General features: G+C 28.4%; 116 protein-coding genes, 1 pseudogene and 1 other annotated feature (1 of these 118 running past the window's edge). Of the genes and pseudogenes, 15 read left to right on the top strand and 102 right to left on the bottom strand.

The genetic code is table 11. The annotated features are described in order from the left end of the window. The 20 genes and pseudogenes from Q3287_RS04970 to Q3287_RS04875 all read right to left on the bottom strand — a co-directional run. Positions 1 to 98, bottom strand: the 5' end (the start) of a protein-coding gene (locus Q3287_RS04970) for a Fur family transcriptional regulator (RefSeq protein WP_021384065.1). 361 nt of this gene lie to the left of the window's left edge; 98 of the gene's 459 nt are visible here — the first part of the coding sequence; its start codon is at positions 96 to 98; its stop codon lies beyond the left edge, outside the window. Positions 99 to 379: 281 nt separating this feature from the next. Beyond that, positions 380 to 667 (bottom strand): DUF1292 domain-containing protein, encoded by a 288-nt coding sequence (locus tag Q3287_RS04965; RefSeq protein WP_021384007.1) that lies wholly within the window; start codon positions 665 to 667, stop codon positions 380 to 382. Positions 668 to 744: 77 nt separating this feature from the next. After that, complete coding sequence (gene ruvX, locus Q3287_RS04960; RefSeq protein ID WP_054269778.1) at positions 745 to 1170, bottom strand: Holliday junction resolvase RuvX; 426 nt, start codon at positions 1168 to 1170, stop codon at positions 745 to 747. Positions 1171 to 1323: 153 nt separating this feature from the next. Further along, positions 1324 to 3495: a hypothetical protein gene (locus Q3287_RS04955; protein ID WP_407963605.1), complete on the bottom strand. Its 2172-nt coding sequence runs from the start codon at positions 3493 to 3495 to the stop codon at positions 1324 to 1326. 9 nt (positions 3496 to 3504) lie between these two features. Further along, positions 3505 to 3762 carry an IreB family regulatory phosphoprotein gene (locus tag Q3287_RS04950; protein ID WP_003419418.1) on the bottom strand — a complete coding sequence of 86 codons (258 nt, stop codon included), beginning with the start codon at positions 3760 to 3762 and terminating at the stop codon, positions 3505 to 3507. A 24-nt stretch (positions 3763 to 3786) separates the two neighbouring features. Continuing rightward, entirely contained in the window at positions 3787 to 5874 is a 2088-nt protein-coding gene (gene alaS / locus Q3287_RS04945; RefSeq protein ID WP_407963604.1) for an alanine--tRNA ligase, read from the bottom strand. A 68-nt stretch (positions 5875 to 5942) separates the two neighbouring features. Continuing rightward, a complete protein-coding gene (ltrA, locus tag Q3287_RS04940) occupies positions 5943 to 7784 on the bottom strand; it encodes a group II intron reverse transcriptase/maturase (RefSeq protein ID WP_407963603.1) in 1842 nt (613 codons plus the stop codon). Between the two features lie 250 nt (positions 7785 to 8034). After that, positions 8035 to 8319, bottom strand: a complete 285-nt coding sequence (locus Q3287_RS04935) for a hypothetical protein (protein ID WP_407963602.1) — start codon at positions 8317 to 8319, stop codon at positions 8035 to 8037. A 760-nt stretch (positions 8320 to 9079) separates the two neighbouring features. After that, a pseudogene (locus Q3287_RS04930) lies at positions 9080 to 9664 on the bottom strand (alanine--tRNA ligase-related protein); the annotation flags it as partial. A 67-nt stretch (positions 9665 to 9731) separates the two neighbouring features. Beyond that, positions 9732 to 9971 (bottom strand) — a binding site (T-box leader). A gap of 142 nt (positions 9972 to 10113) precedes the next feature. Beyond that, a complete protein-coding gene (gene mnmA, locus Q3287_RS04925; protein ID WP_176702473.1) occupies positions 10114 to 11193 on the bottom strand; it encodes a tRNA 2-thiouridine(34) synthase MnmA in 1080 nt (359 codons plus the stop codon). A 290-nt stretch (positions 11194 to 11483) separates the two neighbouring features. Further along, positions 11484 to 11924 carry a Fe-S cluster assembly scaffold protein NifU gene (nifU, locus tag Q3287_RS04920; protein ID WP_054269774.1) on the bottom strand — a complete coding sequence of 147 codons (441 nt, stop codon included), beginning with the start codon at positions 11922 to 11924 and terminating at the stop codon, positions 11484 to 11486. 53 nt (positions 11925 to 11977) lie between these two features. Then, positions 11978 to 13171 (bottom strand): cysteine desulfurase NifS, encoded by a 1194-nt coding sequence (gene nifS, locus Q3287_RS04915; protein WP_054269773.1) that lies wholly within the window; start codon positions 13169 to 13171, stop codon positions 11978 to 11980. Between the two features lie 17 nt (positions 13172 to 13188). Next, on the bottom strand, positions 13189 to 13635 hold the full coding sequence (locus Q3287_RS04910) for an Rrf2 family transcriptional regulator (protein WP_003419409.1): 447 nt from the start codon (positions 13633 to 13635) through the stop codon (positions 13189 to 13191). 109 nt (positions 13636 to 13744) lie between these two features. Beyond that, positions 13745 to 14515: a GNAT family N-acetyltransferase gene (locus Q3287_RS04905; RefSeq protein ID WP_054276297.1), complete on the bottom strand. Its 771-nt coding sequence runs from the start codon at positions 14513 to 14515 to the stop codon at positions 13745 to 13747. Between the two features lie 30 nt (positions 14516 to 14545). Then, complete coding sequence (locus Q3287_RS04900; RefSeq protein WP_054269771.1) at positions 14546 to 15811, bottom strand: replication-associated recombination protein A; 1266 nt, start codon at positions 15809 to 15811, stop codon at positions 14546 to 14548. Positions 15812 to 15927: 116 nt separating this feature from the next. Next, a complete protein-coding gene (gene codY / locus Q3287_RS04895; protein WP_021384027.1) occupies positions 15928 to 16713 on the bottom strand; it encodes a GTP-sensing pleiotropic transcriptional regulator CodY in 786 nt (261 codons plus the stop codon). A 165-nt stretch (positions 16714 to 16878) separates the two neighbouring features. After that, positions 16879 to 18966 (bottom strand): type I DNA topoisomerase, encoded by a 2088-nt coding sequence (gene topA, locus Q3287_RS04890; protein WP_407963601.1) that lies wholly within the window; start codon positions 18964 to 18966, stop codon positions 16879 to 16881. Between the two features lie 32 nt (positions 18967 to 18998). After that, positions 18999 to 20099, bottom strand: a complete 1101-nt coding sequence (gene dprA / locus Q3287_RS04885) for a DNA-processing protein DprA (RefSeq protein ID WP_054276294.1) — start codon at positions 20097 to 20099, stop codon at positions 18999 to 19001. Between the two features lie 18 nt (positions 20100 to 20117). After that, positions 20118 to 21701, bottom strand: coding sequence for a YifB family Mg chelatase-like AAA ATPase (locus Q3287_RS04880; protein WP_407963600.1), 1584 nt, complete (start codon positions 21699 to 21701; stop codon positions 20118 to 20120). Positions 21702 to 21731: 30 nt separating this feature from the next. After that, positions 21732 to 22076: a YraN family protein gene (locus Q3287_RS04875; protein WP_054269767.1), complete on the bottom strand. Its 345-nt coding sequence runs from the start codon at positions 22074 to 22076 to the stop codon at positions 21732 to 21734. 184 nt (positions 22077 to 22260) lie between these two features. Between Q3287_RS04875 and Q3287_RS04870 the strand changes: the two genes are divergently transcribed. The 6 genes from Q3287_RS04870 (at position 22261) to Q3287_RS04845 (ending at position 28098) form a co-directional block, all read left to right on the top strand. After that, positions 22261 to 23421, top strand: a complete 1161-nt coding sequence (locus tag Q3287_RS04870) for a sensor histidine kinase (RefSeq protein WP_054269766.1) — start codon at positions 22261 to 22263, stop codon at positions 23419 to 23421. Beyond that, positions 23414 to 24058, top strand: coding sequence for a response regulator (locus Q3287_RS04865; protein ID WP_407963599.1), 645 nt, complete (start codon positions 23414 to 23416; stop codon positions 24056 to 24058). The genes Q3287_RS04870 and Q3287_RS04865 overlap by 8 nt, the downstream gene beginning before the upstream one ends. Before the next feature lie 188 nt (positions 24059 to 24246). Next, on the top strand, positions 24247 to 25182 hold the full coding sequence (locus tag Q3287_RS04860; RefSeq protein WP_407963598.1) for an ATP-binding cassette domain-containing protein: 936 nt from the start codon (positions 24247 to 24249) through the stop codon (positions 25180 to 25182). 13 nt (positions 25183 to 25195) lie between these two features. After that, entirely contained in the window at positions 25196 to 26293 is a 1098-nt protein-coding gene (locus Q3287_RS04855; RefSeq protein WP_407963597.1) for an ABC transporter permease, read from the top strand. 2 nt (positions 26294 to 26295) lie between these two features. After that, positions 26296 to 27360, top strand: coding sequence for an ABC transporter permease (locus Q3287_RS04850; protein ID WP_407963596.1), 1065 nt, complete (start codon positions 26296 to 26298; stop codon positions 27358 to 27360). A gap of 240 nt (positions 27361 to 27600) precedes the next feature. Next, positions 27601 to 28098 (top strand): CarD family transcriptional regulator, encoded by a 498-nt coding sequence (locus tag Q3287_RS04845; protein ID WP_054269761.1) that lies wholly within the window; start codon positions 27601 to 27603, stop codon positions 28096 to 28098. A 174-nt stretch (positions 28099 to 28272) separates the two neighbouring features. Here Q3287_RS04845 and Q3287_RS04840 read toward each other — a convergent pair whose 3' ends face one another. From Q3287_RS04840 to Q3287_RS04725, 24 genes are all read right to left on the bottom strand, one after another. Further along, complete coding sequence (locus Q3287_RS04840) at positions 28273 to 28521, bottom strand: hypothetical protein (protein WP_054269760.1); 249 nt, start codon at positions 28519 to 28521, stop codon at positions 28273 to 28275. 65 nt (positions 28522 to 28586) lie between these two features. Next, on the bottom strand, positions 28587 to 29603 hold the full coding sequence (locus Q3287_RS04835; protein WP_054269759.1) for an alpha-hydroxy-acid oxidizing protein: 1017 nt from the start codon (positions 29601 to 29603) through the stop codon (positions 28587 to 28589). Between the two features lie 57 nt (positions 29604 to 29660). Further along, entirely contained in the window at positions 29661 to 30428 is a 768-nt protein-coding gene (locus tag Q3287_RS04830; protein WP_054269758.1) for a ribonuclease HII, read from the bottom strand. A gap of 68 nt (positions 30429 to 30496) precedes the next feature. Then, positions 30497 to 32689 (bottom strand): adenosylcobalamin-dependent ribonucleoside-diphosphate reductase, encoded by a 2193-nt coding sequence (locus Q3287_RS04825; protein WP_054276285.1) that lies wholly within the window; start codon positions 32687 to 32689, stop codon positions 30497 to 30499. Between the two features lie 428 nt (positions 32690 to 33117). After that, complete coding sequence (brnQ, locus tag Q3287_RS04820; protein WP_054276284.1) at positions 33118 to 34410, bottom strand: branched-chain amino acid transport system II carrier protein; 1293 nt, start codon at positions 34408 to 34410, stop codon at positions 33118 to 33120. Positions 34411 to 35560: 1150 nt separating this feature from the next. Then, a complete protein-coding gene (brnQ, locus tag Q3287_RS04815) occupies positions 35561 to 36853 on the bottom strand; it encodes a branched-chain amino acid transport system II carrier protein (RefSeq protein WP_054269755.1) in 1293 nt (430 codons plus the stop codon). Between the two features lie 390 nt (positions 36854 to 37243). Continuing rightward, the gene (ylqF, locus tag Q3287_RS04810) at positions 37244 to 38140 is read right to left on the bottom strand and encodes a ribosome biogenesis GTPase YlqF (RefSeq protein ID WP_054276283.1); all 897 of its coding nucleotides are present in this window, start codon (positions 38138 to 38140) and stop codon (positions 37244 to 37246) included. Between the two features lie 318 nt (positions 38141 to 38458). Continuing rightward, the gene (rplS, locus tag Q3287_RS04805; RefSeq protein ID WP_407963595.1) at positions 38459 to 38809 is read right to left on the bottom strand and encodes a 50S ribosomal protein L19; all 351 of its coding nucleotides are present in this window, start codon (positions 38807 to 38809) and stop codon (positions 38459 to 38461) included. 184 nt (positions 38810 to 38993) lie between these two features. Beyond that, positions 38994 to 39689, bottom strand: coding sequence for a tRNA (guanosine(37)-N1)-methyltransferase TrmD (trmD, locus tag Q3287_RS04800; protein ID WP_054269753.1), 696 nt, complete (start codon positions 39687 to 39689; stop codon positions 38994 to 38996). A gap of 8 nt (positions 39690 to 39697) precedes the next feature. Next, positions 39698 to 40213: a ribosome maturation factor RimM gene (gene rimM, locus Q3287_RS04795; RefSeq protein WP_054276281.1), complete on the bottom strand. Its 516-nt coding sequence runs from the start codon at positions 40211 to 40213 to the stop codon at positions 39698 to 39700. A gap of 109 nt (positions 40214 to 40322) precedes the next feature. Beyond that, complete coding sequence (locus tag Q3287_RS04790; protein ID WP_054269751.1) at positions 40323 to 40550, bottom strand: KH domain-containing protein; 228 nt, start codon at positions 40548 to 40550, stop codon at positions 40323 to 40325. A gap of 63 nt (positions 40551 to 40613) precedes the next feature. Next, positions 40614 to 40886, bottom strand: coding sequence for a 30S ribosomal protein S16 (gene rpsP / locus Q3287_RS04785; protein WP_054269750.1), 273 nt, complete (start codon positions 40884 to 40886; stop codon positions 40614 to 40616). 37 nt (positions 40887 to 40923) lie between these two features. Next, complete coding sequence (ffh, locus tag Q3287_RS04780) at positions 40924 to 42276, bottom strand: signal recognition particle protein (RefSeq protein ID WP_021383940.1); 1353 nt, start codon at positions 42274 to 42276, stop codon at positions 40924 to 40926. Further along, the gene (gene ylxM, locus Q3287_RS04775; protein ID WP_003419333.1) at positions 42273 to 42641 is read right to left on the bottom strand and encodes a YlxM family DNA-binding protein; all 369 of its coding nucleotides are present in this window, start codon (positions 42639 to 42641) and stop codon (positions 42273 to 42275) included. Before ylxM ends, ffh begins: the two co-directional genes overlap by 4 nt. A 102-nt stretch (positions 42642 to 42743) precedes the next feature. After that, positions 42744 to 44018 (bottom strand): signal recognition particle-docking protein FtsY, encoded by a 1275-nt coding sequence (gene ftsY / locus Q3287_RS04770; RefSeq protein ID WP_407963594.1) that lies wholly within the window; start codon positions 44016 to 44018, stop codon positions 42744 to 42746. A 26-nt stretch (positions 44019 to 44044) separates the two neighbouring features. Further along, the gene (gene smc, locus Q3287_RS04765) at positions 44045 to 47599 is read right to left on the bottom strand and encodes a chromosome segregation protein SMC (protein WP_407963593.1); all 3555 of its coding nucleotides are present in this window, start codon (positions 47597 to 47599) and stop codon (positions 44045 to 44047) included. 27 nt (positions 47600 to 47626) lie between these two features. Then, a complete protein-coding gene (locus tag Q3287_RS04760) occupies positions 47627 to 48697 on the bottom strand; it encodes an elongator complex protein 3 (RefSeq protein ID WP_407963592.1) in 1071 nt (356 codons plus the stop codon). Positions 48698 to 48750: 53 nt separating this feature from the next. Then, positions 48751 to 49461, bottom strand: a complete 711-nt coding sequence (rnc, locus tag Q3287_RS04755; RefSeq protein WP_021383953.1) for a ribonuclease III — start codon at positions 49459 to 49461, stop codon at positions 48751 to 48753. Between the two features lie 163 nt (positions 49462 to 49624). After that, entirely contained in the window at positions 49625 to 50080 is a 456-nt protein-coding gene (locus Q3287_RS04750) for a CD1247 N-terminal domain-containing protein (RefSeq protein ID WP_054276277.1), read from the bottom strand. Positions 50081 to 50171: 91 nt separating this feature from the next. After that, positions 50172 to 50729, bottom strand: a complete 558-nt coding sequence (efp, locus tag Q3287_RS04745) for an elongation factor P (protein WP_054269745.1) — start codon at positions 50727 to 50729, stop codon at positions 50172 to 50174. A 311-nt stretch (positions 50730 to 51040) separates the two neighbouring features. Continuing rightward, positions 51041 to 51571, bottom strand: a complete 531-nt coding sequence (locus tag Q3287_RS04740) for a hypothetical protein (RefSeq protein ID WP_054269744.1) — start codon at positions 51569 to 51571, stop codon at positions 51041 to 51043. Further along, positions 51561 to 51980, bottom strand: coding sequence for a hypothetical protein (locus Q3287_RS04735; protein WP_054269743.1), 420 nt, complete (start codon positions 51978 to 51980; stop codon positions 51561 to 51563). The genes Q3287_RS04740 and Q3287_RS04735 overlap by 11 nt, the downstream gene beginning before the upstream one ends. A 19-nt stretch (positions 51981 to 51999) precedes the next feature. Continuing rightward, the gene (locus Q3287_RS04730) at positions 52000 to 52683 is read right to left on the bottom strand and encodes a hypothetical protein (protein WP_054269742.1); all 684 of its coding nucleotides are present in this window, start codon (positions 52681 to 52683) and stop codon (positions 52000 to 52002) included. Beyond that, entirely contained in the window at positions 52667 to 53029 is a 363-nt protein-coding gene (locus Q3287_RS04725) for a hypothetical protein (protein ID WP_054276276.1), read from the bottom strand. Before Q3287_RS04725 ends, Q3287_RS04730 begins: the two co-directional genes overlap by 17 nt. 475 nt (positions 53030 to 53504) lie before the next feature. On the opposite strand from Q3287_RS04725, the gene Q3287_RS04720 reads away from it, so the two are divergent. Then, positions 53505 to 53912, top strand: coding sequence for a sigma-70 family RNA polymerase sigma factor (locus tag Q3287_RS04720; RefSeq protein ID WP_074178880.1), 408 nt, complete (start codon positions 53505 to 53507; stop codon positions 53910 to 53912). Between the two features lie 484 nt (positions 53913 to 54396). Next, positions 54397 to 54573 carry a hypothetical protein gene (locus tag Q3287_RS04715; RefSeq protein WP_054276271.1) on the top strand — a complete coding sequence of 59 codons (177 nt, stop codon included), beginning with the start codon at positions 54397 to 54399 and terminating at the stop codon, positions 54571 to 54573. 239 nt (positions 54574 to 54812) lie between these two features. Here Q3287_RS04715 and Q3287_RS04710 read toward each other — a convergent pair whose 3' ends face one another. Continuing rightward, positions 54813 to 55322 (bottom strand): VanZ family protein, encoded by a 510-nt coding sequence (locus Q3287_RS04710; RefSeq protein ID WP_054276270.1) that lies wholly within the window; start codon positions 55320 to 55322, stop codon positions 54813 to 54815. A gap of 247 nt (positions 55323 to 55569) precedes the next feature. Here Q3287_RS04710 and Q3287_RS04705 point away from each other — a divergent pair, with 247 nt between their 5' ends. Together Q3287_RS04705 and Q3287_RS04700 are read left to right on the top strand one after the other, a co-directional pair. After that, positions 55570 to 56211 (top strand): TetR/AcrR family transcriptional regulator, encoded by a 642-nt coding sequence (locus Q3287_RS04705; protein ID WP_054276269.1) that lies wholly within the window; start codon positions 55570 to 55572, stop codon positions 56209 to 56211. Between the two features lie 3 nt (positions 56212 to 56214). Then, entirely contained in the window at positions 56215 to 57027 is an 813-nt protein-coding gene (locus Q3287_RS04700; protein ID WP_407813342.1) for an alpha/beta fold hydrolase, read from the top strand. A 134-nt stretch (positions 57028 to 57161) separates the two neighbouring features. Here the strand turns inward: Q3287_RS04700 and Q3287_RS04695 are convergent, their stop codons facing one another. Both Q3287_RS04695 and Q3287_RS04690 read right to left on the bottom strand, forming a co-directional pair. Beyond that, positions 57162 to 57776: a DUF1653 domain-containing protein gene (locus Q3287_RS04695; RefSeq protein ID WP_407813341.1), complete on the bottom strand. Its 615-nt coding sequence runs from the start codon at positions 57774 to 57776 to the stop codon at positions 57162 to 57164. A gap of 550 nt (positions 57777 to 58326) precedes the next feature. Then, positions 58327 to 58545, bottom strand: a complete 219-nt coding sequence (locus Q3287_RS04690; protein WP_054276266.1) for a hypothetical protein — start codon at positions 58543 to 58545, stop codon at positions 58327 to 58329. A 280-nt stretch (positions 58546 to 58825) separates the two neighbouring features. Between Q3287_RS04690 and Q3287_RS04685 the strand changes: the two genes are divergently transcribed. Beyond that, on the top strand, positions 58826 to 58963 hold the full coding sequence (locus Q3287_RS04685) for a hypothetical protein (RefSeq protein WP_407963591.1): 138 nt from the start codon (positions 58826 to 58828) through the stop codon (positions 58961 to 58963). 107 nt (positions 58964 to 59070) lie between these two features. Here the strand turns inward: Q3287_RS04685 and Q3287_RS04680 are convergent, their stop codons facing one another. Further along, positions 59071 to 59229, bottom strand: a complete 159-nt coding sequence (locus tag Q3287_RS04680; RefSeq protein WP_054269735.1) for a type I toxin-antitoxin system toxin — start codon at positions 59227 to 59229, stop codon at positions 59071 to 59073. Between the two features lie 331 nt (positions 59230 to 59560). Here Q3287_RS04680 and Q3287_RS04675 point away from each other — a divergent pair, with 331 nt between their 5' ends. Beyond that, positions 59561 to 61087 carry a recombinase family protein gene (locus Q3287_RS04675; RefSeq protein ID WP_407963590.1) on the top strand — a complete coding sequence of 509 codons (1527 nt, stop codon included), beginning with the start codon at positions 59561 to 59563 and terminating at the stop codon, positions 61085 to 61087. Between the two features lie 13 nt (positions 61088 to 61100). Then, positions 61101 to 61385 carry a sigma-70 family RNA polymerase sigma factor gene (locus Q3287_RS04670; protein ID WP_021383999.1) on the top strand — a complete coding sequence of 95 codons (285 nt, stop codon included), beginning with the start codon at positions 61101 to 61103 and terminating at the stop codon, positions 61383 to 61385. A gap of 95 nt (positions 61386 to 61480) precedes the next feature. Here the strand turns inward: Q3287_RS04670 and Q3287_RS04665 are convergent, their stop codons facing one another. The 17 genes from Q3287_RS04665 to Q3287_RS04585 form a co-directional block, all read right to left on the bottom strand. Continuing rightward, positions 61481 to 63145 carry a penicillin-binding protein 2 gene (locus Q3287_RS04665; RefSeq protein WP_074178874.1) on the bottom strand — a complete coding sequence of 555 codons (1665 nt, stop codon included), beginning with the start codon at positions 63143 to 63145 and terminating at the stop codon, positions 61481 to 61483. A 71-nt stretch (positions 63146 to 63216) separates the two neighbouring features. After that, the gene (locus tag Q3287_RS04660; protein ID WP_054269731.1) at positions 63217 to 64464 is read right to left on the bottom strand and encodes a U32 family peptidase; all 1248 of its coding nucleotides are present in this window, start codon (positions 64462 to 64464) and stop codon (positions 63217 to 63219) included. Further along, positions 64451 to 65125, bottom strand: a complete 675-nt coding sequence (locus Q3287_RS04655) for an O-methyltransferase (RefSeq protein WP_054269730.1) — start codon at positions 65123 to 65125, stop codon at positions 64451 to 64453. Before Q3287_RS04655 ends, Q3287_RS04660 begins: the two co-directional genes overlap by 14 nt. Before the next feature lie 171 nt (positions 65126 to 65296). Continuing rightward, positions 65297 to 66376, bottom strand: a complete 1080-nt coding sequence (mltG, locus tag Q3287_RS04650; RefSeq protein ID WP_407963589.1) for an endolytic transglycosylase MltG — start codon at positions 66374 to 66376, stop codon at positions 65297 to 65299. A 166-nt stretch (positions 66377 to 66542) separates the two neighbouring features. Further along, positions 66543 to 67868, bottom strand: coding sequence for a pyrimidine-nucleoside phosphorylase (locus Q3287_RS04645; protein ID WP_054276260.1), 1326 nt, complete (start codon positions 67866 to 67868; stop codon positions 66543 to 66545). A 186-nt stretch (positions 67869 to 68054) separates the two neighbouring features. Further along, positions 68055 to 68867 (bottom strand): purine-nucleoside phosphorylase, encoded by an 813-nt coding sequence (locus Q3287_RS04640; RefSeq protein WP_407963588.1) that lies wholly within the window; start codon positions 68865 to 68867, stop codon positions 68055 to 68057. A 55-nt stretch (positions 68868 to 68922) separates the two neighbouring features. Further along, positions 68923 to 70095 carry a phosphopentomutase gene (locus tag Q3287_RS04635; protein ID WP_407963587.1) on the bottom strand — a complete coding sequence of 391 codons (1173 nt, stop codon included), beginning with the start codon at positions 70093 to 70095 and terminating at the stop codon, positions 68923 to 68925. A 41-nt stretch (positions 70096 to 70136) separates the two neighbouring features. Continuing rightward, complete coding sequence (locus Q3287_RS04630) at positions 70137 to 71051, bottom strand: tyrosine-type recombinase/integrase (protein ID WP_054269725.1); 915 nt, start codon at positions 71049 to 71051, stop codon at positions 70137 to 70139. An 11-nt stretch (positions 71052 to 71062) separates the two neighbouring features. Beyond that, on the bottom strand, positions 71063 to 71668 hold the full coding sequence (locus tag Q3287_RS04625) for a stage II sporulation protein M (protein ID WP_074178869.1): 606 nt from the start codon (positions 71666 to 71668) through the stop codon (positions 71063 to 71065). 68 nt (positions 71669 to 71736) lie between these two features. Continuing rightward, the gene (locus Q3287_RS04620; RefSeq protein WP_054269723.1) at positions 71737 to 72273 is read right to left on the bottom strand and encodes an NUDIX hydrolase; all 537 of its coding nucleotides are present in this window, start codon (positions 72271 to 72273) and stop codon (positions 71737 to 71739) included. A 1-nt stretch (position 72274) separates the two neighbouring features. After that, the gene (locus Q3287_RS04615; protein ID WP_054269722.1) at positions 72275 to 73342 is read right to left on the bottom strand and encodes a DUF3866 family protein; all 1068 of its coding nucleotides are present in this window, start codon (positions 73340 to 73342) and stop codon (positions 72275 to 72277) included. A gap of 4 nt (positions 73343 to 73346) precedes the next feature. Continuing rightward, positions 73347 to 74171, bottom strand: coding sequence for a hypothetical protein (locus Q3287_RS04610; RefSeq protein WP_054269721.1), 825 nt, complete (start codon positions 74169 to 74171; stop codon positions 73347 to 73349). Positions 74172 to 74178: 7 nt separating this feature from the next. Next, complete coding sequence (locus tag Q3287_RS04605) at positions 74179 to 74871, bottom strand: glycosyltransferase family 2 protein (RefSeq protein ID WP_054269720.1); 693 nt, start codon at positions 74869 to 74871, stop codon at positions 74179 to 74181. A 23-nt stretch (positions 74872 to 74894) separates the two neighbouring features. Then, positions 74895 to 75770, bottom strand: a complete 876-nt coding sequence (locus Q3287_RS04600) for a copper transporter (RefSeq protein ID WP_054269719.1) — start codon at positions 75768 to 75770, stop codon at positions 74895 to 74897. A 17-nt stretch (positions 75771 to 75787) separates the two neighbouring features. Further along, positions 75788 to 76909, bottom strand: coding sequence for a putative cytokinetic ring protein SteA (gene steA / locus Q3287_RS04595; RefSeq protein WP_054269718.1), 1122 nt, complete (start codon positions 76907 to 76909; stop codon positions 75788 to 75790). Positions 76910 to 77333: 424 nt separating this feature from the next. Further along, on the bottom strand, positions 77334 to 78158 hold the full coding sequence (spo0A, locus tag Q3287_RS04590; RefSeq protein WP_021383996.1) for a sporulation transcription factor Spo0A: 825 nt from the start codon (positions 78156 to 78158) through the stop codon (positions 77334 to 77336). Positions 78159 to 78298: 140 nt separating this feature from the next. Continuing rightward, positions 78299 to 79360 (bottom strand): SpoIVB peptidase S55 domain-containing protein, encoded by a 1062-nt coding sequence (locus Q3287_RS04585; protein ID WP_054269717.1) that lies wholly within the window; start codon positions 79358 to 79360, stop codon positions 78299 to 78301. A 160-nt stretch (positions 79361 to 79520) separates the two neighbouring features. Between Q3287_RS04585 and Q3287_RS04580 the strand changes: the two genes are divergently transcribed. Continuing rightward, positions 79521 to 79961, top strand: a complete 441-nt coding sequence (locus tag Q3287_RS04580) for an N-acetyltransferase (protein WP_054269716.1) — start codon at positions 79521 to 79523, stop codon at positions 79959 to 79961. A gap of 59 nt (positions 79962 to 80020) precedes the next feature. Then, positions 80021 to 80512, top strand: coding sequence for a GNAT family N-acetyltransferase (locus Q3287_RS04575; RefSeq protein ID WP_054276256.1), 492 nt, complete (start codon positions 80021 to 80023; stop codon positions 80510 to 80512). Positions 80513 to 80594: 82 nt separating this feature from the next. Here Q3287_RS04575 and Q3287_RS04570 read toward each other — a convergent pair whose 3' ends face one another. From Q3287_RS04570 to Q3287_RS04390, 37 genes are all read right to left on the bottom strand, one after another. Next, complete coding sequence (locus tag Q3287_RS04570) at positions 80595 to 81461, bottom strand: hypothetical protein (protein WP_407963586.1); 867 nt, start codon at positions 81459 to 81461, stop codon at positions 80595 to 80597. Positions 81462 to 81653: 192 nt separating this feature from the next. Next, positions 81654 to 83333 carry a DNA repair protein RecN gene (gene recN / locus Q3287_RS04565; RefSeq protein ID WP_054276254.1) on the bottom strand — a complete coding sequence of 560 codons (1680 nt, stop codon included), beginning with the start codon at positions 83331 to 83333 and terminating at the stop codon, positions 81654 to 81656. A 19-nt stretch (positions 83334 to 83352) separates the two neighbouring features. Beyond that, positions 83353 to 84165: a TlyA family RNA methyltransferase gene (locus Q3287_RS04560; RefSeq protein WP_054269712.1), complete on the bottom strand. Its 813-nt coding sequence runs from the start codon at positions 84163 to 84165 to the stop codon at positions 83353 to 83355. A gap of 131 nt (positions 84166 to 84296) precedes the next feature. Further along, a complete protein-coding gene (gene dxs / locus Q3287_RS04555; protein WP_407963585.1) occupies positions 84297 to 86162 on the bottom strand; it encodes a 1-deoxy-D-xylulose-5-phosphate synthase in 1866 nt (621 codons plus the stop codon). A gap of 33 nt (positions 86163 to 86195) precedes the next feature. Further along, entirely contained in the window at positions 86196 to 86633 is a 438-nt protein-coding gene (locus Q3287_RS04550) for a divergent PAP2 family protein (RefSeq protein ID WP_021383959.1), read from the bottom strand. A gap of 29 nt (positions 86634 to 86662) precedes the next feature. Continuing rightward, positions 86663 to 87550 carry a polyprenyl synthetase family protein gene (locus Q3287_RS04545; protein ID WP_054269710.1) on the bottom strand — a complete coding sequence of 296 codons (888 nt, stop codon included), beginning with the start codon at positions 87548 to 87550 and terminating at the stop codon, positions 86663 to 86665. Between the two features lie 2 nt (positions 87551 to 87552). Next, entirely contained in the window at positions 87553 to 87768 is a 216-nt protein-coding gene (gene xseB / locus Q3287_RS04540; RefSeq protein ID WP_003419178.1) for an exodeoxyribonuclease VII small subunit, read from the bottom strand. Position 87769: 1 nt separating this feature from the next. Continuing rightward, positions 87770 to 88975, bottom strand: coding sequence for an exodeoxyribonuclease VII large subunit (xseA, locus tag Q3287_RS04535; RefSeq protein WP_054269709.1), 1206 nt, complete (start codon positions 88973 to 88975; stop codon positions 87770 to 87772). Further along, positions 88972 to 90042: an O-sialoglycoprotein endopeptidase gene (locus Q3287_RS04530; protein WP_407963584.1), complete on the bottom strand. Its 1071-nt coding sequence runs from the start codon at positions 90040 to 90042 to the stop codon at positions 88972 to 88974. Before Q3287_RS04530 ends, xseA begins: the two co-directional genes overlap by 4 nt. Then, positions 90026 to 90532, bottom strand: coding sequence for a transcription antitermination factor NusB (gene nusB, locus Q3287_RS04525; protein WP_231300542.1), 507 nt, complete (start codon positions 90530 to 90532; stop codon positions 90026 to 90028). Before nusB ends, Q3287_RS04530 begins: the two co-directional genes overlap by 17 nt. Before the next feature lie 85 nt (positions 90533 to 90617). Next, the gene (locus Q3287_RS04520; RefSeq protein ID WP_021383951.1) at positions 90618 to 90980 is read right to left on the bottom strand and encodes an Asp23/Gls24 family envelope stress response protein; all 363 of its coding nucleotides are present in this window, start codon (positions 90978 to 90980) and stop codon (positions 90618 to 90620) included. A gap of 109 nt (positions 90981 to 91089) precedes the next feature. Further along, positions 91090 to 91776, bottom strand: coding sequence for a SpoIIIAH-like family protein (locus Q3287_RS04515; RefSeq protein ID WP_054269706.1), 687 nt, complete (start codon positions 91774 to 91776; stop codon positions 91090 to 91092). Positions 91777 to 91802: 26 nt separating this feature from the next. Next, on the bottom strand, positions 91803 to 92357 hold the full coding sequence (locus Q3287_RS04510) for a hypothetical protein (protein WP_054269705.1): 555 nt from the start codon (positions 92355 to 92357) through the stop codon (positions 91803 to 91805). A gap of 11 nt (positions 92358 to 92368) precedes the next feature. Then, the gene (locus Q3287_RS04505) at positions 92369 to 92986 is read right to left on the bottom strand and encodes a stage III sporulation protein AF (protein WP_054269704.1); all 618 of its coding nucleotides are present in this window, start codon (positions 92984 to 92986) and stop codon (positions 92369 to 92371) included. Positions 92987 to 93040: 54 nt separating this feature from the next. After that, positions 93041 to 94246 (bottom strand): stage III sporulation protein AE, encoded by a 1206-nt coding sequence (gene spoIIIAE, locus Q3287_RS04500; RefSeq protein WP_407963583.1) that lies wholly within the window; start codon positions 94244 to 94246, stop codon positions 93041 to 93043. A 79-nt stretch (positions 94247 to 94325) separates the two neighbouring features. Then, positions 94326 to 94703, bottom strand: a complete 378-nt coding sequence (spoIIIAD, locus tag Q3287_RS04495) for a stage III sporulation protein AD (RefSeq protein WP_003428424.1) — start codon at positions 94701 to 94703, stop codon at positions 94326 to 94328. 23 nt (positions 94704 to 94726) lie between these two features. Continuing rightward, complete coding sequence (gene spoIIIAC, locus Q3287_RS04490) at positions 94727 to 94924, bottom strand: stage III sporulation protein AC (RefSeq protein ID WP_009888937.1); 198 nt, start codon at positions 94922 to 94924, stop codon at positions 94727 to 94729. Between the two features lie 17 nt (positions 94925 to 94941). Next, complete coding sequence (locus Q3287_RS04485) at positions 94942 to 95463, bottom strand: stage III sporulation protein AB (RefSeq protein ID WP_054269702.1); 522 nt, start codon at positions 95461 to 95463, stop codon at positions 94942 to 94944. Beyond that, the gene (gene spoIIIAA / locus Q3287_RS04480; protein WP_407963582.1) at positions 95453 to 96421 is read right to left on the bottom strand and encodes a stage III sporulation protein AA; all 969 of its coding nucleotides are present in this window, start codon (positions 96419 to 96421) and stop codon (positions 95453 to 95455) included. Before spoIIIAA ends, Q3287_RS04485 begins: the two co-directional genes overlap by 11 nt. A 220-nt stretch (positions 96422 to 96641) precedes the next feature. Next, the gene (locus Q3287_RS04475; protein ID WP_054276248.1) at positions 96642 to 98627 is read right to left on the bottom strand and encodes a fructose-bisphosphatase class III; all 1986 of its coding nucleotides are present in this window, start codon (positions 98625 to 98627) and stop codon (positions 96642 to 96644) included. Positions 98628 to 98715: 88 nt separating this feature from the next. Then, positions 98716 to 99255, bottom strand: coding sequence for a GNAT family N-acetyltransferase (locus tag Q3287_RS04470; protein ID WP_054276247.1), 540 nt, complete (start codon positions 99253 to 99255; stop codon positions 98716 to 98718). A gap of 205 nt (positions 99256 to 99460) precedes the next feature. Further along, complete coding sequence (locus tag Q3287_RS04465; protein ID WP_407963581.1) at positions 99461 to 100774, bottom strand: APC family permease; 1314 nt, start codon at positions 100772 to 100774, stop codon at positions 99461 to 99463. Positions 100775 to 100795: 21 nt separating this feature from the next. After that, positions 100796 to 101521: a gamma-glutamyl-gamma-aminobutyrate hydrolase family protein gene (locus Q3287_RS04460; RefSeq protein ID WP_074178860.1), complete on the bottom strand. Its 726-nt coding sequence runs from the start codon at positions 101519 to 101521 to the stop codon at positions 100796 to 100798. Between the two features lie 35 nt (positions 101522 to 101556). Next, positions 101557 to 101802, bottom strand: a complete 246-nt coding sequence (locus Q3287_RS04455; protein WP_054269697.1) for a TIGR03905 family TSCPD domain-containing protein — start codon at positions 101800 to 101802, stop codon at positions 101557 to 101559. 356 nt (positions 101803 to 102158) lie between these two features. Beyond that, positions 102159 to 104156 carry a sigma-54 interaction domain-containing protein gene (locus Q3287_RS04450; RefSeq protein WP_407963580.1) on the bottom strand — a complete coding sequence of 666 codons (1998 nt, stop codon included), beginning with the start codon at positions 104154 to 104156 and terminating at the stop codon, positions 102159 to 102161. A 30-nt stretch (positions 104157 to 104186) separates the two neighbouring features. Next, entirely contained in the window at positions 104187 to 105905 is a 1719-nt protein-coding gene (locus tag Q3287_RS04445) for a diguanylate cyclase (protein ID WP_407963579.1), read from the bottom strand. Positions 105906 to 106083: 178 nt separating this feature from the next. Next, complete coding sequence (fabF, locus tag Q3287_RS04440) at positions 106084 to 107322, bottom strand: beta-ketoacyl-ACP synthase II (protein ID WP_054276243.1); 1239 nt, start codon at positions 107320 to 107322, stop codon at positions 106084 to 106086. A gap of 28 nt (positions 107323 to 107350) precedes the next feature. Next, positions 107351 to 107575 (bottom strand): acyl carrier protein, encoded by a 225-nt coding sequence (gene acpP / locus Q3287_RS04435; RefSeq protein WP_003419132.1) that lies wholly within the window; start codon positions 107573 to 107575, stop codon positions 107351 to 107353. A gap of 63 nt (positions 107576 to 107638) precedes the next feature. Continuing rightward, positions 107639 to 108388 carry a 3-oxoacyl-[acyl-carrier-protein] reductase gene (fabG, locus tag Q3287_RS04430; RefSeq protein WP_054269693.1) on the bottom strand — a complete coding sequence of 250 codons (750 nt, stop codon included), beginning with the start codon at positions 108386 to 108388 and terminating at the stop codon, positions 107639 to 107641. Then, positions 108388 to 109338 carry an ACP S-malonyltransferase gene (gene fabD, locus Q3287_RS04425; protein ID WP_167639697.1) on the bottom strand — a complete coding sequence of 317 codons (951 nt, stop codon included), beginning with the start codon at positions 109336 to 109338 and terminating at the stop codon, positions 108388 to 108390. The genes fabG and fabD overlap by 1 nt, the downstream gene beginning before the upstream one ends. Before the next feature lie 15 nt (positions 109339 to 109353). Further along, the gene (fabK, locus tag Q3287_RS04420) at positions 109354 to 110283 is read right to left on the bottom strand and encodes an enoyl-[acyl-carrier-protein] reductase FabK (protein ID WP_054269691.1); all 930 of its coding nucleotides are present in this window, start codon (positions 110281 to 110283) and stop codon (positions 109354 to 109356) included. Between the two features lie 108 nt (positions 110284 to 110391). Beyond that, entirely contained in the window at positions 110392 to 111378 is a 987-nt protein-coding gene (locus Q3287_RS04415) for a beta-ketoacyl-ACP synthase III (protein WP_054269690.1), read from the bottom strand. 25 nt (positions 111379 to 111403) lie between these two features. Beyond that, a complete protein-coding gene (plsX, locus tag Q3287_RS04410; protein WP_407963578.1) occupies positions 111404 to 112426 on the bottom strand; it encodes a phosphate acyltransferase PlsX in 1023 nt (340 codons plus the stop codon). Positions 112427 to 112436: 10 nt separating this feature from the next. Next, complete coding sequence (gene fapR / locus Q3287_RS04405; RefSeq protein WP_003419115.1) at positions 112437 to 112994, bottom strand: transcription factor FapR; 558 nt, start codon at positions 112992 to 112994, stop codon at positions 112437 to 112439. A 203-nt stretch (positions 112995 to 113197) separates the two neighbouring features. Beyond that, positions 113198 to 113374, bottom strand: a complete 177-nt coding sequence (gene rpmF / locus Q3287_RS04400) for a 50S ribosomal protein L32 (protein WP_003419113.1) — start codon at positions 113372 to 113374, stop codon at positions 113198 to 113200. 24 nt (positions 113375 to 113398) lie between these two features. Further along, on the bottom strand, positions 113399 to 113923 hold the full coding sequence (locus Q3287_RS04395) for a DUF177 domain-containing protein (protein WP_054269688.1): 525 nt from the start codon (positions 113921 to 113923) through the stop codon (positions 113399 to 113401). A 92-nt stretch (positions 113924 to 114015) separates the two neighbouring features. Then, entirely contained in the window at positions 114016 to 115212 is a 1197-nt protein-coding gene (locus Q3287_RS04390; protein ID WP_054269687.1) for an acetate/propionate family kinase, read from the bottom strand. Between the last annotated feature and the right edge of the window lie 131 nt (positions 115213 to 115343).

The following is a 115343-nucleotide window of genomic DNA, read 5'->3' as shown; positions in this document are numbered from 1 at the left end:
TGTTTAAGCAATATTTCAACTATTGCTCTTCTTTGTGGCGTAATCTTAAAACCAGTTTCTTTTAACTTGTCTTTTAATAAATCCATTGTGTTTGCCATAACATCACCCTTACTATTTTCAATTGATAATCTTTATTAAATAATATTGTAATTGATAATTCATTTTTTGTCAAGACATTTGAAAAAATTTAATTTATTCTCACAATATAAATATATACCCATAAAAGATATATTATTCACCAAAATCCATAAATTTTTTAATATTTTTAATAAAAATAAAAAAACAGATATATACTATAAATGCTTTTACAATTAATAAATCTTAATTAAAGCAAAAATAATAAATACCTGAATTTTTATATACAAACTTAACTTTCTATCTAGTTAAGTCCATTTGAATCATCTTCATCATAATTTAAACCTTCTTCTTCCATTATAGCTGTATATACAGCTACAACAGTTTCATACTCTTCATCACTTTCTAAAGGTATTAATATTTCACCTTCTTCGTCCTCATCGATTCTAAAGATTAAAGCTTCTTCAGCCTCTTCATCATCTAAAGGCATTAATATTGCATACTCTTTTCCTTCTGCTTCTAATGTTAATATTATTTCAAATTGGCTTTCAACGCCATTTTCGTCTATTAAATTTATTATATTTTCTTCCATAATGTCATTCACCTCAAATTTATTTTTATTTTTATTATTTATATTATATATCATAAGTATTCAATTTTATAGCTCTTTTATGAATTTATTTTAAAATCTAAATATCCTTGCAAAATTATTACTGCTGCTAACATATCTATAACCTTTTTTCTCTTTTGCCTACTTACATCTGCCTCTAATAGAGATCTCTCCGCTGCTACTGTAGAAAGTCTCTCATCCCAGAAATCTACATCAAGACCTGTTTCTTCTTTTATTAATTCACAAAACTTGATTACTTTTTCTCCTTGTGGACCCAAAGTTCCATTCATATTTTTTGGCAATCCTGATACAATTTTATTTACTTGCTTTTCTTTTATTATTGCTTTTATTTCTTCAATATCTTTTTTCTTTCCAACTCTTCTTATCGTTTTCACACCTTGTGCAGTTAATCCCATTAAATCACTCACAGCAACTCCAATAGTTTTATCACCAACATCAAGCCCCATTATTCTTCCGTCTAACATAATTCCTCCTTTGTTTATTTATATTCTACAAGTTAAATACATATTATCAATCATAAAAATTGCAATATGATTTTTTGATGTAAGCTGTTCAGTTTACATTAGTAATCATATTGCATTTTTTATTTAAGTAATATATAAACAGTAAAAAATTTTTTAGTTATTTTTTTCAAATATTATCATATTTATACTTATTATTATAAGTGGTATAAGTATATATATAGATGCTGTAGATGCAGCAACTATACCAGAATCGTTAACTAAAAGAGTAATTATACAACCAACCATAGATGCAATAAAACCTTTAAATAATATTGGGAAGTTGTTCATTATCTTCCTAAAGTGTCTAGATGGCTTGAATATAAGTACTGCAATTACTCCAATTCCTACAAGTAAAATATTTACCCATACACTTGTCTGTGCTAATTGCATATTCATTTGAATTTTTCTTCCAAATGTCTGTAATATCTCTCCTGGCCCATTTAAGAAAATTCGTTGTACAAACATACCTAAATGAGATTCACTACCTGAAACTATATCTAAAGCTGCAAATGCACAAACCACAACCACAGTTGAAATAGCCAGTAATATAACTTTCTTAAAATCTATTTTAATATCATATATAAGCATTATAAACAATAAATACGCTACACATTCTGATATAGCTCCACCAACATTTGCACCCATTGAAGGATATGCACTAGTTATAAGTATTATTAATGAAAAAATTACAACAAGTAACTTAGATACCTTCTTGTAGTGTAATAATACTGCTAAACCAAATACTGCACTTGCAATAGTTACACCTTCATATTCATTCCCTACACCATAGTATCTAGCTCCAATAACAGCATCATAACTCATTATATTATTTTGCATTAAATATGTTCCAAATACGGAATCTATAACTATGACTAAAATAGTAAGGGCCGCAAAAAATCCCATGTGTTTTATATCATTGTCTTTAAATAATTTTCTACCCAGTAAGTATAATATTAATGTAGTAGCAAATATTCCTAAAGATATTGAAAGTGGAGTTTTAAAATTCATCAAAGGAGCTAACATAAATGATAGTGGCATTATTATACCTAATTTTATAAACTCTTTAAGTACTTTGAATACACGCTCTTTATGTGGCATATAATTTCTAAAGAAAACTGCAAACATTGCAATTACCCAAGAAGCAGATATCACTCCTACAAATCCATTTATAATACTTGACCTTATTGAAGATATAGATACTATCCTTTCATAAAGTGATTTCAGATAACTAGCATTGTCTTCTCTGTTCACCAAAGAGTAACTTCTACCTACCATCTCTTTATTCTCAAGGCCAAATTCATTTAATATATCTACTCCAACATCTAGATTTGCAACAATTCCAGCTTTTCTTGTTGTTGCAGATTCCAATAAACCTTTCCCTTCTCCACTAAATTTTATTATTGGAGAAAGTCTTCTTTTATTTTTATAATCTAAATCGCTTGGAAACGCACTTGATATATAAACAGTGTCATTTTCTCCAACCATAGAAAATACTTGTTCAAGATACTTATTTATATTTTTTACAATGTTTTTCTTCATTGTAGAATAAGTATTATCATTTAGATTCAATCTATACATATCTAATCTATATGTATCTCCAAGTTCCACAAATATAGCATCACTATTATTATAAGATTTTTTAGTCTCATCTAATAACTTATTGTAGTCTGTAGACATTCCAAATGGCATTTTAGAATCTTTTTTATTAATATCATCAATATTTCCTGAATCAAGTCTTCCATATTGGTCCATAGCAACTAAGCATAGATTTCTATTTTTAATTACTTGATTATTTTCAATGATATCAGAGTTTCCAATCACAGATGTCTTTAGGCCATTTTCTGACAAAGTTTTTCCTAATGACCCTAAGTTTGCTCCATATTCTCCAGACTCAAGATTTTCGTTTATTGATTTATTAATACTTAAATCATTTATTTCTTTAGCTTTTTGACCTGTTGCAACTTCAAAAACTTTAGCAGTATCTTGGTCTACTTTTTGAAAATTGATATAGTCTTCAGTAGTCACATTAGCTCTTGTTCCTGCACCCATACTTGCATAAGACCTTCTATCGTCAGTACCTTGATCCCCTCTTATATTCATGAGAGCTATATAGCCTCTCTTTTCTAACTCGTTTTTTAAGATTGGAATATTCATCATACTTCCAAGATTAGTCCTATTCATATCAATAAATATAACCTTGCCTTTTTTTTCAGCAAAACTATAGCTGGCAGTCGATACAAAAATCATAATGACTACTGCAAACAATGACATAATCTTTTTTCTCATTTATTTGACCTACTTTCTATTCAGATAGTGCGTGATTACTTCTTCAAGTATCTCATCTCTTTCAAATTTTTTAATTATAGCTCTTGCATTTTTGTGACTAGTTATATAGCTAGAATCACCAGAAAGGAGATACCCTATAATTTGATTTATAGGGTTATATCCTTTTTCAACTAGTGCTTTATATACAAAATCAATAGTGTCTCCTACACTCATTCTATCCTCTGGTATCCCTTCAAATTTCATAGTGTAGTCTAAATCTTTTTCCAAATTAAAAACCTCCTTAAGTGAATGTTATTTAACTTGTGTCTTAATAACCTCACTTGCATAGCTTAAAGCTTGGTCAACCTTAGATACATCACTAGCTCCTGCTTGTGCCATATTAGGTCTTCCACCACCTTTTCCTCCAGCTATTTTTGCAACTTCTCTGACAATATTACCTGAATGTATTCCCTTGTCTAATACATCTTTAGTGGCAGTAACTACAAAGTTAACTTTATCATCTACTACATTTGCTAGTACCACTACACCAGAACCAAGCTTATCTCTTAAATTATCTGCTGTTTCTCTTAGTGTATCCATGTCCATACCTTCAAATTTATTAGTTATTAAATTAACTCCATTTACTTCAACTTTAGAATCAAAAATAGAATCAGCTGATTGTAAACTCATCTTAGCTTTCATATCATGTAATTCTTTAGATAAATTTTTATTCTCTTCCAATAAAGAGCTTATTCTTTGAATTAAATTATCTTCCTTAGATTTTAAGTTTACACAAACTTCAGAGATAATTCCATCTCTTTCTTTTAGATATTCATAAACAGCTTTTCCTGTTATCGCTTCTATCCTTCTTACACCTGCTGCTACCCCACCTTCAGATAATATCTTGAACATTCCTACTTGAGAAGTATTTGTCAAGTGAGTTCCTCCACAAAGTTCTGTAGAATAATCTCCCATAGAAACTACTCTTACCTCATCACCATATTTTTCACCAAATAGTGCTGTAGCTCCTTTTTCTTTAGCTTCCTTTATATTCATAATATCACATTTTATGTCTAAAGATGATAAAATAACATTATTTACTTTTTCTTCTATTACTTTTAATTCTTCATTTGATATAGCTTCAAAGTGAGTAATATCAAATCTAAGTCTTTCTGGAGTAACTAAAGAACCAGCCTGATTAACATGGTCTCCTAATACTTCTTTTAATGCCTTATGAAGTAAATGTGTAGCACTGTGATTTCTTGCAGCTGACATTCTAATTTCTCTGTCTACTAGTGTCTTCACTTTATCTCCATTACTTATTTTTCCTGATTTTATTATACCTATGTGTTTTATACTATTATTAGCTCCTTTTTTAGTATTTAGTACTTCTACAACTAAGTTTTCATTAGTTATTAATCCACAATCTCCAACTTGTCCTCCACCTTCAGGATAGAAAGTAGTATTGTCTAGTACTATAGATACCTTATCGCCTTCTTTTGCACTTTGAACTAATTCATCATCTTTAACTATAGCTTCAATAGTTCCTTCGCCATATATTTCACTATATCCATTAAATATACTGTCAACTGTAGTTTCTAATTTTGATAGAGGGTCTTCTTTCCAGCTTTCTCCATCCATATTTCCTCTAGCATTTCTAGCTCTTTCTTTTTGTTTTTCCATTTCTTCATTAAAAGCTTCTTCATCTACAGATAAATGTTCTTCTTCTAAGATTTCCTTAGTCAAGTCTATAGGGAAGCCATAAGTATCATATAATTTAAAAGCTTCTTGACCACTTAAAACAGTTTTTCCTTCACTTTTTAATACTTCTATATAAGAGTTTAATATTTCTGTTCCTTGGTCTATAGTTTCATTGAATTTTTCTTCTTCTATACCAACTACTTTTTTAATATAGCTTTCTTTTTCAACTAAAACTGGATATGCTTTATCATTTACTTTTATAACTTCATCTATTAGCTTTTGTAAAAATAATTCTTTTACACCTAATAATTTACCATGACGAGCAGCACGTCTAAGAAGTCTTCTAAGGACATATCCTCTTCCTTCATTTGATGGAAGTACTCCATCACTAACTAAGAATGTTACAGCTCTTATATGGTCAGTTATTATTCTTAGTGAAATATCATTTTTTGGATTCACTCCATACTTTACTCCAGTTAGTTTCTCAACAGCTTCTAATATAGACTTAATTGTATCTACTTCAAAGATAGTATCAACACCTTGCATGATACATCCCATTCTTTCAAGACCCATACCTGTATCTATATTTTTACTTTCTAATAAGCTATAGTTTCCTTCTTCATCTCTATCAAATTGAGTAAATACATGGTTCCAGAATTCCAAATATAGTGATAGGTAAGATTTTGATGTTATCTCCATCTTTTCCCCCACTCCACACCGTACGTGAGACTTTCACCTCATACGGCGTTCCCTCAAATATTAATCAATTAAATTATCTCATTTCCAACCTTCATACGGTATTTGTTCACTCTTTTAATCTCATTCTTATTCAAATCTAATAAAGTAATGTATTTCTCAATGGTATCCTTAACTGTCGCATGTATTAATTTATGTACATACGGTAGAACTAACATAAGATTTCTATATTTATCATCGCCTCCTTGACTCATAGGTATTATATGATGACATTCCATATCTTCACATAATAGTCTACCAGTAATTTGGCATGTTCCAAGTTGTGCTGAATATTGTGATAGTCTGTTATCATTAAATTCAACACTTCTATTTGGTACAGGATTTTGGGATAGATAACTCAACATATTGTGGTCGATATATCCTAGTCTAGCGTGTATTATACTCCGACCTTCATTCGTATAGTTACATACGCTTTGGTTGAATACTCGGGGAATAACTGCTTTAATTCCTGTGAGTGGATAGACAATGGAATGTGCAATATATTGTTCTTTTATTCCGTATTGTTTATATTTCTTAATATATTCTTCTGTTAAAATACCATTTTTACTTATTAAATTGTATAAGCGATTTGTAAAACTTTTAGAAAGATTATACTTTATCGTGTTAAAGTCTTTATAAACATTTGTTGCTATATTATAATAGTTATGTGCACCAGCAATAATTCTATTTAAGGTATAAATATTTTTATTGATTGGATAATTCTTAATGACCTTATACTGTTCCTTAACATTTTTAAGTATTTGGTCTTTTGATTTATCCGTGAGATTGGTGCTTGCTATATATTTGCCGTTTCTGTAGTAAGCTTTTATTTTAAATCCAAGAAATTCTGAATTAGAATGTCTAACATCAGTGATTTTAGATTTTTCTTCACTAATTTCTAATCCTAATCTTTCTTTTAGCCAATGTCTTGTGGCTCCAAATATTTTCTTTGCAATATAATTGTTCTTACATAATATTTTAAAATCATCAGCGTATCTGACTATATACATTTCTTTGAGTTTTGTTCTTCTCAAGGCTCTATATTTATGGTTAGAGTGCTGATATTTATATTTTGTATTGAATGTTTGCCATTGGTTGCTTATCCACCAGTCGAGTTCATTAAGAACTATATTAGACAATAACGGTGATAGGATTCCCCCTTGTGGAACTCCTTTGGTTGGTATACCTACATTTTCAACTTCTGCTTTTAGCATTGAGCTTATTATACTAATGACTTTTTTATCTCTAATTCCTAGTGACCACATTTGTTTTAGTAATTTACTGTGGTTAACTGTGTCAAAGAAACTTTTAATGTCTATATCAATAACAGTGTACATCTTTTCTCTATTGATTTTCTTTTGTAAATAAGCCATTGCGTTCTTAGCACTTCTGTTTGGTCTAAAACCATAACTATGTGGATGAAACTTGGCTTCACATATAGGTTCTAAAACCTGTTTAATACATTGTTGAATTAGTCTATCTTCTATACACGGTATTCCTAATGGTCTCATTTTACCATTTGATTTAGGTATTTCAACCCTACGAACTTTCTGAGGTCTATAATTTTGTAGACGACGTTGTATATAGCTGACATATTCTTCTGTAGATTTATTTTTCCAATACTTAATGTTATGTCTGTTTGTTCCTGGTGTTTTACTTCCTGAATTAGCTTTTATATTTCTAAAAGCTAGTAGGATGTTTTCTTTGCTGGCTATTATATTGTAAAGATTTGAAAACTTGCTACCCTCTGTACTCTGTTTATAAATGTTGTCAAATATATGTTGCATACTATAGTATTCGTTAAATCTCAACATATCTTTCTTTAAAGGTTTTAAATCTTTATTGATTATAGCTTTCGCATCCGTATTATACATTGTTTAGGTCGATTAACTCCTCGCTAGTATTTATTTGCACGTGAGTATAATCTTTCTTAGTCTTACAGTGAACCCTAAATAAATTTAAGATAATTTAATATTTCTTAATATCTGACTTGAGCCTATCCCTCCACCACTTATTATCATGGTTTCTTAGGTACTGTGGCTCTACTCTCACTAATGTAAATGTAAGTTATATGAAAATTTAAACTTTTAAATTTGTTTCAACATATAATTAATGGTTGGTTAATTATATGTTTGAAACTGGTTTAATTGCATATTCATAATATGGATGTGCAATTAAATTTGTTATCTTTTTATCTAACCATGATGTCTTATAAATTCCATAAGCTGGTTTTCTTGTATAGTGGTATTTAATACCATCCATATAGATATAACCTTCTTCGATTGGACGTATAAGGATTCGATTAGAATCTTTCTTAATATTTTCATCAACTAATTTTGTTAATAATGTTTCTGTTTGTTTCTTTTGTTGATGAATATATAATATGCTTTTTAATGTATTTTTTCCCATTTTATCACCCCCTTACTTTAACATAGGATATCTATGTCAACGTATGAAGATTGGGTGGTTTTAAAGTTTTAGTTTAAATTTCAATTTCCTTACAAACGTGTCATAGGTTAGAACAATAACCTCAACGTCATTAGCTTTCCACGTTCCGATAATTCTATCTATCACATATAACCTTAGGTTCATCCTATAACCCTGTCTTAACAACATCGCCTGTAACGATGTAAGGTCTTTCATAACCGATAATCTTACTCAACCTCTAAGACGACTCTCAAGGGAGTCCCTACACATTTCTATGTAGTCTGCGTATAGAGCTGTACATTCGGATGTTCGTCAGTATTTTCTAAATACATTCTAACCATAGTTATTTTATAGACCTCCGACCTATCTTATACTCGACCACCTCTGGTTCGCTTTTCCTTTTAGATATATTTATTTTATATGTTTAGGTATTTAATATTAATTAGGTTTTCCTCGGTGGGTTTTATCCTCTTGGGGTTATGTTAAAACATATATAAAATATATTTACTTTAGGGTATAATCTCAGCCGACTTTACCGTGCTTTTGACCAACAAAACTTTAGTTGTTCTCATTTGTTCGCCAAACGGAGTCTCAAGGCTAGCCCTTCAAGACGTTACTCTATCATTTGACTAGTCGAATTTATCAGTTCATTAACTTACTTTGTTGGGGCTTTGTATATCCCCTACAAATCTCCTTTATAGTTGTTAATGGCTAGTCTTTTCAACTAGCAACGTGTCGCACAGCGGTCGCAATCACACCCTGGTTTACAATCTGGATTATCACATCCATACTCTTCTCCTCTATCAAAATAAATTTCTGAACAAGGACCACAAGGACCTGTACCTATCTCCCAGAAGTTATCATCCTTACCAAGTCTAACCATTCTTTCTTCTGGGAAATTCATTTCTTTTGCCCATATATCATAAGAATCATCATCTTCTTCATATACAGTCACCCATATTTTATCTTCTGGTATATTTAACCATTCTGTAACAAATTCCCAACCCCATTTGATTGACTCTCTTTTAAAGTAATCTCCAAATGAGAAGTTACCCATCATTTCAAAGAATGTAGCATGTCTTGCAGTTATACCTACATTTTCTATATCTCCAGTTCTTATACATTTTTGAGATGTACACATTCTTACATTTGGAGGTACTTCTACACCTGAAAAATAGTTTTTCAAAGGTGCCATACCTGAATTTATAAGTAATAAACTCTTATCATTGTTTGGTACTAAAGAATAACTATTTGCCACATAATGACCTTTTGACTCAAAAAACTCTAAAAACTTACTTCTTATTTCATTTAATCCCATCTTTTCCATATTATGTTCCTCCTAATAAATTTTATTTTTTCGTTTAAATAAAAAACCTCGTCCCTATAAATAAATTTATAGGGGCGAGGACAATCGCGGTACCACCCTAATTATCATAAAAATTATGATATCTTCGGAAAACCTTAGCTATAACGTAACTACCGTCAATCTCTACTTATATCTTCTTTACATAAGATAAATTGTTCAAGATTGCTACTAAAAGGCTGCTTCAAATATTATATTCTAAGGGCTTCCAGCATTTTCCCTCTCTCTGTAAGACATCAAATATTTTACTATTCCTCATCACTGTATTTGCTTTTTAATTAATATACTAATTATATTACTAAATTTTACAAAATTAATCAATACTATATTTTCATATACAATAAATTTATTTTATAAACTTTATTCCACTTTAATATACTTTATTTTTTATTTTTTAAATTTTTTAGATGTTTTTATAAACTTTTCTCGATTATTCCTCCACCTACTACAATATCTCCATCATACATTACCACAGATTGACCTTTAGTAATTGCTCTTTGAGCTTCATCAAAAACTATTTTAATAGTATCTTCTCCTATTTTATGAATAGTTGCTGGTGATGGTTTTGCTGAATATCTTATTTTTGCCTGAACTCTTAATGGTTCTTCTAATTTATCCATTGATATAAAGTTAACATCTTTTGCAATAAGTTCTTTTTTGAACAATTCTTCATTGTCTCCAAGAACTATAGTATTATTTATTGGATTTATATCTATTACAAACATTGGCTTTCCAAAAGTAATTCCAAGTCCTTTTCTTTGACCTATTGTATAATATAGTATACCTTTGTGTTTTCCAAGTATATTGCCTTTAGTATCTACAAAAAAACCTTCTTCAATACGTTTTTTAGAATGTTTTTTTACATAATTTGCATAGTCATTATCTTTTACAAAGCAAATTTCTTGACTGTCAGGCTTATTGTGAACTGCCATGCCCATTTCTTTAGCAATTTCTCTTACCCTATCTTTTTCATAATCACCTATTGGCAATAAAGTATGTTCTAGTTGTTCTTGTGTAAGATTATAAAGTGCATAAGTTTGGTCTTTTTTATCTGTAACAGATTTTTTTAGCAAATATCTTCCTGTACTTTCATCCTTTTCTATCTTTGCATAGTGACCTGTAGCTACATAATCACAACCTATTTGTCTGGCTTTTTTATAAAAATCATCAAATTTTATGTGTTTATTACAAGCTATACAAGGATTAGGAGTTTTTCCTTCTAAATATTCATCTATAAAATAATCTATTACTTTTTCTTTAAATACTTCTCTAAAATTTAGAACATAAAATGGTATACCTATTTTATTTGCTACTCTTCTAGCATCTTCAACTGCTGATAAAGAGCAACAACCACCTTCATTTTCAACATCGTCATCATCTTGCCACAATTTCATAGTAACACCAATGACATCATAACCTTGTTGTTTTAAAAGATATGCAGCTACAGAGCTATCTACTCCTCCACTCATACCTATCATTACTTTCTTATTCATAAACAAATTTCACCTCATCTTTTGCATTACTTATTATTATACCATATAGAGCAAGCATTGTACTTATTTAAAATATAGCTTGTTCTATTTTCTAAAAAAATAATCATCTTTATTATTTGAATCTTATGGGTATATTTTGTTAACTAATTAACTTCTAAATCAATTTAAAACACTTAATTTAGGCAATAAAAAATAGCCATTTTACAAACAGCTATTTTTTATGTCCTAATTATATCATTAATACTTCTTTTAAATCATTTTAAACTTTCTCAAGACACAATCACTTATTTTTATTCTTCTTCCTCTACATCATGGTCATGAGCATCATCTATAACATATCCATCCAATTCTGGTATATGGATATTATTCTTTTGAGCATAATCTATAAGTGCTGCTTTTACAGCTTGTTCTGCTAGAACTGAACAGTGCATCTTTACTGGTGGTAAACCATCTAAAGCTTCAGCAACAGCCTTATTTGTAAGTTCTAATGCATCTTTTATAGTTCTACCTTTTATCATTTCAGTTGCCATAGAAGAACTTGCTATAGCTGAACCACAGCCGAATGTTTTAAACTTAACATCCTTTATTACATCTCCTTCTATGTCTAAAAATATCTTCATTATATCTCCACAAGTAGGATTTCCAACTTCACCTACACCACTTGCATTATCAATTTCTCCCATATTTCTTGGATTCATAAAATGTTCCATAACTTTATCACTATATTGCATTATTTTTTCCTCCTACTCAATTTATGTCTATTTTTTATGCTTTATCTCTCTGTCTATTTTACTAAGCCTTGTTTCTTTGCATCATCATAAAGTGGTGACATACTTCTAAGTCTCTCTATAACATTTGGTAAATTTTCTAATATATAATCTATATCATCATCTGTTGTAAAATCTCCAACTGTAAGTCTTAATGAACCATGTGCTATTTCATGTGGTAAACCTATTGCAAGAAGTACATGTGAAGGGTCTAATGAACCAGAAGTACAAGCAGAACCACTTGAACCAGCAATTCCTAGCATGTCTAATAATAAAAGTATTCCTTCACCTTCTATAAATTGGAACGCAAAGTTTGCATTTCCTGGAAGTCTATTTTCTAAACTACCATTTATTCTTGTATAAGGTATTCTTTCTAACACACCATCTATTAGCTTATTTCTAAGACGAGTTAAAGTCTCTACATGATTTTGCATATTTGCTTTAGCTAATTCTGCTGCTTTTCCATATCCAACTATTGCAGGTATGTTCTCTGTACCAGCTCTTTTACTTTTTTCTTGCGCTCCACCATGAACAAAGTTATGAAGTCTTACACCTTTTCTTATGTATAAAGCTCCTACTCCCTTTGGTCCATAGATTTTATGTGAAGACATACTCATTAAATCGATTCCTAGTTCCTTAACATCTACTGGAATATTACCTGTAGCTTGTACTGCATCAGTGTGGAATAATATCTTATGTTTTTTAGCTATTTCAGATATTTCTTTAATAGGTTGTATAGTCCCTATTTCATTATTTGCAAACATTATACTTATAAGTATAGTAGTATCTTTTATTGAATCTTCTAATTGTTTTAAATCTACTTTTCCTTCACTATCAACATCTAAGTAAGTTATTTCAAATCCGTGATGTTTTGCTAAGTATTCACATGTATGAAGTATTGCATGGTGCTCTATTTTTGAAGTTATTATATGATTACCTTTATTTTTATTAGCATAAGCTACACCTTCTAATGTCCAGTTATCACTTTCTGAACCACCAGCTGTAAAATACACTTCACTAGGTTCAGCATTTATAAGGTCTGCTACTTGCTCTCTTGCTTTATCTAAAGCATCTTTTGCTTCTCTTCCGAATGTGTGAAAACTAGATGCATTCCCAAAATAGTCTGTTAGGTATGGCATCATTGCATCTAATACTTCTTTTTTAACAGGTGTTGTTGCAGAATAATCCATATACAATCTTCTTTTTTCCATTACATTCATCTCCAAATCTATTTTTTAATATTTGTTATATCATTTTCTAATTTATTTTTGTTATAGTCATTTATCATATCTTTTAGAGTAATTGAATCTATAACATCTTCTATACCCTTTTTCATCTTTTCCCAAACTATTTTTGTTACACACATGTTTGAGTTTTCACATACATCTTCATCTAGTACACAGTCAGATAATGCAACTGGTCCTTCTAATACTACAAGTATGTCACCTACTGTTATGTCTTCAGCATTCTTTGAAAGCAAATAACCTCCTTGAGCACCTCTTACACTTTTTACTAGACCTGATTTTTTTAAAGATGAAAATATTTGTTCTAAGTACTGATCTGATATTTTCTGTTTCTTAGCAATAAATTTTAACGACACTGGTCCATTATCTTGATTTAATGCTAATTCAAACATTGCTTTTAATCCATATCTACCTTTAGTAGACAACTTCATATATTATCACCTCTATATAGAAATCTAATTCATACTGATTTAGTAGGAATTACTTTCAACATCATTTTATTATACCCTACTAATTTTGTCAAGATTAATTTGAAATTTTTTATTTTGAATAAATCCCCCATTTTCCAATGTTCTCAAATCCTAGTTTTTTATATATCTTTCCAGCTTCTTCATTATCATAAAACAAGCAAGGTATTTTATTTTCTCTTAGGAGTTCTGAACACAGTTTAATAAGGCACTTTGTAGCAAGTCCTTTGGCTCTATACTTTGGATGTGTCCCTACTCCAATTATCATTGCATGAGTCTTATTTTCTGAAGTACTCTTTGCCATGGATACTACTTGTTTGTTAATCTCTATACAATATCCTCTACCTGTCCTCAATCCATTTTTTAAATTATCTAAAGTAGTGCTGTGAAATTCATCTATCAAATCATAAAGCCTTACTGTCTTTTTAAGATTACCAAGCCTAATTTTTTTAATTTTTTCATTACAGTTATTATTTACCAAGAATTTTCTAGTTTGAAGTTTACAAAAATCAACTATCTTTAGATTATTAAGTCCTAATCTTTTTGCTAATGCATCCACAGCACATATTTTCCCAGAAATTTCTTCATAATTGGTATTACAAAGTAGATTATAAAAACCTTCAACATCATATTCTCCATCAGAATAAAACATCATAAACTCAAAATATTTAAGTAATACTGCCCTTATTTCACCCTTTTCATCTATGTCTGCCCATATATTTAAAAAATTATGTCCATATCCATATCTTTCAATGTCACCTATTATAAACAAATTGTACTCAGGTTCTCTTTTTAAGTATTTCATAACTCTACTATGATAAGTTGAATTAAGCCTTATAATCATAATATCTACCCCCGATACATAAAGTCCAGTTTAAAAATCACTGTCTAGATATTCTAAATATTTCTTTATATTTTTTTCAGTTTTATTTTCTTGTGGTATGTAATAGATACTATCTTTTATGCTATCTGGTAAATACTGTTGCTTTACATAATGATTTTTAAAGTTATGAGGATATTTGTATCCACAACCCCTACCTATATCTTTAGAACCAGAATAATGAGCATCTTTTATACTATTTGGTATGTCCTTAACAAACTCTTTATCTAATTCCTCCATAGCTTTCATTATTGCCATACATGCAGAATTAGATTTTGGAGATGTAGCTAAAAGAATAGTAGCTTCTGCCAATGGTATTTTTGCTTCTGGAAATCCAAGTTGCATAGCCGAATCTACACATGCCTTTACAATCATAATAGCATTTGGATAAGCTAGACCTATATCTTCACTAGCTATTACTAAAAGTCTTCTACATATACTTATCAAATCTCCACCTTTTATAAGTCTTGCTAGATAATGTATAGACGCTTGTGGGTCACTTCCCCTTATAGATTTTTGGAATGCACTTAAAATGTCATAATGACTATCACCATTTTTATCATAATTTATAATCTTATTAAATGTAGATGACTTTATTACATCTGAATCTATGTGAGTTATATTATCTTTATTTGGTTTGGTTGAATAAACTACCATTTCCAAAATATTCAAAGCTCTTCTCATATCTCCATCAGAAAGAATAGCTATATCTTCAATCGCATCCTTATTACATTCAATATCCATATAACTATCTTCATTTAATACTTCAATAGCTCTTTCCAAACCTTTTTCTATATCAAACTTCTCTAAAGGTTTAAACTCAAACACAGTAGACCTGCTTAAAAGAGCTTTATACACATAATGATATGGATTTTCTGTGGTACTAGCAATTAAGGTTATACTTCCATTTTCCATAAATTCTAATATTGATTGTTGTTGTTTTTTATTAAAACTTTGTATTTCATCTATATATAACAAAACTCCATTTATATTATTTATACTTCCAAGTTCTGATATCACCTTTTTTATATCTTCTAGAGATGAATTCGTAGCATTTATTTTGTAGAAATTTTTATTGCTTTTTTCTGCTATTATTTCTGCTACTGTGGTTTTTCCAACACCTGGAGGACCAAAAAATATCATATTTGGCAAAAAATTAGATTGCAATATCTTAGACAATATTTTGCCATTACCTATTATATGACTTTGACCTATTACATCATTCATTGTTTTTGGTCTTATTCTATCTGCTAAAGGCATATCCTCACTCCTTTTTTGATTAAAATACTTACTCTATAATTATTTCAATAATTCGTCTAAAAAAGGTATCTATTTGAAATAGATACCTTTTCTAATCTCAACCTATAAAATATAGATTATTGATTGTTTTTTAATTTTTTCAATTCATCTGTAAGTTTATCATTAAGTATTCTTATATGAGTACCTTTCATACCTAATGATCTTGATTCTATCACACCTGCACTCTCAAATTTTCTAAGTGCATTTACTATTACTGATCTAGTTATACCAACTCTATCAGCTATCTTACTTGCAACAAGTAAACCTTCTTTACCATCTAACTCAGCAAAAATATGCTCAACTGCTTCAAGTTCGGAGTAGGACAGAGTGCCTATTGCCATTTGAACCACAGCTTTCTTTCTCATTTCTTCTTCTAATTCTTCGCCTATCGCTCTTAATATTTCTAGACCAACAACAGTTGCACTATATTCAGCTATTACTAAATCATCATCATTAAATGAAGCTGAATATCTCGAAAGTACTAATGTTCCTAGTCTTTGACCACTACCTAAAATTGGTACTACTGTGGTATATTTTTGTAATCTTCCATGTTCTTCTGGGAAAATTTCTAATATCTTTTCACCATTTAAATTTTCTAATGTCTCATCAATCTTTAACACATTTTGAGTATATTCATCTGAAAATTTCTTTTGTTTAGTATACTCATCTTCTATAACTGAACTGTCTTGAGCATCATTTAAATGAAGACCTAGTACTTTACCTTTTGCACTTACTACATAAACATTAGAATTTAAAACATCTCCTAATGCTCCGGCCAGTAAATCAAAAGAGACACTACTTCCACCACTTGTTTGTAATGTTTTATTTATTTTCCTTGTTTTTTGTAACACTTCACTTGCCATTTAATCATCTCCTCATGAAATTTAGGCCTTTTAATAACCTTTTATATTTTCTAATATTATTTTCATTTATAACGAAAATTTATTTTTTATATTAGTTGTTTACACTTGAAAGATTATCATAGATTGGAACCTTTTTCAAGAGAATTATGTGATTTTTTTCAATTTTCACTCTTTTCCGTCATTATGCTCTTTTGACTCTTTGTTACATTCTTTATTAGAACATACTGTTTTTGTTTCAGATTTAGTCACTTTTTCAACCATATATGAACCACACTTCTCACAGAACTCTCCTGTTGGCTTATTCCAAGCTACAAAGTCACAGTTTGGATAATTAGAACATCCATAAAAAGCTTTACCTCTTTTGGATTTTCTAAGTATAATATCTCCTTCTTCACATTTTGGACATTTAACACCAATTTTATTCATAATTGGTCTAGTTGTTTTACAATCAGGATAGTTTTTACAAGCCATAAACTTTCCAAATCTACCATATTTTATAACCATATTAGAACCACAATTTTCACATATTTCATCAGTTTCTTCATCCATATTTATTTTTTCTATATTTTCAAGTGCTTCTTCTATAGCTTCTTTAAGTGGAGCATACGATTCAGATACAATCTCTTTCCAATCTGTATTCCCTTCTTCTATAACATCAAGTTTACTTTCCATATCAGCAGTAAAATCTACATCTATAAATTTATGAAAATTATTTTCTAAAATATCAGTAACTATTATTCCAAGTTCTGTTGGACATAGGCTTGTTCCTTGCTTTTCAACATATTCTCTATTTAATATAGTAGCTATTGTTGGAGCATACGTACTTGGTCTACCTATACCTAGTTCCTCTAGTGTTTTTACTAGACTAGCCTCTGTATATCTTGCTGGTGGTTGTGTAAAGTGTTGGTCTGGTAATATATTTTCTATATTTAATATATCTCCCTTGTCTATACTTGGTAAAATTTTATCTTCTCTTTCTGAAAAATTGTATACTTTAGTATAACCATCAAACTTCATTTTTGAACCAGTTGCTTTAAACACAAGGTCTCCTATTTTACATTCTACATTTAATATATCGAATACTGAATCCTCCATTTGACTAGCCACAAATCTTCTCCAAATTAAATTATATAACTTGTACTGGTCTTTGCTCAGTGAAGCTTTTATACTATCTGGTGTTCTGTCAACAGAAGTTGGTCTTATTGCCTCATGTGCATCTTGGACTTTTTTAGTATCTTTTTTTTCTTTTTTATCACTATTATTTTTATAGTAATTTTCTCCTAAATTACTTACTATATAACCTTTAGCCTTTTCTCTTGCTTCATCAGATATTCTCTTAGAGTCAGTTCTTATATAAGATATAAGACCGACAGTACCTTCACCTTCTATGTCTATACCTTCATATAATTCTTGTGCTATCATCATTGTCTTTTTAGTAGTGAAAAATAGCTTATTTGCCCCTTCTTGTTGAAGCATACTTGTTGTAAATGGTTTTGGAGCTGATTTACGTCTTGATTTAGATTCTATCTTCTCAACTTTTAAATCTTTTCCTTCCATTTCTTTTAATATTTCATTTACAGCTTCTTCATTTTCTAATTCAATTTTTTCATCATTCTTACCATAAAATTTTAAAGTTATATCTTTGTCTTTTGCTGTCTTTGCTTCAACATCTATTGTCCAATATTCTTTTGGAATAAATGCTTTTATTTCTTTTTCTCTATCACAAATTAATTTTGTTGTAACAGATTGCACTCTACCTGCACTAAGACCTTTTCTAACCTTTTGCCACAATATAGGGCTTATCTGATAACCTAGAAGTCTGTCTAATACTCTTCTTGCTTGTTGTGCGTCAACTAAGTTTATATCAATATTTCTAGGATGCTTAATTGCTTTTTTAATTGCATCCTTAGTTATTTCATTAAACTCTATTCTACAATCTTCAGATTCATCTAAATTTAGTATATGAGCTAAATGCCATGATATAGCTTCACCCTCTCTATCAGGGTCAGTTGCTAGATAGACTTGTTTAGACTTCTTAGCTTCTTTTTTTAATTCTTTTATTACATCGCCTTTACCTCTTATGTTTATATATTGAGGTTCAAAATTATTTTCTATATCTACACCTAATTTACTTTTAGGCAAATCTCTGACATGACCAACTGATGCTTTCACTGTGTAATGACTTTTTCCTAAAAATTTTTCTATGGTCTTAGCTTTTGCAGGCGATTCTACGATGACTAATGTTTTGGCCATAAAACCACACACCCCCACTACCTAATCTTAATTTATACATTCAAACTGTACGTTTTATTATTCATTTCTACTACTAACTCATTTAGTACTAATTCATTGATTATTGAATTTACATACTTTATTTCTATACCAGTATAATCACAAATACTATCTATATGCAAGTTTCCTTCTCTTTTTATAGCCTCAATTATTTGCTTAGACTTGGCATTTAAACTTATATTATCATATTTTTGATTTATTTTTTTATCAATAATATTAAATATGTTATATTCATTCAAAATATCATCTATATTTTCAATTAATTTTGCACCTTCTTTTATAATTTTATGACAACCTCTACTCATTTGAGAATTTATATTACCAGGTATTGCGAAAACATTTTTTCCATGTTCAAGAGCAAAATCCACTGTGATTAATGCACCACTTCTCATTGCTGCCTCTACAACCACTACTCCATCACTTAATCCGCTAATAATTCTATTCCTATTAGAAAAATGATAAGGTGCTACTGTTGAGTTAATATTATACTCTGATAATAATAATCCCCCATTTTCTAATATTTTATTTGATAAATATAAATTTTGTTTTGGAAGAGGATTGTCTACTCCTGAGCCAAGCACTGCTATAGTTTTAGATTTTCCATTCATACAACCTATATGTGAGTATGCATCTATTCCTATAGCTAATCCACTTACTATATTAACCCCATACTGGGATAGTTGACAACTAATTGTTTTTGCACAATTAATTCCATAAGCTGTAGGTTTTCTTGAACCTACCATAGCTATATTAAAATTATCATTAACTAGACCTATATCACCTTTATAAAATAATAATTTTGGAGCATTGTATATATTTTTTAATTTCTCAGGATATTCTTTATCATATTGACAAATATATTTAATTGTTTTTTTATAAAGAAGTTCTTTTATATTTTCTAAATAAGCGTGACCTCTATATTTTACTATATTTTTTCTAATATTCAAGCTTATATTTTTTAAATTATATATTTCTTTTTCAGAAAAATCAAATATATCCTCAATATTTACTACTTCATTTTCTATTATTTCAATTGTTTTTGTTGTTATTCCACTAATTGATTTTAACCATAAATAGATATCTCTTTTTTCCATAAAATCCACCTCAAAAACTTATTTAAAATAACTATAATAAGCCTTTCTAAATGAAAAAGCTTCTATAATACATTGCGAATTTATTGTTTCCATCTCTTCCAAATCCGCTATTGTTCTTGCCATTTTTAAAAGTTTTGTATAACTTCTACTACTGAGATTATATTTATTAAATATTGTCTCAGCTGTTTTTGAAGCTTCTTTTTCCAATTTACAATATTTTAATAAATTAGAAGCTTTAATTTCACTATTATTTTTTATATTATCTTTCTTAAATCTATTTATTTGTATTTTTCTAGCATTTTCTACTCTTCTCTTTATTTTTTGAGAACTTTCTTCTTGTTTTGAAGAATTAAAATCAACATATTTTATAGAGTTAACTTCTACGAAAATATCAAACCTATCTAATAATGGACCTGATATTTTATTTATGTATTTATCAATTTCATTACTCCTACATCTACATTCTATGTCTGACATATAATAACCACAAGGACATGGATTCATAGCTGCAATTAATAATACCCTACAAGGATACTTTGTACTATATTTCACTCTAGATATATTTACATAGCCATCTTCTATGGGTTGCCTTAAAGTCTCAAGTATTTTTCTATCAAATTCAGCTATTTCGTCTAAAAATAATATCCCTCTATGTGCTAAAGCAACTTCTCCAGGCCTTGCATCTATTCCACCACCAATTAAGGATTGCTTTGTAGTTGTGTGATGAGGTGCCCTAAAAGGTCTATTATCAATTATTCCTTTAGTTTCATCTATCATTCCTAATATGCTATAGACTTTACTTACTTCTATCATTTCTTCTATACTTATATCTGGTAAGATTGTCCTTATCCTTTTTGCAATCATAGTTTTTCCTGAACCTGGAGGTCCAATCATAAATATATTATGATTACCAGCTGCTGCAATTTCTGCACTTCTCTTTACAAAGTAGTTTCCTCTTACATCTTTAAAATCTTCATCATATTTACTCTCTTTTATACTATGAACTTTTGTATGTTTATAATCTTTATAGGTGTCATATCTTTCTAATTCATCATTCAAAAAAGACATTATCCCTTCTTTATCGACTTTTATTTCTTCATTTAAAAATTCAATACATTCATTTAAACTTTTAACAGGTATTATATCAATTTCATCTATAAATAAACTTTCTCTTGTATTCTCAATTGGTATAAAGATACGTTTTATATTTTGATTTTTCGCCCCTATAATAATGGGTAATATACCTCTTACTTTTCTTATTTTTCCATCTAATGACAACTCTCCTATAAACATACTTTCTTTTATGTAATTTTCGTCTTTTTTTATTAATCCTCTTAAAAGACCTATACTTATAGATAAATCTAAAAAAGCTCCTTCTTTTTTTATATCTGCTGGGGATAAATTTACAACTATTCTTGTATTTGGAAATTTATATCCACTATTAAGAATTGCTGATTTCACTCTTTCTCTTGCCTCTTTAATTTCTTTACTTGGCAGACCAACAATATTAAAACTAGGTATACCATTACTTATATCAACTTCAACCTTTACCAAAAAACTATCTATTCCTACTAAATTACTTGAATTAATAATACTTAACATTTTTAATCCTTTCAAAAAACTTTATATTTTTTAAAAAGCATTCATTATATGATTTACTCTCTTTTCCAATAAATAGACCTCTATAATATCAAACCTTATTGGAGTATTATGTAAATTTTTTTTCATAATATAGTACTTTGCAACCTCAATTATCTTTTTTCTCTTTTTGAAACCTACAGATTCGCAAGGATATCCATACTTTATATTGGACCTTGATTTCACCTCCACAAATACAATCTCATTACCTATATTTGCAATTATATCGACCTCTCCTGTCTTCAATCTGTAGTTTTTTTCTAATATCTTTGCTCCTTTTGATAGCAAATAATTAACTGCTATTTCTTCTCCAAAATCACCTTTTTCTTTATTATTCATTATTCACTCCAATACATTAAATTTTTACTTTTAAATTATTGTCAGTATACAATTTAACTATTCAATCTTTCGAGATTGATTTTATTTCCATTAACATTAATAAATACTTCTATTGACTTTATTCTTTTATGATATTATGCTAGTTTTCATAAGGAAAGTTTATTTTTATGGAGGAATGTCTTTAATGAACAGAAAAAAATTATTTATTTTTATACGATATTTATCTCTATCTATATTACTTGTAAGTTGTTTGAGTAATTCTGAAAATACATTGTATCCAGTTATAACAATGATTATATTGTTTCTAATAATAAATAATCAAGTTAGATTTTTTTCTTTATCAAATGAGAATAAATTTATACTTATTTCTTATTTTTTAGAGCTTATTTTAATTTTTATATTATGTTCACATACAAATACTTTTAATTCACTTTACTTTGTTTCTTTAATTTTGGATGCCTCATTTTTAATAAAGAAAAAATATAAATACATATTATTCTCTTTAGTTATAATATCTTCTTTTATTATTGGTTTAGATAAAAATTTATATTTAGCACTAGAATCAAGTTCCATATTACTAATTATAACTCTACTTTCTATGTATCTAGAAAACGAGAATTTATCTAAATTATACAATCAAAGTCTTTATGATAAACTCAGAGTTTCTAAAGATGAACTAAAAAAAGCTAATGCTGATTTAGAGATTTATGCAAGTTCTATAGAGGAATTAGCAATTTTGAAAGAAAGAAACCGTATATCTAGAGAAATACATGATAGTGTTGGACATTCTCTTTCTACAACGATAATCCAATTAAATGCTATAGAAAAACTCTTAAAAGACAAACCTCTCATTTCTGATTTAGTACATGAACTTAGAGAATTTGTAACTGAAAGTTTTCAAGACGTAAGAAAAGCTATATCTGAACTAAAACCTGTTGAATATGAAAATTACCAAAATTTAATTAAAATCAAAGAACTGGTTGAAAGCTTTATTAAGCTTACAAATATCAATGTCAGATTAACTATATCAAAAAATACTTGGAACCTATCTAGAAATCAATCTATCACTTTATATAGACTTGTTCAGGAATCGCTTTCCAACGCATCAAGACATGGAAAAGCAACTGAAATCAGAATCTTTATAACATTTAATACTTCAAATCTTATAATTACTATAAGTGATAATGGTCTAGGGTGTAACAATATAAAAAAAGGAAATGGACTTAGCAGTATTAGTGAAAGAATATATGAATTAAATGGCAAAGTTGAATTTGATAATTCTAACACTGGGTTCACAATTAGAGCGTCTTTTCCTAAATTTTCAGGGGGTGATTTTTTTGAATAAAATCAAAGTTCTTATAGTAGATGATGAAAAATTAATTAGAAAAGGTCTTAAGATTATTTTATCATCTTATGACGATTTAGAAATTGTAGGAGATGCTTCAAATGGATATGAAGCATTAGAGTTTTGTAAAACAAATGATGTAGACATGGTTCTTATGGATATTCGAATGAAGGTTTGTGATGGAGTTCTAGGCACAAGACTTATAAAAGAATATGATAGCTCTATAGCATTATTAATTTTGACAACCTTTAATGATGATGAGTACATAAAAGATGCTATGAAATTTGGAGCTTCAGGATATCTTTTAAAGGATAGCTCGGATGAAGTATTACATGAAGGGATTCGTTCCTCGTTTTTTGGCAATATTGTACTCGATAAAAGTGTAGCTGAAAAAATTATGTCACCTGAAAAAACTATAGAACAAGAACATATTTCTGATATATATAATTTAACAGAAAAAGAAATATCCATAATTAGATTAATCGCAAATGGACTTAACAACAAAGAAATCAGCCAAGAATTATTCTTATCTGAAGGTACAATAAAGAATAATATTACTAATATCTTAGGTAAATTAGAACTCCGTGATAGGACTCAACTAGTTATATTTGCCTTCAAAAATAAAATTGTAATATAAATATATAGGTAAGAAATCTATACCCTAAAAAATTTCTTACTCACAAACTCATTTATAATAAATAAAAATATAAAGTGACTTAAGTCACTTTTTTTAGTGACTTATAGTAATAGAATTATGATTCATAATTCTTTATTATAGTATTATAGATTTTTAACTTATACAAAATTATTTTGGGAGGGATTATTATGGATATAGTCAGAGTAAATAATATAACAAAAAGATTTAATGATAAATTAGCACTTGATAATATCAGCTTTTCTGTTAAAGAAGGAGAGATATTTGGACTTATTGGACCAAATGGGGCTGGTAAATCTACACTTATAAATATAATTACAAATCTTATGTTACCAAATAGTGGCGACATCCAAATCAATGGTTTAGATTTGTCAAAAGATTATATAAAAGCAAAGTCTATAATAGGATTAGTTCCACAAGAATTAGCACTTATAGAAACCCTTACTCCTTTTGATAACTTAGAGTACTTTGGAGCTTACTATGGATTAAAGGGAAAATTGCTTCAAGAGAGAATAACTGAAGCCTTAGAAGTCACAGGACTTACTGATGTTAAAAAGAAAAAAGTCAAAAAATTATCTGGTGGTATGCAGAGGAGATTAAACATTGGAATAGCACTTTTAAATCATCCTAAAATATTAATATTGGATGAACCAACTGTAGGTGTTGACCCTCAATCGAGAAATCATATTTTCAATTTTATAAAAAATATATCTGAAAAACAAAAAACTACAGTAATATATACTTCTCATTACATGGAAGAAGTTGAGCATCTTTGTTCTAAGATTTTTATTATGGATGAAGGGAAAGAGATTGCTTTTGGAGATAATGATTATTTAAAATCATTAGTATCTACAAATACAAAATTAATTATGGAAATAAAAAATATAAATGCTCAACTTATATTTGATTTAAAAAATACTAAAGGTGTTATATCTATCTTAGAAAATAATTCATTATTAGAATTAGATATAGACAAAAAATTACAACTTACAGATGTGTTATCTGTTGTTGACAAAAACAATTCAAAAATAACAAGAATATCTTATGAAGAACCTAGTCTAGAAGACGTGTTTTTAAATCTAACAGGAAAAAATTTAAGGGATTAATGGAGGTGATTTTATGAAATTATACATTAGTGTAAAAACTATGCTAAAAGGTTTAAAAAGCTCCTTTATACTTAATTTAATATACTTCTTAGCCTTACCTCTAGTTTTAGCTGGCTTTCTTGGGATGGTGACAGAAAGTATGTTTCAAAATCCTATAAAAACAGATTTGACATCAATTGTTATATATGACAAAGATAATACAAAGCTATCAAGTAATTTGACAGGATATTTAAAAAATGATTTATCTTCTATATTAACAGTTCAAAAAGATGATTCTAAGGCAGACTTAAAACTTACTATACCTAAAGGATATGAGAATAATTTATTAAATGAAAAATCAAATACTCTAAGTATAGAAAAACTTAAATCTAGTGATAATATTGCAATATTACTTCAAGATATTTTAGATACTTATCATGAAAAATTATATTTGAATAATTCTCAAAAATTAAGTTCAGAAGATTTCTCAAAATTATTTAATAAGAATTCTATTGATGCTTCTATAATAAAAAATAATGTTAAACAAAATTCTTATGAGTACTTTGCTTTAGTTTCTCTTGGATTCCTTGTAATAATTTTTATAATGAATAATATTTTATCAAATTATATAAATGAGTCAAAAGGACTTTCAAAAAGACTCTACTCTATGCCTGTAACTAGAGTACAATTCTTAATTTATGATTTTGTAGGTTTATGGATTTACTCATTTATATTCTTATTATTATATGTTTTATTTTTTAGAATACTTGGTATAACATTCAAAGGTAACTTTGCTATATTAACTTTACTTTGTGCTTTATCTTCTTGTTTTATGACTTCAATATCTACTTTTGTAACCGCCTTTTTTAGCAAGAAATATGGTACAGTTATAGTTTATGCATTACTCTTCTTGCAAACAGTTTTTGGAGGTATCTTCAGCATGGTAAATGATGTATTTACTAAGTTTACAAGTTTATCTCCTACTTATTTAATAGGAACATTGTTCAGTAATTATGAAATGTTTAAAACTATAGACTCAATAGGAAGTTTAATTTTCATATGCCTAATTGCATCTACAGTATTGATTGCACTTTCTATTATAAAAGAAAAATATAAGTGGAGGGAGGTTTAATAATGATTAGATTAATTATTGCAAACATAAAAAGATATATAAAAAATCATACTCTTTTAGTTAATATGGTCTTGTTTCCTGTTATATTAGTATTTTCTCTTAACTTTTTTACTGGCAGCTCAGAAAATCAATCAGTGTACTTTTCTCCAGTAGCAATTGTATCTAATTCTTCTGGAAAATACGAACATAAGTTAATAGATAGTTCTAAATTAAAAGAAAACTCATTTGGACTTGACGAACAAGACAAAGCTATGAATCTATTAAAAAACAATAAAGTTTCTGCTGTCTTCATTTTAGATAAAAATTTTTCAAGCAATATAGATAACTTAAAACGACCTGTGGTTAAATGTTTTAAAACTGAAAATGGTGGAGGTAGTCTTTGGGCAGAATCACAAATAGAATCTTTTATTACTAATTCATTAAAATTAAAAATAGATGGAAATATAGATGATAAATTGACCAAGACAAATATAATTGATAACAGTCCAGATAAGAATAAAAATTCGTTTTTAATAGTTTTCTTAATATGTTATTTTATGTACATTAACGCAGCACATCTAGCTTCTGATTTATTTGCATTAAAAAAATCTAATACCTTAAAAAGACTTGTCTCTACAAAACATAATGATATAAAAATAATTTTCAGTATATTTTTAGGGTTATTTTTTACTCAAGCAATTGTATACACCTTAACTTTAGTATGTTTCACATTTACAAGAGATTTTAAGTTAACTCTAAATACATTGATGATTGTACTATCAAATAGTTTTGTTGCTACTGGATTCGTATTTTGGATAGCTAGAGTGTTTAAAAACGAGAGTTCTATAAGTCTTATATCTACATTTTATTCTTTAATAGGTTTAGCTATATCCATATCTAGCATGATACCATCACTTGATAAATTGTCCTTTATGGCTAATCTTTCAAAGCTTACACCATTTTATTGGACTATAGATGCTATTAATAATAATGGTAATATATTAATAAATATAATTGTTCTAATTCTTATTGGAATGGTATTTGTAACAGCTGGAAGTCTTAAATTAAGAGATTTTGCTAGAAATTAATACTTATTAAATCTAGTTAGTGTGTTATTTTATACAATACTAACTAGATATCTTAATATATTAAATCATCTTATCTTATATTTTTATATCTAATTATATATATCTATTATTCTAAACTTTTTATTATATATCATTTAATTTGACCTGTCAAGTATTTTATGATATAATATTAATTATTAGATAATTAAAGCATTGTACCCAAATTGCAATATCTAAAATTCAGTTTGGAGGTATAACCATATGTATGAAATCGGTGAAAGTGTAATGTATCCAAAAGAAGGAGCCTGCTATATAAGTGGTCTTGTAACAAAGGATGTAAATCATCATATACAAAAATACTATGAATTGACTGTTATTTACAATAGTAATCTTAAAATTTTGATTCCTGTTTTAAATGCTGATAAGATTGGTATACGTCCAGTTATGGATGAAAATGAAGTTGATAACTTTATACAATCCCTTGATAAAGCAGATTGTTTATGGGTTCTTGATAGAAAAAAACGACTTAAACTATACCAGGATAAATTTCACTCAGGAGATGTTTTCGAGATTGTAAAATTAATTAAGATGCTTATGATACAAGATAATTCAAAACAACTATGTAGCACAGATAAAGATTTTCTAAATAAGGCTCAAAGATTTGCTTTGTCAGAATTGGCTGCGGCACAATGCAAATCCTACACAATTGTATTAGAAGAAATGAAAAACCATATACTAAATTCAAAAAATAACAATTAAATTAGTTTTATATACTAGTTTAATTGTTTAGTTATTCATATGATTACTCTATTCTTCCAAATCTTTTAATCTAAAATTGATAAAGATAGATTAATTAGATAGACATCTTTATTTAAATAAAAAGTCTAGGGGTAAATCATATTCTTGATTTTCCTCTAGACTTAGTAGTAAAACTTACTCTTTCTCAAGTTCTTTTTTCTCTTCTAATAAAACACTTAACTCATTTGCTTCTAAAATTTGTGCCTCTGCAATATCAAGTAACTCTTGTTGCCATTCCACACATTTATCTTTGTAATCAAAAGGTAGCGTTCTGTCAACTATGTACTTATCAATACAGCTCTCCGCACTTTTAATTATTTCTTTTCTTTCATTAATAAATTTTTCTAATTCTACTAAGGCTTCTTCATAAGCTTTTTTACTCATATAAATTCCCCCTTTGTACAATTATTCTACATTAAAATGATTTTTCCTCTTTTTTGTATAAAATTTTATTTGTATATAACTTTTCCATCAATATCTTTTATAGTTTGACATCCAGTTAATATCATAGAGCTACTTAGTTCTGATTGAAGCTTATTTATGTAAGTTTCTACACCATCAGTTGCTCCACCAAATGAAGCTGTCACAAAAGGTCTTCCTATTAATACTGCATCTGCTCCTAGACCTATCATCTTTAATACATCTAATCCTGTTCTAACTCCACCATCTGCAAGTATTGTAACTTTACCTTTAACAGCATCAGCAATTCTTGGTAGAACTTCACATGCTCCTGGTGTACAATCTAGTACTCTTCCTCCATGATTTGATACAACTATAGCATCTACACCTGCTTCAACTGCCATTAATGCATCTTCAACAGTCATTATTCCTTTCAATATAAATGGTAGCTTAGTAGCGTTTACCAATTCTTTTATTTGTTCAACATTTTTAGGAAGTACTGGTTTTCCATGTAGTGATAAAGTTACTAAACCACAAGCATCTATATCAACTCCAACTGCAAATGCACCAGCTTCTTCAGCTAATCTTATCTTTTTTATGATATTTTCATTATCCCAAGGCTTAATAAATACAATTCCAGCACCATTATACTTTTTAACTACATCCAAATTTTCCATTAAAAAAGCATCTACTGCTGTATCTCCAACCATTGCATAAATCCCACTATTAGCACATCCTGCAACTACTGGTTCTATGTAATCTCTTTCATTAATCTTTCCACCCATATTCAATGTAGTTCCTGTTACTGGAGCTGCAAATATAGGTGAACTCATTTTTTTTCCAAACATATCTATAGATGTATCAGGATTTGAGACATCATGTATTACTCTCATATTCACTTTTACTTTTTCTAAACTCTTACTATTTTCTATAAAAGAAGAACCACTTCCTTTACCTCCCATACCAGGAACTTCCCCTGCACAAACAACTCCATTACAAACTTTACAAACTTTACAACTTCCATTTAAATTTTCTCTAGCATTTTTTAATAATTCATTATACTCCATCTTTAATCCCCCATTTATTATAGTAATTTATATCATATACATTATATCATATTGTATTTACAGTATATTTTTCAAAAAACTTTTCCTATGTATAGGAGTTATTCCATGTTTTTCAATAGCTTCATAGTGTTCCTTAGTCCCATACCCTTTATGAGATTTAAAACCATATTCTGGATATACTCTATCATATTGATACATTATACTATCTCTAGTAACCTTAGCTAATATACTTGCTGCTGCTATTGATATAGATTTTGAATCTCCTTTTACAATTGGATTTTGAGCTATATCAATTCCTGGTATTGTCGCTGCATCAACCAATAGATAATCAGGTGCTTGTTTTAAACAATTTATAGCTTTTTTCATTGCCATATATGTAGCATTCAATATGTTAAATTCGTCTATTTCTTCATTATTTACGATACCTATTCCATAGTCTAATGCTTCTTTTTTTATTACTTCAAAAAGTTCATCTCTTTTTGCTTCACTTAGTTTTTTAGAATCATTTACACCTTCTATTTTTGTGTCTTTTTTAAATACTACTACAGAGGCTACAACAGGTCCAGCAAGTGGCCCTCTTCCTGCTTCATCAATTCCTCCAATATATAAATAACCTTTATTATAACCTTCATTTTCAAATATATTTATGGTTTCTAATCTTTCTTCTTCTCTTCTAATATTATCTAATTTTTTAGCTAGTTTTATAGCTAAACTTTGAACAGATTTTCTGTCATCGACTCTCAGTAGTTCTATATATTGCATATATTTTTCTACTTCTAAAGTCTCAATTATTTCTTTAATCTCCCTCACGCTTTTATTCTGCATACAATTACCTCATCTTTCATTTGTAAAAATATAAGTTTTAATATATTAAATTTTTGCTAACGCAAAGTTTAATTGCATCCACTATATCCACATTTTAAGCATATACTACAACCACCTGTGTGTGCAATTCCTTCACTTCCACACTCTGGACACACAAATTTCTCATCTTCTTCAAAATTTTTATTTACTATTTTTTTGGATTCTTCATCTTTATTATCTTTTTCTTTTTTATTATTTTTATAACATTCTTTTTTATTATCTTCTTTTTTATTATTTTCTTTATTGTTTTCTTCCTTTTTTTCATTTATTAAAATTCCACTCCTTTTGCATCCATCTCTAAATATTGTCACACCTTTAAGACCAGCCTCCCATGCCTTAATATATATATTGAAAACATCTTCAATTGTAGTTTCAAAAGGTATATTTATTGTAGATGATATAGAAGCATCAATATACTTTTGCCATACTTTTTGCATGTTTATCCTTTCTTCATATCCTATATTCATAGCAGTTACAAAAAAATCTGGTAAACACTCTTCATCCGTAATACCTTTTTTATCCATATATTCTTTAACAATTGGAGTATATACTTTATAATATACATCTTCATCATGCAAACTCTCAGTTTTTCTTATATATGAAAGATTAAATATTGGCTCTATTCCCCCACTAATTCCTATCATTGTAGATATAGAACCTGTAGGAGGTATAGTTAATAGTTGTGAGTTTCTAAGCCCATATTTTTTAACCATTTCCTTAGTATCGTCATTTAAATTTTCTATAAAAAACTCCGATTTAGAGATATTTTCATATTTATATTCACTAAAAGTTCCATATTCCTTAGCAATTAATGCTGATTGCTTTACAGCTTCATTCAGCATAGTCTTACCAATCAAATCACACAATTCTAAAGATTTATCAGAACCATATCTTATTCCCATTTTTATAAGCATGTCAGCTATACCCATTACACCTAGACCTATCTGTCTATATTTATGTACACTATCCCTTTGCTCTTGTAATGGATGTAAGTTTAATCCTTCATCTAACACATCATTTAAAGCTACTACAGCTTCTCTAACGCAAGATTTTAATTTATTAATATCAAAGGTAGCATGTTCACCAAATGGCTGTATTACAAACTCTGACAAGTTTATTGAACCAAGGAGACAACTTCCTCCACTTGGAAGTGGCTCTTCTGCACAAGGATTTACTCCTGAAAAGCAAAAACTTTTGTCTTCACTCATGAAATTATATGTTCTTATTTTGTCCCAAAATAAAATACCCGGTTCTGCATAATCCCAGTTATTTTTCACAAATTTAGTAAATAAATCATATGCATTTACTATCTTGACTATTTTTTCTCCAGTAGTTTCAACTTCAAAAGTACAGTTATAAAGTTTCTTTTCTTTTACAGCTTGCATAAATTCATCTGTTACTCTTACAGAAATATTTGCTTTAGTAACTTTCTCTAAGTCTGTTTTTATATCTATAAACTCTTCTATCTCTGGATGGTTTACATCCATAGAAATCATAAGAGCTCCTCTTCTTCCTCTTTGACCAATCAAACCAGTTGTCATGCTGTAAAGTTCCATAAATGAAACTGCTCCAGTTGTGTGTTTTGCAGCATTATTCACTTTTGCTCCTTTTGGTCTTAACTTCGAAATATCAATTCCAACTCCTCCACCATAGCTAAATGTTCTAGCAAGTTTTTTTGCAGTATCGAAAATATCTTCTATACTATCTTTTGGTGGCTCTATTACATAGCAATTAGAATATGTTACTTTTTTACCTTCTTTCTGCAGACCTCTATTTGCTAAAATTCTTCCAGCAAATAGAAATTTTTTTTGTCTTATTAATTTTGAGATTCTTGGACTGTTATTTGAGATTCTCTTTATCCATTCATCAAAACTCTCACCATTATTTCTATACTTGTTTTTCCATATTGATTTTTGTAATTCATCAAACTCCCACGCTTTAGTTCTTATTTCAGAACGTCTTTCTCTATATAATATGTAGTGTTTTGCTATATCTTTCCTATTTGATTCCATAAGCAATACTTCAACTATATCTTGTATTTCCTCTACAGATAAACACTTTTCCATAGAGTTATAGTCTTTATCTATTTTTCTTGATATATCATACGCTAAATCTCTATCCACTCCACCTTCACTATTTATACTAGCCTTATAGACAGCATCTTCAATTTTACTTTTACTAAAAAGTTCTTTTGTACCATCTCTTTTTATTATGTACTTCATCTTTAGACCTCCAATAAATTAGTATTAAATTAATACACCTATTAACTATAATTCTAAACAAACTTTTTTATATGTTTGTATTTTTTCAGATTAATTATCTAGCATAATATATATTATACTATTTTATATTCAATATAACACTCCTTATAGTTTTCTCAACTTGTAAAACACATTCTTGAAAAACTTTAAAATAATATAAAAAAGTATATAAAAGTCCAATTCTACTTTTATATACTTTATCTTTTTTATGTTTTTATCACTTTAACCTTCATTAATTAATAAATACTTAAATAGTAAATTCTTTATTTTTTCTTTACAAATATATGTGATGATATTTTACATTGACATTCCATATTTGTAGTAAATATAAAAAGGAATTGCCTATATAATTTAAAGGCAATTCCATAATTATCAATTATTATTTGTTACTATGCAGTTTTACTGCTTTTAGATGGAATAAAGTATCCTATTATTCCTGCTATTACAACTGGAACTATCCAGTTAAATCCTAATGAAGCAAATGGTAAGCTATTAACTAGAGGAATGTTTACTCCAAAGCTTGTTGCAACTGTTAATACACTTACTAATAATGCCATATATGCAGCACATTTGAATACATTGTCATTTTTAATTTTGTTACTAAATAATGCTAATATAACTAGAGTTATAGTTGCTGGATATACCATACTTAATATAGGAGCAGAGAATTGTATTATTGTACTTACTCCAAAGTTTGATATGATTGCACTAAACACACAAACTACTATAACTATATGCTCATATTTTAATTTTCCATCTGTAAGTGTTGAGAAATATTGACCAGCTGCTGAAGAAAGTCCTATAGCTGTTGTTAAACATGCTAATGCAACTATAATAGCTAATAAAATTTTACCTGTAGTTCCAAGTAAAGATGCTGTTATTGCAACTATTAAAGCTGTTTGTTGAACATCTTGTCCATATGCTTGAGATACAGTTGCTCCAAGATAACATAAACCACCATAAACTAGTGCCATACCTATTACTGCAATAACACCTGCACTTACTGTAGCTTTCATCTTCTCTTTTTCACCTGTGTATCCTTTAGCTATTACTGACATGATTATGATTGATGCGAATACACTAGCTGCTAGTGCATCCATTGTTTGATAACCTTGAGTGATACCTTCTGCAAATACATTTTGTATTAGAGAACTATCTCTTATTTCTCCTAATGGAGATACGATACCTTTAACTATTAATACTGCTAAAGCTATAAGTAAAGCTGGAGTTAATATTGACCCAACTATATCTACAACTTTTGATGGTCTTATTGTTAGAAGTAATACTATAGCAAAGAATACTATAGAGAATATTACTGGGCTTATTCCTGAACCTATTGTAGGTAATATACCCATCTCATAAGTTGTTGCTGCTGTTCTAGGTATTGCCAAAAGTGGCCCTATACAGATTACCATTGCACATCCTAATGCAATACTTAATCCTTTACCTGCTCTTGAGAACATCTTTGATGTATCTCCATTAAACTTAGTTGCTGCTATAACTGCTAATAATGCCAAACCACCATCTGCGAAAAGGAATCCTATGAAAGCTACTAACCAGCTACTTCCGGATAAAACTCCTAGATATGGAGGGAATATTAAGTTCCCAGCACCAAAAAACATTGCAAATAGTGCAAATCCAATTACAATTACATCTTTAAACTTGATTTGTTTCTCACCCATTTAAAGCACCCCCATTTTGAATTTTACTACTTTACTGCTTTTTTACTACATTTTACTAAAAAATAAGTCCAATCTCTTCTTAAATGAAAACCTTTTGACGAGATTTTATTTAATTATACATTTTTGACTTAAACTTGTCAATTATGTTTCATAATTTATAAAATCTTCGCAATATTTAATACAACTTTCTTAATTAAATAAAATCAACCTGTATACTTTAAACATGATTGGTTTTTTATTTTTTCTCTAATTTTTCTTGACAAAATTAAAAATTCTAACTTTTTTGAATATTCTTAATTTTAACATCATTTGAACTATTCTTGATTTAACTTGTTTTATGTAATAGTGTATATCCCTCCTTACTATATTACATATAATTTTTTTAATTCAATTTAAATAATTCAATTTAAATTTTAAATATTTTGTGTTTATTATATAATTCTAAAAAAAAGACGTCAATATGATTTTTAATTTTTTAAATTTTCAAAATTATGATATTCAGAAAATCGTTTTCCTTTTATCACAACTCTTATTTACGTTAATTCTTGTAGTATTTTGTATTTATTTTGCTAAATCGATTTCTAATTTTACTAAATTATTGTTCTACATTCATAGATTTTCCACTTCTTTTCCATCTCTGAAATCGTTTTTTCTGAAAATTCCTTATTATGATTCGCAAGCTTACTTTTCTTCATTGTAATTATTTTCTAACTCCCAACTTACTTAAACTTTGCAGTTGCTTGTATCCACATCGACACACTTATATTTCAAAATTAACTAAAAATTCTTAATATATACCTATATAAAAACAATTTAGTACTTCGATTAATTGATTTATATATGCAAACGCCTTAAATTTTATTTTATTATTTTATTATTGTCATAATTTTATTTATATAATATCTTTGTAAAAAACAGCTAATACTTATAACTAAACTTATAAAATTACTCCAAAGTTCTTTTTTTAACATCTAATATTGTTAAAAAATAAACTATATATTTTTTCCAATATTTTCTTATATTTGTTGTATAACAAAAGCAAACAATTAGTATAGAAAGAAAAAATAAAAGGAGTTATCTATATATAAATAATTTCATTTATTATAGATAACTCCTTTAGTTACAGGTTCATATTTTAATTGAATAAAGCTTAATTTGTTCCAAGTGTATTAGATTGACTCTTTGATGGTATAAAATTACCAATTATTCCAGCTATTATAACTGGAACCACCCAGTTAAATCCTAATGAAGCAAGTGGTAAAGAATTTACTATTGGAACATTTACTCCATAAGTAGATATAACTGTTAATATACTTATAAACAATGACATATATACTGCTCCCTTGTATAAATTGTCATTCTTGATTTTTTCATTAAAGAATGCTAGAACTATTAAAACAATTGATGGTGGATAAACTATACTTAATACAGGTGATGCTATCTTTATTATAGTTCCAACACCAAAAGATGCTACTACTGCACTGAATACAGATACAGCTAAAACTATTTTTTCATAACTCAATTTACCTTTTGTAAGTCTAGAGAAATATTGTCCTGTAGCAGATGTAAGGCCTATAGATGTAGTTAAACATGCTAATGATACTACTACTGCTAAAATCGCTTTCCCAATATTTCCAAGCAATCCTTGTGTTATATTTACTATTACTTGTGATTGTACTGCATCTGTTCCATACATTGTTGATACAGTTGCTCCAAGGAAACACAAACCTCCATAAACTAAAGCTAATCCTCCACAAGCAAGCACACCTGCTTTACCAATCATCTTTAATTTTTCACTAATAGAAGTATACCCTTTTTCATTTAAAGATACTATCAACACTGATGCAAGTGCTATTGCTGCAAAGGCATCCATCGTCTGATATCCTTGGCCTATACCTTCTGCAAATACATTAGGTATCATAGGTTTATCTATTACCTCTCCAAGTGGAGATACAACACCTTTTATAATTATAAATGCTAAAGCTATTAGAAGAGCTGGAGTTAAAAATTGTCCAACTATATCTACGACCTTAGAAGGTCTTACTGTTAATACATATGATATCGCAAAATAAACTACACAGAATAATAACACTGGAATCGAAGTTCCAAATAGAGGCATCATACCCATTTCATAAGTTGTTGCACCTGTTCTTGGTATAGCTAGGAATGGTCCTATACATAAAATATCTGCACAACCTATAAGAATCCCTAATTTCATACCACATCTTTTAAACATCTCAATTACGTTTCCATCAAATTTAGCTGTAGCCATTACTGCTAGAAGTGCCAAACCAGCATCGGCAAATGTAAATCCTAAGAAGGCAATTAACCATTCTGGACCTGTAATTATTCCCAAATATGGTGGAAATATTAAGTTACCTGCTCCAAAGAACATTGCGAATAATGCAAATCCAAATACTATCATATCCTTGGTCTTACCCATTATAAAATCCCCCTTTTTAACCTTATTAAATTAATAAAATGCCTCAATTGTTTACGCTTGCATAAATAAATTAATTAAAACAATAAGAACTTATTATTAAATTAATAAAATTAAATAAATTAAATTTTTAATATATTGTATTGATTTGTGCTTATTATATATTATACGAAACAAGCAAGTCAATATACCAAAATTTCAAATAATCACACTCATTTTAATTTTCAAAAAATTAGGTATATTTGTCTTAAATTAATATTTTTAAACGTTTTCTAATCTAATTTATACTTTCATATGACAATATTTGTCTATATTTAAAAAAAATAAAAAAAACCTTAAGGAAAAGGTTTTTTTTATTTTATAATGTTAAATTTTTTAACCTGGCTTTAAAATCTATCTTTTAACATTCTCTGGTATTTCTAATGTTATATTCCCTATTTTTCCATCTCTAAACTCATTTAAAACGGTTGTAGATATACGTGCATAATCAAGCTCTTTTTTTCCTGTTATGAATCCTCTCTTATGACCAATCATATCCATAGTTTCAATTGGAGTTTCTCCTAGAGATTCCAATTTATATCTAGCTTTCAGATTCTCAGGTGCTATCTTCATGAGTTTCTCTATAAGTCTTAAGGCTAAAGTCTCAGTATCCAAAATTTCATCCTTTATAGCTCTACTAAAGGCTAAGTTTAGAGCAACTTCTTGGTCTTCAAACTTAGGCCAAAGTATTCCAGGTGTATCCAAAAGTTCAAGATTCCCTTTTAACCTAACCCATTGCTTCCCTTTAGTTACTCCTGGCTTGTCTCCTGTTTGAGTACTTTTTCTACCTGTTAATTTATTTATAAGAGATGATTTACCAACATTTGGAACCCCAACTATCATTATTCGTATAGCTCTTTCTTTTCTACCTTTATCTTTTAAATTGTCCATTTTTTCTCTAGTTACATTCTTACATTCTTCTATTATCTTATTTATACCAATGCCTTTTATTGTATCAACTGGTATAGCTTTTATGTTAATTTTTTTATAGTACTCTACCCATTGATTTAATTTATCTCTATCTGCCATGTCACTTTTATTAAGTACAACTACCCTTGGTTTATCTCCTACAAGCTTATCTATATCTGGATTTTTACTACTAAATGGTATTCTGGCATCTAACAGTTCAATAACTACATCAATCAATTTTAAATTATTTTTTACTAACTCCTTAGTTTTTTTCATATGACCTGGATACCAGTTTATATGTAGATTGTCATCCATAAGATACTCTTCATATTCATTTGACATATATATCACTCCTTTAAAATATTATATTACTATTCCTTAATTATAATTAAAAAATAAATTTATTTAAATCACTGTATTGTCATGCTTTTAACATCATACTTTACATAATATTCTCTTCTTATTTTAATATTATTTCAAAATATAATTCAATATTTATCGATTTTATTTTTCATTTTAAAAGTTATAAATTCATAAATAAATAATGTATATTTCAACAAATAGTTCTATTTATTTCTGATATAATTATTTGCTATAATTTTCATTAAAATATAAAGAGGACTGATAAATCAGCCCCCCATTTATAAGTAAAGTTTTTAATTATCTATTTCTAGCTTCTTTTATCTTAGCAGCTTTACCTACTCTACCTCTTAAGTAGTTTAGTTTAGCTCTTCTTACTTTACCTTTTCTAGTAACTTCTATTTTTTCTATTTTTGGAGAGTGAACTGGGAAAGTTCTTTCTACACCAACATTGAAAGACATTTTTCTAACTGTGAAAGTTTCTCTTGCTCCTCCACCTTGTCTCTTTAATACTACACCTTCGAATACTTGTATTCTTTCTCTTTTTCCTTCTATAATTCTAACGTGTACTTTAACTGTGTCCCCAGGTCCAAAATTAGGAACTTCATTTTTTAATTGTTCTTGCTCAATTGCTCTTAGTATTTCATTCATCTTTCTTCCTCCTAAATATCATAGACGTTCTTAACTACCCGACCAGTGTAAACAGAGGAACGCCCGTATTTTCAACATTTTATATTATACTATACTTCAATAGTTATTACAAGCACTTTTACGTTTTTAATTCCATTTATAGGTACTTTATTGTATACATGTATATTGATTACTTCTTATACTTCTATTTTTCTTTAGATTTTCTATATAAGTCTAATCGTCTTTCTTTAGTTATTCTTATAGATTCTTCTTTTCTCCACTCATCTATCTTTTTATGATTACCTGATAAAAGCACTTCTGGTACTTTTAATCCTTCAAAATCTCTAGGTCTAGTGTAATGAGGATACTCTAACAAATTATCTTTAAATGATTCTTCTTCAAAAGATTCATCTTGATTTAATACACCTGGTATTAGTCTTGATATAGAATCTATCATTATAAGTGCTGGAAGTTCCCCTCCAGTTAGTACATAATCTCCAATTGAAATTTCATCAGTTACAATTAAATCGATTATTCTTTCATCTATACCTTCATAATGACCACATAGCAGTATTATATCCTCTTTGATAGACATTTGCTTCACTATAGATTGGTTGTATACCTTTCCTTTTGGAGTTAGATAAATTACTCTTGGATTATTTATATTATGAGTTGTTATTATATGCTTATACGTGTCATATATCGGTTGAGGAGTCATTACCATACCAGCTCCTCCTCCAAATGGATAATCGTCTACTTTTTTATGCTTATTATCAGAAAAATCTCTTATATTATATATATGAACTTCAATTACACCTTTTTCAACTGCTCTTTTCATTATACTCTCATTCATATATGAATTAAATATTTCTGGAAAAAGCGTCATTATATGAAATCTCATATTGCCACCTAATCTATCATTCCCTTAATAGGGTCTATAATCATTTTTCTGTCATCAATGTCTATTGTAGGTACAAATTTTTTTATAGCTGGTATCATGAATTCTTTATCCTCTTCACCTTTTATTACATAAACATCATTTGCAGAGTATTGAAGTACATCTTCTAACACTCCTACATATTTTCCGTCTACAGTTAAAACTTCCATACCAATCATATCTGCTATAAAAAATTCGCCTTCTTCAAGTTCTCTACTATCTTCCCTAGACACGTACATAAATTTATTTTTTAGTTTTTCTGCTTTTTCTATAGTATCTATATCCTTTATCTTCATTATAACCATAGAACCTTTGTATCTTACCTTTTCAACAATCCACTTATTATTTAAATCTTTTCCTAGATAAAAATCTTTCAATTCATCAAATCTATCTATATCATCAGTAAGTGGATAAACTCTTACCTCACCTTTTAGACCTTGTGTGTTTACTATTTGACCTATCTTAAAATGAGTTACTTTTTCTTTCATGTTATCACCTTCTTAAAAAATTTAATCTTATATACTCATATCATCATAAATTCTTAAAACTACATATAATTATATAAAAAGGACTAGGTATTATACCTAATCCTCCTATTTACACTATCTCAAGAGAAACTTTTACATTTTCTCTATTTGCAACAGATCTTACGACAGTTCTTATAGCTTTAGCTATTCTTCCCTGCTTCCCAATAACCTTACCCATATCATCTTGAGCAACTGTAAGTTTTAAGACTATACCACCATTATCTTCAAATTCCTCAACGACAACTGAATCAGGATTATCAACTAGAGCCTTAGCTATATCTACAACTAGCTCTTTCATATATTTCATCTCCTAAAGTAACCTCAGCAATGAGTATTTACTTAAACTAATTGCTAAGAAAAATTATTTTGCTTGTTTAGAAGCTTCGAATTTTTCTATTACTCCATTTTTCACAAGTAATTTTTTAACTACTTCTGTTGGTTGAGCACCAGTAGTTAACCATTTTATAGCTTTTTCATCATTTATTTTTACTTGTTTAGGTTCAGAAACTGGATTATAGTATCCTATTTCTTCTATAAATTTTCCATCTCTTGGAGCTCTTGAATCAGCTACTACTATTCTGTAGAAAGGTTTTTTATTAGCTCCCATTCTTTTTAATCTTATTTTAACTGCCATTACAGTCACCTCCGAATAATTTTTACTTTTTTATATTTTATTTAAAAAAAGGTAAACCGCCTAAGCCGCCCCTTTTCTTCATACTTTTTTGCGAACCAGCAAACATCTTCATCATTTTTTTCATTTCATTAAGTTGTTTTATAAGTCTATTTACATCTTGTACACTAGTTCCACTACCTCTAGCTATTCTTTTCTTTCTAGAAGCGTTTAATACTCCTGGGTTTCTTCTCTCATATGTAGTCATTGATTGAATTATGGCTTTAGTTCTATTCATTTCCTTGCCATTCAAATCTACATCTCCAAGTTGGTCTTTTACATTTCCCATACCAGGTATCATACCAATTATCTTGTCAAGAGGTCCCATATTTTGTATTTGTTCCATTTGTTGTAAGAAATCCTCAAAATCAAGTTCTTGTTTTTTTATTTTTTGTTCTAATTCTTTGGCTTTCTCTAAATCTATATTTTCTTGTGCTTTTTCTATTAAACTTAAGACATCTCCCATACCTAGTATTCTTGATGCCATTCTATCTGGGTGGAAAGGCTCTATATCATCTAGTTTTTCTCCCATACCCATAAATTTTATAGGTTTTTGTGTAACTGCTCTTATTGAAAGTGCAGCACCACCTCTAGTATCTCCATCTAATTTAGTTAAGACTACTCCATCAACACCAAGAGCTTCATTGAAACTTTCTGCAACATTTACAGCATCTTGTCCTGTCATAGAATCTACAACCAAAAGTATTTCATGTGGTTTAACTTCTGACTTAATTGATTTTAATTCATCCATAAGCACTTCATCTATGTGAAGTCTACCAGCTGTATCTATAATAACTAAATCATTAGCATTTTTAATTGCATGGCTTAAACCTGCCTTTGCAATATTTACAGGATTTTCTTTATCTCCCATATTAAATACAGGTATATCCAATTTTTCCCCAACAACTTGAAGTTGCTTTATTGCTGCTGGTCTATAAATATCACAAGCTACTAATAAAGGTTTCTTGCCTTGCTTTTTAAAATATCCTCCAAGCTTTCCTGCTGTAGTAGTTTTACCTGCTCCTTGCAGTCCAACCATCATCAAAATTGTAGGAGGTTTTGAGGAAATCATTACTTTACTTTGTACATCCCCCATTAAACTTGTAAGTTCTTCATTTACAATTTTAATTACATGCTGAGCTGGAGTTAAGCTTTGCATAACTTCTTGTCCAACACATCTTTCTTGAACTTTTTTTATGAAATCTTTAACTACTTTAAAGTTAACATCTGCTTCAAGAAGAGCAAGTTTAACTTCTCTCATAGCATTTTTTACATCTACTTCTGTAAGTTTTCCTTTTGATTTTAACTTACTAAATGCCCCTTGTAGTTTATCAGACAATCCTTCAAATATCATTTTATCATCTCCCTACATACATCTTCTATATTTTCTAGCTTAGGGATTAAATTAGCACAATCTCTATTGTGCAATAAATCTTCTTTAATGTCAATAATTTTATCTTTTATAATTTTAATATTTTTTTCCTGCTCCTGAATCTTAGATACTAAGTGTAATTTTTCTTCATAATCTCTTAGTATTTTTTCTGAACGCTTCAAAGTATCATACACACCTTGTCTTGATACATTCAGATTTTCACTAATTTCACCTAAAGAATAATCTTCTTCATAGTATAGAGCTACTATTTCTTTCTGCTTGTCAGTTAATAATTCTTTATATTGTTCAAATAACAATCCAATTTCGACCATTTTTTCTATATTCATATCTTACACTTCCTAGCAGTATACTGTAAAGGTTATCTACTTTACACTATTGTATTTTATATCATATAAACACTCTTGTCAACCATTATTTTTAAAAGAATACTAGTTACCAAATAATGCATCTGAAAATGATTTTGCATCAAAATCTTGCAGGTCTTCTACTCTTTCTCCAACTCCAATAAGTTTTACAGGTACATCTACTTCTGATTTTACTGCAAGTACTACTCCACCTTTTGCAGTCCCATCAAGTTTTGTAAGCACTATACCTGTTATGTCTGCAACTTCTTTAAATGTCTTTGCTTGAACGACTGCATTTTGACCTGTTGTTGCATCTACTACAAGAAGTACTTCACGTTTTGCCTCTGGAAATTCTCTATCTACTATTTTAAATACTTTTCCAAGCTCATTCATAAGATTAGCTTTATTGTGTAATCTTCCCGCTGTATCACATATTAATACATCTGTTTTTCTAGCCTTGGCTGCCTTTATAGCATCAAATACTACTGCTCCAGGGTCTGCTCCTTCTTGATGCTTTATTATATCTACATTCGTTCTATTTGCCCAAATTTCCAATTGCTCTGTAGCTGCTGCTCTAAATGTATCTGCTGCTGCTAATAAAACCTTTTTACCATCTTTTTTGTATTTATTTGCTAGTTTACCTATTGTAGTAGTTTTGCCAACTCCATTTACACCAACCATTAGAATTATACATGGTGTTGGTTCTATATCTAATATAGAGTTTTCATTTGTAAGAATCTCTTCTACTATAGATTTAAGCTCTTCTCTTACTTTCATAGGCTCTGTAATACCTTTTTGCTTTATTTTATCTCTTAGTTTTTCAATTATATCCATAGTTGTATTTACACCAACATCTGCTGTTATTAAAATTTCCTCTAAATCCTCAAGTAAATCTTCATCTACTTTTGTATATGATTTTAAAACCTCATCTATTCTATCAGTTATTCCTTGCTTTGCTTTTGTTAATCCTTGTTTTAACCTTTCAAACAAGTTAACCTTTTTTTCTTCTTTATCTTCCATCTCTTTAGATTCAGTTTCATTATTATAGCTTTCTAATTCTTCTATTTTATCTTCTTTAGAATCATCATTTAAAATAGTTTCTACATCTTGTTCATCAATTTTTAACTGGCCTTCTACTTTTTCATCTTGTTCAGTACTTTCATTAGTAGCATCTTCTTCAGTTTTTTCTTCAATATCTTCTATTTTATCTATAACTTCTTCTTCAAGGCCTGAAAAAATAGTTTCTTCTACATTTTCTAGGTTATCAATACTACTTTCTATTTCTTCTTCTGGCTCAGCATCCTTTTTTTCCAGTTCCTTTTCTTTGTCTTTTCCAAAACCAAATAATTTTTTTAACACTGTTCTTCCTCCTATGTCAATCTAAGTTATATAATATCTGTTATTTCTTGAGCTTCTTTTAATTTTAAGCTAATAACTTTTGAAATGGCTTTTTCTTGCATAGTAACTCCATAAATATAATCAGCTGCTTCCATAGTCCCTCTTCTATGTGTTACCGATATAAATTGTGTTTCTTTAGATAAATCCTTCAAAAACTCTCCAAATCTAAATATGTTTGCATCATCAAGTGGTGCTTCAATCTCATCTAATATACAAAAAGGTGTTGGTTTTGTAATTAATATAGCAAAGAGTATACTTATTGCTGTTAAAGCTTTTTCTCCACCAGACAATAGATTTAGATTTTTCATTTTTTTACCTGGTGGTTGGGCTGTTATTAGTATATCACTTTCTAATAAATTTTCTTTATCTAAAATAGTTAATTCTCCACAACCTCCACCAAATAATCTCTTATACACATACTTAAAGTTTTTACTTATTTCTTCAAATTTAATCTCAAATTCAGATTTCATATTTTCTTCTAATGTATGTATAAGTTTTTCTATCTCTTCCATAGATTCTTCTAAATCTTGTTTTTGTTCACTATAAAAATCGTATCTTTCTTTTATTTCTTCATATTCCTTTATAGAATCTATATTTATATTTCCAAGACTTCTTATTTCTCTCTTTAAATTTTCTAAGAATTTTCTATCTATATCTAAATTTTCATCTTTTATTTCTAATGCTTGTACTAAAGTCAGCTCATATTGCTCAAATAACTTATTTACATATGTGTCTTGACTAGTCTTTAATCTTTCTAATCTTCCACCAACCTTAAATAAACTTTCTTTAAGTTCTATATGTTGTCTATCTATAGCTTTTAATTCTTTATTGATTTCATCAAAACTATTTTTCAAATCATCTTTAGCTATTTTTCTAGTTTCAAGATTTCTGTTACTATCTCCTAATTGTTTTGTTAGGTTTTCTTTTTCTTTTTCTTCAATAGATATAGAATCTTGCAATTTAATTATTTCTTGTTCTTCATAGTTCAATGATTTTTCTAATTGTTTATTTTTTTCTTCTAACTCAGAATTTTCGCCAATTATTCTTTCTATATCTCTGACTATACTATTATAAACTTCTCTTTTCTTTACTAAGGTTAAGTTTAATTCATCAAATTGGGACTTTTCCTTATCATATAAATCATTATATTTTTTTATTTCATCATTTAAACTATCAATTTTTTCTTTATTTTGATTGTATATATTATCTAATTCTTCCATATCTTTTTCAACAATATCACTTTTTTCAAGTGTGTAATTTAAATTGGAGTTCAAATCATTCTTTTCATTATCTAATTTAGTAATACTACCTTTTAAAGATTCAATTTCAGATTCAATGTTCTTTATACTTGTACTTTTTATTATTATACTTTTTTCTAAATCTTTTATTTTATTCTCATACGAATTAATTTCATTTTTTATATCTTTTATATCTTTGTCTAGGGACTCTCTTTTTGATTCTAAGTCTGAAATCTCAATTTTAATGTTATTTATCTTTTCTGTATATTCATTGATGTATCTTTTTCTAGATAGTATATTACCATTAGTTTTTAAACTTCCTCCAGTCAAAGAACCTCCTGGATTTAATATTTCACCATCTAAAGTCACTATTTTAAATCTATGACCAGTTTCTTTTGCAAATTTTATACCTTCATCTATATTATTTATAAGTATAGTTCTTCCAAGTATATTCTCAATTATATTTCTATACTTTTCATTAAATGTAATTAAATCACTTGCTATTCCTATAAATTTAGTATTTGCTTTTAAATTTCCTAAACTTATTTTGTTTGCTTTAATTATATTTAATGGAAGAAAGGTTACTCTACCTAAATTATTCTGCTTTAAATAATTTATTGCAGATTTAGCACTAAATTCATCATCAGTTATTATATTCTGCATATATGCACCCAAAGCTGCTTCTATAGATTTCTCATATTGTTCAGGTACATTTATAATTTGACCTAGTGCTCCATGAATGCCTTTTAAACTTTTATTTTTTAGGACTTCTTTTACACCTCTATTAAATCCCTCATAATGATTTTCCATATCTACATAGACATTTAATTTTGAATTATATCCATTTAGATTATATTTACTTTTCTGTATTTCATCTTCTAGCTCGTTGTATTTACTAATTGTATCTTGTAAATTAGTTGCTAATTCCCTATTTCTATTATTTACATTCTTTAAATCATCATTTTGCATATTAAATTCTTCACTTATGTTGTCTAATTCAAGAGACTTTATTTCAATACTCTTATTTAATTCTGCTATTTCTGAGCTTATATTTTCATCTCTTATATTCATATTTTCTTTATTTGCATTTAATGTAGACAACTTATTACTAAACTCTTGTTTCTTATTTAATATATCTATTATACTTTCTTTCAATAACTCTATATCGTTATTTAAAGATTCCAATTTCATTTTTTGTTTATCTTTACTAGACTCCAACACTTTTATATTTTCTTGTAAAATAGATAGTTCTTCATTTCCTGATGATTTATTACTTTCTAAGTCTTTTATGTATTGCTTATTTTCATTTAGCTTTTCTTTTATATCATTTATTTCTGAACTTTTTCTATGAATTTCATTCGTGAAATTTCTTATTCTTTCTTTAATTAAGTTTATTTGAGATTCTTTTTTTGATATAACCCCTTTAATAGAGTTTATATAATCTACAGACTTTTCAATTACATCTTGTAATACATCTATCTCTTTATTGATGTCTTCTTGTTTTTTCTCTACAATGCTTTTTTGTTCTTCTTTTTCATTAAGTTCTTTTTCAATAACTTTTCTATGCTCATTAACCTCACTTAATTCTTTTTCTGTTCCTTCAATTTCTCTTATAAAGCTATTTACTTCTAATATCTTCAACTTCTCACTTATTTCTAAATACTTTTTTGCTTTTGTTTGTTGATTAAAAAGAGGTTTTAATTGATTTTCAATTTCTATATATACATCATCTATTCTTTCTAAGTTCTCTTTTGTATTACTTAAATTTCTTTCTGCTTCCTGCTTTTTATATCTATACTTTGATATACCACATGCTTCATCAAAAACTTTCCTTCTACTTAAAGGATTATTACTTAATATTTCGTCTACTTTTCCTTGTTCTATGATTGAATAACCATCTTTTCCAATACCAGTATCTAAAAAGACTTCTTTTATATCTTTTAATCTACAGCTCTTATTGTTCAGAAAAAACTCACTTTCACCATTTCTATAAGCTCTTCTTCTTATAGTTACTTCTGTAAAATCTAATTCCAATTGATTCTCAGAATTATCAATGGTAAGAGCAACTTCACAGTAATTCATAGGTTTTTTTGTATCTGTACCTGCAAATATTACGTCTTCAAGTTTATCCCCTCTAAGACTCTTAATACTCTGTTCTCCTAATACCCATCTTACAGCATCAGATATATTACTTTTTCCACTTCCATTTGGCCCTACTATAGCTGTTATTCCTTCTTTAAAAATAATATCTGTTTTCACTGGAAAGGATTTAAATCCCTTTAACTCTAGTCTCTTTAAATACAAATCGTTTCTCTCCCTTCATCGTTAAAACTAAAGGTCATAAATGTCATACAATTTTCTATGAATGTCTATCATATTAGCAATAATTAAACTTTTTCCATCTAACACAATTTCTAATTGATTTATATCTAAATCTGATTCTTGTGTTTTTAAAATCACACCAAATTTTTCTTTCATATACTTCACATTTGTTTTTTTATTTCCTATTATCTTAGAAATATTCTTTTTATTTGATTTCACCAACATTTGTTTTACATCTTTATTTTGTAAAATAATAAATTCCAAATAATCTTTTATCATATCAGCTTCTACTAATTCTCTAAATGCAGGGTGATATGGTCCTGCTAAAACAGCTTTCCCAATTTGTATATCATCAGTAGCTTGAAGTCCAACTCTTATTACATTTATATTATTAACATAAAACAATACAAGAACTTTCTTTACTATACTTATACTTTCATCAAGAGTAAATGGACTATACTCATTTTGCTCCATCAATTTTTCAAGCCCTGTATCTTTTACTACTAAAGTTGGATACACTCTAACACAATCTGGTTTTAGCTCTACAAATTTCTTTGCTGTAAATATACATTTTTCTTCTGTATCAGCTGGAAGACCAATCATCATCTGCAAACCAAGTTTAATTCCACTATTTTTTATCATTTTTGAACTCTTATATACAATTTCTGCTTGATGACCTCTTATACTATCTAATAATACTTTTTCATCTAAAGATTGTACTCCTAGTTCAATTATGCTAGTCTTATAGTCTTTTAACATACTTAGTATCTCTTCGTTGATACAGTCTGGTCTTGTAGACATTCTAATATCTTTCACAATTCCTTTTTCTACATATTCTTTGGCAACTGATAACAGACTTTTTTGTGTATCAATATCTATCGCAGTAAAGCTACCACCAAAAAATGCTATTTCTACATCAGCATCTTTATCTATAGTCTCTAAACATTCTTCAATTATCTTTCTTGCATCTTCACTTGTAACATCAGTACTCACACCTGTTATTTTTTTTTGATTACAAAATATACAATCATGAGGACACCCTTTGTGAGGAACAAATATAGGTATAATTCTCTTTTTCATCTACAACATCCTTCTAATATAAATATTTCTTTTTATATTTTTACATATTACATTTATTTTTCCCATAATTTTTTCTTTAAAGCTACTTTAGCAGCTAATTGTTCAGCTTCTTTTTTACTCTTACCTTCTCCTATACCCAGAACATCTTCATTGATTCCAACTTCCATTACAAATCTTTTATTATGGTCTGGCCCTTTTTCTTCTATAAGCCTGTACCAAATATTATTTTCACCATTCCCTTGTAACACTTCTTGAAGATGTGTTTTATAGTCTCTGAATATATTTCCTTTTCTTGAATCATAAATTATATTTTCCATATAATTCAGTATAAACTGTCTTGCACTTTCAAAGCCTCCATCAAGATATATCGCAGCTATTACAGCTTCAAATGCGTCTGCTAGTATTGAAGTTCTATGTCTTCCTCCAGTTGCCTCTTCTCCTCTGCCTAATAACATGTGAACACCTAAATTTATATCATTAGCTACTTCACTCAATGAATCTTCACAAACTATATTTGCTCTAAGTTTAGTTAGTTCCCCTTCGGGTAGATTAGTTTCTTCATTGAATAAATAATCACTTATCACTATACCTAAAACTGAATCCCCTAAAAACTCCAATCTTTCGTTAAAATTATATTTTTTATTTTCATTAGAATATGAACTATGAGTAAGAGCTTCTAGTATATATTCTTTATTTTTAAATTTATAATTTATAACATTTTCAAATCTTTGTATATTATCTAGTAATTTTTTACTTATTTTCATAACTACATCCCTCCAAAATCCTATTCTATAAATTCTAGTGTACTATTTTTGTCCAAGTATTGCAAAACCAAAATACACAATACCCTTCCTCATAAAAATAAAACTACCTATGAAACAAAATTATCTCATAGGCATCATAGGCAGTTTTATTTCTTATGAATTTTTACTCTCTATCATCACAACTTGAACAACCACCACATGCACAATCATCATCACAATCATCTTCTGATGATAATATTACAGCCTTACAATCAGGACAAACAACATCCACTTCATCATCATATAATAAATCTTCGTCTATTTCTACTAACTCTCCACAATTTGGGCATTCCATTTCTATATAGCTGAAGTCCTCATCGTCATCATCTTCATCATCTTCATAAAGATCATCTTCCATGTCAGCGATTTCTTCTTCTAAATCTGCTAAATCTTCATCTATAGATTCAACAAAATCTTGAAGTTCTTCTTGCTCTTCATCCAATGTTACAATAGCATCTGCAAATACTTCTAATGCATCAACTATTTTATGTATCATTTTCCCTTCTTTGCTTTCAGCACTTATTTCTAGTCCTTCTGCTAGGCCTTTTAAGTATGCAACTTCTTCATATAAATGTTTCATGTAACACCCCTCGCTTTCTTTTTTATATATAAACTAAAAGCTCATATATCTTATATTATTAAGACATATAAGCTTTTATATACATAAAGTTTTATACTCTTGATAAATATTCACCTGTTCTAGTGTCTATCTTTACTTTATCTCCAGTATTTATAAATAATGGAACTTGAACAACTGCTCCAGTTTCAACTGTAGCTGCTTTAGTTACATTACTTGCTGTATCACCTTTTATACCAGGCTCTGTATCTATAACTTCTAACTCTGCAAAGTTTGGAGCTTCCACTTGGAATGGTTGCCCTTGATAAAATCTTATTGTAGCAACTTCATTCTCTTTTAAGAACTTAATTGCATCTTCAACTTGCTCATAGTTTAATGGTATTTGTTCAAAATTTTCTTGGTCCATAAAATAATATAACTCACCATCATTGTATAGATATTGCATTTGTCTTGTATCTATAACAGCTTTAGGGAATTTTTCACTTGGATTGAAACTTTCTTCTCTTATAGCTCCTGTTTTTAAGTTTCTGTATTTAGTTCTAACGAAAGCAGCTCCTTTACCTGGCTTAACGTGTTGAAAATCAACTACTAAACATGGTTGTCCATCTTTTTCAAATGTAACACCTTTTCTAAAATCACCTGCTGATACCATTTCTTGTTCCTCCATATTAAAATAAATTTCTTATTTTTTAGTAAATTTTACATTACTATGCCTTTAAAATTATATCTCTTACTTGAATTCTGTCAAGTCAGGATTACAAATTTTTACTAATATCATAATATCATAAGTTATACAATATAAACAAGTATTTGGCAAATTACTTATTCTATATTTTTATTATTCTCCTCTACAATCTTAGTCTATACATTTTATATGTTGATATTATTTAATTATATAGTTCTCAATAATTACGCTTTATATGATTTATTGATGTTATTTCTTTTTCTCAAACTTATGTGTTTTCATATGCTTTCACTAAAGTTCCATATTTTTATTTTGAATTTAGTTTCATAGTTTTGACTACGTTTTGATAATTTCAATTTTATATTAACATATTGGCCATTATTGGACATCGACACATACATTTCATCTACATAATCTCCAATTTCATAACCACCTGCTTGACTACTTTCACCATTTAAAGAATTTACAAATAGCTTATTTCTTCTTTCATTTAATATAATTTCTTTGTTACTTATATATTCCTCATTATCAGTTAAACCTTCATCCACATATCTGCATTTTATAGATGTTGTTCTTTTAAAACTTTCTTCATTATTAGATAGATTTATTATTCCCATGGAATTACTAATAATTCCTTCCATAGATTTTACAATTTCAAGACTTTGTTGTTGTAATTCTATGTTATCTTCTATTTTAAGTTTTAAATTTATTGTAATCACAAATACAGAATATAAAACCATTATCAATATTACAATTGAAGCTAATGATACTATACTTTCTAAAAGTAAGTAACCATGTTTACGTTTCATATTTTCCCTCTTTCAGAAGTACTCTTCCACTTACAGGTGTTATTGTTATAGTTTTTCTTAGTCTATGATTATATATCTCTATTGTAGATGCTTTTTGAGGTGAGCCATCAGATTTAAATTTTATTATATCTATACTTCTTGCTATCTTTACATTTTTAGGTAGTACTATAGATTTAACATTTTTACCATCTTTTCTCAATACATATCCTTCTTGTTTATCTTGATTTATATAATATATATATGTATCATAATCACTAAACATATTAATTCTTCTAACATATCTTATATCTGAGCAGAGTTGATGTGCAAATAAATTTATCTTTTGATTTTCAAGATTATCTTTTGGAAACGATAATGTAGCTATCAATAATATTATACTAATAGATACCACTAATTCTACTACAGTCACATTCCTTCTTTTTTCAAAGTTATACACCTCTATACTTATACACATGTACTAAATTTTTTTCATCAAAATTCTTTTTTATATTTTCAATTATATCTTGTTTAATTTCTTCGTCTGTAGACTCTTCACGTTCTTGATTATTCATATTTTCACTCGCATCTTCAAATTCATTTAAGATTTCATTTTCTTCAAGTAGCTTATATTCATTAAATACCTTACTATGAGACTCATCCATATAATCTTCAATATCAATCCCTACCCATGGATTTTTAATTTTCACTCTCACTTTTATGACTTTTAAAAAGTTTTTCTCTTTAACTGTACTTGTTATATCTAATTCAAAAAAATCTCCTCTATCATATATAGTATTATTCTCTACCTTTAAAGAAACTTTATCTAAGTTGCTATAAGATGTATCTTTTATTTTTTTTATACAATTAATCATATTATTTCCTAAGAAATATGTTTTAAATTCGTCTTCATTATTTGATATATTAATAGCTTCCTTTACACAAGAATATACATTACTTATTGATAGTTCTATTCCACTCAAAGAAGTTTCTTTTAATTGAATGTCCTTACATTCTAACTCATATATATTATTATGTGTATAAATTAATCCTATAGACATAATGCACACAGTACTTATAATAGAAAATATTATCAATGTCATTATTAATATAGAACCTCTATTGTCTAGTAACATAACTAGTAAACCTCAATTTTTTAAAATTATTTTTTATTTCTATATTTATTTCATAACATTGATAATAATCTAAAATTTGTTTTACTGTACTGATAACTTCATATCCATTTATGTAATTTTTATTTGTTCCATTCTCAATCAACTCATATTTACTATTTTTTATTCTGTACTTTTCATCTTCCATATATTTTTTTACAGTGCTTAACATTTCTCTATCAGATTCATTTCTACATACAAAACTATAGCAACTATATAAAGATGTCGACACTAAATAAACAGTAACATATAATATAGCAATACTCATTATACATTCGATTGATATAAAACCATTCTTTTTTGTTTTCAATAATAAAAACCTCTCAATAATTTTTTGTATATAAAAAGTATATAAAAATTTAACTATAAATTTTCTTTATAAATATCTTATATAATTTTTTTCATTTTAGTACACCACCTTCATTTTTAATAATATTAACTACCCCTACTAATCTAGCTTTGTAATCAATATCATCCAAATAAACAATTATGCATGATTAGTGAAAAACTTTGTTTCACTGTTTATAATCCTTTCTCCTTTATATTTATTGACATTTAAATTTCAATTTATACTGAATAAGTTAATAATTCCTTCGTCTTGTTTCATATATATACAACAAAAATTTAAACTTAAGTTCTCATTTTTTATGTTATATAATGGTCAAAAGTTTGTAAATATATGTTTTAAATTCTAAAAGTATACATATTATTTTATTAGATAACAGTCAACTTGGATAAGTCTTCTTCATATAATTTAAAGTGACCGTTGAAAAGGGGGTGACCTATTGGCAGCTCTTAAATCTTTTGAAAAACCCTTAACCCCTGAAGAAGAGATTGAGTATTTAACTAAATTTAAAATAGAAAATGATAAAAGTGCAAAGGATACATTGATTGAAAGAAACATGAGATTAGTAGCTTATATAGCAAAAAAATATAATAATTCGACGGAAGACCAAGATGATTTAATATCCATAGGTACAATAGGATTAATAAAAGCTATAGAAACTTATAACATAGATAAAGGAACTCGATTAGCAACATATGCTTCTAGATGTATTGAAAATGAGATTTTAATGAATATTAGATCCAACAAAAAAAATAAAACTCAAGTATCTCTACAAGACCCTATCGGAACAGATAAAGAAGGTAATGAAATAAATACTACTCTTTATATGTATTACTCTGTTGTGTAAAATAAGCTCATATCAAAATTTTTTCTTAATTATATCAAACAAAAATACATATCAATTATATTGTTAAGTATAAGCATATATTTTTTAATATTTTAAAAATCTAACTAAATCAGCTAATTTTTTTAGGTATTACCTTACCACTATATAATACCCAAATCATACTCTTAAATAAATTGTTATACATATAGCAAACAAGTATTTTATATTAAAACTAGAAATATTCTATTTTAATAGTTTTTTCATCTTTGTCATTTTATGGATATTAATGTATATTTTATTATTATAAAAAATAATAAAATTTTATAAAACATTCCATATTATACTTTTTTCTATAAATATTTTATATATAGCCTTTATTTTTTTATTAAAATGCATTATAATAAGAAAATAAAGGTCAAGTTGATAGAGTTTTAACAATTATTATTTTCAGAAAAATTACACTATTGAATATATTAAGAATAATCAGAGACGGAGGAATTAAAATATGAGCATAATCGTATTATGTAGTTGTTGTGGAAAAGAAATAGATGAATATAGAAATAAATATATAACTTATTATGATAAAAGTACCAATGCAGACATCAAGGTTTGTATCAATTGTGCTTTAGATTTATTAGAAAAGACAAAAGAAAATCAAGAATTAAATATTCAAAATTTTTAAGATATAATACTTCCATGATAATTTATGAAAACACCTATATATAGATATGACCCTATCAAGTAAATACTATAAAAAGCACATTAAATGGCATGAGTACGATATTCAACTGGACCCACATCATTTAATGTGCTTTTATTTATAATTAAATTCTTATACAATTGTATTTTACTATTTATTATAAGTTTATTATTACTTTTGATTAATCACATCATCATTATTAATATACACTTTAATTGACTTTATAAATTTGTAATAATAAGCAATCCTAAAAATAATATCACAACAACTGTTACAATCAATGCTAGTATATTTATTATTTTTATTGTCTTGTCCTTAAATATTTTTGACAATAACACAAAAACTGCTATTCCTATTATTCCTCCTAATGTATTTCCTATCAAATCGGTTATATCACTTGCACCTATTGCAAATATATATTGAAGTGTTTCAAAAACTAAACTTGTTAAAAAAATAGGTACAACCTTTTTTATAAAACTCCACTCTCCTTTTAGCATACATAAATATATCCCAAATGGTACAAATACAACTACATTTAATATAATCTCTGATATGTCTACTCTATTATTAACTATAAGCGAACCAGCAAAAGGCACTAAGTTTATATTTCTAAGATTCATTGCTTCAAGTGATGAAATATCAAATTGCATCTTAAATAGTATTATCCATGTCAAAATGATTATATATACTATAAACAATCCTTTTGTAATATTATATTTTCTAGCTTTCATTCATTGCCTCCTTACTATATCATTGTATTAAGCTCTTAATACAATGATATAGTAATACAATTTGTATGTCAACTATTTCTTTAGTCTTTATAAAATTACATGAATCATACTATTTACACATTAATAGCTTTTCTTTAAAGTATGTTGACAGAAAAATATATACAGGATATACTCATTATAGTGACCACATGGTCACCATTTTAAAACTAATCAGTGACCATATGGTCATTTAAAAAGGAGAGTTATTATGCCTACTAATATATTTCTTGAACTAGGTGAAGAAAAACGTAACAAGATTACTAGGGTTAGTATTGATGAATTTGCTAAATATGGATATGAAAATAGTTCAACAAATAGAATTGTCCAAAATGCAGGTATTAGCAAGGGAAGTCTTTTCAAATACTTTAAAAATAAGGATGAATTGTACTTCTATATACTCGATTCTGTTACACAAGAGCTTATGGTGAGTTTAGCAAAGGAAATAGATTTTCTTCCAAAAGAGTTGTTCGAAAGAATCATTAAATATTCAGAATTGGAATTTGATTGGTATATTAAGCACCCCAATGAATATAAATTGATTGCTACTGCATTTACCAAAAGTAATACTGAAATCTATCAAAAAGTTGAAGCACAGTATGGCCTGGAAAGCCAAAGCATTTATTATAAGCTATTGTATGATGTAGACACATCAGTACTTAGGTTTGATAAGAAAAAGAGTATTGATATTTTAAAATGGTTTTTAACTGGGTTTAATGAGGATTTTTTGTCTCATATTCAGATACAAGACAATACAAATATTGATAATATACGACAGGAATATGTTAATAGCCTTACAGACCACATAACAATTTTAAAATGTGGACTTATTAGTGAAAAGAAAGAGGTGTAAAATATGTTTTATGGTTCTCGATTCCATCAAGTAGTAGTAGACAAGGAAACAGTGAATTATATTGAGTTTGGAAAAGGCCAAAAACCACTGATTATCTTGCCAGGTTTGGGGGATGGACTTTCCCCAATTCATGGGCAGATACAGGCAATCGCTTTTGCATTGAGTTATAAGCAATTTGCTCAAAAGTTTAAGGTGTATATGTTCAGCAGAAAAAACTGTTTGAAAGAAGGTTATTCTACAAGAGATATGGCTAGAGACCAAGCAAAAGTCATGAAAACTCTTGGGATTTTAAAGGCAGATATTATGGGAGTATCTCAAGGTGGAATGATAGCACAATATCTTGCTGCCGATTATCCAGATTTAGTTAATAAACTTATGCTGGTGGTTACCTCATCAAAACAAAATGAAACCATACAAGAAGTCGTTGGTAGTTGGATGAAGATGGCAGAGCAAAGTGATTATAAGAGTCTAATGATTGACATAGCAGAAAAATCATACTCAGAAAAATATTTAAAAAAATATCGTTTTTTCTATCCGCTTCTTGTAAATATTGGCAAACCAAAAGATTTTAGAAGATTTCTTATACAAGCCACTTCATGTATTGAGCATAATTCCTATTCTAAATTGGATAAAATATCATCTCCAACCTTAATTATTGGAGGCGACAATGATAGTATTGTAGGGACAAAGTCATCTTTAGAATTAGCAGAAGGAATCAAGAATAGTGAATTATTTATATACAAAGGTCTTGGCCACGCTACCTATGAAGAGGCAAAAGACTTTAATAATCGAGTTTTAAACTTTCTAATGAAGTAAGACAAAGCCACATAGATCTAGTATTTATGTGGCTTTACGGTATTTTGTAAAACATACTTTATTGTTGAAGTTGATAGTATATTCTACAATTTTTTATAGTATCAATATGACCTTAGTAGAAACATCATAGTTAACTACTCAAACTCCTCAAATCTATACTCTTGTGCTGTATTAAGATACTTTTCTTTATCTACTTTAGACAAAAAAATATCTATTGGCCTTGCAAATGCTCCAGTTCCACTATATAAAGACTTATAAATCACTAGTTCTTCACAATCTATTTCTTTTTGATGATAGAAATTGCCATCTGAGTCTTTATATATAATCACAATATCATTAGTTTCAGTATGTACTGCATTAAATCCATTTTCTGCTACCAAATAATAACTATCAACTTCAAACAATGATTTATTAAGTTCAAAATAAGCAACAGGCTTACTAATTCCTATAGTTACATAAAAGCCACCTTTAAAATGCTTATATATATATGGATATTTCACTTTTCTTTCCTTAGATATTTTCATGTCTAAAGCTTTAACCATTATATCTACAGTATCAGATACCCTAAAATTTTTAATATCTTTATATAAACAACTATTATTATTTAAATCATAGTTATTTATATAAAATTCACAATCACTACAGTTTAGATTATCTCCTTTTCTTGATTTTTTCATAAAATCATTGCAGTGTTTCTCCATTTTATATAAAACTTTATGTAACTCTAATAATAACTCATTTTTAGCCACTACTTAAATCCTCCTAATTCACCCATTTCATATTCATATTATTTTTTTAACTAGTATCTTTATAATTTCAATTATTTAATATATCTTATATAAAACTCCTTTAATATTTAAATAACACATTAACCTATTGATTATAATTTTATTTGTTACTACAAATATGATATATGTTTTCAGTAAAATTCTTCTCACAGTTAGAATGTATATCCAACATTTATGGCAAATAATATACAAACTCAATTTTTTTGCATATTACAATTGTCATGATTCAACTTCTATAATACATCTTACATAAGCTTTTTACACTTCAAGTTTTCTTCAAGTTTTATTGCTATTATTAAATCTTCTACATATTTCATAACCTAACATTAACTATGAATCATAAATTCTTTTATAATTATAGATTCAATTATTTTTATAAAATAAAAATTCCTTTTAAATTTCTTCGCTTTTATCTTATATCAACTAAGTAAATTAATATCCTAGTTGTTTAAAAATACTTGTCCAACTTTATGTCAAAGAAGCGCTAAATAGTAGCAACTTCTATACTTTATTAACATTCTACTGTATCAGCTTTTTTCATTGATATATTAATGGCTACTTCTTTAGCTACAGCATCAAATTCTTCCCATCTTCTTTTATTCTCTTCATTAGAAATACGCGGATATATTATATAGACTTCTGTACTTTGATTAGCTATAATCTTTTCATCATACTCTATATCTTTTTCTGTATCATATTTAAATGGTTTAAATTGTTGTAGTATTTTCACAATATCACCCCTTGTTATAAAATATGAGTCCAGATACTTGTCTTATACTCAATATATATCTTGTTTTTAGAATTTTAATTTGACATGTATTTACTATCTTAATTTAGATTTTAAAATTAGAAATATAGTACTATGAACAATCACTACAATCATAGATACATTGTATTTAATTTATGTTGTAACCTTATTTTGCAGGAGTCGGTGGATATTGAGAAAGAAATGTTGTTAAATTAAAACAGATAAATGTATTAAACAGAGCTTAATAATAACAAAATAATACATGAGTGAGAAATATTATGGAAAAATGAAAGGATACTTAATATTTATAGATATAGTCACTTTAATAGGTGAAGGAAAAGAACAAATTTCTAGGAGAACTAATGGTATAAAAACTATACTATATGCTTTTACTATGTAGTAAAATTATTATTTTTGAATATTTATACCAATTTGTGATATAATAAAAGCAAGAAGAACTGCAATCTATGTGGTGTAGAGTGAAGTTCGTGATTAAAAAACTAGAAATTATTTAAACTTATGGAATTTGATTTTAAAGTCAAATTCCCAACCACTCTTAGTGCCAGCTTTGAGTGGTTTTTTACGTTTTCTAAATAACTTACTTATCAAGTAAACTATATAGCTAGCCATAATACTGGCTAATATACTTAGTAAAAAATTATCCATACATAATCACCTCCCTTCTTAAAATGGGGAGGATAATCCTTTGTTTGTATGAACTCCACTCTTAGATTGTAGGTTACAACTTCTTGCTAGAATTATTATAACATATTCTGGTGACTTATATAATTAAAAACACCTGTTTAAGGTAATAAACGACTAGAGCAGATAATGGCTTTACAGCAAATATTATAAGTAAACTTTAGACTATACCAACATATGCTATCAATTCATGCGATATTTTAATACTATTTTTACAATCTTAACTAATTTTGCTTAACATGAAATATCTCCTTATATAACTAATATACTATATTTAAGGAGTGTGATTACTTATATGAGTGTTGCTATATACTTAAGAAAATCCCGTGCTGATGAAGAGGCAGAAAAGCAAGGAGAATTTGAAACTCTAAGCAGACATAAATCAACTCTATTAAAACTAGCAAAAGACCAAAATCTAAATGTACTTGAAATAAAAGAAGAACTGGTATCTGGAGAAAGTATAATACATAGACCAAAAATGATTGAACTTCTAAAAGAAGTTGAAGAAAATAAATATGATTCAGTATTAGTAATGGATTTAGACAGACTTGGTCGTGGAGATATGAAAGACCAAGGTATAATTTTAGAAACTTTTAAAGAAAGTAAAACTAAAATTATAACACCTAGAAAAACGTATGACTTAACAGATGAATTTGATGAAGAATACTCAGAATTTGAAGCATTTATGGCAAGAAAAGAACTAAAACTTATATCAAGAAGAATGCAAAGAGGAAGAATAAAATCAGTTGAGGAAGGAAATTTTATAGGTACTTCTGCCCCATTTGGATATGACGCTGTAACTACAGGTAGAAAAGAAAGAATTCTTGTACCAAATAAAGATGCTGATGTAGTTAGAACTATCTTTGACCTATATATTAATGAAGATATGGGTTGTAGTAAAATATCTAAATATCTAAACAATCTAGGAATTAAAACTGCTACAGGTGCTAGTTGGTATAACTCCGCAATAACAAATATAATAAAAAACAAAGTTTATTGTGGTTATATACAATGGCGAAAGAAAGATTATAAAAAATCCAAAAATCCAAATAAAATAAAAACAGTTAAATTAAGACCTAAAGACGAATGGATTGAAGCGAAAGGTAAACATGAACCTCTAATAAGTGAATTGGTTTGGAAAAAAGCTCAGAATATACTTAATAAAAATGGTCATGTTAGTTATGGTAATCAAATAAAGAATCCACTTGCAGGCATAGTAATCTGTAAAAACTGTGGTAGACCTCTAGTATATAGACCATATACAGACCATGACTATATAATTTGTTATCATCCTGGTTGTAATAAGAGTTCTCGCTTTGAATTTGTTGAATCTGCTATTTTGAAGTCATTAGAAGATGCAGTAAAAAAATACCAGTTAAGAATATCTGATATAGATTTAAAGAAAAGTAATACTGATAATAATATAGAATTTCAAAAACGAGTATTGAAAGGCTTAGAAACTGAATTAAAAGAATTAGGAAAACAAAAAAATAAGTTGTATGATTTATTAGAACGTGGCATATATGATGAAGATACATTTATTGATAGGTCTAATAATATAGATTCAAGAACTGAAGAAATTAAATTTTCAATAGAAACACTAAAAAATAAATTAGATATAGTTAAAAAAGATACTTCAAAAATGATAGAAGATATTAAAACAGTTCTATCTCTTTATCATGATTCAGATTCTCTTGGAAAAAATAAACTTTTGAAATCTGTCATTGATAGAGCTGTTTATTACAAATCTAAAGAACAAAAACTAGATTCCTTTGAGTTAACAGTCTATCTTAAATTATATGAAAAGCAGTTATATCAATAACATATAAAGCGTAGTGTGTAATGAAATAAGTCTTTTAGATATACTTGGTACAGAAGCTAACCATGTTCTTGATGAGGTTGAGCTAAAAGTTCAAGTCGGAAAACTTTATGAGCAACTAAACAAAATTCTTACTCCTAGAGAAAGAGAAATTGTACAGTTAAGATATGGGTTAACTCCTTATGGGTATAAAACGCAAAGAGAAATTGCACAAAAACTCGATATATCGAGGTCATATGTATCTAGAATCGAAAAAAAAGCTCTTAAAAAACTAGAAAAAGAGCTTGTTCAAGAAAGTTAATATTATAATTTTTAAAAGGATATATCGTAATAGTATTAGACATAGTCTTTAATCTAAAAATTACGATATATCCTTAAATTTTATAATATATAATTTTATTGTATGCTTTCACATATTTCTTTAAATATAGGTATTGCAGATTTACTTCCTTTTTGAGTTCCTTCTACTAACACAGTTATTACATACTTAGGTCTTTCTTCAGGATAAAATCCAGTTATCCATCCATGGTCTATTGCTTTTTTATTTAAACTACTTTGAGCTGTACCAGTTTTAACTCCACATCCACCTTCTAAATCCTTTAAGTCCTTAGCTGTACCATCCTTAGACACAGACTTCATAATCTCTTTAACTTGTGTACACACATAAGGAGAAATCAGTTCTTCCTTTTTTGAAGACTTATAAGTTTTTATTGTATTCATATTATTATCTACAAGACTTTTATATAAATATAATGGTTTGAATGTTCCATTATTAGCCATTATTTGAGTCATTTGATTTATTTGAAGTGGTGTAAATTCTATATTTTCTTGTCCTATAGCTAAATTTCGTATTGATATGTTTTTGGGAGCTTCTCTAACTTTTTCTTCATCAAGACCAATATCAACCTTTTCAAATAAATGCAGTCTTTCAGCAGATTTAAGTATCTTTTCTTTGCCAAGTTTCATAGCTATATCTAAAAATGCAGGATTACATGAATTAGAAAAAGTTTGTCTTAAATTTTGGAAACCATGACCATTTATTTTATTACATCGTAATATTTCATTAGTATTTCCAACTTTAGTCTTTCCTGTACAGTTATAAGTATAGTTCTCATCTACAACACCATTTTCAAGTGCGGAAAATAAAACTACCATCTTAAATACAGACCCTGGTGGATATGTAGCCTTTATAACTCTATTTTCAAATTCTCCATTTTTTCCTTTCAAACTTTTTGATATATCATTCTGGTCAAAATTAGGTCTAGAACACATTGCAAGAATTTCACCTGTAGAAGCTTCTGAAATTACCACTGCTGTAGGGTTTTCTTCTTTATCTAGTATCTGTTCTAATTTTTTCTGAATATCATAATCAATTGTAGTTTTTAGATGTCTATCTTTAGCCTTATCATCAATAGTTTTTACACTTCCCTTTAGTATGTTTAGAGATTTTTCATTTCCTGCATCTCCAGCTTTAAAAGCACTTATATACTTTTCATTTGAATTTCTAAGCACACTGTCCATACTTTTCTCGATTCCTGCTTGTCCTGACTTATCATCCTCTTTTATATATCCTATTGTATGTGACAATAAACCATCTTTTGAATATCGCATAGTTTTTTCTTCTATCATTATTCCATTTTTCTCAAGCTCTTTTTTCATTCTATTATCGATATCTTTAGCCTGAATCTGTATTATAGGATGTGTTAATTGTTCTTGTATAGCCTTATATATATCCAAATCTTTCATCTTAGTAGCCTTCTTAACCAGCTCTAAAATCTTATAGTTATTATTTAATTTTTCCTTTTCAACCACCAATACCTGAGTTTTACTTGTATCTGTAAGTTTTTTGTTGTTTCTATCATAAATTATTCCTCTTCCACTATTTAACTCTACTTTCTCAACACTTTGCGATTCTACACTCTGTTTGTATTTATCACCTTTTAATACTTGTATATCAACTAGTCTATAAATTAAAGCACTATAAATTATCAAAATTATAGTAAATATATACCAGCTTCTCTTTCCCACTTTTTTCAAAAATGGAGTCTTCTTTTTTGACATGAAATCACCCCTTAGATAATTTCATTATTGACAATTTCTAAGGGGCTAATACTATATTTATCAAATTTTTATTATTCTTCAACCTTCTCTTCTATAACTTTTCTAAGCATATAATCCTTACCAACTTTTACTGATAGCTTTAATTTAACTATTTGTCTAGGATGAGGAGCTGACTCTATAGCTTCTCCTTCTTCATTATACATTTCTTCAATTTTAGTGAACATAGTTTCTTTATATGGTCCCATGACCTCTATTTCATCACCAACACACATTTTATTTCTTTGCTCAACTACAACAAGACCATCTTCATCTTCTGTTTCTCTAACTATACCTATAAAATCATAGTTTCTAACATATGATGCTGACTGATAATTTTGGTCTTCTGTTGTTGGTTTATTCAAGTAAAAACCTGATGTAAAATGTCTATGGCTACCTTTTTTTAATTCTTCCATCCACATTGGATTGAATTTCCAGTTTTCTGGGTCTTTATAAAATTCATCTATTGCCATTCTGTATGCTCTTACAACAGTAGCTACATAGTATGAAGTCTTCATTCTACCTTCTATCTTTAAACTTGTTATACCAGATTTGATTAATTCTGGTATATACTCTATCATACATAAATCTTTTGAATTAAAGAAGAATGTTCCTCTTTCATCTTCATATATTGGGAAATACTCACCAGGTCTTTTTTCTTCTACTAAATGATATTGCCATCTACAAGACTGAGCACAAGAACCTTTATTTGCATCTCTTCCAGTCATATAATTACTTATTAGGCATCTTCCAGAATAAGAGATACACATAGCTCCATGCATAAATGCTTCTATATCCATGTCTAAAGGTGTCTTTGCTCTTATCTCAGATATTTCATCAAAAGATAATTCTCTTGCCACCACAACTCTTTTTATTCCATGCTCATACCAAAATTTTGCACTTAAATAGTTAGTTGTATTTGCTTGTGTACTCAAATGTATTTCCATATTTGGAATTACTTTTTTGATAACACTAAGAACTCCTGGGTCAGCTATTATGACTGCATCTATTCCTATCTCTTCTAATTCCAATAAATAATCTTCTAATTGTAGAAAATCTTCATTATGAGGTATTATATTTACTGTTACAAATACTTTTTTTCCTCTTTCATGTGCAAAAGCTACTCCTTCTGCCATATCTTCCTTACTAAAATTCTTTGCAGCAGACCTCATTCCAAAAATTTCTCCACCTATATAAACAGCATCTGCTCCATATGTTATAGCTATTTTTAATCTCTCCAAATCACCTGCTGGAGCTAAAAGTTCAACTTTATTTAATTCCATCTACGTCACCTCTTTTACTTTCTTTATAACTTAGTGCTACACCATCACCTATTGGTATTAATGATGTACTTAAATAGTCACAATTACATATATAATCTAAATAATTTCTCATTCTTTTTACTATGGTTTTCTTTCTTCTTATAACGAAATCATCATGTGCAACCATACCCTTATATAAAATATTATCAGATACTAAAAGTCCACCATCTTTTAATTTATCTATAACTAAATCAAAGAACAACTTATATTGACCTTTAGCTGCATCTATAAATATAAGGTCAAATTCACCTTGGACTTGACTAAGTTTTTCTTCTGCATCTCCTTCTAGTATAGTTATGTTATCGTCAAATCCAGCTAATTTTATATTTACTTTTGCTTTTTCTATCATTTTTTCATTTCTTTCAACAGTTATTATATCTGCATCTTTTCCTATAATAGTTGCAAAAAAAATAGAAGAATAACCAATTGCACATCCTACTTCTAAAACTCTCTTTGGCTTTTGAATCTTTAATAAGACTTTTAATAAATCTGAGACTTCTTTATGTATTATAGGAACGCTATTTTCCTCTGCATAAATTTCTAAGTCTTTTAAAAGTCCTTCTTTTTCTTTTAATGTCACTCTTATATAATCTTCAACTAAGTCATTAACTATATTACTCATAAAAACACTCCCTAAAATAATAAATATTAAAACATTGTCTTAATTTATTATTTTTTAAATTCATATTGTTATATATGTTTACACTTTCTTTATTATAAATCTAAGAATAACAATTTTCAATAAAAAAGCCCAACATTATTCTTACCCTGTTAGACTTTTTATAATCATTGTTTATTTTTTTGTATTTTCTTTATTTGTTGTTTTTGTATCTTTGTCCTGTTTATCTCTCGCTTCTTTATATTCTTTGACATATTTTAAATGGTCTTGGTAGTTTGTACTATAGTTATTCCCACCATCAATCTTAGCTACAAAATACAGATAATCAGTTTTATCTGGATATAGTGCAGCTTCAATAGATTTTATACCAGGATTTGATATTGGTGTAGGAGGTAAACCTTTATTTTTATAACTATTATATGGTGAATCAATTTTTAAATCATCATATGTTACAATTTTCTTTCTCTCTTCAAATATATATTGTATTGTCGCATCTGATTGAAGAGGCATACCTACTTTAAGTCTATTATAAAATACACTTGCTATTATTGGTCTATCTTTATCAAGTACTGCTTCTTTCTCGATTATTGAAGCCATTTCCATTACTTCTTGAAGAGTCATCTTTGATTCTTTTTGCTTATTTTTAAGCTTGTCCGTATATTTACTATCAAATACCTTTAACATTTCACTTAAAATGTCTTTTTCTGATTGTTTTTTTGAATTAAAATAATAAGTTTCTGGATATAAGAATCCTTCTAAAGAAGTTATTCCATCCTCCTTCAAGTACGCAAATTTATCATAAAATTCTTGAGGTTTTTTTATTAAATTTTCAAAAGTAGCTTTATCTCCTAAATTTTTATTCACTAACATCGCTATAACTTCTTTGGATGTAGCACCCTCTGGAACAGTAATTTTTACACCATCCTGATATATTTTACCTGAAACCAAAAGAGTTATTATATCATTATTTGAATACGATTGGTTAAGTAAATATGTTCCTGATTTTATGGATGGAGCTTTATTACTAACCTTTACCAAGAGTTTAAATAATAGTTCATTTTTTATTAATTTATTTTCATATAATATGTCAGATATCTTTCCGACAGATGCTCCACTTGGAATATCAATAATTACATCATTCTTGTTATTTTTATTATAAGGACCTATTTGCATGGATATAAACACCCCTGCTAAGATAATTAAAATAACAATTATTAATGCTGCTATTTTTAATCTATTTTCTTTAAAATTCATAATATAATCTACTCCTTATGTATATTTATCCATTTTCTATTATAAATCTAGATACTGTAATTTTCAATCATCTTGTAGAATAAACTTATTTATATATCAAAAAAATAAAAAACCTAACACTATTTTTGACATGTTAGGTCTTTTATAATCACTTTTCTAAAATTTTCTAAAACTTTTTAATTCCACACTGTGTTACGATACCATATATTAATTTATTTTTTTCTATTTTTTCATCTACAATTGAATATGAATTAACAAATCTGTCTTTTGCTAATAAAAACTTTTGTTCATCATCATAATACAAATATGCTAAAACTTCACCTTCATTTACATAATCTCCAACTTTCTTTTCTAAGACTATCCCTGCTGATAAATCCAAAATATCCGCCTTAGTCTCTCTACCTGCTCCAAGAATCATTGCTGATAAACCAACTTCTTCAGCCTTAATTTTACTTATATAACCTGATTTGTTTGATTTAACTGGATGTTTATACTTTGGTTTTTTGAATAAAGAATAATCATCTACTACATTTTTATTTCCACCTTGATTTTCTATAAATTCTTTAAGTTTCTGTATAGCACTTCCAGATTTTATAGATTCTCTTATCTTTTCAATACCATCGTCAAAATCATGCGCAACCTTTGATAAAACTAACATATATGCTCCTAATACTTCACATAGTTCAACAAGGTCTTTAGGGCCATTTCCTTTTAAAGTTTCAATTGCTTCTATAACTTCTAAAGAATTTCCTATTGCAAAACCTAAAGGTTCATCCATATCTGTTACAATCCCTATTGTATCTTTGTTCATACCAGTACCTATATCAACCATAGATTTAGCTAATTCAAAAGACTCTTCTAAAGTCTTCATAAATGCTCCATCTCCAGTTTTTACATCTAGCACAATTGCATCCGCTCCTGAGGACAATTTTTTGGACATTACACTAGATGCTATTAATGATATATTATCAACAGTTGCTGTAACATCTCTAAGTGCATATATTTTCTTATCTGCAATTGCTACCTTTGCACTTTGGCCACATACTGCTATTTTAGAGTTATTTACAGAATCAATAAACTTATTTATATCCATCTCTGTTGAAAAACCTGGTATAGACTCCAATTTATCAATAGTACCACCAGTATGACCAAGACCTCTACCAGACATTTTTGCAACTGGTGCTCCACATGAAGCAACTAAAGGTATAAGAGCTATAGTAGTCTTATCCCCAACACCACCAGTACTATGCTTATCTACCTTTACACCCTCTATATCTGATAGATTTATAATGTCACCAGAGTGCATCATTGCTTCTGTAAGATACACGGTTTCTTGTTTATTCATCTTATTTAGATAAATAGACATTAATAGTGCAGAAGCCTGATAATCGGGTATATTCCCTTTTGAATAGTTTTCTATAAAATAATGTATTTCTTCTTTACTAAGTTCTAGTTTATCTCTCTTCTTTTTTATAATATCATACATTCTCATACTTGAAATCTCCATTCTAATCTGTAATAATTTGAATAAATATTAAACTTCAAAACACTTTCAAATATTATAGTATTATAAAAAAACTGTCTTTTATTAGAAATAACTTTCTATATCAAGACAGCTTCTTATTAATTCTTTTCAAATAATACATTAACTATTTCACTATAAATCCACTCAAAATACTTATAATTTTTTTACTGTACTCTTAACTAAATTCATAAATTCTGATTTAACTTTTTGAGTAGTTTGTATTACTTCCTCATGACTTAATGGCTGATTTAAGATACCAGCAGCCATATTAGTTATACAAGATATACCAATAACACTAATATTAGAATGTGCTGCTACTATTACTTCTGGAACAGTAGACATTCCTACAGCATCAGCGCCTAATATTTGAGCCATTCTTACTTCTGCTGGTGTTTCATAGTTTGGCCCACTAAAAAACATATAAACACCTTCTTTTACATCTATATTGTATTTCTTTGCACAATCTTTGACTGTATCTATATATTTAGAAGAATATGCATCTGACATATCTGGAAATCTAGCTCCAAGTCTATCATCATTTTTACCTACTAATGGGTTACTTCCACTAAAGTTTATATGGTCTCTTATAATCATCAAATCTCCTGCTTTAAACTTTTTATTTACGCCTCCAGCAGCATTAGTTACTATAAGAGTTTCGACACCCAAAGCTTTCATAACTCTTACTGGAAAAGTAGCTTCTTTTTGAGAATATCCTTCATAGTAATGAAATCTCCCCTGCATAGCAACTACTTCTTTCCCTTCAAGCTTTCCAATAACAAGTTGTCCAGCATGTCCTTCTACTGTTGACACAGGGAAATTTGGAATTTCACTATATTTAATTGTAACAGAATCTTCTATATCATTTGCCAAATCTCCAAGTCCAGAACCTAATATCAGACCAATTTTAGGTTTTATACTAATTTTGGAATTTATAAATTTGCTACTTTGCTCTATATTTTCAAACATCCAATCCCTCCATTCTGTTAAGCTAAATTTTTTAATTTTTTATTTACCTCTTAATTTAGAATAATTCTTTTTTAAAACTTGAGCCATGTTTAGGTAATTTTACATCTAGTATATCTGCAACAGTTGCTCCAATATCAGCAAAAGTATCTCTTATTCCTAAATTAAATCCTTTTTTAACCTTATTCCCATAAATCATAACTGGTATATATTCTCTTGTATGGTCTGTACCTTTATATGTTGGGTCATTTCCATGGTCTGCATTAATTATAAGAACGTCGTCTTCTCTCATATTATCCATTATTTCTGGAAGTCTACTGTCAAACTCTTCAAGGGCCTTCTTATATCCTTCTGGGTCTCTTCTATGACCATATTTAGAATCAAAATCGACAAGATTTGAATATATCAGACCTTTATTTTCTTGCTTCATATAATTTAAAGTTTCATCTACTCCATCCATATTACTATTAGTATGGATAGCATCTGTAATCCCTTTTCCATTAAAAATATCTTCTATTTTTCCAACTGCCAAAACGTCAAGCCCTGACTCTTTTATATTATCAAGAACTGTTGGTTCAAATGGGTCTAATGAATAGTCTCTTCTGTTTGAAGTTCTAACAAATTCACCTGTTTTCTTCCCTATAAATGGTCTAGCAATTACTCTAGCAACTGCATTATCTCCCATCATTATCTCCCTAGCTATTTTACACATATTGTAAAGTTCTTCTAGTGGGATTATCTCTTCATTAGCAGCTATTTGAAATACACTATCAGCTGAAGTGTATACTATTACATCTCCAGTTTTTACTTGGTGTTCTCCATATTCATCAATTATTACAGTTCCTGAAGCTGGTTTATTTCCTATTACTTTTCTTCCAGTTTTTTGCTCAAATTCTTCTATTATTTCTTTTGAAAATCCATGTTCAAATGTTTTAAAAGGTTTGTCAACTATTATGCCAGTCATCTCCCAATGACCAGTGGTAGTATCTTTTCCTTGAGACATTTCCTTGCATTTTCCAAAACAACCTATTGGCTCTTTTATACTTTCAAAAAAATCTACACCATCTATATTTCCTATGCCTAATTTTCTCATATTAGGAATTTGTATATCTGGATATTCTTTAAATATATTTCCAAGAGTACTTACATCCTTACTGTCTCCAAATTTTTCGGCATCAGGCAACGCTCCTATCCCAACACTGTCAATTACAATCCAAATCACTCTGCTCATATAAATACTCTCCTTTTAAATTATAAAATTTGCTATACAGTCTATTTAGCCTCTGCTTTTTGTAATTCTATATCAATATCATTTCTAGGATGTTTTTCCTTTATTTCTCTTCTCACGTTTTTATCTATATGATTTAAATATACTTGAAGGCTAGATAGATTAACGTTTCCTAAAATTTTACTTACAACAGCAATGTTAGCCCCTTCATTTAACAAATGAATTGCAAATGAATGTCTAAGCATTGTAGGATTTATATTTTTATCTATATTAGCTAAATTAGAATATTTCTTTATGACTTTCCAAAGACCTTGTCGTGTAAATCTTTGACCTAATGAACTTACAAATAATGAATTTTCACCTTCTACAGCCATTTTAGGTCTTGCTTCTTTTAAATACTTCTCCAAATAAAGTTTTGTGATATCACAAAGTGGTATCACTCTTTGACTTTTACAACATGAATTACAATATATATAGTCAATATCCAAATCAACATCTTCTATGTTCATATCTACTAATTCAGACACTTTTATACCAGTCCCATATAACACTTCAAAAATAGCCTTGTCCCTAACCAACTTAGGTGTTGTTAACTTTGGAAACTTCAATAATCTTTCAATTTCTTCTTCTGTAAGTATATTTATATTTTCTTTTTTTATTTTAGGTTTTTTTATGTCCTTTGCAGGATTATTTGTGCATACATGATTTAAAAATAAGTAATCGTGAAAAGATTTTATAGAGGATATCATCCTCGCTATTGTAGCTATTGACACATTATCTTTTTCCAACTTTATTAAATAACTTATAATATCATTTTCAACTATATCTACTAGTTTAATACTTTTTTGATTTATATATTCCATATATTTTTTTATATCCATAAAGTATGATGCCACTGTATTCTCTGATAATCTTTTTTTATCTTTTATGTAATCTATATATCCCTCTATAATATCCATTATAAACTCCTTTATTTAACTAGGAACTTAATAATACCAATACTTGCAGTATTTAATATTAATTGCAACCCCAATGATAGTGCTATTATAATTATAATATTTAGTATATACCTCTTAATTAAAAATTGCATATTTTTTCTGTTGTTCTTTTTAAATTCATAAACCATCTCTTTGAAATAGCTTATACTAATTAATGTTAGTATGATTGCACATGGAATAATAATCAAATTTTTAAATAATATTATTAAAATCATTTTTACGCTTTTAAACTTTAATGCTAATATAAAACTATTTATTGTATATCCTATTGACATACCTTTTAATACAAAAACTACTATTACAGCTGGAATCGTTACTACAAATAGACTTAACAGAGCTATTGAGCCCATAAAAATTCCATCTGACTTCAAATTTTGTATAACTGTTTCTTTTATGTTTAGATTTAGATTATAATACTCTACAGCAGGATTTATATTGTTTAATATATTGTCACTAGAACCTGGCAAGATTTTATTTATGTAAGACCCAATAACAATAGACATCATAAACAATAATCCTATAATAATTATTTGTCTATTCAATTCTCTAAAATCATTTCTTCTATATGTTCTTCTCAATTTTATTCCCCCTTGTCCTTTATAAAATAATATGCTTTAGGACAAAGGGTTATTCATTTTTATAAATATTAATTTTTAAACATATCTTTTACTAATAATAATCCAATAGAAGTCTTTGCATCTTCAATCTCATTTTTTAATACCATATTATATGCCTCTTCAAGCTCAACTTCATATACATCTAAAAACTCATCTGCATCTAAATTATTCTCTCCTGGAGTAAGCCCTGTTGCTAAATATACAAACATTATCTCATTGGAAAAACCTGCTGAAGTGAAAAATTTATGTATTAATTTAATATTTTTTGCACTATACCCAGTTTCTTCTTTTAGTTCTCTCTCAGCACATTCTTTTGGACTTTCATTTTTTTCTAACTTACCAGCTGGAATTTCGAAAATTGGCTTTTCTATAGGCTTTCTAAATTGTTTAACTAGTACAATCTTGTTATCATCTGTAACTGCAACTATTCCTACTGCTCCACCAACTTCTACTAACTCCCTTTTTTGATATCCTTGCCCTGGAATTTCAACAGTATCGACCTTTAAAGTAATTACTTTACCTGTATAAACCCTATCACTACTAATAGTTTTTTCTTCTAATACCATCTTAAACCTCCATTAAGTAATATGCTGCTGTGCTTGCAGCTTTAAAAAATGCCTCATCTTGTTCATAATTTCTTCCCATACTTTTTACTTTTAGATTAAAATATTCTAAGTCCTCTTTTGTTTTATTATTATCTATATAAATTATATTATGCTTTTTATCTAAACCATTTGAGCTTACCTGTTCTTTTATAAACTTTAATTTTTCATCATCATATATAGTTATTGGTATATCTATATTTACATTTACAATCTCTTTAAATACGGTCATACTATGATGTGAAATACCTTGATGTCTTTCTCTTTTATCCGCAAAACTAATTCTTGGAATTGCTATTGCTCTTCCACCAAGTTTTTTTACAGCATCGAGAATTGGACCTTGTTCAATTCCTGTAAATCCATATTTTGTTCCTGTTCCAGCAATTCCTGGTCCCATACTTACAAATACTGCATCTGCCTTTAATATTTCTTTAGCTGTAATTAGTGCAGTATATATATTTATACATTCATAATCTCCACCAAATGCATTACCTATCGTTATAGTATTGTCTATTAATTTTTTTTCTTTTAAAGTGTCCACGTTTTTACTTAAATATATTGGAAGAGATGCCCCATCAGTCATTATATATACTAATTTTTTATTGGGATTACTTCTTTTAAATGAAGCTGCAAATGGAGTCAACATACTGTGAAGAGTTCCTACTACAACAGAAAGACCTTCTAATCCTTTAAACTTTCCAAATTCATCATGATAAATACTTTCTTGTTCTTCAATAGAATCAACTTTTATTTGGAGAGGTGTATATCTAAGTTTCATTATATGACCACCTTCAGTTAAAGTAGATTCTAAATTATTTAAATTAGTTATTACAAAATGGTATCCACCTGTACCTAAGCTCAGTTCTACTGCTGTTGTATTTAAAACTACTTCATCTCCTACATTTATAGTTCCAGATAGCTTTGGATAATTGTATGCCCTTTGCACTTCCCCATTTATATTCACTCTTATATCATCAAGCGTTTCAGTTTGGCTTACTATTGATTCAACAATCCCCACTCTTTTACTTATCATAATGTTACCTTCCTAATTTATCTATAAAATTTAATAATTTATTTTTTTCTATTATCTTAGTTAATGAGTATTTCTCAGTGAATATATGCATAATAACTACAAATATTAACCATCCCAATCTAACATTAAATGAATATCCAAAAGCAATCATAATTCCAATAGATATTCCAAGAACATTTGAACCAGTATCTCCCATCATTGCTCTTGCTTTTAAATCATAATTAAAATACGCAAGCACATTTGGCACTATAAGTAATGGAAGCACTTGAACAAAACCTGTTAATGTCAAAAATATAATCACCATTATAAATAAATATACTTTTATTGCTCTTCCTGGTCTTAAATCCAAGAGATTCATTAAGTTGGTTGATAAAGCTATTATCAGTGTGTTTATTATTATGTCAATTATATCTTTTGATATAGCAACAGAAACTATAAGTCCTACAAATCCGCCAAATAATGCTTTAAAACCTCCTGTTGTAAGACTTCCTTTAAATAAACTTTTAAAATGTCCTTTTAATCCACTTACATCTCTATTTCCAATAATATCATCTAATATCCCTGCAAAAAACATCGATATCATACCAAACATAAACATAAATATATATGTTAAATCCCTATATTCTGTAGTAAAGAAAGTAAGTATTATCCCATTAATTACAACCATAGGCAAAAAAACAATTCCCATACTTACTGGTATCATGTCTTTTTTATAGTTTGGTCTAAGTATATTTCCATTTATTAATAGATTTTTAAATAGTGGTATTACAGCATAGGTTCCAAATAATCCTGTTAATAATAAAATGGTATAAAGTATATAATCTTCCACTAAGATATTACCTCCATTCTTTCTTTTTTTGTCCTAAAACCTTTTTTATATGATAATACTGTTTTCCTCTATGAATAAACCCTTTTAAATTTCTTCCTGTTTCATTATGAGTCATATTTACTAATACTTCTTTAATTTTAAATCCATACTTTAAGATATCAATAGTCATACCAACTTCTACTCCATATCCAAAAGGTATTTCATCAAACTTTTCTAAAACTTCTCTTTTAAATATTCTTTGACCTGATAAAGTCGCATCTAACTCAACACCTGTCATCTCAAACACAGAATTTTTAGCTAAACCTTTTACAAATCCCAGACCGCCTTTTTTCTTTGCAGGAGGAAACTTAGCTATAGTAACATCAGCATCACCATTTAATATAGGTACTATTAATTTTTCAACTTCTTTAGCAGAACTTCCTAAATCTCCATCTAGAAATCCTATAATATCTGCATTTTTCATTGCTAACTTAATGCCATAATTTAAAGCATATCCTTTGCCTCTATTTTTATCTAACTTAAAAAATTTAATCTTTTCATTCTCTAATTCAGATACAACTTTAGCAGTATTATCAATTGAACCATCATCAACAACTATTATCTCGTTTATTTGTTTAATATCCACTATACTATCTAATGTATATTTTATTCTACTTTCTTCGTTATAAGCTGGTATTATTATACTTATATAAGAATCCATTTTTTCTCTCCTTAAAATTATTTCTATTTAATAGATGGCAACAATGAAGTTGCAGTATCTAATCTACCAAAGTTACCAACTATGTTTCCTTGTTGTAAAAGAATAGCTAGAGATATACTTCCTATTCCTTCATCAATATTATCTACAGTTGCAACCTTGTTTTTAGAATATAGTTCTACATAAGAAGTTTTAACTCCTGTATTTTGAACTTCTACTAAATATTTATTTTCTGATTTAAGTTTTGAAACTACAAATTTTTCTATTTTTTCAAACTGTTTTGCACTATCTTTTGCATCATTTCCACCAGCTATTACAACAGAATCATATTTTAGATATGTATTACCAAGAGAGTTAAACTTTATTACATCTAGTTCTTGAAGATATGTCAGAATATCACTTGCATCTTCTTTTTTAAGGGTATCCATTATATAATTGACAGCATCACTTGCATTTTTTATATCTGCACCTAATTTAGTTGAGATTTCTTTTAACTTTTCTGGATTTGTTATATTTTCTTTTAATACTATATTGAAGGCAATATTTCCATTAGATTTATTTATTATGTCTTCTATATTTTTTGTATAATCGTCATTTTCATTAGCTGATATTATTCCTATGCTTTTACCATTTAATGAACCAGCTAAAATCTTATCTACATTTTTATTTATAAAATTAACTGCTTCTTCATAATCCTTATTTACATTTGCTAAGTCACCATCAAGTTTATCATTTTTCTCTTTTAAAATATTAAACTTGTCATCTAAATCATTTATTATATTTGCTTGTTGTTCACTTAATTGTTGATTATTATTTAAATTAAATCCTACTAACATGCCTATACCCAAAGCTATAAATATAGCACCTATAGTGACTATATAATATTTCATATTAATATGCATATTTATCCTCCTAAAATTTACATCTGTAATAATACTCTAAACTTTAATTGCATTAGTTGTATAAATTGTTGAACACCTGGTGATAGTGATGCGACTACCAATACAGGGAACAAAGCTGTTGCTATTAATGCCCATATGTACTTTATTTTTAATTTACTTCTGTATAGCAGATTGACACCTTTAGCGTCTATAAGTCTTGAACCTATTTTAAGCCTAACTAGAAAAGTACTTGCCATACCTTTTCTACCTTTTTCTAGGAAATCAATCATATTTGAATGTGTTCCAACTGCTACTATTAACTCAGCCTTATACTCATAAGCAATAAGCATAGCTATATCTTCACTAGTTCCTGGTGCAGGAAATACAATTGCATCTAGGCCTAATTCCTGAACCCTCTTAAGACCTGGAGCCCTTCCATCTGTATAAGCATGTACTACTATTTCGCTAGCCTTTTTTAAAGCTTCATCACTTACACTATCCATATCTCCTACGATTACATCTGGAGTATATCCAAACTCAATTAAAGCATCTGCTCCACCATCAACACCAACCAAGACTGGCTTTACCTCTTCTATATAAGAAAGCATTGTACTCAAATCTTCTTTATAGTCCTGACCTCTCACAACTATCAATACATGTTTATTAGCGTAATTAGTTTTCACTTTTGGAATTTCTACTTCTCCAAGTATAAATCCTTTTTCTTTTTTAGCATAATCTATAGTATTATCTATAAATCTATCCAATTCTACAGCTAAATTCTCATAAGCAGCCTTTATTTGGTGTGAAACTTCATACTTGTCTAAAACTTCGCCTGCACCTAAAAATTTTCCTTCTCTATATATCTTTCCATCTACAACTTCTATAGTTTCTCCTTCTTTTAATTCTTCAAATAATTCTTCTCCAATATTATCAATTATTAGTATATTATTTTCAGTTAGTATCCCTGGACCTTTATTGGGATACCTACCACTTATAGAAGGAGCCGCATTTATGACAAGTTTTATTTTAGCTTCTACTAAAGAGTTTGCAGCAACTTCATCTATATCGATATGATTTATAACTGCTATTTCCCCACTTTCAACTCTTTTAGCAAGTTTTTTGGTTTTTCGATCTACTTTTATAGGGGCCTCGACTCTCATTTTTAAACCTCCACTATCATTATTAAAATCACATTATATTATAGCATTACTTAACAATAAAATAAATGTTTTAAGTTTGTTTTGCATCTTTGGCATTTATAATACTATATTCTATTATTTTTTTATTTAACACATTCAACAATATTCTTTAAAATATAAAGTTTATTATATTTTATTCAACATTCATTCTTAAAAAATAAACTCCTTCCATTTTGTAACTTATAAAGACATATACTATAAGTATAGTATAAATAAATTTATTATATTAATATATTGAACGAATAGTAAAGAAAAAATAAAGAAAAAATTTTATACTTATTAAAATAGCGAAACAGTATAACCCTACTGGTTATACCATTTCGCTACTTGTAATACATATTTATCGCCAATGCCTTAATTAAAAAGCCCTACTTTTTGTGTCTATTTATTTAACCATACTATGCTCTAGTCTTAATTTATCAGCAATCATTGCTATAAATTCCGAGTTAGTTGGTTTTCCTTTAGTATTGTGTACTGTATATCCAAATAGTTGATTTATTGTGTCAACTTTTCCTCTACTCCACGCAACCTCTATCGCATGTCTTATCGCTCTCTCAACTCTACTTGGTGTTGTATTGAATTTTTTAGCTATACTTGGATATAACTCTTTTGTTACTGCACCTAAAAGCTCAACATTATCAATAACCATTTTTATTGCTTCTCTTAAATATAAATATCCTTTTATATGAGCTGGTACTCCTATTTCATGTATTATATTTGTGATTTCTGTTTCTATATTCCCTACATTCTTAACGAAATCACTTCTAGTCATTTGAGTTTCTTGAACTGGTCTAGGCTTTGGCTCAACTTGAGCAACTCTATTAGAAACCAATTCTCTAATTCTGTTTATAAACACAACAAAATCAAACGGCTTTACTATGTAGTAATCTGCTCCTAGATTTATTGCGCTTTGAGTTATCTTATCTTGACCTACTGCTGATAGTACTATTATTTTTGGCATTTTAGGTATATCCATTGTATTCAATTTTTCAATTACACCTAATCCATCTAGATGTGGCATTATTACGTCTAATATTAATAAGTCCGGTTGTGTCTTTTTTACTAAGTCTAATGCTTCAATTCCATCCTTAGCTATGCCTAATATATCGATATCATCCTCATTAGACAAATACTCTTTTAATACCTGACAAAAATCCTTATTGTCATCTGCTAAAACTATTTTGATTTTTTCCACTAAAAATCCCCCCATTAAAAAACATCTTCTTATTACAGAAAACTAAACTTTTTACACAATTGCTCTTAATTATCTACTCTAATGCATATTCGACACTTCAAAATTATATTCCTTCTAGATAATTGATAAAATAATAAAATTTTTTAATGCCTCACCTACAATTTTATCATTTCATCTATAAAAATACCATATCCTTTTTTCGGATTATCTCTAAAAACATGAGTTATTGCACCAATAATTTTATTATTTTGTATTATTGGAGCTCCACTCATCCCCTGCACAATACCTCCTGTGTATTCCAATAACTTATCATCTACTACTTTTATTACCATATCTCTATAATTTCCTTTATCATATACTATACTTTCTATTTTTATATCATAGCTTGTTATATTTTTATTTTTATCTTCAAAAAGAATGACTGCATCTCCTATTTTTACATCTTGTGGGCGGCCAACTTCTATCAATTGCATTTCTTTATTCGCTAAATTAAATTCTTTATTCTGTTTCTCTGTGATATTACCACTTATACCTAACTCTGAGTTATTCGAGAAATTACCCATTAAATTGCTATCATTAAAGTCGCCTTTTATTTTACCTATTTTTTCATTACTAGCCTTTACTATTTTTAGCTTTTCTGGCTTATATATATATCCTTGTTTTATTTTTAATAGTTCATTAGTATCCGAATCTTTTATGGCATGACCAATTGCTTTGAACTTTTCCATGCTAGGGTCATAAAAAGTCATAGTTCCAATTCCAGATATCTTATCTCTTACCCAAAGACCAAGCTTATATTTACCATTCTCTTTTTTAGTTTCTATTACTTCTGTCTTGTATTTATTTTTTCTCTCAAAAGTAACTTCAACTTTACTTTTCTTAGCTTTATTTAGAATTTCTGATACATCTTGACCATTTTTTATCCTTTTATTATCTATTTTTACTATATTGTCGCCAATTTGTATACCTCCAATATAATCTACATCTTCTTCCTCATATCCTAAGACCAATACACCATCTGTATTGGCTTTTACTCCAACTATGTTGCCAAGTGGATATACAAATTTTTTATCATGATTCTTAATTGTAAAAGCTTCTATTGGAGTCTCTTTATTTATATTACAATTCTTATTTTGAAAGATTATAACCATCATAAAAATCGATACAGCTCCTAATATTATCCAAATATTTTTTAAATTTTTATTTGATTTGTTCATATGTTCATCTACTCCTATGCTGTATTATTATGTATTTATAATTCCTTTTTCTAGAAAATTTATTCATTTAAAAACCTTATTAAACATCTTACTAAGTGATTTTTAATATATAATATGATAGTATTATATTGTAAGAAAAAGTTTGAAGGGCGGTAATATCTTGAAATTAAATGTAAGAATTGCAGACGTAAATAATTGGCGTGATTTAGTTGATTTGTCTGTAGATAAAAGTCAATTGGATTATATAGAAAGTAATGCACTTTCTATTGCTGAATCTAAATTTATAACGGCTTGGATACCTGTAGGAATATATGATGAAAATTCATTAATAGGATTCGCTATGTATGGTCGCTTAGAAGATGATAGAGTTTGGCTTGATAGATTTATGATTGATTCAAAATATCAAGGCAAAGGATATGGAAAAGCATCCTTAGATTTTCTTATAAACCTTCTTAAAAAAGAATATAATTGTGATGAATTGTATCTTAGTATATTTGATAACAACAAAACAGCTATCAAGCTTTATAAAGATTTTGGATTTGAGTTTAATGGAGAACTTGACTATGGCGGTGAAAAAGTAATGGTATTAAAATCTAATTGATATTAACAAAATATACATCTATCAAGGAGGTGAAATCATTATATAAACATATTTATATAATGATGGATAAAATGGCTCAAAATATAAGTTTAAAATTTGTTGAAGAAGAAGACTTGGAAAATCTTGAAAATGTAAAAATTTTATTTACTGAATATTCAAATTCTCTAGATATAGACTTATGTTTTCAAGACTTTAATAACGAATTAAAAACACTTCCAGGAAAATATATAAAACCTTCAGGTTCATTGATATTAGTATTTGTCGATGAAAATTTAGCAGGTTGTGTTGCTTTAAAAAAGCTTGAAGACAAAGTATGTGAATTAAAAAGATTATTTGTAAGAAATCAATTTAGAGGACTAAAGATAGGAAAAATACTATTAGAAGAAATTGTTAAAGAAGCTAAAAAAATTGGATATGCCTATATGAGATTAGACACTCTTCCAAGCATGAAAAGTGCTCAAGGACTATACGAAAAGCTTGGTTTCTATGATATAGAACCGTATACTTATAATCCAATTGAAGGCGCTAGATATATGGAATTAAAATTATAATTTTATCTAATAGAGTATAAATAAAACTACTGCAATTTTATTTATACTCTATTTTATTGACCAAATTTATTTGTATATGTATTTATTTTTCCAAATCTTGTAAACTCATAGTTATATCTTCAGTTATATCCTTTATGTACTCTACTCCATTATTGTATGTAAGTTTGGCTTTAATATAGACTATACTACCAATATCCCTTTTAGGGAAAGTTACTTCATAATTTACTTGACTTTCATTTGGACTATTATCTTTATCAGCATCTGATATTTTAACAGATTTTGCTTTATACACAGTATCTTTTTTCCCTTCATTTACAATAATATCTACTTTCTTCAATTTGATACTATTATAGACTTTATTTTTTGACTTTTCACTTTCATGATTTAAGAGATTACTATTTTCTATTATTTCAATAAAATATTCTTTATTATCCCTTATTCCAGAATTAAATACAGGTTGTTCAGGCATATAATCAGATGTAGTTAGCTTTTGTACATCTGAGCTTTCAGATATGGTCCCATTTGTAACTACTTTATAGTCATATTCATTACCTGTCTTTATTTTCATCTCACAAGTATACGATAATTCTCCGTGTTTTGTCATTTCAATCTCATTCCATTTATCATTATCTTCTTTATACATAAAAAATACCTTGCCATCTTTACCCAACTTACTCAATTGAATATCTACCTCAATAGTACATTCTTCTTTTTCAAGCTTTTTAACTTTTAAATCAATACTTTTAGTTATATAGCTTTTTGACATTTCTTCATTTATCGTATTACTAATATCTGACTTGATATTCATAATTTCTTGTGACAAATACTCTAATTTATTATTATAGTTTTCTAGGTTTTTGTTAATTTCATTCATTGTCAATATCATATACCATAATAAAATAAAAATTACAATTGTAAAAATTAAGTGCATAGTATTTTTTTTATTCAATTTATGCCCCCCTCACTAATACCTTATACATAATATTATACTTAAGCATCTAAAAATTTCAAAGTTACAAATTGATATAACTTTTAAATTTTATATTTTTAATATACTCACTAAATAATTTAATCATAAAAAATAGATGTAAAGTATTCAGATAGAAAATTCTTTACACCTATTTAGAACAACCTTTCTTCACTAGCATTTTTTAGCCATTTCAATGATTTCACTTGCATGTTCGATAGTTTTCTCTGTTATATTATTACCTGCTATAAGCCTAGCAATTTCATTTTTTCTTTGAGATTGATTTAATTTACTAACATTAGTAAATGTCCTATTATTTGAAGTATCTTTCTCTATACAATAATGAGTGTCAGCATTTGCCGCAATTTGAGGTAAGTGTGTTATACATATTATTTGTTTTTTCTTTGCTATATCACTCAATTTCTCACCAACAATTTGTGCTGCTATACCACTTATACCTGTATCTATTTCATCAAACACTAATGTATCAATATCATCTATATCAGCCAAGATTGTCTTAAATGCCAACATAAACCTAGACATCTCACCACCTGATGCAACTTTATATATAGGTTTAATATCTTCTCCTAAGTTAAAAGATATCATAAATTCAATATCATCTATTCCATTTAAAGTAAATGGGCCTTCTTCAAAATTAACTTTGAACATTACATTTTTCATGTTTAAGCTTTTTAATTCATCAAGAAGTATTTTCTCTAAAGTAGTTGCTACTTCTGTTCTTGCTTTAGTCAATTTATTAGCTTTTATTTTTAAATCTTCTTCTATATTCATAAGTTGACTTTTTAACTGTTCAACTCTTTCATCTCTATTTAGTATCTCGTCTAATCTATCTTTTATCTTTTCATAATACTCAAATATATCGTCTATACTATCTCCATATTTTCTTCTTAAATTGTTAATCTCATCAATTCTAAGTTCAATCTGCTCTAATTCATAAGGCTCAAAGTCTATATTATCTTTGTAATTTCTTATATCACTAGATATATCTTGTAACTCATACATAATTCTTTCTACAGTATCACTATATTCACTCAAAACACTGTCATATTTTGATATGTCATTAAGTTCTTTAGATGCAAGACCTATTAGGTCAATAACATTATACTCACCATTATGTAACTTGCTATAACTTAAATTCAAGTTATTATATATCTTTTCACTATTTCTATAAACTTCTCTTTGTTTTAATAAATCTTCATATTCATTCTTATTTAAATTTGCTACCTCAATTTCATTTATTTGAAATTTTAACAAATCTATTTCTCTTTGAATTTGCATCTCATCCTTATTTTCTGTTAAACAATTTAAAGCTTTTTTTACTTCACTATACTTGTTGTACACTTTTTTATAGGCAACTTTGAATTTTTCTAATTCATTCTCTCCAAAAAGGTCTAGAAATTTCAAATGAGTGTCTTTATTAAATAAAGCCTGATTTTGATGTTGACCATGTATATCTATAAGTGTTGATGCGATTTCTCTAAGAAGAGATACTTTAACAGTTCTTCCATTTATTCTAGCAGTGCTCTTTCCATCTGAATATATCAATCTAGTTATGACTAACAAATTATCATCTTCTATACTTATATCATTTTCGTCTAGTATTTTTTTTAGATATATATTATCTGATAAAAATACGGCTTCAACAAGTCCCTTGTCTGTTCCTTTTCTTAGAAAAGACCTATCATATTTATCACCTAGACAAAGTCCAAGCGCATCTATTATTATAGATTTTCCTGAACCAGTTTCACCTGTAAGTATATTTAAATTTTTATCAATACTCAACCTTAGCTCTTCAACTAAAGCACAATTTTTCATATATAATTCGAGGATCAAGTCTAAGCCCCCTTTTAGCCTATTTGTCTAAATTATGTGAAGCCTCAACGACTTCCACTATTTTATTATCGTATGTGTTACTATCAAACTCATAACCTTCATTTCCATTTCTCAGATGAATTAGATACTCTATATTTCCTTCTGGCCCTTTAATTGGAGAAAAGTCTAATCCTAAAATTTCAAATCCATTTCCAACAGAAAAGTCAGAAATCATTTTTATGACTTCTATATGTGTCGATTTTTCTCTAACTACACCTTTTTTACCTACTTTTTCTCTTCCTGCCTCAAATTGTGGTTTAATTAAAGCGACAATTTCTCCGTCATGACGTACTAACTCCTTAGCTTTTGGCAGTACTAGTTTTAATGATATAAAAGACACATCAATTGATGCGAAATCTGCAAACTGCTTTGTATCTTCTATTGTCACATTTCTTATATTTGTTCTCTCCATACACACAACTCTATCATCTTGTCTTAATTTCCAAGCAAGTTGCCCATAACCAACATCTATAGAAAATACTTTTATTGCTCCATTTTTTAACATACAATCTGTAAAACCACCTGTAGATGCACCTATATCCATACATACTTTTCCATCAATAGTTAAATCAAAGTTTTTCATAGCTTTTTCAAGCTTTAAACCACCTCTACTAACGTACGGTATTGGATTTCCTTTTACTTCTATATTACAGTCCTCTTTTACTTCTGTACCAGCCTTATCACATCTTTGATTATCAACAAAAACTAGACCAGCCATTATTGCTTTTTTAGCTCTTTCTCTACTTTCAAAATGACCTTGTTCTACTAACAATAAATCTATTCTCTTTTTCATAAAATTACCTTTCTGTTAAAAGCTACTTTAATAATAACTAAAGTAGCTTAAAGTAACACACCTGATATTTATTTAATTGATAAATTTTATATTTTATATCAGTCTTAATTTATAATATTTTCATTAATTTTTTATTTAATAACTAGCTTTTTTATTTTATCAGCAATACCTTTTGGTGATAGTCCTACAAAATCATATAATTCATCTGCATTACCATGTTTTATAAATTCTTCTGGTATTGCTATATTGAGTATATTTACCTTATGCTCATTATCTATAATAAACTTGTTTATTCTACTTCCAAACCCTCCAGTTACAATGTTATCTTCTATTGTAACTACATTTTTGTGATTCTTTAATAAAATATTCAACATATCTTCATCCATTGGCTTTAAGAATCTAGCATTAACTATTGTTGGATTTATTCCTTCCTTCAACAATAGTTCTTTAGCTTCTAAAGCATGTTTCACCATACTTCCAATAGAAAGTATAACTGTATCTTGTCCATCATCTAATACTTCATACTTTCCTAATACAAGTTCTTTATATTCTCCCTTGTCCAAGTAATAGCTATTTCCTCTTGGATATCTAATTGCTGATGGATAGTCTAGCTTTAATGATAAATCCATCATAAGTTCCATCTCTCTTGTATCTTTTGGTGCCATTACTACAATATTTGGAATAGAATTCAAGTAACTTAAATCAAACATACCATGATGAGTTTCTCCATCATTTCCAACTAGTCCAGCTCTATCTATAAGAAAAGTAACTGGCTTTTTAGTTATACATACATCATGAATAATTTGGTCGTATGCTCTTTGCAAAAACGATGAATATACAGCAAAGTAAGGTTTCATCCCACTTTTTGCAAGACCTGCTGCAAACCCTGTTGCGTGTTGTTCAGCTATACCAACATCATAATATCTTTTTGGGTATACACTTTCAAATAAATTTAACCCAGTACCAGATGGCATTGCAGCCGTTATTGCTACTATATCTTCATTATTACTAGCCATATCAACCAGTTTTTCTCCAACACTAACTGACATAGACTTAACTTTTGAAGATGTCACTCCTGTCTTTATATCAAACTTTGATACTCCATGATATTTATCAGGTTGCTCCTCTGCAAATCTGTACCCTTTTCCTTTTTTCGTAATTACATGTAAAAGTACAGGCCCTTTTTTATGTTTAGCCTTTCTCAATGTATCTATTAATTCTTTAGTATTATGACCATCTATAGGACCATAATATTTTATACCTAATGAATCAAAAAATGAACAATCTTGAGGCGAAAAGCTATACATTAACTTATCTTTAAATCTATGTGCAGTCTTAGATAAAATCTCACCTGTTTGTGTAACATTTAAAATTTTATCAACTTCATCTGTCATTTTTTCAACTGTTGAGTTTCTTATAATACTTGACAGATATTTAGACATTCCACCAACATTTTTATCTATGGACATTTCATTATCATTAAGAATTACTATCATATTGGTATTGATATATCCTAATTGATTTAAAGCTTCAAGTGCCATACCTCCAGTTATAGAACCATCTCCAATTACAGATATAACACTATAGTTTTCTTTTTTTATGTCTCTAGCACAGGCAATACCTGTAGCTACAGAAATAGATGTACTACTATGTCCTGTGTCAAAAATATCATGAGGACTTTCACTCTCCTTTGGAAAACCACTTAGTCCATTAAATTGTCTTAAAGATACAAAATAATCTTTTCTTCCAGTAACTATTTTATGAACATAAGATTGATGTCCTACATCCCATACGATTTTATCTTTAGGACTGTCAAACACTTTATGAAGTGCTAATGTTAGCTCAACTACTCCTAAATTAGAAGCTAAGTGCCCGCCTGTCTTAGAAACAGATTTTACTAAAAATTTTCTTATATCTTTTGCAAGTAAATCCATTTCTTCTATGCTCATATTTTTTATATCCTTTGGAGAATTTACTTTATCTAAATATTTATACATATTATCCTCACCTTTATTTTGTAAATTTTAAATTTACATCAATATTAAAGCTGTTACTATTCCAAGTAAAGCTCCAAACCAAACTTCTAGTGGTGTGTGACCTATTAATTCTTTTAATTTCTTCTGCTCTATATGCTTTCCATGCTGTATATCCGCTACTATTTGATTTAATATGATAGCTTGCTTACCTACAGCCCGTCTAACACCTGCTGCGTCATACATTATAATCAGGGCAAGCACAGTAATTATAGCAAAATCAGTAGAATTAAACCCTTTTTCAATACCTACCACTGTAGCTAAACTTGTAACAAAAGAACTATGGGAACTAGGCATACCTCCTGAAATAAGTATTCTTGATAACTCAATTCTTTTTTCCTTGCCAGTAAATATTTTTATAAATTGTGCTAAGAAACAAGCAATCAGACTTATTCCCAAAGCCCCATTGTTAAAAATCTCCGAAAAAAAGTCCATTTTTCCCTCCTCGATTTTAGCTGTATATTTTAGTATTCCCTATCTATTATATATTCAGCCAATCCCTTTAAAAAATCTACATCGTCAGATAATTTTTCTATACTTTTCTTTGCTTCATCAATCAAATTATATGCAATTTCTTTAGATTTATCTAAACCTAAAAGTGATGGGTATGTTGACTTGTGATTTTCTATATCACTTCCAACTTTCTTACCTAATTTAGCTTCATCTCCCACTATATCTAGTATATCATCTACTATCTGGAATGATAATCCGATATTTTTTGCATATTTAGTTATTTCTTCCATCTGTTCTGAATTTGCTCCACCGATAGTAGCTCCTGCTCTCATACAACCCACCATCATTGCTGCAGTTTTATTCATATGTATATAATCTAATTTTTCTTTTTCAATTTGTTTATTTTCACTTTCTACATCTACTACCTGACCACCTATCATGCCATATATACCAGCACCTTTAGCAATTTCATTTATAGCTTTTAAATACTTTTCTGGATTTTCTTTATTGATTGAACCTGAAAGCATAACTTCAAAAGCATAATTCAATAAAGCATCGCCTGCCAAAATACCCATAGCTTCTCCATATACTTTATGATTTGTTGGTCTACCTCTTCTTAAGTCATCATTATCAAGAGCTGGTAAATCATCATGTATTAGTGAATATGTATGTATCATTTCAATGGCCATAGCAAAAGGAATAGCTTCTTCTTCATTACCTCCAACTACTTTACAAGCTTCTAATGTAAGTATTGGTCTTAATCTCTTGCCTCCAGCACTTAAACTGTAGTTCATAGCTTCAATAACTGTTTTTTGATACCCTTCTTCTTTAGGCATATATTCTTTAAGTACATTTTCTATAAAACTTGCTTTTTCTTTCAGACATTGTTTAAATTCCAATTTTATTCCTCCTCAATTTTAAAATCTTCTTCTATTCCTAATTGATTAAATTTACTTATTTTCAATTTAGCATCATCTAAAAGCTTATTACAATGTTTGTAAAGGCTTATACCTTCTTCATACAAGCTTAAAGATTCATCTAAGCTAGCATTTTTAGATTCTAGTTCATTTAATATACTCTCTAATCTTTTATAAGCTTCTTCATAAGTTAAATTCATACTATACCTCTTTATTTTCAATTTTATCTATCATACATTCCAAATTTCCATCTTTTAAGACTATCTCTATGTTATCTTTTGTTTTCAATCCTTTTATACTGTTTATTACTTTTCCATCTTTTTGGGCTATGCTATAACCTCTATCCATAGTAGCTAATGGACTTAAATTATGAAGTAATGCTCCAATCTTTATTAGTTTCTCATCTTCCAATTTCAAATTATTTTCTATTCCAAAAATTATTTTATCATATATTTTATCTAATTGTATAACTTTATCTTTTATTGTATAAGAATCTAAATAGTTATTTATCTTGTTAAATGCTGATTCTAACCTGTATTGGTCTAGCTCAATTTGATTTGTAAGAGACTTACTCATTCTACTTTTTATATTTCCAAGTTTGTAATTTATATCATCTAACGATGGAGTAGCAATCTCTGCTGCTGCGGATGGTGTTGGTGCTCTCATATCAGATACAAAGTCACAAATAGTAAAATCAGTTTCATGCCCAACTGCTGATATTATTGGAATCTGAGAATTAAAAACCTCTCTTGCTACCATTTCATCATTAAAAGACCAAAGCTCTTCTATTGAACCCCCGCCTCTACCAATTATAAGTGTATCAACATTCTTCATATGATTAAAAAATCTGATTGCTTCACATATTTCTTCTGCTGATTTATCTCCTTGAACCGTTACTGGATAAAGCTTTATATTAATTTTAGGGTATCTTCTTTTTATAACATTTATTATATCTCTTATAACAGCACCTGTTGGAGATGTTATAACTCCAATTGAGTTTGGCATTTTAGGTATAGGTATCTTGTATTTAGAGTCAAATAAACCTTCTTTAGCAAGTTTTTCTTTTAATCTATTAAATTCTATGTGTAAATTCCCTATTCCCTCTATTTCAATTTCATTAATATATAATTGATACGCACCATCTCTTTCGTAGACCGATATGTATCCACTAGCTATAACTTTCACACCATTGTCTAATTTTAGATTACGATTAAAATTACTTTTAAAAATTACACAGTTTAACTTTGATGTTTCATCTTTAAGTGATAAATATACATTCCCACTACTATGAACCTTAAAATTGGAAATCTCTCCTTTAACCTTAAGATTAGAAAGTATTGGGTCGTTTATTAAAATTCTTTTAATATATGAGTTTGCTTCACTTATATCTAAAGCTCTTAATTTCATACTCTTTCTCCTAAAAAGTTATTCAATCCTATTATAGCACACCCAACAGCATTATCAGTTGAATATTGTGGTTCTGTAAAATGAGCTTCTATATGTTTTTTTCTTAATTTTAGACTTAATTCTTTAAGAATATACCTACTTGCAGAAACTCCACCTGCAAAAACTACTTCATCTACATTATAAGTTTCACATAAATAAACTAAAGATTTAAACATATTTCTAACTACTGAATCTAATACTAATTTAGATACATATTCTTTTTGATTAGTATTATCTTTATTATCTTTTATAATCTTGTTTACCTGATTCTCTAATCCAGATAAATTCATATATCCATCTCTCACAGAAGTTTTCAGACCACTTTCTATTTTAAAGTTACAATTTAAAGCATTTTCATCTAAATATTTTCCTGAAGGAAACTTATACCCCAACTTAACTCCTACTCTATCTATAAGTTGACCAAAGCTAATATCTTTACTTCCTCCAATTATATCTATATTATATCCAAAATTATTGTATAGCTTACTTTTATCATCTTTTTTATTACTTATTCTGGTAATTGCACCTAAGCTACTATCCAATATATTATAATTATCATCCATTTTATTTATTAAAAGTATCTCTGTAGTGCCACCAGACATATGAACAGAAATAAATCTATTATTATTTTTTAACTTACTATTTAATAAACTTGCTTCAATGTGATTTTCTTGATGAGTAGTCTCATAAAATCTACAACCATATATACTTGATAAGAACTTTCCAAAATTATATCCTACATTAAATACAGGCATATATGAGTTTTCAACTGGTCTAGGTCTTATAGTTGAACAGACACCTTCTATATTAAACTTATCTTTAAGTGACTTTACTCTATCACTTAAAATCCCTAAATTATTTACATGCTGGAATACAGCTTCACTTTGTCTTAGCCCTTTTGTATTTTCTCTTACTTCTAGCATTATTTTCTCATTAAAGATAACTTTCTTATCTAAAGAGATAGCTGCTATAGAAGTAGTATAGCAGCTAGTATCAATTCCAATTATTATATTATTTACCGATTTCATCAACAACACTTCCCAATATACCATTTATAAATTTAGGAGACTTATCATCACAATATATCTTTGCAAGCTCTACAGCTTCATTTATTGACACTTTATTAGGAGTGTCCAAATAAGCTATTTCACATACAGATAATCTAAGTATAGACACATCTACCTTTGGCATTCTATCTACTGTCCAGTTTTTAGCATGCTTGTTTATTAATTCATCTATCTTATTATGATTTTCTTTTAGTTCTTTGCATACTCTGCTTATATAGTTTCTGTCTATAACATCTTCAAGCTTAGTATCTTCTAGCTTTAAATTTGCATTATTTGAATACTGAAGTGCAAGCTCTTCATATCTATTTATAATATGTTCTGAATTATCATTTAAAAAAGTATCTACTTTATCATCTAAAGTTTCAAAATCTTCCTTATTAATATTTATCTGGTATATAAGTTTCATTATATATTCTCTTGTTGTACTCTTTTGTGCCCTATCTTTTTTCATCAATCAAAATTCTCCTTTAAGTTTAATTATCTATATAAAAATCAAATGCCAACAAAAAACCCTCTGACTTTTCAGAGGGCTAATATTAATTTTTCTTAGTTGCTTTTGCTTCTTCTTTATCAACTTTATCTTTCTTAAAGCTGATTCCTTGAATGTGTATATTTACTTGAGAAACCTTCAGTCCTGTCATTGTCTCAACAGTATTTTTTACATTTTCTTGAACTTTAAAAGCTGTATCTGGTATTGACATCCCATATTTTATCATAACCATTACATCTAAATTAACATCCTCTTCTTCTATTTGTATTTTTACTCCATTATTTTTTAACAACTTATCTGTTAATGTTGCTGTAGTTTCTATGCCTTCAACTTCTAATGCTGCTAGACCAGCTATTGTAGCTATTACATCATTAGATATTTTTACTTGTCCAAACTTATTATCTTCCATATTAAAACTTACCTCCTGATTTTAAGGAACTATTTTTATAAGTATAATAATACCAAATACAAGTCTACTTTGCAAGAAAATAACCTCAGTTAATTCTGAGGTTTATTTTTTACTTTTTATTATTATTTGTAAGTTTAATATTTTCATACTTTACATTAGCTTGTTCTGCAACTAAGTCAAATATTTTTGCTGCATCTTTCTTATCTAATTTAGCTTCATTTACCACTACATTGACTTTACTATCACTTATATAAACTAATGCTTCTTCATATCCTTTTGTACTCAAGAGATTTTCTATTTGAAGTTCTTTTTCTTGAATTTTAACTATATTTAATTTCATATTAGAAGCTTCTTTTCTAGATTCTTCTGTTGTAGATGGATTATTTATCATTTCATTTAAATCTTGAACTAGTTCATTTCTTTGCTTTTCTCTATTCATTTTCATATCTAAAATATAAGATGCTTTTTTCATGTTTTTCTCAGATGATAGTTGTTCTTTTATTTCTTTACTTGTTTCAGTTACCTTTTCTTTTACTTTACTAGCTTTACTATCAACTATTTCTATATCAGCACTTTCTTTTGCATCTTGTTTATTCACATTACTAGAATCCTCTGTTTTACTACTATCACTATCATCAGTATTTTTCTGTAATTGAGCTTCTTCATATGCCTTAAACTCTTTTGATGTTTCTAATAAAGATTTCTTACTCAATTGATAATTCACTGTTCCTACTACAACCAACATTGCAGTTAAAGTTATTATTACAAATCCTCTTCCCTTATAATTAAACTTCATTCATTTATCCCCCCGGTTATATGTATTTATTTAGAATATATTTCTACTTGATGTCCAGCTACTTGTAATGATGTTTGTACTGCACTATAAAGTGTTTCTTTCACACTTGGGTCATTAGCTCCACTTGCTACTACTATCACTCCCTTTATCTTTGGCTCTGTAGTTTTTATAACTACAGGGTCACTTGAATTTGAAGTTATCATTGTTTTATTTTCACTAGAAGTCGTAACTGTTCTTTCTCCTCCTTGTGCATCTTTTTCCTCTGTTGTCTCTGTTGTTTGATTTGAATTAAAAGCAGGTTGTATTTCTTCACTTGATTCAAATGTAACCATTACATCAACATCCCCTGCACCATCAATTTTAGATAGTATTGTTGTTAACTTTGATTCCAAATCATCTTTTTCTTGTTCTTTAGTAACTTGTTTTTCAGTATTTTTGTTAGCCTCTGTTTTTCCAACTTGTTTATCACTTTTGCTACTAGGAAAACAAGACAATAAGACTAATGACACCACACAGATTCCAGCTATAGTTATTAGTGAATATACCTTTCTCTTATCTTTGTCATTTAAGTTTTTCAACATTCTCCCAACTCCTATTTATCAATTTGTATATCTTCTATAGAAACATCAAGCACCTTTATTAAGTCATTTTTTAATTTGTTTTCATTTAGGTTCAGTTCATATTCTGTACCTTTTTTAAAAACTTGTTTAGAATTTTCTTTGTCATTAGAGTTTATGTTTTCTTCATCCTCTTTAGTACTATTATTTTTATTTTCTTCATCAATATTGCCATTACTTTTTGTACTATCATTTTTTTCTTTTATTTTTATATTATTTATATTTGCTCCGTTAAGCTCTATATCTTCTAAATCGTAACCATACTCATCAAGTTTCAATTTAAGCACTTCTTTTAAACCATCCTCATATCCTTTAGATAAACTATTGTTTCCAGTTTCTTTTGCTAAAGCATTTGTACTATCTACATATTGTTTGTTGTAGTTACCCATAGACTTCAAGATTCTATCTTCTAAGCTCATATCTTTTGAAAAAAATCCTACTACTGGAGTTATTACAATAAATACAAACATAAAGTTTAAAACTAAGTTGACATAAGGTTTTATCTTAGAACTTGGTAAAATCATATCTACTATATTTACTATAAATGCTCCTATTAAAACACTAACAATCCATGCCTTTATGCCCTCTAACATAGCTTCCCCCTCTCTACAAACTTTAAATTCGATGCAATTTTATATTGATATATATTATCCTTGACTTACGACACTTATCGATGTCAAGATAGCCACAGTTACAAAGAACATTATTGTTATGGCAATTACTGATGCTAGCATTATTATCATTAGATTTGCAACTTCATTTAAAAAATTAGATATTCCATCTTCTCCAACTGGCTCTACAATTATTGCAGCTAACTTGTACACTACTATTACTGATAAAATTTTTATAACTGGAAGTAAACAAATTCCAACAAGTAAGATAAGCCCTATTCCTCCAAATATATTTTTTATAAGCTGAGATGAAGATAATAGAATATCCACAGAATCAGATACAAATCCTCCAACAACAGGAATAAAATTACCTATAGCAAACTTAGCGGTCTTGACACTGAATTTATCAAAACTAGTTACATACAATCCTTGTATAGATACAAGTCCTAAATAAATGGTAAACATCGCCCCAATAGAAACATAATTTATTTGCTTTACAAAGGAGAAAAATCGTTTTAACCTTATATTTTTTGATAAATTGTTTATTATTAAAATACCAAATGCAACAGTAATTGATACAAATAAAAAGTTCTTGAAAAATACGTTTATAAATGTTACTCCTCCTATAAAGATAGGATTCAAAGTAGTAGATGTTATTGGAAATCCAATTAAAAGTAAAAATGTTATTAATATTGGCATTATAACTTGCATGAGACCTACAGTATGGTCTATTGCATCATAGCAAATCTGTAATACATCCTTAAATCCAACAAGTGTGAGTGATACCATTGTGATAAATATTATATATGTTGCGATTTGACTTACTGCACCTGATGAAAAAGAGTTTTCTAAGCTTTTTAAAATTGATGATAATAAAGCCAGTACTAAAATCACTGCTACTACCTTTAAACTTGCTTTAAATTCGTCAAACATCAATATCTTCAATCCATCTTTATTAAATAAATCTAAGATATTTTTTTTGCCACTAATTAAATCTTTTACAAACGATTTTAAATTAACATCATTAATAACTATTTCCTTATTTATATAGTCTTGTATTTCATTTATATCTAGCTTGTCTAACTGCCCATCTATATATTTATCTATGCTATTTTTTGTTTCACCATATTCCTTATCTTCACTACTTGGTACTTCATTTGCGAATATCATAATAGCAAAGATATTTATAAAAAAGAAAGTAAATACAAAACCTATAATCATTGGTAAAAATCTTTTTTTCATAAGCAACCATGCCTCTCTTCACTCTATAAACCTCAATACAACGAAATCTCTTTAATATACCTATAGTTAAGATACACAACTATGGAATTATGTTCACTACCATTTCTACAATGGATAGAAGTATAGGGAAAGACATTGACATCACTATTATTTTTCCTCCAAACTCTAACTTAGAAGCAATGTTTCCTTCCCCACAATCTTTGCAAAGTTGTATTGCAAATTCCATTAAATATGCTATCCCAATTAATTTTATTATTAATGATATGTACATGGTTGGGATATTAGCTTTATTAGCTAAATCTTGTATGCTATCTACTATAAAGTTCAGCTTAAACATAACTGATAATAGTATTATTACTCCAGTTATTATAGCTATGAAATTTGCTATTTCCGGTCTATCTTTTTTAATTACTAAACAGAGTGTAGTTGAAATGATTGCAATTCCTATTAATTGCATTATTTCCAAATTACTCCCTCCCTTTAGTAAAGTTGAAACATTGTTCTTACAGTATTAAATAAATCACTTATTTCTGTTATTACCATTCCCAATACGATTATCACACCTGCCAATGTAGTAAGACCTGCCCAATCTTTTCTATCTGTTTTTTCCAATATCATATTCAATACTGATATTAGAATCCCAACGCCTGCAACCTTTAATATCAATGATATCTCCATAATAAACCTCCCCATATTTAAATCAATATAATACATATACCTATGCCTATAAATGTGACTAATTTTTTATACAATACACCTTTTTTGTTTATGTCATCTTTTGTCTCATAAGTCTGTTTTTTTAAATTTTCTATAGATAAATCTATCATTCTTTGTTGTGACTCTATATCACTTTTACCTAAAGTAAGTATTAGATTTTTTAACTCCTCAATTTCTTTATTACCTAGATAAGTCTCTTTGTTTAAAACATCAAGATTTTCTAATATTATCATTTCTAAAGTTTTGCCTTGTTCATTGTGAAGCTCTTCTGATACTTGAAGAAAAAACTTCCAAAAACAAAACTCTTTATTACCACCTATCCTCTTAAAAATCTCTTCCAATGTATAAAGTCCGAAAGATAAATCCATCCTTAATATTTCTAAAACTCTTATTAAATCATTTAATTGTTTATGTCTACGAGTATAAGTCTTGTATATGTGTTCACCTATCAAATAACTACTTCCTATTAAAAGAGCTATAATAATTATCTTAATTTGCAAAATACCATCTCTTTTCTTCTAAATCATAAATTTTTTCAATTGTTCCAGCACCTCTTTTTGCAGAAAGAATTATAACTTTTTTAAATAATTCTTTATCTAGAAGCCTATTTAATTCTTTTCTATTTTGTATATCCTCTATCGAATCTCCATGTACAGTAGTTATTAGTCCTATCCCTCCATTTAATGCTGTATATAATGCCTTTATCTCTTTTTCACTTCCAATCTCATCTGTCACAATAACATTTGGCGACATAGACCTTAAAAGCATCGTAATCCCCAAGTCTTTTGGGCAAGCTTCTATTATATCAGTCCTTATCCCAACATCCATTTGTGGAACTCCTAGATAAGCACCTGCTATCTCATTACGCTCATCCACTAGAGCTACTTTTAAGCCTTTAAACCCATAATTCTCATTACCATTACTTAAATTCCTTACTATATCTCTTATTAAAGTTGTTTTTCCACATTGAGGTGGCGATATTATCAGAGTATTATTAATCTGATTTTTTCCATTTATGATATGACTTAAAATCTTATTTGAGCATCCAATGATTTCTCTTGATACTCTTATATTTAAAGACGATATATGCTTTATATTTTTGACTTGTCCATCTTCTACTATTGCTTTCCCAACTAATCCTACTCTATGCCCTCCTCTCAAAGTTATAAATCCTTTTTTTATATCATCCATAAATGAATGTATTGAGTATTTACATATTATTTGAAAAGTTTGCTCTACATCTTCTCTTGTCACTACATATGAGTCTTGTTGATTTAAATCGAGTGTCATAGTTTTTTGATTATAAAAATAATCCTTAGAGTTTGCATTTAGTATCAATGGTTTTTGTGAGCGTAACCTAATTTCTTCTATATTTAGATTATTGTTTGAGATTTTTTCTACCTTTTCTCTTATAGTTGTAGAAAGAGAGTTTATTATTTCATCAGAAAGTTTATTCATTTCTTGTCCTCCTCCTTTGTTTATATAATTCTATTTATAAAGGACAAGGAATATTACCAAAACATATATATTTTTTAAAATAATATTTATAAATAAAAAAATGACTCCATTTCTTTTGGATTCACTTAATACATAGACTCTATTAAACTACTATTATTAATCTTTATAAGATATTACTCAATAAAAAAGACACTTCAAATATGAAGTGTCTCTATAATAATTACATTTCTTTTATTAGTCCTTTTTTATAAGCCATTAAAAGTAGCTTTAAATCTTCTATTTCTTCTTGTATTTTTACTCCTTCATCGGTATCTCTCACCATTTTTCTCTTTGCCTTATGCTCTACTACAACAGTTGTCGATAAAATATCGCTTTCATTTGCAATAGCTTCCTCAGCAGAATTAAATGGTTCATGTGATACTAATTGTAGAGTTCTAGAATTATATATCAAAGTGTATCCAGCTATACCAGTCGTTTTTTGATACGCTCTAGAAAAACCACCATCTATAACAAGAATTTTACCATTAGCTTTTATTGGACTCTCTCCATTTTTACTTTCTACAGGTACATGACCATTTATTATATGTGATTCATCAAGTTCTAAATCAAATTCCTCAAATATTCTTTTACAAGCCATTTCATTTTCTCTAAGCTTAAAATAAGGGTTCTTATTTTCTTTATGAGTCTCTTTTTCTGCTATAAAGTATCTTTCAAATGTTGTCATATCATCTTTGCCAAATAATGATGAACATTTTCCAGTCCACAAATACCACATAATATCCATACCATATAACTTTTCTTCTGCCTTATCCTTAAAGAAAAACCCTTCTCTTGCTAGAGATTCCATTTTATCCATAAGAGCCTTACCTTTATACTCTTTTCCCATTATATTCATAGACATAAAACTTCCATCTTCATTTAATGGTACACATCCATGAATAAGTAAATTTAAGTTTGCCTTTAAATATATGCTTCCTTTAGAAAATAAAAACGAAACGTGTTTTTGTAATTTTTCACTACCTCTAAATGAGGATACCAATTTATCAATAACATTTTTTTCTTCTATTGTTAATTTGTATGGGTCTTTTTTGTCTATTGTAGGCAGATAAGTATCTTTTAATTTATATGTCTTTCCATTTAAAGTAATTGTACCTTCATCATAGTTTATCATATTAAGCAAAAGTCTATGTTCCATCTCAAATTCAGGTCTTCTTCTTATAACTTCACCTTCAAGTTTAAATTGGATTATACTTATTGCTTTGTGCATCTTAGCCATCAACGACTTTTCTGTTATTGTTACACTTTGGTCATTAATCTTTGGAATAAATTCTTTACAAGGGTCATCCTTATATGTATCTATAGCAAAAGTTGCTAGAGGTAATAGATTTATTCCATATATGTCTTCTACAATGTCTAAATTAGCATATCTAGCTGATATTCTAAGAGCATTTGCTATACAAGTTTTTTCACCTGATGCTGCCCCCATCCATAATATATCATGATTTCCCCATTGAATATCTACACAATGATGTTCAATAAGCTTGTCGACAATTATATCTGGTCTTGGACCTCTATCGTAAATATCTCCTATTACATGCAATCTATCAACAACTAATTTTTGTATGACTGTAGAAATAGCAATTATAAATTCTTTTGCTATCCCTATGTTGACTATTGTTTCAACTATACTTTTATAGTACTCTTCTTTATGTTCACTTTTGACATGCTCATGTAAAACTTCTTCTATTATGTATTTAAAATTTTCTGGCAAAAGTTTTCTAACTTTGGACCTAGTATATTTGCTAGAAGCATACTTACAAAGTTCTATAAGTCTATAAATATTTATTCTATAAAAATCATCTATATTTTCCTCTTGCTTAATTATTAGGTCTAACTTTTGTTCAGGATAATATACAAGAGTTGCCAACATCTTTTTCTCGCTATCTCTTATTGTATTTGAAAACAATTCTTCTATTTTTCTCTTTATTACACCAGAACCATTTTTTAATACGTGCACAAATGGCTCATATTCGCCATGTACATCTGTTATAAAATGTTCTGTTCCCTTTGGAAGATTTAATATAGCCTCTAAATTTATTATTTCTGTACTTGCTTTTGATATACTTGGATATTGTTTTGATAATAACTTTAAATACTTCAGTTTGCTGTTTAAATAATCATCTGATATTTTACACAGATTTTTCATAATTCGTCCTCCAAAATTATATTAAGTTATATTCTTTTTTAATTATACCATACTTAATATACTTTTTTCGAGATAAAATGTACACTAATTATATTCCTAATAAAAGTGACATTCCTACTAAATCTGTATAAACACCATTATAATAACATTCTTTCTTTAATATACTCTCTACTTCAAATCCAACCTTTTTGTATAATCCTATAGCACTATGATTTTCTTCATTAGTAACAAGAGTTATTTTCTTAGTTATTCCATTTGATTTACACCATTCTATAAGGTCTAACATCAGTCTTTTTCCCAATCCAATTCCCCAATATTTTTCTTTTACAACAATTCCTAATACTCCAACATGCTTTCCTTTTGCTTTTTGATTAGAATCAATTGTCGCAATACCAACTATCTCACTATCTATAAATGCAATCAGTTTTACTGAATTATCAGATGCTTTTGCTGCTTCTATAGCATTTTCTTGTTCCTCTAATGATACTTTGTATTCATCTTTTCCAAATGAGAGAAAATGAGTTTCCCCTCCTACTTCATTATAAAAATCTATAATGTTTTGAGCATCTTCTTTTACTGCCTCTCTAATAAGTATGTCCACACCATTTTTTAAAGTTATTGTTGGCATAAATTTACCTCCTAACAAGTTTTTTATCTATAAACATAATACTATTGTTTTTAGCCTATTACAATATTTTTCATGTATTAATAACAATATAAGGTTATACTAAAATAAAAAATCAATAATATTTTAATATAACCTTATACATATTTTTATATATTTAATTTTCTGCCAATATCCAACTTTATTTCAATTAAATTTTATAATACAATTAAACTATTTTCTTTAATTCTTCTCCATAAATTTTTCTGTTATAAGACTTCATTATAAAATATAATGGTACTCCAATTGCCAATGCTCCTAATCCCATAATTAATTGATGCATAGATGCCTGGAATAACAGCCAAGTCCCAACGCATACTGCAATTAAAGGAATCACTGCTCCAAATGGAGTTTTAAAAGTACCTACTAATTCTGGTCTTTTCTTTCTAAATACTAATACTGATAAAGATGTTGGTATATACTGTATAAATCTAGCAACTGCACTTATTGCTGCTAATTCAGCAAAACTTCCAGATAAAGCTATTGGTATAGTAATTATCATAGTGGCTATTATTGCTACATATGGTGTACCTTTTTTATCTTTTCTTGCAAATAATCTAGGTAGCATTTTATCATCAGCCAAAGCTACACAACTTCTTGGATTTACGAAAGCACCACACATACAAATTCCTCCCACAGAAACCAGTGTACCAAAAGTTACCAATCCCGCACCCATATTTCCAAAACATATTCTTGCAGCATCTGCGACTGGTGTAGATGTACTAGATAATGAATCTCCTAGTATACCAACACATACAACTTGATTTAATATGTATATTATTGATGCAATTACTATTACACTTATAATTGCTATTGGTATATTCTTTTTAGGGTTCTCCATATCTTCTGCTGCAACTGCTATAGATTCAAATCCTGTAAATGAATAAAACATTAAAAGTGCTGCTGCCCCAAACTCTGTTACTCCAGCTCCTGGAGGTACCATTGTTGAAGTAGTAAAATTAACTCCTTTTATGAAGAATATACCTATTCCTATAAATAATATTAATGGAATTAGTTTACCTACAGTTATAACATTCTGTACAATTTTTGATAAAGATACACCTAATAAGTTTATAATTGTAAGACCAACTATCATAGCTACAATTATAATTTTCTGTATATGAGGGTCGCCTGCTGGAGCCCATACTGCTGACAATGATGTAGGAAAACCTACTATTAATGCTCCCCAAGATATACATCCTATTACCCATTTCATAAGACCTACTTCAAAGCCACAAAAATCTCCAAAAGCTTCTTTAGTATATACATAGGCCGCACCATTTTTATTAAATTTACCTGCCACCTCAGCAAAACAGAATGCCATTGACAAAACCAATAACATATCAAACATATATACAAATATACTTGCTACACCAAATGATTTCATTGCATCTCCTGGTAATAGGAAAACTCCAGCTCCTACAACTGCGTTAATACCTAAAAGTATAATACTTATTAATCCCATTTTATTCTTTTCGTTCATGTTCAATCCCCCCAAGGTATATTATAAATTTGAACAAATATTTATAAAATATTCAAACAATTTTTCCATCTTGTTACAGTACTCTACCATCATTTCTGGATGCCACTGTACTCCTACTACAAAATTTTCATCCTCTTTCTGAATAGCTTCTATTATACCATCTTTTGAATAGGCTATGGCTTTTAATCCTTTTCCAAGCTCATTAACACTTTGATGATGATAGCTATTTGTAAGTAATTGTTTTCCTAAGATTCCTTCTAAAATACTACCTTCTTTAACATCTACTTTATGAGTAGCTACATATCTCTTTGCAGATTGTGTATGTTTTATATAACTTCCTTCTATAAGATTATTATCTTGATATAAAGTTCCTCCTAAACTTACATTTAATATTTGTAGCCCCCTACATATACCTAATATAGGTTTTTTAAGTTCTAATGCTATACTTATAGCTATTAAATCAAACTCATCCACTTCTGGATATATAAATGTGGTTTCTTCTCTTGTTTCTTCTCCATATAATTGAGGATTAACATCCCAACCTCCAGATATTAAAACTCCATCAACCATCTCAATCTGTTTTTTTATAACTTCTTTATCTGTATTTACTGGAATTATAACTGGACTACCTCCACCTTTTAGTACAGCATTTATGTAATCATTATTTACATATGACCTTTCAAGACCTGGAAACATTCCATTCTCCATTATTATTAAATTTCCTAAAATCCCTATTATTGGTTTCATAATCAAGCTCCTAACTAATCGATTGTTTTGTGTATTTATTTTATATTTATATAATTTTCCAATGCTAGAGAAAGTTGATCTGGACAAGATGTTGGCTTTGTCTTACATTCAATTCCTTTTAATTTTTTAATTACATCTTCTATATTCATACCTTCAACTAATATTTTTAGTCCTTTTAAATTTCCATCACATCCACCAATAAAATTTACATTTGTAACTTTATTTTCTTTTACTTCAAATTCAATTTCTGTAGCACAAGTCCCTGTTGTTTTATATTTCATAACTAAACCTCCCAATTATTTTGTCGTCTTATCTCTATAATTAGCAATATACATGCCAAGATTTATAATTATTTATATTTATTTTTTATCTAGTATTTTCAGTGCTTTTGCTGACTATATTTTTTATTGTTTATCTTATATACAATCTTTTGGAAAATAAAAATAGGTAATGGGTTATTTTATAATAACCTATTACCTATCCAAACCTATTTTTTCACCCTATTAATATTTAATTTAAAACCTTTAAAATGTATAACATTATATCTACTATAATATAGTTTAAATTTTATAAGTGTAAAAGTTTGCACTTATTCAAATATTTATGTCCAGAATAGCTTATTTTAATATCAATATACTTAAGTCATTTTATTGTAAAGATTTATACCTTCTGGAGTTAGTTGACTTCCACATCTACCAGATTTAGATGATATATATCCACACTCACTTAAATAAGATAACACTTTTCTAACTTTATTTTCAGAAATCTCAATTCCTTCCTCTGTAAGTTTCTCGATTATAAATCCTCTTCCAACTCCAGAAGCTGAATCTCTTCTTTCATATAAGACTCTTAATATATCCTCAAGTTCTTTTTTTGTATAACCAAATCCATCTTCATAATTAGAAATATCTGTCTTTATATATGGTGGTAAGTCATCTTTAAAGACCATACTATCACACATTAGACTTACATAAGAAGCGACATTTTGTAACTCTCTTATATTTCCTGGCCAATTATATTTTTCTAAAATAGTTACAACTTCAGGTGAAAGCCTTATATTATGTTTCAAAAAGAAGTTCATAAGCGTTATTATATCTTCTTTTCTATTTTTTAATGATGGCACATCTATTGGCAATACATTCAGTCTATAATACAAATCCTCTCTAAATTTACCTTCTCTAATCATCTTTGGTAAGTTTTTATTTGTTGCTGCTATAATTCTAACGTCTATATTTATAACATTATGAGAACCTATAGGCATAACTTGCTTCTCTTGAAGTACTCTAAGTAATTTTGTTTGCAACAATGGAGGCATATCTCCTATTTCATCCAGAAATATAGTCCCATTGTTTGCAAGTTCAAAGAGCCCCTTTTTTCCTTCTTTTAAAGCTCCTGTAAAAGAACCCTTTTCATATCCAAACAACTGACTTTCTAATAAACTATCTGGAACCGCTGCACAGTTAACTGCTATAAATGGTTGATTACTTCTATTAGAGGTATTATGGATGGATTGAGCTAATAATTCTTTACCAGTACCACTTTCCCCTATTATTAATACAGAAAGGTCTGATTTAGATATTTTTTTAGCCAATTCTATACACTTTATCATATTTTTATTTTTAGTCTTTATATCTTTAAATGTGTATTTGGCTATTTGTCCTTGTTCTCTCAATTTATTAGTGAGATTTTGTTCTAATTTTTTTATATATGTTATCTCTTGTAAATTATAATATATACCAGCTTTATTCCCCATAGAAAATATATTTTTTTTATTTACATTTATATATTTTTTATTTGTAAATACTACTTCATCAACTATTTCTTTGTCTCCAAGTAGAATACTTAAATCTTTAGATATAACTTCCTCTATGTTTTTACTTTGGGGATTTTCATTTATCCCTAAAATCTTTAAAGCTTCTTTATTAAACGTATTTATAACACCATTTGCTGAAGTAAATATTATTCCGTCTTTTGATAAGTTTAATATGACATCTTGTTCTTCCATTTTTAGAAACAATTGTCTATAATTATCTTTGACTCCATTATCTAGACTTATTAAACGTTCAGAATAAGCCATTAAGTTTTTACGTATTTCCTTAACATCAATTCTAAGTCCATTTATTATTTCTATAAAAGTAGATATATCAATATATCTATTCCCAAGGTCAATTACTTTATTTATATAACTTGGTACTCTTTCTTTTACTCCAGGTGTTATAGCTATATCTATGTCTTTATAAATTTTTCCTTCAATGTATGGAGTGAACTTTAAATTTTTTACTCCTATCTTGTAAAATAAACTTATTGTTTCTAAAGTGGTTTCTTTAGTATCATTTACAACCAATACTTCTGTTCCATTTGGGATTGAAAATAATCCATAAATTTCATTTTCTTTAAGAGTTCTTCTTACCACTATAATCTTGCTATCTTGTACCAAATGTTTTCTCATACTATTTAATCTATCATCAGTCATTACCAACACAAAGTCACCTTGTATTTTATCATCATCTTTTAAATTTTCTAAATAATAATGATTTATATCAATGTAATTGCCTAAAACTAAACGTATATTTTCTTCTAAAAAAGATGATAATTTGGTTATTTTATCAGTTACTATAGCTATTGATTGTTTCATGCTTATACCTCTTATTTATATAGTATATAATTACTTATATACTACTTTATTCCTACCAAGTTGTTTTGCTTTGTATAAATTTTTGTCAGCTTCTTCTAGCACATTTTTACTATCAGAAATATGAGCTACACCTGCACTTATAGTTACAGTTACATCTTCACCCCATTTTTTATTGGCAATTGCAATTCTTATATTATCAATTATATTTACTACTTCTTCACCAGATTTATTTCTTATCAGCACAGAAAACTCTTCGCCTCCATACCTAAATACTTTATCTTCTTGTTCCAACATAACAGAGATAGTATTCGTTATACCTTTTATAACAATATCTCCAAATTTATGCCCATAATTGTCATTTATAAGTTTAAAGTTGTCAATATCTATCATTACAAGTGCAAAATTATTGTCTTTCTCTCTGTATTTTTCATACATAATATCAAAACTTTTTCGATTGTAAACATTCGTAAGACCATCATGTAAATTTTGTGCTTTAAAATATTTGAGTCTATTATATAAAAAAGTAGACCCTAATATAGCAATTATAATCACTGTAAATAATATCTTATAATATTTGATTTCTTTTTTAGTTTTTTCAAATAATGCACTTTCATTTGATACTTTATCAATTATATAGAAACTGGTCTCCGAATCTCTTATACTTTTGTTCTCTTTATATTCATTTATTAGTATCTTTTGATATTTATTTACAGCATTTACATTTCCTTGTTTTTCATATATATTTAATATTTTCTCTAAGTTTTTTATTTTCTCTTGAGTTAACTTTCTTTTAGTGGATATTTCTAAACTTTTTTTATAATTATCTGATGCAGAATCATAATTTTCACTTTTATATTCTAAATTCCCCACTGCCATATAATAATACATATCTTTATCTAATATATGAACTGTTTTATCAGATTTTATAAGATAATCAGCTCTTGCTAAAGAAGACTTTGCCTTTGATGTATCATTTTTTCCTATATATGCATTTGCCTTCATTATTGATGCCATTATCTCAAAATCATTGTAATCATCTGTATTTACAAACTTTTTATAGTCCACTACATTACTACAAGTTTCAATAGCTTTATCATATTCTCCTAATTCTACATATATTTCTGCTAGATTTATAAGAGCATATAATCTAACCATTCCATTTTTCTCACCTTCATAAACATCTATCTTAAAAGAATCTTTTATTAATTTCTCTGCTCTCTCATATGCACCTACCTTTAAAAGTATGCTCGCCAAATCAACATCTAGTCTTGCTCTTTCATAATTATCCCCTAATTTCTCAGCCAATTTTATAGACTTTACAGTTAAATCTACTGCTTTAGAATAATTATTATCCATTATATACACTGATGCTAGTCTTTTTTCTATATTAAATCTACACTCATCAGATAACTTTTCATCTGACATTCTCATTTTTTCTAATGAATCAATGACTATCTTCGTTCCATCTGGAACCGATGAAATGGTCTTTAACATATTCCACACTTCATCATATACTTTATTGTATTTTTTTTCAGGTATAGCTTCAAAAGAATTTTTAACCAATTTTTTTGCTTCATTGTACTTCTTGTCTGACACAAGACTTTCAGACATATACTTTCCCTTATTTATAATTTCTCTTTCTTTCAGCCCACTTTGGTCGTAATTTATAAACAAAATAATACTAATAAGTATTACACCTATAAAAATTATACTTTTTAGTAATCTTTTCTTTGGTAGTCTAAAATTCAAAATTTTAGTCCTCCTTCTGTATATTGTAGAATGGAAACTTACATATATATAAATAACCTCTTAATACCTAATAATACAATATATCAAAATGATTTACAACATATGCTAGAATTAAATCTCAATAAAAAAGTCCCCTAAAATAGTTTAGGAGACTTTAAATTTAATATATATGATTTATTTATACATATTTTTTTAATACAATTGTAGCATTATGTCCACCAAATCCTAAAGAATTTGATAGTACATATCTAACATTTTTTTCTTTACCTTGATTTGGGACATAATCTAAATCCAAATCTTCACCAACTTCTTGTAAATTTATAGTTGGAGGTACAAAACTATCTTCTATACTCATAGCACAAACAACTGCTTCTATAGCACCTGATGCTCCTAATAAATGTCCAGTCATAGATTTTGTTGATGATACACATAAATCATATGCCTTTTCCCCAAATACAGTTTTTATAGCCATAGTTTCATACAAGTCATTATAATAAGTTGAAGTTCCATGAGCGTTTATATAATCCACTTCTTCTAATGGAACATTTCCATCTTTCAAAGCCATACTCATAGACCTAGCTGCTCCTTCTCCATTTTCAGCTGGAGTTGTCATATGATATGCATCAGCAGTTAAACCATATCCAACTACTTCTGCATATATTTTAGCACCTCTTGCTAAAGCATGTTCTAAGTCTTCTAAGATAACAATACCTGCTCCTTCTCCCATTACAAATCCATCTCTGTCTTTATCAAATGGTCTTGATGCAGTTTTAGGGTCGTCATTTCTAGTTGACATAGCTTTCATATTACAGAATCCAGCAAATGCAAGACCTGTTACAGCAGCTTCAGAACCTCCTGCTACCATAATATCTGCATCGCCTCTTTGTATAACTTTAAAAGCATCACCTATTGAATGAGTTCCTGATGCACAAGCTGTACATACATTAGTGTTAGGTCCTTTTGCTCCTAAAAATATTGATACTTGACCAGCTGCCATATTTCCTATCATCATAGGTACAAAAAGTGAACTTACTCTTTTATTTCCTTTTTCTAAAAGAATTTTATGTTGAGTTTCTATTGCTTCAACTCCACCTATTCCAGAACCTATTATAACACCAACACGCTCTCTATCAGTTTTATCTAAATCAAGGTTTGCATCTTCAACTGCCAATTTTGCAGATACTATTGCAAATTGAGCAAACTTATCCAATCTCTTCAATTCTTTTTTGCTTATATATTCTTCTGGATGAAAATTCTTAACTTCTCCTGCTATCTGAGTTTGATATGTGCTAGCATCGAAATTAGTTATTTTATCTATACCAGATACTCCAGATTTTATGTTGCTCCAGAACTCATCTTTTCCCGTTCCCAACGGCGTAACACATCCAAGTCCTGTTATTACTACTCTTTTATTCATCGGATACCTCCACTTTTTTAAAGCTCGACTATTTATTAGCTTCTATATACTTAACTATATCTCCTATAGATTTGAAGTTTTCTGCTTCTGTATCTGGTATTTCTATACCAAATTCATCTTCAAGTGCCATTATTATTTCTACTGCATCTAATGAATCTGCTTCTAAATCCTTCATTAATGATGTTTCCATAGTTATTTCTTTATCTTCTACTCCTAATTGCTCTATTATTATTTCTACAACTTTATTAAACATTGTGTACCTCCTAAGATTTTTTATTTTAATAGATTTCTCTACTTTTTAAATTATTATTTTTTATTATTGCATTACCATTCCACCATCTACATTTATAACTTGTCCTGTTATATAACTTGACATGTCACTAACTAAAAATGCTACAGCATTTGCTACATCTTCTGGTTTACCATAAGATTTTTTTGGTATGTTTGCAAGTGTTGATTCTTTTACATCATCACTTAATACTTTAGTCATATCTGTTTCTATAAATCCAGGTGCTACTGCATTTATATTTATATTTCTTGATGCCAATTCTCTTGCAGAAGCTTTTGTAAATCCAATCACACCAGCTTTTGATGCACAATAATTAGTTTGTCCTACATTACCCATAATTCCAACTACTGAAGTCATATTTATTATTCTTCCATACTTCTTTTTCATCATAGGTTTAGTAACTGCTTTTGTACAATTAAAGACACCTTTTAAGTTTATATCTATAACTCTATCAAAATCTTCTTCTTTCATTCTCATAAGCAAAGCATCTTTAGTTATACCTGCATTATTAACCAATATATCAACTTTTCCAAATTCTTTTATAACAGAATCTATCATTTGATTTACTTCTTCAGATTTAGACACATCACATTTTATAGAAGTACACTTTACACCCATACCTTCTATTTCATTTTTAGTTTTTAGTGCTTCATCTTCTTTAGAAGTATAATTGATTACTACATCAGCCCCAAAAGATGCTAGTTTTTTTGCTATTTCTTTTCCTATACCTCTAGAGCCACCAGTAACAACTGCTACTTGTCCTGTAAGATTTATCATTATATCTCTCCATTTCTATAATTTTGTACAAATTCATTAAGAGAATCTATACCATCTATATTATAAATATTCACACTTGCTTTTTTGTTAGAAGCTATCTTCTTGATGAATGCTTTTAAAGTTTTTCCAGGTCCCATTTCTATAAAAGTATCATATCCATCGTTTAAAAGTCTTTCTATAGAGTCTTCCCAAAGGACAGATGAACTTACTTGTTTTATAAGTAGTTCTTTCCCTTCACTTTTATAATAATCTGCATTTACATTTGCTACTACATCAATTTTAGGTTTAGTTATGTTAACTTTTTCTAACTCACTGCCTAATTTTACTCCAGCTTCTTTTAGCATTGATGAGTGAAAAGGCCCACTTACATTTAATTTAACAGCTCTTTTTGCTCCTGCTTCTTTGCATTTCACCATTGCTTCTTCTATCTTTTCATTTTCACCAGATATAACTATTTGACCAGGAGAATTGTAATTTGCTACTTCTACAATACCTCCTTGTATATCTTTAACTACATTTTCTAATATACTTCTATCTAGACCTAAAATTGCTGCCATAGCTCCAACACCTGTTGGAACTGTTTCCTGCATAAACTTACCTCTTTTTTTGACTAAGCATACAGCATCTTTAAAGTCAATTGCATCTGCTGCAACCAATGCACTGTACTCTCCTAAAGATAAGCCTAAACATGCACTGTATTTTAAATCTACTTGAGCTTGTACTGCTTTTAATACAGCTACACTATGTGTAACCATAGCAGGTTGAGTATTTTCAGTTTTAGAAAGTTCTTCTTCATTGCCTTCAAACATAAGTTTTTTTAAGTCTATTTTTAAGACTTCACAAGCCTCATCTATTACATTTTTAGCAACATCATTATTTTCGTATAAATCCTTGGCCATACCTACATATTGAGCGCCTTGACCAGGAAATACTAGTGCTACTTTTCCCATCTTACTCCTCCTGATTTACAGTTCTATTGCTGGCATAATCTCTTTTGCTTGATTTACCATAGTCTCTATAATTTCTTTACAAGGTGTTATTTCTTTTACCATAGCAGCACTTTGACCTGCCATAAATGAACCTTTTTCGATATCTCCATCTACTGTTGCAAATCTTAAAGCACCTGTACCTTTTTTATCTAACTCTTCAGGAGTAGCTCCATTTTGCTCCATCTTTAAAAATTCTTTTGATAATTTATTTTTTAATGTTCTTACTGGATGACCTGTACTTCTTCCTGTAACAATCGCGTCTCTATCTTTTGCCTTTATTACTAAGTTTTTGTAGTTTGAATGTACAGAACACTCTTCACTACAGATAAATCTAGTTCCTACTTGAACTGCACTAGCACCTAATGCAAAAGATGCAGCAATACCTCTACCATCTACAATGCCCCCAGCAGCTATTACAGGTATGCTTACAGCATCAGCAACTTGTGGAACCAAAACCATAGTAGTAAGCTCTCCTATGTGTCCTCCACCTTCTGTACCTTCAGCTATTACTGCTGTAGCCCCTAACTTTTCCATTCTTTGAGCTAAAGCTATTGTTGGTACTACAGGAATAACTTTTGTTCCAGCTTCTTTTAATCTATCCATATATTTTGCAGGATTTCCTGCTCCAGTAGTAATAACCTGAACATTTTCTTCTATAATCAAATCCATTATATCATCTACAAATGGTGACATAAGCATTACATTTACCCCAAAAGGTTTATCTGTTAATTTTTTGCACTCAATAATTTCTTTTTTTATAGCTTCTTTTGGTGCATTTCCTGCTGCTATTATTCCAAGCCCTCCTGCATTAGATACAGCACTTGCTAATGATGCAGTAGCTACCCATGCCATTCCCCCTTGGATAACTGGGTATTTTATATTTAATATTTTGCAAATTTTATTCATACAATTCTCCTTCACTTGAAATCATAAAAGTAAACTTTTTATTATTAATCAACCTTACTCTTAATATAAAGTTAATTTTGTCAATTAAAGCATCTTAGATATTTTCTACTATAAAGTCCACTTGACAACTGAAGCCCCCCAAGTTAGACCTCCACCAAAGCCAACTAAAACTACGTTATCTCCTTTTTTAATCTTACCTTCTCTGTAAGCTTCATCTAATGCTACTGGTATAGATGCAGCAGACATATTTCCATACTTGTTTATATTTACATAAACTTTTTTCATATCAAGTTCTAATCTCTTAGAAGAAGCTTGTATGATTCTTATATTAGCTTGATGTGGTATTAAATAGTCTATGTCAGTTGTATTTAAATTAGCTTTTTCAAGAGCTATTAAAGAAGTTTCTGCCATCTTTCTAACTGCAAATTTAAATACATCACTACCTGCCATTTCTATTGTATGTAGATTAGCTTCTACAGTCTCTTTACTTGCTTTAAGTCTTGAACCTCCAGCAGGTACTTTTAAACAATCTTTTCCTTTACCATCAGAGCCCATATGAGTAGATAGTATTCCACCTTCACTTACAGGTCCAATAACAGCTGCTCCAGCACCATCTCCAAATAATACTGCTGTTGATCTATCATCGTAATTTAAAAACTTAGAACAAGTTTCTGCTCCTATTACAAGTACATTCTTATAACAACCAGTTTCTACAAATTGCTTTGCAATAGTTACTCCATATACAAATCCAGAACAAGCTGCTGATATATCAAATGCAGTAGCATTCACTGCTCCTATTGCATCTTGCACTATACATGCAGTTGAAGGCAAAGACATATCAGGAGTAATTGTTGCTAATATAATCAACTCTATATCCTCTACACTTAACTTTGCACATTCTATCGCTTTTAGGGCAGCTTTAGATGCTAGGTCAGAAGTTGCTTCAGATTCTTCTGCAAATCTTCTTTCCTTAATACCAGTTCTAGTACTTATCCACTCATCTGATGTATCCATTATCTTTTCGAAGTGAAAATTATCATATGATTTCTCAGGTAAATAACTTCCTACTCCCAATATTCCAGCCTTTGTATTCATTATATATTAAACCTCCAAAACGAGTTTATTCATCTTCGTTATTTTTATTTTCTTCATTATATTTGCTTATAAATTGACTTATATCTTCAACAACTTTTCCTTTTGCAAATTTAATGCCTTGATTTATAGCATTCTTTATAGCTTTGGCATCAGAGCTTCCATGAGCTTTTATAACGCCTCCATTTAGACCTAAAAGTGGAGCTCCACCATACTCAGAATAATCTATAAAACTCTTCAATTTTCTTAAATCATCCTTTATAAGTAATGCTCCTATTTTACTTTTTGTACTAGCCATAAAAGTTTCCTTTATAAGGCTCATAACTGAAAGAGCTACACCTTCAGCAGACTTAAGTAATATATTACCTGTAAATCCATCACATATGATTATATCTGTGTATGCATTTATAACTTCTCTAGCTTCTACATTCCCTATAAAATTTAAATCTAATTTTTTAACTTCTTCGTATGACCTTTTAACTAAATCATTGCCTTTTCCTTCTTCTAGTCCAACATTTGCTAATGCTATCTTAGGATTTTCAAGACCTAAAACTTTTCTTGCATAGATATTGCTCATAGCTGCAAATTCAACTAGATTTTTAGGTTTACAATCTGCATTTGCGCCACAGTCTGCTATAAGTGTCATTCCTCGCTTTACATTCGGTATTGCTGAGCATAAGCAAGGTCTATCGATTCCTTTTATTCTACCAACAACAAATAATCCACCAGCAAGTAAGGCTCCTGTATTTCCAGCTGATATTATAGCATCTGCCTTTCCTTCTTTTACGAGGTTTAATGCTACTACCATAGAAGAATCTTTTTTACTTCTTATAGCCTTTACTGGTTTATCTTCATTTTCTATAATCTCAGTAGTATGAACTATTTCTAGTTTATTTCTATCAAATTCATAATTTGAAAATTCCTTTTCTAATAAATCTTTATCTCCTGTGATTATTAAATCAACATTATATTCTTTTATAGCATTTACTGCGCCTTCTACATTAGATTTAGGTGCATTATCTCCACCCATTCCATCAATTACTATTTTCATAATTACCCTCCTAATCTAATTCTTCAAAGATAAACTTTCCTCTAAATATTTGCTCTTGAGCTTTATTATTGATAACAACTTTTACATAATGCTTTTTATCTATATTTCTATATACTTCGGCTTTCGCTATAAGCCTATCTTGTTGTTCTATCAATTTAAAACTTTTTACATTTGCAACTCTCATAATAACTTTAGGTGCATCTATTATAGCCATTGCCAATGAATCTGCTAGAGAAAATATATACGTATCTTTTAAAGTATTAGTCTTAGAGTAAATCATGTCTTGTGTAACTTCTAACATAGATATACCTAATCGCCCTACAGATAAATCAATGATTTCTCCTGTAATTTCCTTTACTCCTAAAGTCTTTACTTTTGAACTCTGAGTTTCTGCTATTGATTTGACTCTTTCTCTTAGCTCTGGTATGTTTAGACTCATTCTATCTAATCTTATAGTCTGTATACTTACATCAAACAGACTTGATAATTCTTCATCAGTATAAAAAGGATCCGTCTTTAGCATATCTATAAGCTCTTTTTGTCTTTGGGCTTTACTTTTCTTTTTCATGTTCCCTCCAAATTTTATAGCTGTAATTAGTACCAGCTACTAATAGTAGTATATAGTAACACACAAAAATTTTCAATACTTATATTATTATTTTTCTATTTTTTAATATGCATAAAATCCACTTATTTCTCTAGTAAATCATCTTATTTTTATATGTACAAAAAAAACATGTAGAGTATACTCTACATGTTTTTTAGAAGCTATTACTTAGACACAACTTCTTTACCTTTATAATATCCACAGTCTGGACACACTCTATGTGGTAATTTTGGCTCATGACATTGTGGGCAACTTACAAATCCTGTTGCTTCCATCTTTGAGTTAGCTGCTCTTCTCATTTTTGTGTTTGATTTAGACGTTTTACGCTTTGGTACTGCCATTTACGCCACCTCCTTAGTCAAAATTTAATTAAATAAATCTTTTAATTTAGCAAAACGAGGATCTATGTATTCCTCATCGTTTGTAATTTCACTGCAAGAACATTCTCCTTCATTTAAGTTTGCTCCGCATACTTGACAAAGACCTTCACAGTTTTCACTACAAAGAACCTTATGAGGTACATTAAAATCTAATGTCTGTTCTATTATATCAATAAGGTCGATTTCTTCGCCATCGAATATAAAAGGATCAAATTCCTCAAATTCATCTTCATCATAATCTTCTTCTTTTACTAAAAAACCTTGTATAGAATACTCTAGTGGTATCTCTACTTCTTTAAGACATCTTGAACAATTGTCAACAATTGTAAAATTGACATCTATATCTAGATATAAACCTTTATTAGTCTTTGACACTTTCCCTTTTAAATTTACAGGTGATACTAATTTGTAAATCTCATCACAATAACTAATAGTATCAATTTTTTCACAAAAATTCAAGTCTATTTTATCAGTTTCTTTTCTATTTATTTTTTCTATGCTAACTTTCATTAAGTTCACCTCAACATATCACCAAATTTATTATACAAATCTAGCATTTGTTTGTCAAGTATTTTTACTTGATAGGCATAAGTTTGCTTAAATTATTTTACTAATCTTAATGTATCTCTAGCTATCATTAATTCTTCATTAGTTGGTATTAAAAGCATTTTTACTTTAGAATCAGCAGTAGATATTATTGTTTCTTTTCCTCTAACATCATTAGCTTCTTTATCTAACTTCATTCCTAAGAACTCCATATTAGAAGCTATATCTGCTCTTATAGCTTTTCCATTTTCGCCAACACCAGCAGTAAATACTACGACATCCAATCCATTCATCTCAGCAGCATAAGCACCTATATATTTTTGTACTTTTTTAACATAAGCTTCTAATGTTGCTTGAGCTCTTTCATCTCCATTTTTAGCTGCATCTTCTATATCTCTGAAGTCACTAGAAATTCCAGTCATTCCATATACTCCAGATTCTTTATTCATTAATTTGTCTAATCCATCAGCATCTAAACCTTCTTTTCTCATTAAGAAAGGTAATATAGCTGGGTCTATATCTCCACATCTAGTTCCCATTATTAATCCTTCTAATGGAGTGAATCCCATAGATGTATCTACACATTTTCCACCATCAACAGCAGCTATAGAAGCTCCATTTCCTAAGTGACAAGTTACTATTTTTAAATCTTTTATGTCTTTTCCTAATATCTCTGCTGCTTTTTGAGATACATAATTATGAGAAGTTCCATGGAATCCATATCTTCTTACCCCATACTTAGTATATAATTCATGAGGTAAACCATATAAATATGAAGATTTAGGCATTGTTTGATGGAAAGCAGTATCAAATACTCCTACCATTGGTACATCTGGAAGTATAGCTTTACAAGCATCTATTCCCATTATGTTTGCTGGATTATGAAGTGGTGCTAAATCTATACACTCTTTTAAAGCTTCTTCTACTTCTGGAGTTATTACTACTGAAGTAGCAAATTTTTCTCCAGCATGTACAACTCTATGTCCTACTGCATCTATTTCTTTCATTTCTTTAACTGCACCAAATTCTGGATGAGCAACAGCTTCTAAAACTAATGCTATTGCATCTTTGTGGTCCTTCATTGGTTGTTCAACAATGTATTTATCATCTCTACCTGCTTTTTCATGTTTTAGTATAGAACCTTCTATTCCTATTCTCTCAACTAATCCTATACATAAAACTTCTTCATTACTCATATCTATTAATTGATATTTTAATGAAGAACTCCCACAGTTTAATACTAATATTTTCATTATTATTTCCTCCTTAGATTTTTATAAATAATATGTAATAAGTTTTGATTTGTAATAAATGTCTAAATAAAACTCTATCTTTTATTATTCTGTCATAGATATATTATTGTATACATTAAACGATTTTCATA

The organism is Clostridioides sp. GD02404 (genome assembly GCF_045898275.1).
Taxonomy (GTDB): Bacteria; Bacillota; Clostridia; order Peptostreptococcales; family Peptostreptococcaceae; genus Clostridioides; species Clostridioides difficile_A.
The sequence above is the reverse complement of the archived record's forward strand: the minus strand, read 5'-3'. Positions and strand labels throughout refer to the sequence as shown.

What these genes read in the sequence shown, in the direction of transcription:
- xseA (WP_054269709.1), bottom strand. Translation starts at nt 88,975, where the DNA reads ATGAAATTAAGAGCTTTAGATATAAGTGAAGCAAACTCATATATTAAA.
- Q3287_RS04845 (WP_054269761.1), top strand. Translation starts at nt 27,601, where the DNA reads ATGTATGAAATCGGTGAAAGTGTAATGTATCCAAAAGAAGGAGCCTGC.
- Q3287_RS04935 (WP_407963602.1), bottom strand. Translation starts at nt 8,319, where the DNA reads ATGGGAAAAAATACATTAAAAAGCATATTATATATTCATCAACAAAAG.
- rimM (WP_054276281.1), bottom strand. Translation starts at nt 40,213, where the DNA reads ATGAAAGAAAAAGTAACTCATTTTAAGATAGGTCAAATAGTAAACACA.
- nusB (WP_231300542.1), bottom strand. Translation starts at nt 90,532, where the DNA reads ATGAAAAAAGATAGGGCACAAAAGAGTACAACAAGAGAATATATAATG.
- ffh (WP_021383940.1), bottom strand. Translation starts at nt 42,276, where the DNA reads ATGATATTTGAAGGATTGTCTGATAAACTACAAGGGGCATTTAGTAAG.
- fabK (WP_054269691.1), bottom strand. Translation starts at nt 110,283, where the DNA reads ATGAATAAAATTTGCAAAATATTAAATATAAAATACCCAGTTATCCAA.
- Q3287_RS04460 (WP_074178860.1), bottom strand. Translation starts at nt 101,521, where the DNA reads ATGAAACCAATAATAGGGATTTTAGGAAATTTAATAATAATGGAGAAT.
- Q3287_RS04680 (WP_054269735.1), bottom strand. Translation starts at nt 59,229, where the DNA reads ATGGATAATTTTTTACTAAGTATATTAGCCAGTATTATGGCTAGCTAT.
- Q3287_RS04760 (WP_407963592.1), bottom strand. Translation starts at nt 48,697, where the DNA reads ATGAAAAAGAGAATTATACCTATATTTGTTCCTCACAAAGGGTGTCCT.
- nifS (WP_054269773.1), bottom strand. Translation starts at nt 13,171, where the DNA reads ATGGAAAAAAGAAGATTGTATATGGATTATTCTGCAACAACACCTGTT.
- Q3287_RS04900 (WP_054269771.1), bottom strand. Translation starts at nt 15,811, where the DNA reads ATGCCTTTAGCAGATAGAATAAGACCAAAAACAATGAATGATGTAATA.
- trmD (WP_054269753.1), bottom strand. Translation starts at nt 39,689, where the DNA reads ATGAGATTTCATATAATGACGCTTTTTCCAGAAATATTTAATTCATAT.
- plsX (WP_407963578.1), bottom strand. Translation starts at nt 112,426, where the DNA reads ATGAAAATAGTAATTGATGGAATGGGTGGAGATAATGCACCTAAATCT.
- spoIIIAC (WP_009888937.1), bottom strand. Translation starts at nt 94,924, where the DNA reads ATGGAGATATCATTGATATTAAAGGTTGCAGGCGTTGGGATTCTAATA.
- steA (WP_054269718.1), bottom strand. Translation starts at nt 76,909, where the DNA reads ATGAGAGTCGAGGCCCCTATAAAAGTAGATCGAAAAACCAAAAAACTT.
- fapR (WP_003419115.1), bottom strand. Translation starts at nt 112,994, where the DNA reads ATGAAAAAGAAAAGTAAAGCCCAAAGACAAAAAGAGCTTATAGATATG.
- Q3287_RS04750 (WP_054276277.1), bottom strand. Translation starts at nt 50,080, where the DNA reads ATGAAACATTTATATGAAGAAGTTGCATACTTAAAAGGCCTAGCAGAA.
- rpsP (WP_054269750.1), bottom strand. Translation starts at nt 40,886, where the DNA reads ATGGCAGTTAAAATAAGATTAAAAAGAATGGGAGCTAATAAAAAACCT.
- Q3287_RS04705 (WP_054276269.1), top strand. Translation starts at nt 55,570, where the DNA reads ATGCCTACTAATATATTTCTTGAACTAGGTGAAGAAAAACGTAACAAG.
- Q3287_RS04630 (WP_054269725.1), bottom strand. Translation starts at nt 71,051, where the DNA reads ATGGATATTATAGAGGGATATATAGATTACATAAAAGATAAAAAAAGA.
- Q3287_RS04905 (WP_054276297.1), bottom strand. Translation starts at nt 14,515, where the DNA reads ATGATTATAAGGCTTAATTCAACTTATCATAGTAGAGTTATGAAATAC.
- rplS (WP_407963595.1), bottom strand. Translation starts at nt 38,809, where the DNA reads ATGAATGAAATACTAAGAGCAATTGAGCAAGAACAATTAAAAAATGAA.
- spoIIIAE (WP_407963583.1), bottom strand. Translation starts at nt 94,246, where the DNA reads ATGAAAAAAAGATTTTTACCAATGATTATAGGTTTTGTATTTACTTTC.
- brnQ (WP_054276284.1), bottom strand. Translation starts at nt 34,410, where the DNA reads ATGGGTGAGAAACAAATCAAGTTTAAAGATGTAATTGTAATTGGATTT.
- topA (WP_407963601.1), bottom strand. Translation starts at nt 18,966, where the DNA reads ATGGCCAAAACATTAGTCATCGTAGAATCGCCTGCAAAAGCTAAGACC.
- mnmA (WP_176702473.1), bottom strand. Translation starts at nt 11,193, where the DNA reads ATGAATAAGAAAGTAATGATAGGTATGAGTGGAGGAGTAGATAGCTCT.
- Q3287_RS04620 (WP_054269723.1), bottom strand. Translation starts at nt 72,273, where the DNA reads ATGGTATTAGAAGAAAAAACTATTAGTAGTGATAGGGTTTATACAGGT.
- Q3287_RS04465 (WP_407963581.1), bottom strand. Translation starts at nt 100,774, where the DNA reads ATGAACGAAAAGAATAAAATGGGATTAATAAGTATTATACTTTTAGGT.
- nifU (WP_054269774.1), bottom strand. Translation starts at nt 11,924, where the DNA reads ATGCAATATAGTGATAAAGTTATGGAACATTTTATGAATCCAAGAAAT.
- Q3287_RS04910 (WP_003419409.1), bottom strand. Translation starts at nt 13,635, where the DNA reads ATGAAGTTGTCTACTAAAGGTAGATATGGATTAAAAGCAATGTTTGAA.
- Q3287_RS04850 (WP_407963596.1), top strand. Translation starts at nt 26,296, where the DNA reads ATGATTAGATTAATTATTGCAAACATAAAAAGATATATAAAAAATCAT.
- Q3287_RS04965 (WP_021384007.1), bottom strand. Translation starts at nt 667, where the DNA reads ATGGAAGAAAATATAATAAATTTAATAGACGAAAATGGCGTTGAAAGC.
- Q3287_RS04830 (WP_054269758.1), bottom strand. Translation starts at nt 30,428, where the DNA reads ATGCAGAATAAAAGCGTGAGGGAGATTAAAGAAATAATTGAGACTTTA.
- Q3287_RS04515 (WP_054269706.1), bottom strand. Translation starts at nt 91,776, where the DNA reads ATGAAGTTTAATTATAAGGGAAGAGGATTTGTAATAATAACTTTAACT.
- Q3287_RS04875 (WP_054269767.1), bottom strand. Translation starts at nt 22,076, where the DNA reads ATGAATAATAAAGAAAAAGGTGATTTTGGAGAAGAAATAGCAGTTAAT.
- Q3287_RS04470 (WP_054276247.1), bottom strand. Translation starts at nt 99,255, where the DNA reads ATGCCAACAATAACTTTAAAAAATGGTGTGGACATACTTATTAGAGAG.
- Q3287_RS04635 (WP_407963587.1), bottom strand. Translation starts at nt 70,095, where the DNA reads ATGAGCAGAGTGATTTGGATTGTAATTGACAGTGTTGGGATAGGAGCG.
- Q3287_RS04510 (WP_054269705.1), bottom strand. Translation starts at nt 92,357, where the DNA reads ATGTTGAAAAACTTAAATGACAAAGATAAGAGAAAGGTATATTCACTA.
- Q3287_RS04710 (WP_054276270.1), bottom strand. Translation starts at nt 55,322, where the DNA reads ATGAAAGCTAGAAAATATAATATTACAAAAGGATTGTTTATAGTATAT.
- alaS (WP_407963604.1), bottom strand. Translation starts at nt 5,874, where the DNA reads ATGGAGATAACATCAAAATCTTACCTATCACTATATTTGGAATTCTGG.
- Q3287_RS04450 (WP_407963580.1), bottom strand. Translation starts at nt 104,156, where the DNA reads ATGAAACAATCAATAGCTATAGTAACTGATAAAATAACCAAATTATCA.
- rnc (WP_021383953.1), bottom strand. Translation starts at nt 49,461, where the DNA reads ATGAAAATAAGTAAAAAATTACTAGATAATATACAAAGATTTGAAAAT.
- spoIIIAD (WP_003428424.1), bottom strand. Translation starts at nt 94,703, where the DNA reads ATGCAATTAATAGGAATTGCAATCATTTCAACTACACTCTGTTTAGTA.
- Q3287_RS04835 (WP_054269759.1), bottom strand. Translation starts at nt 29,603, where the DNA reads ATGGAGTATAATGAATTATTAAAAAATGCTAGAGAAAATTTAAATGGA.
- Q3287_RS04870 (WP_054269766.1), top strand. Translation starts at nt 22,261, where the DNA reads ATGAACAGAAAAAAATTATTTATTTTTATACGATATTTATCTCTATCT.
- Q3287_RS04685 (WP_407963591.1), top strand. Translation starts at nt 58,826, where the DNA reads ATGAGTGAGAAATATTATGGAAAAATGAAAGGATACTTAATATTTATA.
- Q3287_RS04665 (WP_074178874.1), bottom strand. Translation starts at nt 63,145, where the DNA reads ATGTCAAAAAAGAAGACTCCATTTTTGAAAAAAGTGGGAAAGAGAAGC.
- fabD (WP_167639697.1), bottom strand. Translation starts at nt 109,338, where the DNA reads ATGGGAAAAGTAGCACTAGTATTTCCTGGTCAAGGCGCTCAATATGTA.
- Q3287_RS04560 (WP_054269712.1), bottom strand. Translation starts at nt 84,165, where the DNA reads ATGAAAAAGAGAATAGATTTATTGTTAGTAGAACAAGGTCATTTTGAA.
- spoIIIAA (WP_407963582.1), bottom strand. Translation starts at nt 96,421, where the DNA reads ATGAATAAACTTTCTGATGAAATAATAAACTCTCTTTCTACAACTATA.
- ruvX (WP_054269778.1), bottom strand. Translation starts at nt 1,170, where the DNA reads ATGTTAGACGGAAGAATAATGGGGCTTGATGTTGGTGATAAAACTATT.
- Q3287_RS04660 (WP_054269731.1), bottom strand. Translation starts at nt 64,464, where the DNA reads ATGGAATTAAATAAAGTTGAACTTTTAGCTCCAGCAGGTGATTTGGAG.
- Q3287_RS04740 (WP_054269744.1), bottom strand. Translation starts at nt 51,571, where the DNA reads ATGAAACGTAAACATGGTTACTTACTTTTAGAAAGTATAGTATCATTA.
- Q3287_RS04395 (WP_054269688.1), bottom strand. Translation starts at nt 113,923, where the DNA reads ATGAAAGTTAGCATAGAAAAAATAAATAGAAAAGAAACTGATAAAATA.
- Q3287_RS04505 (WP_054269704.1), bottom strand. Translation starts at nt 92,986, where the DNA reads ATGTTAGAGGGCATAAAGGCATGGATTGTTAGTGTTTTAATAGGAGCA.
- dprA (WP_054276294.1), bottom strand. Translation starts at nt 20,099, where the DNA reads ATGGAAAAAAGAGATATCTATTTATGGTTAAAATCAATTAGTGGAATA.
- Q3287_RS04840 (WP_054269760.1), bottom strand. Translation starts at nt 28,521, where the DNA reads ATGAGTAAAAAAGCTTATGAAGAAGCCTTAGTAGAATTAGAAAAATTT.
- Q3287_RS04475 (WP_054276248.1), bottom strand. Translation starts at nt 98,627, where the DNA reads ATGAAAAATCTGTGTAAAATATCAGATGATTATTTAAACAGCAAACTG.
- codY (WP_021384027.1), bottom strand. Translation starts at nt 16,713, where the DNA reads ATGGCAAGTGAAGTGTTACAAAAAACAAGGAAAATAAATAAAACATTA.
- Q3287_RS04520 (WP_021383951.1), bottom strand. Translation starts at nt 90,980, where the DNA reads ATGGAAGATAATAAGTTTGGACAAGTAAAAATATCTAATGATGTAATA.
- ylxM (WP_003419333.1), bottom strand. Translation starts at nt 42,641, where the DNA reads ATGAATATAGAAAAAATGGTCGAAATTGGATTGTTATTTGAACAATAT.
- Q3287_RS04600 (WP_054269719.1), bottom strand. Translation starts at nt 75,770, where the DNA reads ATGCATATTAATATGAAATATTATATAGTCACTATAGGTGCTATATTT.
- Q3287_RS04575 (WP_054276256.1), top strand. Translation starts at nt 80,021, where the DNA reads ATGATGGATAAAATGGCTCAAAATATAAGTTTAAAATTTGTTGAAGAA.
- Q3287_RS04550 (WP_021383959.1), bottom strand. Translation starts at nt 86,633, where the DNA reads ATGGACTTTTTTTCGGAGATTTTTAACAATGGGGCTTTGGGAATAAGT.
- Q3287_RS04955 (WP_407963605.1), bottom strand. Translation starts at nt 3,495, where the DNA reads ATGAGAAAAAAGATTATGTCATTGTTTGCAGTAGTCATTATGATTTTT.
- Q3287_RS04585 (WP_054269717.1), bottom strand. Translation starts at nt 79,360, where the DNA reads ATGAACAAATCAAATAAAAATTTAAAAAATATTTGGATAATATTAGGA.
- rpmF (WP_003419113.1), bottom strand. Translation starts at nt 113,374, where the DNA reads ATGGCAGTACCAAAGCGTAAAACGTCTAAATCAAACACAAAAATGAGA.
- Q3287_RS04825 (WP_054276285.1), bottom strand. Translation starts at nt 32,689, where the DNA reads ATGAAGTACATAATAAAAAGAGATGGTACAAAAGAACTTTTTAGTAAA.
- Q3287_RS04730 (WP_054269742.1), bottom strand. Translation starts at nt 52,683, where the DNA reads ATGTTACTAGACAATAGAGGTTCTATATTAATAATGACATTGATAATA.
- brnQ (WP_054269755.1), bottom strand. Translation starts at nt 36,853, where the DNA reads ATGGGTAAGACCAAGGATATGATAGTATTTGGATTTGCATTATTCGCA.
- Q3287_RS04715 (WP_054276271.1), top strand. Translation starts at nt 54,397, where the DNA reads ATGAGCATAATCGTATTATGTAGTTGTTGTGGAAAAGAAATAGATGAA.
- ltrA (WP_407963603.1), bottom strand. Translation starts at nt 7,784, where the DNA reads ATGTATAATACGGATGCGAAAGCTATAATCAATAAAGATTTAAAACCT.
- Q3287_RS04855 (WP_407963597.1), top strand. Translation starts at nt 25,196, where the DNA reads ATGAAATTATACATTAGTGTAAAAACTATGCTAAAAGGTTTAAAAAGC.
- acpP (WP_003419132.1), bottom strand. Translation starts at nt 107,575, where the DNA reads ATGTTTAATAAAGTTGTAGAAATAATAATAGAGCAATTAGGAGTAGAA.
- Q3287_RS04615 (WP_054269722.1), bottom strand. Translation starts at nt 73,342, where the DNA reads ATGATAAGTAAAAGAGTGGGGATTGTTGAATCAATAGTAAGCCAAACT.
- Q3287_RS04700 (WP_407813342.1), top strand. Translation starts at nt 56,215, where the DNA reads ATGTTTTATGGTTCTCGATTCCATCAAGTAGTAGTAGACAAGGAAACA.
- Q3287_RS04640 (WP_407963588.1), bottom strand. Translation starts at nt 68,867, where the DNA reads ATGTTTGAAAATATAGAGCAAAGTAGCAAATTTATAAATTCCAAAATT.
- Q3287_RS04655 (WP_054269730.1), bottom strand. Translation starts at nt 65,125, where the DNA reads ATGAGTAATATAGTTAATGACTTAGTTGAAGATTATATAAGAGTGACA.
- fabF (WP_054276243.1), bottom strand. Translation starts at nt 107,322, where the DNA reads ATGAATAAAAGAGTAGTAATAACAGGACTTGGATGTGTTACGCCGTTG.
- fabG (WP_054269693.1), bottom strand. Translation starts at nt 108,388, where the DNA reads ATGATAAATCTTACAGGACAAGTAGCAGTTGTTACTGGTGGCTCTAGA.
- Q3287_RS04790 (WP_054269751.1), bottom strand. Translation starts at nt 40,550, where the DNA reads ATGAAAGAGCTAGTTGTAGATATAGCTAAGGCTCTAGTTGATAATCCT.
- Q3287_RS04415 (WP_054269690.1), bottom strand. Translation starts at nt 111,378, where the DNA reads ATGAATACAAAGGCTGGAATATTGGGAGTAGGAAGTTATTTACCTGAG.
- Q3287_RS04645 (WP_054276260.1), bottom strand. Translation starts at nt 67,868, where the DNA reads ATGAGAATGTATGATATTATAAAAAAGAAGAGAGATAAACTAGAACTT.
- mltG (WP_407963589.1), bottom strand. Translation starts at nt 66,376, where the DNA reads ATGAATTTTAAAGAAAATAGATTAAAAATAGCAGCATTAATAATTGTT.
- dxs (WP_407963585.1), bottom strand. Translation starts at nt 86,162, where the DNA reads ATGTATAAATATTTAGATAAAGTAAATTCTCCAAAGGATATAAAAAAT.
- efp (WP_054269745.1), bottom strand. Translation starts at nt 50,729, where the DNA reads ATGGTATCAGCAGGTGATTTTAGAAAAGGTGTTACATTTGAAAAAGAT.
- Q3287_RS04605 (WP_054269720.1), bottom strand. Translation starts at nt 74,871, where the DNA reads ATGGATTCTTATATAAGTATAATAATACCAGCTTATAACGAAGAAAGT.
- spo0A (WP_021383996.1), bottom strand. Translation starts at nt 78,158, where the DNA reads ATGGGGGGATTTTTAGTGGAAAAAATCAAAATAGTTTTAGCAGATGAC.
- Q3287_RS04675 (WP_407963590.1), top strand. Translation starts at nt 59,561, where the DNA reads ATGAGTGTTGCTATATACTTAAGAAAATCCCGTGCTGATGAAGAGGCA.
- Q3287_RS04390 (WP_054269687.1), bottom strand. Translation starts at nt 115,212, where the DNA reads ATGAAAATATTAGTATTAAACTGTGGGAGTTCTTCATTAAAATATCAA.
- Q3287_RS04860 (WP_407963598.1), top strand. Translation starts at nt 24,247, where the DNA reads ATGGATATAGTCAGAGTAAATAATATAACAAAAAGATTTAATGATAAA.
- xseB (WP_003419178.1), bottom strand. Translation starts at nt 87,768, where the DNA reads ATGAATTTAACTTATGAAGAAGCTTATAAAAGATTAGAGAGTATATTA.
- Q3287_RS04880 (WP_407963600.1), bottom strand. Translation starts at nt 21,701, where the DNA reads ATGTTAAGTATTATTAATTCAAGTAATTTAGTAGGAATAGATAGTTTT.
- Q3287_RS04530 (WP_407963584.1), bottom strand. Translation starts at nt 90,042, where the DNA reads ATGAAATCGGTAAATAATATAATAATTGGAATTGATACTAGCTGCTAT.
- ylqF (WP_054276283.1), bottom strand. Translation starts at nt 38,140, where the DNA reads ATGTCAAATGAATATGAAGAGTATCTTATGGATGACAATCTACATATA.
- Q3287_RS04455 (WP_054269697.1), bottom strand. Translation starts at nt 101,802, where the DNA reads ATGAAATATAAAACAACAGGGACTTGTGCTACAGAAATTGAATTTGAA.